This window comes from Pontixanthobacter aestiaquae (genome assembly GCF_009827455.1).
Lineage (GTDB): Bacteria > Pseudomonadota > Alphaproteobacteria > Sphingomonadales > Sphingomonadaceae > Pontixanthobacter > Pontixanthobacter aestiaquae.
In genome coordinates this window covers 2,727,248-2,842,590 of record NZ_WTYZ01000001.1, presented here as the reverse complement: position 1 = coordinate 2,842,590, position 115,343 = coordinate 2,727,248, and the positions used below count along the sequence as shown (strand labels likewise).

The window sequence follows — 115,343 nt, the reverse complement described above, 5'->3', positions numbered from 1 at the left end:
GCGGTTCGGCATCACCACGCCGATCCAGACATACCCTTCGATGGTGCTGGGGAGCAGCGAGACCCGCGTTATCGACATGACGCGCGCCTTTGCGGCCGTCTCGGCTGGCGGCAATTCGGTGGAGCCTTATGGCATCGTCAAAGTGACAACTGCTGACGGTGAAACGCTGTATGAACATGAGAGAAAGCGTGCCACCCGCCTGGTACCCGAATATGTCGCAGCGGGGATTACCGATTTGCTGCAAACCGCAGTGAATACCGGGACAGGCCGGGCGGCGCAGATCGGCCGCCCTGTTGCAGGCAAGACCGGCACCACATCGTCCAACAAGGATGGCTGGTTCATCGGCTTCTCCAGCGGGATCACCACCGGCGTATGGATGGGCCGTGACGATGCCAAGCGGGTCCGCGGATTGCAGGGCGGACGCGCGCCTGCGCAAGCCTTCGCAGCCTATATGCGCTATGCGGTGAAAGATCGCCCGATCGAGCAGTTCAACACCGAACTCAAGTTGCCCGAATGGCAGCTTGAACCTGACGACGAGTTCTATTTCGGTGATCCGGAAGATTATTATTATATCGACGAGCAGGGCAATCTTATCGAGCCCGGGCTGGGTGATGGCGAGCGCAATGCTGATCCCGCCGTGGAAGGCGGGGAGCAGACAGGCAATGCTGCAGAGCGGCCGCAAGTTCCGCAAAACAACGCGCCGCCGGCAGTCAGTGACGATTTTCTCGATCGTGCGATTGGCGAACGGCCAGCAGCACCAAAACCAGCCCAGCAGCCCGCCCAGCGTGCAGTCCAGCCAACGCCTTCACCAAGGCCGAGCGTTCCGGCATCACCATTGCCTCAGCAGTAGCAGTAGCCAGGCTGGGCCTCACTCAGGTCGGAATTGCTTCTTGGAGTGAATCGCGCTTACAAGGACACTGGGTCTGGCCGCTCAAAACCGTATCCTGGACGAGTATGGGGAAACTATGTCACTACGCCTAGCCTTATTTTCGGCCGTTCTGGTTGCATCATCCTCCGCGTCGGCAACCTATTCCAACTCGATCGACGAGGATGGCTGTTGGGATGGAAAGCTGTCCAGGGACGTCCCTTGTTTGCAATATAGCAGCCACAGTTGGAGTGGCGACAAGATGACTGTGATATACCAAAACAAGTGCAAGCAACGGATTTTTGCTAGAGTGTGTCACGATCAAGAGGCAAACAAGAATGGCAAGAAAGACTGCGGATTTTTCGGCATTCGCGGTTCTGGGACGGCTAGTTACTATACCTATCACGCGTCAGGAGAAGTCAATTATCGGGCGCTAGGTTCGACAAAACGCTCAAATGACTGGACATGCGTTGCCCGCCTCGATTTGGTAAATAATTACCGTAGCGTACCTCCGCAAAATTGATGATTTGACCGGCAAACAAAAAGGCCCCGCCAGACGAACCTGACGGGGCCTCTTTTGTGCTCGAAAGGCGCTTAGCGAATGCGCACCGCGCGGTAGACGGTTGGTCCGCCGGGACGCTGGAACTGCAGCAGCACGGCGTCGCGGCCATCTTGTTCCGCGTCGGTCACGGCCTTTTCCAGATCCTCAACCGAATTGACCGGCTGGTAATTGGCCGATTTGATAATGTCGCGGCGTTGGAGGCCCTTGCGCGCGGCGTCGGAGTTGCGGTCAACGGCCACAATCGCAAGGCCTTCGGTATCGCTGCTTACGCCAAGCCGGCGATTGATTGTCGGCGTCAAAGGAACAACTTGGAGACCCAGTTTTTCGATGATCGGGCTTTCGTTCTCTGCCTCATCGGGCATTTCCGGCTCTTCATCCTGGCTGAACATCTGCTGTTCACGCATTTCTTCCGCGCTAGGACGTTTGCCAACGGTCGCTTGTACAGTCCGCCGTTTGCCTTCGCGGTAGAGTTCGATCGGAATCGTCTCGCCCGGCTTTACATTCGCTACGAGGAACGACAGCGTCTGGTCCTGCGTAACAGCTTTTCCGTCAACTTTGGTGACGATATCGCCTGCGCGAATGCCGGCTTTGTCCGCTGCGGCATCGGGCTGAACCAGTTGAACAAATTCGCCCTGATTTTTGGGCAGGCCGAGCGATGCGGCCAGATCTTCGTCAACCGGCTGAATGCTGACGCCGAGGAAGCCGCGTTCGATTGCCTCGCCTGACTTCAGTTGATCAACAATAGGTGAGGCGACTTCTGCCGGGATAGCAAAACCGATCCCGACGCTGCCACCCGATGGCGAATAGATCGCATTATTAATGCCGATCACGTTGCCCTGCATGTCGAATAGTGGGCCACCCGAATTACCACGATTGATGCTCGCGTCAGTCTGGATGTAGCGGTCATACGCCCCGCTGCCGGTGTTGCGCAGCACCGATGACACGATGCCGCTCGTTACCGTCCCGCCAAGGCCGAAGGGGTTGCCGATTGCAATAACCCAGTCACCCACACGGGCCTCATCCGACTCTCCGAACTTGACGAAGGGGAATGGATCGGACCGTTTGATTTTCAATACTGCCAGATCCGAATCTGCGTCGGCACCAATCAATTCAGCGTCATATTCTTGGCCATCGGGCAGAGTGACGGTAATTTCCTCTACCGTGCCGCGACCGTTGGGGCTGACAACGTGATTGTTGGTGACAACAAAACCGTCAGCCGAAATGATAAAGCCCGAACCGAGTGATTGGCCTTCGCGGAATTGCGGCTCTGCGTTGCCGCCGCCGCGCCGGTTGCCGAACATGCCTTCGAATGGCGTGCCAGCAAACGGGTTGCGACTGCCGGACACTTCGATCCGCTGACGGGTCGAGATATTGACGACGGCAGGCTGCAATTGCTCGGTCAGATTGGCGAAGCTCTCGGGAGCACCGGCGCGGGGTACCGCGCGTTGCATCTCGATGCCTTCATTTTGAGCGGTTTGGGCTCCTGCGGGGTATCCCCCGACCAAGGAGATGGCTGCGCCGCCAACCAGCAGCGCGGAGGTCAATCCATAAGCATATCGCACAGGCTTCACGTCCTTCTATTCCTCTTCATTACTGGGCGCATCGCTGCGCCAAAATTCCCCGCATGCACATCAGGACAAACGCCCTGAACGCCGATTGAACGACAGATGTAGTCGCCGACCAATGCGGTTCCTCGCTCGACCAACGTCTTTATGCGAGGAGCGTTCCTTGCCAGCGCTGCTTAGCGGCGACCGCGGAACTGCCGCAGATATTCATTGTCCGGCGACAGGACCATGCTGTTCTCTGGTCCGCCTTCGCGATTGGCGAAGGTTGTTTCGTAACTCTTCATGGCGCGGTAGAAATCATAAAAACGCGCATCTTTGCCGAAAGCATCTGCGTATGTTTTCGCGGCTTCTGCGTCGGCTTCGGCGCGGATAATGACAGCGTCACGGGCGCCTTGTGACCTAATAGTTCTAGCTTCGCGTTCGCGATCTGATTCCATCCGGCGAAAGGCTGACTCAAGCGGCGCTTCCGGTAAGTCAGTGCGTTTGATCTGCACATTGACGACTTCGGCGCCATATTGCTTTGCCTGACGATCAAGGTTGGTACGAACATTGGCCAGTGCTGCGCCGCGTTCAGCGGTCAGCATATCTTGGAATGTCCGGCGGCCCAATTCCTGCCGCAGCACCGAGTTAAGAATTGGCTCTAGCGCGGTTCGAACACCATCGGTAGTCCCCGCGCGTTCGACCATTCTTACGGGATCAGTGATACGGAAGCGAGCGTAGGCATTGACCAATAGACGCTGCTGGTCATTAGACAGCACCTCCTCGTCAGTCATCTCCAGATCAAGCAGACGCTTTTCGATCCGTCGGACCGACTCGATGAGTGGAATCCGGAAATAGAGTCCCGCGCCCGTAGACCCATTCGGCGTGTTCACAGTGCCAACAGGCTCACCCGTCCGGATAACGACGACCTGCTCTTCTTCTGGTACGATGTAGGCGCTGGTGAAGAAGGCAATGATTGCAAGGCCTGTAAGTATCACAGCGCTACGGTAATTGTTCCAGAGATTTTCCATTTTCATTGCCCTCCTGAATTAGGCGCAGGGGTAACGGCTGTCGGCGGATTAGTGCTCCTTCGCCTCACTTCGGGCAGTGGCAGGTACGGGGTCACGCCATCCGCTTCAATCACTGTCTTGTCGGTTTGGCTGAGAATACGCTCCATTGTTTCATAATACATACGTTGACGCGTGACTTCTGGTGCCATTCGGTACTCTTCATAGACCTTGTTAAAGGCCTCGGCCTCACCTTGAGCAGTCGCGAGCACTTGTTGCGCATAACCCTGCGCCTGATTGCGCGCAGCATCAGCATTTTGCTCTGCAACCTGCACGTCGCGGAAAGCATCCACCACCTGAGCAGGCGGATCGGCTTTCTCAATTTCGACACCGAGCACGCGAATGCCGGCTTGATACGAATCGAGCGTCGCTTGCATGCGTTCGCGTACATCCTGTTCGATTGACGCACGGCCCTGACCGGAAAAAGTTTCGTCCAGTTCTTTTTCGGCGACCGAAGCGCGCATTGCGGCTTCGGCTGCCTCGCTAACTGTTTCGATAGGTTCGACAAGCCGGAATTTGAAATCTTCTAGATCATTGATGTTCCAGCGAACAATATAGCTCAAATCGACAAGATTTTGATCGCCTGTAAGGATAAGTTTGACCTCCTGTCCGCTGTCAGGAATGCGGACAGTGCGGACGCCTTGGACGTCTTCTATGTCGACGGTCTCGATTGGATAGGGTGCCGACAAATGCAGCCCCGGGCTCAATGTGCGGGTGTAATTACCCAGCGTCTTTACCACGGCTTGCTCTTGCGCAGCGACAAGGTGGAGGCTGGTTGACGCCAGCCCTGCAATTACAATCAGTCCGATGATGAACGGCAGCCAGCTCTTGCCGCCGGGGCGCCGAGGCATCTGGAAGCTGGGACCGCCCGGTCCGCCGCCGCCTTTGCCGCGGTTCTTGAAAATATCTTCGATATTGGCCGAGCGGCGCGGCTCTTCGGGCGCATTGCCATTGCCGCCGCCGGGTAGCCATGGATTGCGCGGGCCTTTGGGTTTGTCGCCGCCGGACTCGCCGCCCGAACCGGATTCGGGTTTGTCGCCCCCGTCATTGCCCCAAGGACTCTTGCCAGCCATCGCCAGCCCGATATTTCTCGTGTAATCGCCAAATGTGCTCATGAACTCTTTATAGGTGTCGATTGCAGGAAAAACAGGGGTTGCAGGTGCGATTTTGCTGCTAGGGCCTTTTGCCATGGACGAACAGGCTTTGAAGGCACGACTTCCGGACTCGGTCGCCGCACGCGTGCAGTCGATCAAATTAGCGGATGGCAGGGCAACTCTGGTGCTCGACGCAGCAGGGCTGGAAGCCGAAAGTCGCGACGGTCTGGAATCTGCGGTTAAGCAAATTATCGGTGAGGCGGAGGGCGTCACCGAAGTCCGCGTGGCAATGGTGGCCGATAAAGCGCCCGCACCGCCACCACCAAAGGTTCCGATAATTATAGCTGTTGGATCAGGCAAAGGCGGCGTGGGTAAATCCACACTGACGGCCAATCTTGCGGTTGCGCTATTCCGTATGGGGCGCAAGGTCGGAGTGGTTGACGCTGACGTTTACGGCCCTTCGCAGCCCACGATCCTCAACAATAAGGGTGAGAAACCGGAAGCGCGCGATGACAAGCTGGTGCCGGTACCAAGCCCGCATGGCATACCCCTCTTGTCGATGGGGCATCTGGTCGAACCCGGCAAAGCATTGGCATGGCGCGGCCCGATGGCGGGTAATGCGATGGCCCAATTGGTTGATGCGCATTGGGGCGATACCGAAGTGCTGCTGATCGATTTGCCGCCCGGCACCGGCGACGTGCAGCTGACCATGCTATCGAAGTTCAAACCGGCGGGCGCAGTAATCGTATCGACGCCGCAGGACCTCGCGCTGATCGACGCGCAGCGCGCCGCCAATCTGTTCGATTCAGGTAAAGTGCCGATCATCGGTCTGGTCGAGAACATGTCCGGCTATGCCTGCCCGCATTGCGGAGAGGTGAGCGATCCGTTTGGCAAAGGCGGCGTCGAAGCAGCGGCGGATGCTACGGGTATTCCATTCCTCGGCCGGATTCCTCTGGCGCTCGAAATTCGTGCGGCCAGCGATGCAGGTACGCCGCCCGCTGCCGGCGATGGCCCGGAAGCAGAAGGCTTCCAGATTGTGGCAAAGCGCCTTTCAGAATGGCTGGATAAAGCTCCCGCCACAGAGGCGGTCTGACCATGGCGATCAGCCGACGCGGAGTGCTGGTTGGCGCTGCGGTTGGCGGCGGCCTGCTGGTCGCATGGGGGTTGCGCCCACGGGCCTTTCCCACGCCGTTAACACCCGCTGAGGGGGAGTATGCTTTCGATGCATGGCTGAAGATCGCCAATGACGGGGTTGTGACCGTCGCTGTCCCGCAGATGGAAATGGGGCAGGGGGTCAGCACGATCTTGCCGCAGATCATTGCGCAGGAACTCGGGGCCGACTGGCGGCAAGTGGCGGTTGAACCCGCGCCGGTAAGCGGTGCCTATGCCAATATCCCGCTTGCGGCAAAATGGTCGGCTTTATGGATGCCAGCCATGCCTGAGCTGGCGGGCGAACCGGATACGATATTGGCCGAACGGTACGCGCAAATCTCACGCTTCTCTGCGACTGCGGACGGGACGTCGCTGGCCGCTTATGAACTGCCGTGCCGCGAAGCAGCCGCGTCTGCGCGCGGGATGCTGACTGCAGAAGCGGCGGAGCGGTGGGGCGCGCCGTTGGAAGAATGTTATGCGCGTGGCGGATTTATCGTTCACGAGGAAAAACAGCTTTCCTTTGCAGAATTGGTTGAAGCAGCTGCGCAGCGTGAGGCTCCCGATCCGGCGCCGCTCAGATCCGAATTTCCCTCCGAGCGGCCTATTGCCGGTCCTGCGCAGGGCGACACCGCATTTCCAAGGCTCGACCTGCCTTCAAAGGTAGACGGGACGCATCTGTTTGCCGGTGACGTGAGGCTGCCTGACATGGTCTATGCCGCGATCAAACACGGCCCGCTCGAACAAGCCGAATTAAGCGGCTTCGATGAGAAGGCCTTTGCTGGTGATGACCGCATTGTCGGGATCATAAAAGGCAAGCGCTGGCTGGCCGTGGCGGCGACCGACTGGTGGAGCGCGGATCAGGCAGTCGAAGCAATGAAGCCGCGGTTTTCCGTATCGAATGTGGCCGAAAGCGACCGCTCCGACCGAGCCTTCGATGAAGCTGTTCCGGGTGGAGAAGCATTCCGTATTGCCACGCGCGGCGAAGGCAGCGAAGCGCTGAAAGAACGCGATATCGCCCGCCGCTATCACGTTGAGCCTGCGCTTCATGCACCGCTTGAAACCGCCAGCGCGACTGCGCGCTACGCCGATGGCAAGCTGGAACTATGGATCGCCAGCCAAGCGCCAGAGAAAGCGCGCGAGGCAGCGGCAAAAGCGATTGGCGTGCCGGTCGAAGATGTGATCCTCTATCCGATGCCGGCAGGAGGCAGCTTCGACCGGCGGCTGGAGCATGACCACGCAATTGAAGTGGCCTTGATCGCGCGTGAGCTTTCCAAGGAACGCCCGCGTCCGGTGCAACTTATCTGGTCGCGCTGGCAGGAGCATCTGGCGGGATTGCCACGCACACCCGCGTCGGGGTTGCTCTGGGCGGAGCTTGTTCCCGGCGCAAACGGGCGGATCAATGCGATGCATGTGCGTGTTGCTGTCCCATCGACCACGCATGAATTTGGCGAGCGCCTGTTCAACAACAAAACTGCATGGGCCGCGCGGCGGGCTGCTGCCGGCAAGGCGGACCCGCTAGCGGTGGAGGGCGCGATGCCGCCTTACGGTATTCCGCATGTCGCTATTGACCATGTGCCGACCGATATCGGCCATGGTACCGCCAGAATGCGCGGCAATGCGCATAGCTACACCGCCTTTTTTGTCGAATCCTTCATTGACGAGACAGCCGCGATGTTCGGGCGCGAACCTTTGTCGTACCGGATTGAGATGCTCGGTAATGATACGCGCATGGTCAGCTGTTTACAGCGTGCAGCGAGGCTCGCCCAGTGGGATGGCGGGCGCGATCAAAGCGGGCAGGGGCTTGCCTGTCATCTGATGGGATCACTCCAAAGCGGCGGGCGAATTGCGTGCATTGCCACTGCGCGCCGCGACGAGGGCGGGCTACGCGTTATCAAGCTGAGTGCAGCGGTGGATATAGGCCGGATCGTCAATCTGGATATTGCACGGCAGCAAATAGAGGGTGGTCTGATCTTCGGTCTGTCTCTAGCGAGGGGGTCGAGCACCCGCTATTCTGGCGGTTTGCCAACCAATCAGCGCCTGTCGCAGCTTGATCTGCCGGTGCTGGCCGATTGTCCGGAGATTGAAGTGGATTTCATCGCCAGCGAACAAGATCCTTTCGATCCAGGGGAATTAGGAGCAGCGGTGTGCGCACCGGCTATTGCAAATGCATTATTCTCAGCAACCGGAATACGGTTCCGCCGTCTACCCTTGTTTTCAGAAGGCCTGTAACAGCGGATGACGTGGCAAGATCAACGGCTCCCCTCGGACCACCCGCCGGTTAACAGCGGGAAGGTCGGCGTGCTGGTGATCAATCTCGGCACGCCCGAGGCGCCGACAACGCAATCGGTAAAGACCTATCTGGCGGAATTTCTGTCGGACCGCCGCGTTGTGGAAATCCCGCCGATTGCCTGGCAACCAATCCTGCGCGGGATCATTCTGAACACGCGGCCCAAAAAATCTGCGGCTGCGTATAAGAAAGTCTGGACCGAAGAAGGTTCACCTCTGGAGTACATCACCCGAGGGCAAGCCGAACGGCTGCAAGAACGGTTGGGCGACGCCGTAAATGTGTCGTGGGCAATGCGCTATGGAAAGCCCAGCATTCCCGATGAGATACAGAAATTGATGGATTCAGGCTGCGACCGGATTCTACTCGCGCCGCTCTATCCGCAATATTCGGGCGCAACCACCGCGACGGTGATCGACAAGGCGGCGGAGAAGCTCAAGGAAATGCGCTGGCAGGCTTCGCTGCGCACGCTCCCGCCATATCACGATGACCCCGCCTATATCGATGCGCTGTCGAAGGATTTGACGGCGCAGCTGGACGCGCTCGATTTCGATCCCGAAGTCTTGCTGCTGAGCTTTCACGGGATGCCGCAGCGCACGCTCGATCTGGGTGATCCCTATCATTGCCATTGCCGCAAGACCGCGCGGCTTTTGGAAGAGCGCATGACGCCTCGCAAAAGCATGCGGTTTGAAACGAGTTTCCAATCGCGCTTCGGCAATGCCAAGTGGCTGGAACCGGCGACCGATGACACGCTCGAACGGCTGGCAGGCGAAGGTGTGAAGAATATCGCCATCGCGGCGCCGGGCTTCTCCGCCGATTGTCTGGAAACGCTGGAAGAACTGGCGCTGGAAGGCAAAGAACAGTTCGAAGAAGCTGGCGGAGAGAATTTTGCTGCGCTTTCCTGCCTCAATACCGGCACGCCGGGCATGGATATGCTGGAGCATATCATCCGCCGCGAATTGTCGGGCTGGACATAGTTTAACTAATTACTTACACCGATGTCAGTAAGCCAGTTCAACGACACCGAGGAATAGATGGCCACACTTGCTGCTGATCAAACCGCTGAAACTACTCTTACCCATTGGACGGAGGGTAATCCCGAGCCTGCCGACTTGGCGCATATTCCGGGCGAAGGCGGCTATCCGATTGTCGGCAACACCTTCAAAATGCTGGCTGATCCGCACGGTTTTACCAAGGATATGGTTGAGAAGTACGGCACGGTATACCGCAATAAGGCCTTTGGCGGCTGGGTCGTGGCTCTTGTAGGTGCAGATGCGAACGAATTGGTTCTGTTCGACCGCCAGAAGTTGTTTTCATCGGAGCAAGGCTGGGGTCCGATCCTCGACCAATTGTTCCCGCGCGGGTTGATGCTGATGGATTTCGACCATCACCGGGCCGACCGCAAGGCATTGTCGATTGCGTTCAAGCCGGGGCCGATGCGGCATTATGCGGGCAGCCTTAATCGCGGAATCTCTGATGCAGTGAAGGATTGGGGCGGCGATCAAATGCTGTTCTATCCCGCGATCAAGAAGCTAACGCTCGATCTGGCCGCGGACAGTTTTATCGGGATCGAGTGGGGACCCGAAGCCGATAAGATCAACGAAGCCTTTGTCTATATGGTGCAGGCCTCGGTCGCGCCGATCCGTCATCCGCTACCATTCACGCTGATGCGCAAAGGCGTGAAGGGACGCGAGTTTCTGGTCGATTATTTCACCAAGGAAACGCATCGCCGCCGCAAAGAGGGCGGCGGGCAGGATATGTTCAGCCAGTTTGCGACTGCGGAGCGCGAGGACGGCTCGCTGCTGCCGGTCGATGAAGTCGTCGATCACATGAATTTCCTGATGATGGCGGCACATGACACGATCACATCCAGCGCCACGTCACTGATCTATCTGTTGGCGAAAAACCCCGAATGGCAAGAAAAGCTGCGCGCTGAGATCCTCGCGATAACCGGCGGCGCAAGCGACCTTGGCTATGATGATCTGGGCAAGCTGGAACTGACCGAGATGGCGTTCAAGGAAGCGCTGCGGATGATCCCGCCGGTGCCTTCCACTCCGCGTCGTGCGTTGCGCGAGTTCGAGTTTGGCGGATATAAAATTCCGGCGGGCACCCATGTCGGGATTAACGCGCAATATGTGCATCATATGGAAGAACACTGGCCGGAGCCGGAGAAATTCGATCCGATGCGCTTCACGCCCGAACAGGTAAAGGCGCGCCATAAATATGCATGGGTGCCGTTTGGCGGCGGAGCGCATATGTGTCTCGGCCTGCACTTTGCTTACATGCAGGTGAAAGTTCTGATGGCGCAAATACTGACGCGATATCAGATCGAGATTGAAGAGGGCTATGATCCGGCCTGGAAAGCTTGGCCGATCCCTCAGCCAAAAGACGGGCTGAAGGTGAGATTTAAGAGTTTATCTTAGACCCTCAGTCGCGGGGCGGAATGCATCCGCATTCCTTGGCTACCTCGCACAAGCTCGGGCGGCCGTGCAGGTGGCCTTTGGCCGTCTGCGCCTTCGGCTCTGACTCCGGCCTTGCGGTTCACTGGTCGTGAACCGAACCACTCCAATCATCTTCATTCGCTCTGAACCTTGGTCACGGCAGTCAGAGGGCGACTGCCCGACGCGCGGTTAGCGCGGAAGCCAAAGGGAGCGGATGCGACCGCCGGCGCCCGAGGCCAATCAAAGAATCCCTCAAAAATCCCAGGCTATGCCGTCTTTCACCCAATCGCCGTAGCGGGTGGGCGACAAGTCTCGCGGTTCGTCCTTTTCCGGGTTGACTTTCTTTGGTTCGGGCACCGGATCGTTTGTCCAATGCGCAGGCTTATCGAACGATTTTGCGGCTTCTGATTTTTCCTTGGTCATGTTGGCCTAACGCGCGGGGTGGCGGATGGTTTCAAGCCCGCCTAAAGGAACGGCATGTCAGATATTTCGGGATTACCCGCACGGCGCGCTGCGCTGCAGATGATTGATGCGGTGCTGCATCGCGGTGAAACGTTGGAAACGGTCGAGCGCAATGCGCTGCGCCGGATACGTGGACCAGCCGATCAAGCCTTGGCCCGGGCAATTGCGGGTGAAACGCTGCGCTGGCTTACCGATCTCGATATGATGATCGACAGCGCAATGAAAAAGCCGCTGCCGCATGATGCTAAGCCCCGTTCAGTGTTACGGCTGATGCTGGCGCAATGGTTGCGGCTCGATACACCGCCGCATGCGGTGATCGCCACGGCATTGCCATTGCTGACGGGTGGCCCACGCAGGTTGGCGCATGGGGTGTTCTCGACCCTTAACAAGCGTGATGGGCTGGTGCTGCCTGATATCCCGACCCTGGCTCCAGAAGTCGAATTTCGCTGGGGCGACCGCGCTGACGCGATTGCCGCCGGTATCGTCACTCCGCCGCCGCTGGATCTCGCGTTAAAGGATTGGTCGCAGACGGAAGAGCGTGCGGAAGCGATGGGCGGTATCTCGCTCGCGCCCGGCCATATCCGCCTGCCGCGCGGCACCCCGATTGATCAACTTCCCAGCTATAAGGATGGCGATTGGTGGGTGCAGGATCTGGCCGCGACATTGCCCGCACGCTTGCTCGGACCGGGTGCAGGCAAGCGCGTGCTCGATCTGTGCGCTGCTCCAGGCGGGAAAACGATGCAGCTTGCAGCGGCTGGATGGAATGTGACTGCGCTGGATATCAGCGAGCGGCGATTGGATAGAGTCCGCCAGAATCTCGAGCGCACGGGTTTGCAGGCTGAGATCATCAAAGCCAATGCGCTTACGTGGCGGCCCGCCAAGCAGTTCGATGCGATCCTGCTGGACGCGCCGTGCACCGCAACCGGTACCTGCCGCCGCCATCCCGATGTGGTCCACCGTATCGGAGAGCGCCAGATCGAAGAACAGGCGGAGCTGCAAAACGCTTTGCTGGAACGGGCCGTGGAATGGCTGCCCGAGGGTTCGACGCTGATCTATGCCGTCTGTTCACTGGAAAGTTCAGAAGGTGAGGCTCAGGCCGAGAGTGTCAATTTGGCGCCAGTTCCGATCACGAGCGAAGAATTACCCGGCGGCTTGGAGCCAACCAAAGATGGCTGGCTGAAGACCGACCCTGGGATGCTTGCTGATGCTGGCGGGTTGGACGGGTTCTTCGTGGGACGCTGGCGGAAATAAGCCGCGCTGGATTTAGAGGGAGAGAAATTGATGAAACGCATTATCCTACTGGCCATCACCCATGGCGCAGCCGCGGCCATTGGCTTTGCAGCAGGCATCTATTTCCTGCCGATTCTGACGGCAGAATCCGCGCCCGATGCAGCGGTTCTGGAGCAGCAGGCGGCGCAATCACGATATAGCGTTGAGCTAACCCGCGATCTGCGCGGCGTCGACGCTCTGCATTGGGGTGATGGAACCATCAGCGTGTCGGCAGACAGCATCGCGCACCAGGGCGAACTCGCTCCCGGGCCCGATTACATGGTCTATCTGACCAAGGAGTTCGTTGAGCATGAAGACGAGTTTGAACCGATCAAGTCACAGGCTGTTCGGATCGGCCCCGTAAAGAGCTTCGACGGATTCCTGCTCAACATTCCAGAAGGCGTGGATATCGAGGAATACTCAACCGTAGTCGTGTGGTGCGAGTCCTTCGGTGAATTCATCACTGCGGCAAAATATCGCTAGCCGCGGGTTGCGTCGGTTTCCCGCGCAACAAACCTATAGGTGTATCGTCAATCAACCTAAATGACATGATACGTGAAGTAAAAAATTCTCAAAAATGCCGTCATTAATCCCAGTTAACTTATAACATTTACCAATTCGCTATTCAAAATTTAAACTAATATTACTGCACTCATAATATTCTCTGGCAATAAGCCAAGAAAATGGAATATTATTATAAGGGAGTGGTAATGTCGGTAATGAACTTTGACGCTTCTGAACGACGCGGTGTGTCCAATATCCCGTTGTCGGGTATTCAACCAGATGACAATCACGCGCTGCAGTCGTTTGATTTCCGCTTTGCGAACGGCGACCACCATATTCAACAGATCCGGCTGCTGAAAGGAACGAACCAAATTTCAGCGGCGTTTAAGGATCAAGACGACGGCGATCCTTGGAACCTGACGGGCTGTTACGTTCGTGTGCCGGGAACGCCGGGATCAGTCGAGTTCACCATGGAAGATGGGCGAGCCACTTGGGTCGATATTCCGGGCCTTAACAGCAATATGCGATTTGCCCTTAGCGGATTCGATTTCGATTTCGGTTCGGGAGATCAGCATATCAGAGTTGTACTCATCATGCCGTCGGAGCGGCAAGGCGGTGTACTGGTCAACTTCAACGACAAGATCGGTGGAAACGAAACGGTCCGGGGTACACTGCAATTCGTTCTGGTGCCCGCGGATCAGGTTGCGAGTGACTATCGGCAGGCAGGGGACAATTTTGATCGAGGCAACAACCGAACGATGGTTCCCCCGCAGCTAGGTGGACCAAGCGAACGTGTGTTGAGCGGATTTTCCTTTATCTATTTGCACCGAACCGACGGAGGCGATGCACATCTGCTCCGGCTGGGCGTCGACCTGCCGAACCATACGGTTCAATTCCAGGACAATGACATGCATGAGATCATTCAGTGGAAGGTCGACTATTTCAGCTTACGATGAAGTGGAGAGGGCAAGTCGATGTTGGACTTTCGGACAGTGAACCTTCAGCTTGAGGTGGCCAGCACCGACACCGAGCGAAGGTTGGAAGGTGGGCGGTTCAATGGGAATTTCCGCTCGACGGGTACTTTAACCGGCAGAACGCAAGTGACCTTTCCATCCGGCGTGAGCCGGCATGAAGCGGCGATCAGCGCTTTTCATTTTGAAACCAAGAACGATCACCATCTGGAAAAGCTCAAGATCGAACCGTTTATTTCGGTCGAAGACGCTTCACGCAGGACGTTGAATGTAACGGTGGAGGCGGCGTTTAAAGACGACAGTCCGGGCGATGATTTTCAGAACACCCCATTCATTATGTCGACAAAGATATTGCTACTGGTCGATAGGGAGTGAACCACCCGTTCGGTCACGCAGCTTCGAACTGCAGCGTGACGTGCGTGCAATCGCGCCCGCCTTGAACAATCTTGGCCGATACTGACGTGGCGCTGCGCTCGACCAATTCGACCGTGAAGACGCGCCCCAACTCGACATAGCGCGTGAAGCGCATTTCGCCGCCTGTGATCCGCAGTGGAGCGCCGTTTTCAAGCAGATGCATGAACTGATGCACGGCCTCTGCCAGATGCGTTGCGTTCACATGATCGCCTGACCCGCTCATAAACGGATGCGCTGGCGGGAAAGCGTTGTCCAATGTCATCAGGCCGAGGGCGTGGGGTGCCTGGCTATCCTGTAACGGTGATAGAAACGAGGGACCGACACCGGCACTGCCGACGGCTTCGGGTTCGGCATATGAGAAAGAGGCGGGATCAACCTCTGGCTCGGAGTCCTGCTTCGCTTTCGCGCGCCACGCTTCAAAATCGCGGGTCCGAAACTCTACACCGATGCTGTACATGGTGGAGACCATGGCATCGCGGGCATCGAAGAAAGTCAGCTTGCTCTGGAGCTTGCCGTCCGCGTCCACATTCTCTGAAACGCCGCGGACCGGCGGGCCGACATCACCTGCACCGCAGGACCATTTGGTCCATGTCAGCGCAGTCCATCTGGTCCCGTCGAAAGTCCCGCGCTCTCGCCCCGCCTCGACACTCGCCCAATATTGCAGATTTTGCAGCGCAATCGGATGGTGTGGATGTAGCGCCAGCCATGGCCATATGTTGCGGTCTTTAGAGCATTGGAAGGTGACCGGGCCATCGGACCGGATCACACGATGATGCGTGAATTCAATATCGGGTGCGCTATTCGCCATGCTCGCCTCGGCCTCAGCTTTTCACCTTGTCCTGAAAGCTTTTGCGCAGTTTCATGATCTTCGGCGGAATGACCGCGAGGCAATAGGGGTTGCTCTTGCCTTCGCCTTCCCAATATTCCTGATGGTAATCCTCCGCCGGATACCATTGTGTGGCATCCTCGACAGTGGTCACCGCAGTCCCCGGATGCTCCGAGTTCCAGCGTGCAATTGCCGCTTCCGCCTCGCTGCGTTGATCCTCCGTCAGAGGGAAGATCGCGCTGCGATATTGGGTGCCGACGTCGCCGCCCTGGCGGTTCAGCTGGGTTGGATCATGCGTGCCAAGGAACACATCGAAAATTTCCGGCAGTGAAATCACATCCGGATCGAATGTCACGCGAATGCCTTCGGCATGGCCAGTCGTGCCGGTGCAGACCTGTTTGTAAGTCGGGTTGCTGACATTGCCGCCGATATAGCCGCTTTCGACTTCGCTCACGCCGATCACATCACGGAACACCGCTTCTGTGCACCAGAAACATCCGCCTGCAATGATTGCCTGTTGTGTATCCGCCATGGGAAGTCTCGCTTTCTGTTATCTGGTTCCGGAACATAGATAGGAAGCATGAGTTCCCTTGTCATCGGTGCGTTCGTCCTTAGAATGCGCCACACAGATCAATAAGAGTATCCACTCACTTTCCGGAGAGAAGTCATGCGTTCTATTTTTGCTGCTACTGCCGCAGTTGCTGCCTTGGCGATCGGGGCGCCCGCAATTGCGGATGATCACGGCGAGATGGCCTCGCTTGCAGAGGTTCTGGCATCCGATCACCGCGCGGATGACCGTGCCCGCGATCAATATCGTAACCCGGCTGAAACGCTGGCCTTCTTCCAGATCGAGCCGACGATGACGGTCGCTGAATATGGCCCCGGTGGCGGTTGGTATACGCGCGTCCTTGCACCTTATGTGATGCCAAAGGGCAAATATATTGCGTTCAATCAGGATAGCGACGGCCGTGAATATCGCACGCGTGCGCAGGAAGCACGTGCGAAAGGTTGGACAGAGAGTTTCAAAAGCGGGCTTGCCGAAGCGATGGATATGGAAGCGGATGACATTACCGCCTTCGAAACTGACGAAATGCCCGAAGATGTGGCCGGCACAGTCGACCGCGTGGTTATTTTCCGGTCAATGCACGGGTTGAATATAGGCAATAGCGCTGACGCAGTGCTTAAAGCTGCTCGCACGATGCTCAAGGATGACGGCATGGTTGGCGTTGTCCAGCACCGTGCCCCAGAAGGCGCAAGCTACGATGATTACGGCGCGCGCCAGCGCGGCTATATGCGCAAGCAGGATGTTGTCGCGATTTTCGAAGCCAACGGTTTTGAACTGACTGCCGAGAGCGAAATCAATGCCAATCCGAAAGATCCCGCCAATTGGGAACGCGGCGTATGGACTCTGCCACCGGTCCTCGGCACCGGAGCAGATGATCCGCGGCGCAGCGAATATCAGGCCATTGGCGAAAGTGACCGGATGACGCTGCTGTTCAAAAAGGCGAAGTAACGCTCCACGTCATCTGGCATTCATGCGAGTGTCAGCAAAAGTCCTTCATGTGATGGCGTATCATATGGAGGGCTTTTTTGTGAACAAACAGATTCTTATTCCGCTTTGCGTGTTGTCGCTGACTGCGTGTGGTGATCCGCCATACGATCCGCGCGGGGTCGATAGCGATGAAACATTATTGTCGGTAAGCGCGACCGGAGAGGCTGAAACCAGACCCGATGAAGCGCGCTTTCAAGCCGGGGTGGAGAGTTTTGCGCGCGATGCCAAAGCTGCCACCGGCGCCAACGCGGAGGCGGTGCAAAAGCTGGTCACCGCGTTGAAATCGGCTGGCGTGCCCGAAAAGGATATCCAGACCCGTGCCGTCGGTATCCGGCGGATCGATTGGGGCCCCAAGAAGGGCCAGTATCAAGCGAACAATATCGTGACCGTGGTCGTGCGCGATATCGACCGGGCGGGTGATGCAGTGACCGCAGCGAGTGAAGCAGGCGCAAATATCATGAGCGGCCCCGATCTGCGCATGTCCAATCCGGAAGCTGCAGCCAACACGGCTTACGGGAATGCCTTCAAGGCAGCACGGGCCCGGGCAGAGGCATACGCTGCGGCTGCCAATATGGAAATCAGCCGCGTACTCACCATTCGTGATGGCGGTGGCAGCCAGGGTGGCCGCTATCTGCCGGGAGCACCGCGGCCTGTATCCCGAGCGGTTTACGCCGATGCCGTGATGCATGAAGCGGCCGAGGAAAGCGGAACCATCATGCCGGGCCAAACCACCAGCAGCGTGTCGGTTCAGGTGGACTTCGCTCTCGTGCCGAAATAAACGCACTCGCATGACCGAAGTTACTGTTGCCGCACTCCAACTTGCGCTCGGCTCGGATGACGAGGCCGAGAATATCAATGCGGCCGCGCAGCTGGTCGAGCATGCGGCGGAGAAGGGCGCACAAATCATTCTGCCGCCCGAATTGTTTTCCGGCCCTTATTTCTGCCGCGAGGAAGACGAGGCGCTTTTCGCGCTCGCAAGGCCCACGCTGGAACACCCTTCGGTCATCGCAATGCGCAAGCTCGCAAAGACGTTGAAGGTCGCGATCCCGACCAGCTTTTTCGAACGTGACGGACACCATTATTACAACACCGTCGCCATGGTTGGCGCGGATGGCGAAGTGATCGGCACATACCGCAAAAGCCATATCCCGGACGGGCCGGGTTATGAGGAAAAATTCTATTTCCGCCCGGGCAATGACGGTTTCAAAGTGTGGGATGTGTTCGGTGCGCGGATCGGCGTCGGCATTTGCTGGGACCAATGGTATCCCGAGGCGGCACGAGCGATGGCGCTGCAAGGTGCAGAGCTACTATTCTATCCCACAGCGATTGGCTCCGAGCCTTATGACGAAGACCTCGACACGAGCCGTATGTGGCGCCGCGCGATGCAAGGTCATGCGGTTTCCAACTGTATGCCGGTGATCGCCGCCAATCGTGTTGGAAAAGAAGGTGGTCAGTCCTTCTACGGCCACAGCTTCATCGCCAATGAATGGGGTGATCTGGTGTGCGAATTCGGCGCGGAGGAAGACGGCGTACTCGTCTCGACATTCGATCTCGCCATTGCCGCCAAGCACCGCGCAGGCATGGGCTTCTTCCGCGACCGCAGACCGCAGCTATACGGCAGACTATGCGAAGACATCTGAAGCGGCGCTATTCGGCGCAGACATATCTGATCGCGCTCGGTTCCAATATCCGCCATCCGCTTCACGGCCTTCCGCGCGGCGTGGTTGGAGCGGCGATCGATGTACTCGGAGAACTAGGCGTAGTGCGCGTACAATCGACGATCATCGACAGCGCGCCTCTCGGCCCATCCAGCCGAATTTACGCCAATGCTGCGTTGATTCTCGAAAGCGAACTTGGCCCCGATCAATTGCTAGCACTGCTAAAGCATACGGAACGCGGCTTCGGCGCGCGCCGCGGGGGGCGCTGGCAAGCGCGCGTTCTGGATTTAGACATTGTCCTGTGGGGCGGGGGTATCTGGGTCTCCGAATCGCTTGGGGTCCCCCATGCCGAGTTTCGCAAAAGAGACTTCGTTTTGGGTCCCGCAGCAGAGATAGCCCCCCACTGGCGCGATCCGGTGACATCTTTATCGCTCAGACAGCTATTTGCCCGCTTGACCAAGCCGCGCCCCATCACTAGGTGACGCCCCCGGTACCGATACCACGTGATGTGGGCCCTTAGCTCAGTCGGTAGAGCAACTGACTTTTAATCAGTAGGTCGCTGGTTCGAACCCAGCAGGGCTCACCACCCAGTTTGAAAAGTTTCGTGATTCGCGACGTTGGCTAGCTGAAGCAAAAATTCTCCCCGCATTTCCGTGACTTTGCCTTGCAGTAACTCGGCAGTATCCAAAACAGAGACGCACTGACCTCGCAACTGCGTGCGTATTTGGCGCAGATTCTCTGCGCCCAAAAAACGACCTACTACCGATATTATGATTGTGCGGCGTTGACCCCAAGCGCCTGGCGCTGACCGGCCCAGTCGAGCGGTAAGTCGCTCATTCGCCATATGGAACGGGCACTAAGCCGCGATGGCTGCGTTCCACCGAGTATGGCTCGGATGATTGCCGGGTCAAGATAACTTACTCGCGCAGTTCGCTGGAGATGACGAAGCTTGGTTACCGGCAGAGCGTCAAGTTGATGTTGGTCGAGACCAAGCAGTTGCTCCCGCGCCGCAAACGCGCGTGCGACCAGTTCAACGAGCCGCTCATCGCGAGAGATTGAACCGGATTCAGCCGGTTCCAATCGCAGCCGAGGTTCGTGGCCATAATTAGACTGACTGGTTGGAATGGTGATGCTGATGCGTTTTTCTGGGATATCCGTTAGCCCCGCCATCGAACCCAGCACAGCCAGTTCAAAAGACGCGCTGGCACCTTTGGATGTAACCGACACCTGTAGTGCAAGTTGCTCCAGCAAGGTTCGAGCCTCTGCAATCGGCGCGGCGACAAGGCGTGTCGCCAGACCCGAACAGCACTCGAACAGGCGCTCAATGTCTTTGGCACTTCGTCCTGCCGCCAACTCGCGTACCCGATCTCCATTGCGCAGCCATGCGGCAACAGTGTTCCTGACCGATAGTTCAAGCTCACCGGCAGGCAGCCGCAGGGCAGGGCTGGAAGCAATGTCGTTCATATTGGAAGCGTAATAGGAATAGCGCCGCCCATGATTACGAGTGTGGCAAGGCGACATTGGGCGATCAAGGTCATCGCGGATCATCCCTGCGAGCAGCGACATGCGCCTACGCACTGTGCCATCGTTGCTCGCAGTTCGGTCCGCTAGCTTAGTTTGGACGGCGTCAAAAAGTTCGCGACTGACGATCGCATCATGTTCGCCGGGATAGACGTTATCCTTATGGACCACCTCGCCAACGTAGATACGGTTCGACAGCATGTAAGCTAGCGCGCCGCGCTTAAATGGCACGCCGCCTCGAACCGACCCGTCCTTCATCACTCGACGCTTGCTGACGTATCCGTCGTCGCGAAGTTCTTCCACGAGCGTGCGTATGGAATCGCTCGCGAGATACCGCTCCATGATCGCGCAAACTGTCGCTGCTTCATCTGGGACGACCTGAAGCTTGCGATCCTTCGCCTCGTAACCAAGCGGAACCCCGCCGCCCATCCACATGCCCTTGGCCTTGCTGGCGGCGATCTTGTCCCGAATGCGTTCGGCTCCGACCTCGCGCTCGAACTGCGCGAAAGAGAGCAGAACATTGAGGGTCAGGCGTCCCATCGAAGTGGTGGTCGAGAACGCCTGCGTGACACTGACAAAGGAGGCATCGGCTTGATCAAGTACATCGACGATCTTTGCGAAGTCAGCGAGCGCCCGCGTTAGCCGGTCAATCTTATAGACGACCACCACATCGATTTTGCCCGCCTTTACATCGTCGAGTAGCTGGCACAGAGCAGGGCGTTCCATGCTCCCGCCTGAGAACCCGCCATCATCATAAAGATCGGGCAGCGCCTTCCAGCCCTCATGCTGCTGCGACAGGATATAGGCCTCGCAAGCTTCGCGCTGGGCATCGAGACTGTTGAACGCCTTATCGAGACCCTCTTCGGTGGACTTGCGCGTATAGACCGCGCAGCGCATCGTCTTCGTATCGCTAGTCATGACGCGTCACTCCCAAGGCTCCGAGGCGGGAGCTGTGTAGGCCGAAGAAGCGCGGGCCTGACCATGCGGAGCCGGTAATATGCTTGGCGATAGCGGTGAGGGAGCGATATCGGCTGCCGCGATATTCAAAAGCCCCTTCGAGCACCACCACTTCGTGGACTTCGCCATGCCATGTGCGCGAGAGCCATGTGCCGGGTTTGACGCTTGTAGCCCTGACACAGCGTGGATGGCGCTTATCTTTCCGCGACTGGACTTCGAGCATGCGCAGCTCCGCTTTGGTGAGCCCGCCCAGCGCCTTCTCCTGATATCGGGCGGCGATAGCGCGGGTCATCAATGCGATACCAAAGGCTGGCGGCGCAGGTGAGCCGAACACTTTGCGCCACTCAGCCTTTTTCTGGGACGGGTTCATCTCAATAAGCCGCCCGATCTTCACGTCCAAATCCATTACGCGTTACTGGATGCCGCGACGTGGTAGGTGCGCACGCCGTCCATCTTCTCGCTGCTGATGACATGACCTTTCTTCTTCAGGCCCGTCAGTGCTGCTCGTGTGGTATGTGGAAGCCAGCCTGTGGCTTCGACCATTTGGTCGAGCGTTGCGCCTTCCGCACGGCGCAACATGATGAGGACCAGTTCGATCTTGGCCGGTTTCTTCGGTGTCTCACTGGGTTTGGCAGCTGCCTTTGCAATTCCTGCAGCAGGCTTCTTCGCCCCTATCTTCTCGTTGTTGTTGCCGTGATCTGCAGGCATGCGTGCCATGCGGCGATTGCGGGCTTTGGCGGAAGTCTTGGTTGCGGTTGTCATGCTGGGTTCTCCTTGGTTGGTGAGCCAGCATAATGCTGGGCTCACCAACCAAGGCCTGAGCAGCTTTGAGCTGTCAGGCACTGCGGCCGAACCGGTCGACTCGCATGAGCACCAATGCTTGCTGTTCGCAGGAAGTCGAATGGAATCTGTGATTATCGCGCAGATGCGTTGGTTGAATTTTCACTCCGCATCGGGCGGCTAGGTTTGTGTTCGCTTTGCCCCGTTTCAGCCGTAGCGACCCAATTTCTTAGCAACGGAAAGCGGACGTTCTTCGAGGCCATCCCGGCCAAGGAGAAAGTAGATGACATATTCGCAGTTTGATCCAGCCGCCCAAAACCGCGTGCCTTGGAACTTTGGAGCGAAGATTGGTCCTAAGCGGCCATTCAAACAAAAGCAGATCTGGGCGATCCGGTTCTTCCTTGATCGCGAGCAGCGCATTCGGGATCGAGCACTTTTCGACATGGCGATCGATAGCAAGCTCAGAGGTTGTGATCTGGTCGAGCTAAAGATCGGTGATCTGGTGTCAGGGTCTGACATTCGGAAACGCGCCACGATCACCCAGCGAAAAACAGGCCGACCTGTCCAATTTGAGATCGCCGCAGATGCAAGAGCAAGCTTGTTCGCGTGGCTCGAGCTCAGGGGTGGTAGCGTTGAGGATTTTGTCTTTCCCAGTCGAGTTGATCATTCACGCCATCTCAGCACACGCCAATACGCAAGGCTGGTTGATGAATGGGTGGAGGCAATTGGGCGGCGGCCGGAGGAATATGGGACGCACTCACTTCGAAGGACCAAGGCTTCGATAATCTACAAAGCCACGGGTAACATTCGAGCAATTCAAATTCTGCTTGGGCACTCGAAAATTGAGAATACGGTCCGGTACTTGGGTGTCGATATCGAAGACGCACTTACCCTGGCTGAGAAGACCGAGATTTGACTGCTTTTGGGCGCTGGCTCTCAGCGAGCTGGCGTCCGCTAGTGGGGTGAAAGAGGGCATCGTTATCAAGGATGTTCGCGTCTGCTTTCGTCAAATGCAACTAGGCCCCAGACTTTACTTTGTTGACTTTCTGGAGCGCAATGTATGTCAACGCCTAACCATAATCTTTGACCAAGTTCTGCCTGCATTCCCATGGCGGCTTGCCAGCGGGGGCGAGTCTAAGGCAAGGTCGTCGTGATTGGGGGCAATGAGATTCGATGAGTGATGAGTTGAGACGAGATACGCTATTTGTGGCGCTTACCCGTCCCCAGATGTTCGCTGGCGTCACATTTACATTCTTTGTGATCAATGTGATTATAGCTGTTGAGTTGTTTTTGGTCTTCAGGAGCTTTTGGGTATTGCTGGCGGCGCTTACGCTGCACGGTATCGCGATGCTGCTCTGCTTGCATGAGCCGCGCTTTTTTGATCTCTGGATCACCCGCGTGCGGAATTGCCCGAGAGTCAAAAACTACGGAATGTGGCGATGCAATTCTTATCGCCCTTGATTAAACCTGCGCTGACTCGTGATCCCAAGGTGATCGCCAATGAGAGACCAGCAGGCGCGCATTTGCCGTATGCGCGGCATTTGGACGATTCTACCATCCAGACCCGCGATGGCACGTTGATGCAGACCATTCGCTTGGGCGGATTATTGTTCGAGACTGCCGATAGTGACGAGCTCAACTATCGCGCAGAGCTGCGGGATGCGATGCTCAGGACATTGGGTAGCTCACGCTTTGCAATCTATCACCACGTCATTCGCCGGCGGGCGGATGTTACGCTGGACAGTGATTACGTTGACGATTTTTCGCAGAAGCTCGATCTGCGGTGGCGCGAGCGCCTGAGCGCCAAGCATCTCTACATAAATGAATTATTCCTCACGATCATCCGCCGCCCGCTTCAAGGGCAAATTGGATTGGCAGAACGAGTGCGCGGATGGTTCGCCAAATCGTCGCAAAATATCGCTCTGCGGCTTGCGACAGAAAAACATGCACTGGACAGCGCACGAGAAGCGCTAATGGCGTCGCTCAGCGCCTATGATCCGCAATTGTTGTCGCGATACGAGAGTGACTCTGGCGAGAGATCAGAGCCAATCGAGTTCCTATCCTATTTGTTCAATGGAGATATGCGGCCAGTTGCTACACCGCATGGTGACATAGGCCATCATATCCCGACGCGCAGGGCAAGCTTTGGGCAAGAAGCTATAGAACTTGCGCCCAGCGGTCCTTTAGAGCGGCGGTTTGTGGCCTTGGTGTCGATCAAGGATTATCCCGGGCAGACGATGCCGGGTATGTTTGACGAGCTTTATCGTCTGCCGTTTGAGATCAACGTCAGCCAGAGCTTTGCTTTTGTGGAACGGCGACAAGCATTGGGCCGGATGAATTTAGCGCTCCGCCGAATGCGCTCTGCAGAAGACGAAGCTTTGTCGCTGCGTCACGAGCTCACCAACGCGAAGGATGAAGTGGCTGCGGGCCGGGCGGGTTTTGGAGAACACCACACTACTATCGCAATTCATGCTGACAATTTGACCACGCTTGATACGCAAGTCGCTGAAGTTATCGCTCTTATGGCTGATTTGGGCATCAATGCAGTGCGAGAGGACATTGCGCTCGAGCCTGCCTTCTGGTCGCAGTTCCCCGGTAATTTTCGTTATCTTCCCCGGCGAGGCTTGGTGTCGACAACTAATTTCGCCGGATTGGCAAGCCTCCACAATTTCCCCGTGGGCAAAGTCCATGGGAACCACTGGGGCGAAGCAGTTACTCTGTTCGAGACAACGGCAGCGGGGCCATATTTCTTCAATTTCCACCAGAAGGATCTTGGCAATTTTACGATCATCGGTCCATCCGGCTCGGGAAAAACGGTAGTCCTTAATTTCCTTTTGGCGCAGGCTCAGAAGTTTCGTCCCCGGACGATATTCTTCGACAAAGATCGCGGTGCTGAACTGTTCATCCGGGCCATTGGCGGAAATTACGACCGACTTGATCCGGCCTTTAAGTCGGGGCTTAATCCCCTGCAGCTTCGGAAGAATGCTGCAAATGCGGCTTTTCTACAAGAATGGCTGACTCTGTTGGTGGGGGAAGTCACGAGCGCCGAGCAGGAGCAGCTAAAGGACGCGCTTGAGGCAAATTTTGCGCAACCGAAAGAGATGCGGCAACTGCGCCATTTTGCCGAACTGTGTCGCGGACAAGATCGCCCGACGCCTGGTGATCTCTACTCGCGGTTGAAGCCATGGTTTGGCGATGGCGAACATGCTTGGCTGTTCGACAATCCCAAAGACATTACCGATCTGACCGCGAATACTGTCGGGTTCGACATGACCGCCATCCTGGATCATCCGGTCGCACGAACACCCGCAATGCTCTATTTCTTCCACCGCGTGGAACAGCGGCTTGACGGCAATCCGACTATTCTGGTTATTGATGAAGGATGGAAAGCGCTTGATGACCCTGTGTTTGTTCGCAAGATCAAGGATTGGGAGAAGACAATCCGGAAGCGTAACGGTATTGTCGGGTTCGCAACTCAAAGCGCCCAGGACGCATTGGAGAGCCAGATTGCCAGCGCGATCATTGAGCAAGCCGCGACGCAGATATTCATGATCAACCCGAAAGCGCGAGCCGAGGATTATATTCAAGGGTTTGGACTGAGCCCACATGAGTTCGAACTGGTCAAATCACTTCCCGATAATTCGCATTGTTTCTTGATCAAACACGGTAAAGAGAGTGTGGTTGCGAGGCTTGATTTAAGCGGTGAGCAAGAGCTTCTCACCATCCTTTCCGGGCGTGAAAGCACGGTTCGGCTATTCGACGAATTGGTCGGTAAAACAGGAACTGATCCAGCAAACTGGATGCATTTACTCCTCGAAAAAGCCGCCTGATGGCGTGTCCAACCATCATTACGGGCGACCGTTTCCTGCTGCGGGTAATCGATCATATCGACTGCCAAGCCCAATTTCTGGGCAGCTATGGCTATCAAGCGTTAGGGCAGCCGGGGTCACTTGCCTCGAACGTGATGCTCGGGCTGCTCACACTTTTTATTGCTCTGTTTGCGATCCGGCTGTTGTTTGGTCCGGCACCGGGCGGTCGTGACGTGGTGTTCGATCTGCTCAAGATAGGGATCATTTTGACGGTAGCATTCTCATGGCCGGCCTTCCGGACTGTTGTTCACGATGTCGTTGTCGACGGCCCGGCCCAAGTGGCCAGCATTGTCGCCGCACCTGCATTGACAGGCCATAGCGAGCGTTTAGCGGATCGATTACAGAAGGCCGATACCGCGATGGTCAGGCTGGCAGAGCTAGGGACAGGGAGAAATACTGGGGTCGCGCTTGAAGGAGGGGAAACCGGCGCCTCATTTTCTGGCACATCGCTGCAAGACGATACTGCACTCGGCTACAGCCGGATGTTCTTCCTATCGGGAACTATGGGGTCGCTCGTTTTGATCAGAATTGCCGCTGCTTTGCTGTTAGCTTTGGCACCTTTGGCAGCCGGGTTGCTTCTGTTTGAAGCGACACGGGGGCTATTCTCAGGATGGATCAAGGGCCTCACCCTATCGATGCTCGGCTCTATCGGCATCACAATTGCGTCGCTGTTTGAATTGTCGATCTTGGAGCCGTGGCTTGCCGATGCGCTGCGCGTTCGCTCGTTGGGCTATGCGGTGCCATCGGCCCCTATTGAGCTTTTCGCGATCACCGCAGCATTTGCGGTTGTTAAGTTCGCTTTGATTTGGCTGCTTGCGAAAGTCGCCTTCACCCGGGGTTGGATCAATATCCCGGTTTTGAAAGCCGAACAAATGACAAACTTGTTCAACCCACAAGCCTCCATATTGGCGAATATGGGCGACCGCGTTAATCCCTCCAGAGTCCAACGTATCGCGGACAATGTGGAAACTGTGGTTAGACGTGAGCAGAATACCGAGATACGCCGATTGTCACATCGATCTCTACTTGAAGATGGTGCTGCGAGTACGGATCGCGCGGTTTCTGGCGGAAAAGAAGGTGCAGCACGTGAACCAGCTCGACTGGGCAGCTCCTACCGCAGCCCAGCAAGACGGAATAGATTTGATTCATTGAGAGGGGACCGTGAATCGTGAACACATCGCACGATACTGATCTGGACCCAGCTGACTTGCCCGATAGCTGGGCCCACAGCGTTACCGGTAGTCTCGAGCGCTCCAGTCGCCGCGCATGGATTGTAGCTGCATTATTGGGCACAATTGCATTGCTTGAGGCGATAGCTTTGGTTTTCCTGCTGCCGCTTAAGACGGTCGAACCATACACTCTGCTGGTGGACCGGCAGACTGGAAATGTAGAGGAGCTAGCACCGCTTGATGAACAGACCGTAGCACCTGATACTGCGCTGACACGGTCCTTCTTGGTGCAGTATGTGAACGCGCGTGAAGGTTTTGATCTCGACGCCCTGCAAGACAATTACCGCAAGATAACGCTGCAAACGAGCGGTGCAGAACGTCAGCGTTACATTGATCTGATGCAGGGGGGCAATCCGCTTAGCCCGTTATCATTCATGAGCCGTGACGGGATTATCCGCACGGATATCCGCAGCATTTCGTCGCTTGCTGCAAATCGCTCAATGGTGCGCTTTACAACAACGCAAACGGATCAGACCGGACGTGCCAGGCCGCCAGAATACTGGGCTGCGGTCATCGACTATGAGTTTTCGACAGCAGAGATGAGCGAGGCCGACCGGTTCGTGAATCCGCTAGGCTTTCAGGTCACCCGGTATCGGCGTAGTGCGGAGACGTTGCCCGAAGTAGAGGCAGTTCGGGATCAGTCATTACCAAATACGGCCGCGGCAGAGGTATCGGAGTGAAACGTCTTATATTTCGTTTAGCCTCACCTTGCGCAGTCTATGCGGCTCTTTTTGCGGCACCAATAGCTGCCCAGGTCCTCCCAGTACCAAGCGCCGAAAATCCTCGCATCCAGTCCATAACTTGGGTCGCAGGACAGGAAGTGCTGCTAACCGCCTTACCAAAAACGGGCCTGACCGTTTTGCTTGAACCAGGTGAGGAAATCAGGCGTGTATCGGTTGAGAATCAGAACCAACTTGATGTGCGCGTCTCAGCCGAACAGGATAGTCTACTTATAATCCCGCAGATCGATGACGCCGTGGCGCGAATGTTGGTCCAGACCAATCGCCGCGACTACCGATTCAGCGTGCAGACGGCTTTCGGTTTGAGTGCAGCCTATTTGGTTAAGTTCACCTTCGCTGAGGCAGACTCAACGACTACTTTTGCCGGGCCTGAGTCAACCGGCAAGAGATGGGCATATCGCTTGAGAGGAGACCGTGTGGTCCGTCCGGCTGAGATCAGCGATGACGGGCTGAGGACCAGGATCCTATTCGGAGCGGAACAGGCGCTACCCGCAGTGTTTGCTATCGGTCCAGGCGGCGATGAGGAAGTCGTGAACGGCTATATGCGCGATGGCGTGTTCGTTATCGACAGGGTATATTCGGAACTGGTTTTCAGGATCGACAAAGAAAAGGCCACCGCGCGCCGTAATCAGGAGCCAGACAGTGCCGACTCCTGATACTACTGCCGCCCCTGACGACGGGTTGCCCATTGTCGCAAACAGGCAGAGCGGCAATTTCGGCATGTGGGCATTTGGAATCTTGCTAGCGCTTGGCGGGATCTGGATTTTCTCGACAATGAGCGCAAACCGCGCCGAAATGAATGCTCCACCAGGCGCGATACAGTCTCAAACCGCTGGAGGTCGAATATCAGCTCCACCCGCACTCGCGATCCCGCAATCACTCATGGTAGATTCCGATCTGGAGAATCGGCCGGTCCGATTGCGCCGATTAGAACCAGCCGTCACACCGCCGCCGCGAGTTATCCGTGCTCCCGCCGCCCCCGTCACTAATAGAGCGGTACAAGCTCCCGCTTTCACTCCGCCTGCTCTACCATCACCAACCTACGCGCCGGAGAGGCCGTCGATAGTGTTCGATAGTGCCTTCCAATCGAATGATGGGCCGCCTGCGCAAATTGCAACAGCAACCGGCAGCCGCGTCAAGGCAGAGCGCTTCGTCAGACCATCGCAAACCATTCCGCAGGGGACCGTCATTCCTGCCGTGCTAGAGACAGCGCTTGATTCCACGCGGCCAGGCGCAGCACGCGCATTGGTCCAACGCGACATTTACAGTTTCGATGGCACACGTATTCTGATCCAACGCGGCAGCCGTCTCTACGGCGAGTACGACTCTGGTCTCGCGGCAGGGCAAAACCGTGCACTGATCCAATGGACGCGGCTGATCCGGCCTGACGGAGTGACTATTGCGCTCGACTCTCCGTCCTCCGACCCGCTTGGAAGAGCTGGCGTCAAGGGCAAGGTTGATAGCAAGTTTCTCCAAAGGTTCGGTGGCGCCATTCTGCAGTCGGTTCTCGACATCGGTGTTGGGCTGGCCACTCAGGAAATTGGCAGCGGCGTTGTCGTGGCTTTGCCCGGCAGCACGCAAAACGTGCAAATTCAGAATGGCAATCAGGTGCAGCGCACATTGAAGGTCAAGCACGGCACCAGCGTGTCAGTCTTTGTGGCTCGTGATCTCGATTTCTCGACCGTCGATTTCTGATTGTGGAGGCCGGGTACTATCTTGACAGCTTTCTTGCGCCGCTCGCACCCGTTCTGGCGCGGGACGACGTAACCGACATTTTCATCAATCGGCCGTGCGAGGTCTGGATTGAGTCGATTGGTGGAGGCATCACGGTCGAGACAATCGAGACACTCAACGAGCAAATGCTCGGGCGCTTGTCGCGGCAGATCGCAGCGGCAAACTCGCAAGGTATCAACCGCAATCAACCGCTGCTCTCAGCTTCGCTACCGGATGGATCGCGCGTGCAAATCATTGCCCCGCCTGCGACCAGAGCAGGCCATGCAATTGCAATCCGGCGGCATGTCGCGTCGAATATGTCGCTCAAAGATTGGGGGGATGGAGAGGCCTTTCTGCAATTGGAAGCCGGCAAGGCCGCGATCGACCGAGAGCGGACGTATCAAACGCTCGGCGGTACAGAGGCGGTCGAGTTTCTTCGCAGCGCGGTCGTGAACCGGCGCAATATCCTGATCTCAGGCGGCACCTCTACCGGCAAGACGACCTTCCTCAACGGCTTGCTGGCGGAGATACCCGCCAACGAACGCCTGATCCTGATTGAAGACACCGAGGAACTTAAACTCGCACATCGCAATGCCGTAGGTATGATCGCGGCACGCGGGCAAATGGGCGAGGCGGATGTCAGTGCTGAGGATCTGCTAATCGCAGCCCTTCGTATGCGCCCTGATCGGATAATTCTGGGCGAGCTACGTGGCAGCGAGGCGTTCACCTTTCTGCGTGCCGTGAACACCGGCCACCCTGGCTCGGTTACAACCATCCACGCCGACACACCGCAGCGCGCTATCGAGCAGCTTGCGTTGCTCGTTCTACAAACCGGCTCTCGCCTTTCGCGCGATGATGTGCGTCACTATGTACGCGAGAGCATTGATGTGTTCGTCCAGCTTGAACGGCGCGAAGGCAAGCGCCGTGTCTCGCAGATATTGGCGGCAGAGTAGAATATGCTGGCGGTATTCTCTGCGTCACTGTTCGAACCATCCGGGACGAATGCACTCCAAAACGCTGTGGACTGGCTGACCGGAACGCTGCTTGGTAGTGTTGCGATTGGGCTGTGCGTTCTTGCGGTGGCCTATGTTGGGCTGATGCTGCTGAGCGGGCGGCTTGCGGTGCGCGAAGGTTTGCGCGTGGTGTTGGGATGCTTTTTGCTGCTAGGCGCACCGACAATTGCTGCCGCCCTGATGGGGCTGAGGTCTAGCGAGCCAGTGCAGCTTCCGGTTGCGCAGATCGAGAATGAAGAGCTTGGTCCGCGCGAGGAGTTGCCGCAGTCGGATTACAATCCATATGGCGGCGCGTCAGTTCGTGATGATCGGTAGCGCCTCTTGAGGGCGAATCTCAGTAATCGTTCCGTTTTTTCCTTGCCCCTATCACGCTGGCTATGACCGTCGGCGTGTATGTAGTTAGCATCGTTGCGTGCGCTACCGAGCCGGATGGCGGGTTATAGGACCACGACTAGACTAGCACAGTAAATATCGCGCTGCAGTGTCAAGCAGGGAAGCGCTGGGAGGCCAACGGAATCTGAAGAGCAAAGCCTGACAATGGACTGTCGTATCGATAACGCGTTTCAGCGCTAATTTCGCCCGTTATATTGCATCCACTATCAACCGCCCTTGCAAAACTCGAATCTCACATTTACCACGAATTCGCCTCAAAGCGCCCCTACATCAATATATGTTGAAATAATCCCGCAAATAAACCATGCTGCTACGAAATAGTAATAAATATTAAACCCGAGTCTTTCTCTATCTAGGCGACCTATGGGCCAATAATGCCAAACTCCATATATGAAAATCATTGCGCACAGACCTGAAAGAAAATAGCTAATAACTGGCATATCGAAATATTGAGAAATAGGCATGAATATTGATAATAGCATTCCAATAATTGCTAGATTTTTCATGATACTCACCAGAATAAATATTTTGGTTTAAAACCTGCACCGTCGTCGAGGCGCTGTGTTCGGTTGTTGGCCAGCTGCCCTAGCAGCGGCTGCGCCAGAATCTTCGTCTGCTCCAAGTCGTGTCGCTATTTGCCGTCCTGGCATTAAGTTTTGCGTTGCTCGCTCTAAGCCAGCTTCTGTGTCATTACCAGCTGCTCCATCTAGAGCAACGGACGCAAAATCGGAGAAGATAGCGACGCCTTCAGCGATTGCCGTTGCGGCATAAACTTGCGGAGGAACCGCGCCTCTCGTTAGCACAATCGCGCCGAGTCCTAAGTCGGCTCCCGACCCTGCAAAATCCGCGACACCTTCTAGAAAAGCACTTGCAGATCCAGCCGCCTTTCCAGCGATACTGCAGCCGTCAGACCCAGGTATTAATGGGTTCGTGTCTGTAATGAAGTCATCCACTGGCCCATATACTTCTTCCAACGTAGTGACTATCAACTCAAAGCCAGGCCTAGGATAGTATACACCAGGACCGTTTATGCGGACACCGTAGAAAACGCCGCCGTATGCCCTTTCTCGTAACTGAAGTTCTTTCCGTATCGCGATAACTTCCCAGTACCGATCTCCCTCTCGATCACGACATTCTTGATCGTTTGGTGGGCAGTCGTCCTCGCTTAGGCCAGTTGGATCGATGAAGTTCACCGGATCATTGCCCACATAGGCGTACATATTCATCCCATCGGCATAGCCAATCGGATCAGTCTGCATAAACCGGCCCAGCGTGGGCGAGTACATGCGGGCTTTGTAATAGTAGAGCCCAGCCTCCGGTATCCATGTTTGCCCGGTGTAGCGGAACCGGCCCAAATTCTGCGCGGTGCCGCTTGGTCCCGGAACGCCGTATTCGTCATAGGTGTTGATCGCCTTGATCGTGCCATCGCGCTGGAACACCGCCATCACAGAGCCTCTGCGGTCGGTGTAGAGGAAGTTTGCATCCGCCACCGCAGTGCTGCTGCCCTCGTACCATACGAGCGGATCATCGCCTGCGCTGACCCCATGCACATAGCGGTCGAGAAGCGCGCCAGAGGCGTTGTATTCGCCCACCAGTGCATCGCCGTCATAATGGAACCGTGTGTCACTGGTGACCCCGTCTGTGACGCGGTAGAGCCTGCCGAACGGGTCATAGGTCAGCGTTGCATTGCTGGTGCCGCTGATACTGACCAAGCGGTTCTCTGTGTCATAGATATAGGTGGTCGAGTCCGTACCGCCCATGCCATCGGATTGGCGGCTGACGGTGAGATTGCCGTTAATGTCATAATCCTGCGTAAAGCCATCAACGGCTGTATATTGGTTGAGGCCGTTGGCGGTGTAGTCGATGTCGGCCGTTGGTAGTGCGTGCGTTGCAAACTGGTTGTTGTCGATGTTCTCTGCAATCACTTGCCCGGCGGGGTTAAACGTCCAGTCGGTGCGCACATCATGGGCGGTGCCTGTAGCGATTGTGAACAAGCAAGCATGAAGGCAAGTGACTTAGTCTATACGGCATACTTGATTCCATTGTAGAAATTGACAGCTTTCTCAACTTCGAGTTCAAGGGACTCTGCTAGAGATTTTGCATTCGACTTCACCGCCTCCGAAATATTATCCACTAGGTACATAATCGCCTCTAGAATGACTGAATGCTCAAAGCGTGCAACAAAGCGTTTCCGTTTAAGAATCACTTCGCATCCATTATAATATACATCGAAAACTGGATCGTACTTAAGTGAAAAGACTCTCAATTTTTTGTCCTCTAAATGCCTATAGACTGCCATAAGATGAATATATGCAATGTATGCGTTTTCAAAGTCTTCAACAAATCTGAAATTTTTTATTGAGAGCTCTACCTGACATGAAGGCTCTTTCTCTGCACCTTGCGGCAAGCAGTAGAGGCGCTGATCATAGGCCACTGATATCGTGTTCGGAATAAAAGTAAATTGAAGGTTCATAGATCAAGTATGATCGGGCTGCATCCTGGAAACGCGGTTCCAATGATGCCCACTCCATCGACCTTTCTTACGATAACAGTTAAATAATTAGTATAGCCAGAATTTTTGGCATCATAGCCAACCTCTGTACCTACATTCACTGTATAGTATCGAGCGCCGGTTAGATCTCCAATAGGATTACCCTGCACTGCCACCGATATTGCTCCTGCCAAATTTTTTGGGTTGAGAAACTTTTTGGAGAATTCGCTTTTACCTGGGCGGCTCCCATTATGCATCGCTATAGCGTGCGCAACCGATGAAGCCAACGACGCTGTTGAAATCGGATAAGGAGCAAAGCCCTCGCTAGCCAATCCACTTGAGAATATAGAGCAAGGGTCAGCGCCCAGAGATTTCTTCAATCGATCTATAGGGCGAGATTTCGTGTAACCATTGACGACAATCTCGCCGCCAGCTCCATCACCACCCTGAAACAGCCCCAATTCCAGTGACAACGAGTCTCCACTGATACTTTCTCTATCAGCGCATGAGTAGTCGCCCCAACCCGGACGGTACACTAAGATACCGCCACCACCCCTGCAACCACTTCCAGGCGCAGTGACAATTATCGGCCCACTGTTAAGCGCATTTGGATCAACACCCTGTTCACCGACCGTGCCCGTCGGATCGACAAAGTTCACTGGATCATTGCCAACATAAGCGTACAAATTCATCCCATCGGCATAGCCAATGGGATCCGTCTGCATAAACCGGCCCAGCGTGGGCGAGTACATGCGGGCTTTGTAGTAGTAGAGGCCAGCCTCCGGTATCCATGTCTGCCCGGTGTAGCGGAACCGGCCCAGGTTTTGCGCGGTGCCGCTTGGTCCCGGGACGCCGTATTCGTCATAGGTGTTGATCGCTTTGATCGTGCCATCGCGCTGGAACACCGCCATCACAGAGCCTCTGCGGTCGGTGTAGAGGAAGTTTGCATCCGCCACCGCAGTGCTGCTGCCCTCGTACCATACGAGCGGATCATCGCCTGCGCTGACCCCATGCACATAGCGGTCGAGAAGCGCGCCAGAGGCGTTGTATTCGCCCACCAGTGCATCGCCGTCATAATGGAACCGTGTGTCACTGGTGACCCCGTCTGTGACGCGGTAGAGCCTGCCGAACGGGTCATAGGTCAGCGTTGCATTGCTGGTGCCGCTGATACTGACCAAGCGGTTCTCTGTGTCATAGATATAGGTGGTCGAGTCCGTACCGCCCATGCCATCGGATTGGCGGCTGACGGTGAGATTGCCGTTAATGTCATAATCCTGCGTAAAGCCATCAACGGCTGTATATTGGTTGAGGCCGTTGGCGGTGTAGTCGATGTCGGCCGTTGGTAGTGCGTGCGTTGCAAACTGGTTGTTGTCGATGTTCTCTGCAATCACTTGCCCGGCGGGGTTAAACGACCAGTCGGTGCGCACATCCTTGGTGTTGTCCGAATGGTTGATAAAGATTTCATCGAGACGCTTGGCCGCATCGTAATAGAAGAATTCCTGCGGCGCAGTTCCGCTGCGTACACGGCGTTGCAGTGTGCCGTTCTGAGCAAAGACATTGGTGACCAGGCTTGTGCCGGTCGATGCTTTGAGCCGTTTGAAGCGGCCTGCGTGATCCCAGTCATATGTGAAATAGGCAGCGTCAGGATGGGTAATCCGCGTACGGCGACCAGCGTCATCATACTGGTAGCTTAGCGTTCGGCTTTGCCCGTCCAGATCGGTAGTCGCGGTGACTAGCTGACCGAGTGCATCATAGGTGAAGCTTAGACCTTCACCAGTTGGGCTGGAGAAGTTGGCATAGGTCAGCGCACCGGTCAGATCATAGCCATAATAGACATCGCGCGTATGAGTGGTGCTAAGGCCAGCGCGATTGGGGACGTTTTTATGCGTCAGGCGCCCCAAATCATCATAGGTGAAAGTGATCAGCTCGTTACGGCGGCTGCGATGGGACAGGATATTGCCAGCCGCATCGTATGTAACCAGTTCGCGGTCAGTTGCCAGCGATGTGCCGGGATTTGCGGGATCAGGATAGCGGATCAGATAGTTCCGGTCGAACCCATCCTGATAATAACTCGTGCGATTGTCTTTCGCATCCTCCATCCAGCGAACAGCCCCATTGTTGGTATAGGAATATTCGCTGCTTTGCTGGGCGAGCGCCGTGCCGACGCCGGACCATACCTCGGTAACGCGGTCAGCGGCATCGTAATAGGTGCGCGTTATGCGGTCATCACCATGCGTTCCCGCTGTCATCGGCGTACAGGCATCCGCCGGCAGTGCGGTGCTGGTGGTTGGCGCATTCATCCGCTGCGCAGTGCATTCGAGCCGCCCGGCATAATCATAGCTATATTGCGCTATGGAATATTGCGTGGTCCCGCTGGTCGCGACCTGAGCCGACGTTTCGACGCGGCCAAATTCATCATAGGTGGTCACCGCTTTGGTATCGACTGTGAACCCGGCCCAATCCGCTTCTGTCTGTCCGGCCACAGATCCGCTTTCGCGCACGGTAACCTGACCATCATCATTGTAAGTAATGCGCGTCGCGAGGTTTTTGAGCGATCCTGCGCCGTCCGGGTCAGGCGAGACACTGCCAATAAGCTGCCCGGCATCGTCGTAGTGATTGCGCGCCACATCGACCGCACCCGCCAGCGGGCCATCCGTGGTCAGCACATTGCCGAGACGGTCGTATTGGGTGGTTACCGTCCGCGCGAGCGTGCCATCACCGGCCTTGGCGGTAACTTGATAGGGCTGAAGGTTTTCCGCCTGCGTATTGTCATAGGTGATTGCGATCACCTGCTCATCCGCCGTACCCGCGCAGCTTGCGCCCACGCGGCAGCGCGAAACGCTAACCGGCTTGGTGATCGGATCAGCGGCGAGCACCAGATTGCCGCTGCTGTTTTTGATCTTGGCGGTCTGGCTTGCATAGGTGAACGTGCTTGTGGCACGCGGTTCGCCTGTGCCCGCTGCGGGAAGCTCTACTGTCAAAACGCCGCCATGGACGGGATCATACGTGTAATTGGTGGTGTTACCGCGCGGGTCGGTGGTGGATAGCGGACTGTCGCAGGTGACGGCGTTGGCGCAGGTGGTCCCGCTGGTAAGCGCGGGATAGGTTGAAGTAGTGACGATATCGGCGAGCGGACCGTTTTTGGGTTTCTGCCGGACTTCGGTGACGCGCCCGCGCGCGTCGCGGGTGATCTGCGTTTTGTTGCCTTCAGGCGCGGTTACTTCAGTGACACGACCCTCGCTATCATAAGCGTAGCTGGTGGTATTGTTCAGCGCATCCTTGTCGCTCAGAACAACCGCTTCATCGATGTCGGTGACGACGGTTCGTGTACGGCCAAGCGAGTCAGTGGAAACAGAGGTCAACTCGCCGCTAGCCTCGGTCCATGTGTAGGTACGTGTGTACTGGCCCTGATGAGTGATGCTAGAAACTCGGTCGTTCTGCCATGCGATTTCCATGCCTGGCGTGGTTTCGCCAGGACGTTTGACTTTGACCAGTCTGCTATTCCCATCCGTATGAAACTGTGACTCCCTGCCAAGGATATCGGTAACCTTATTGTTCGCATACAAGATTCCATTGGAGCCGTATACTTCAATGTCATAGTCAATATACGGCCAAGCTTCTGTTAGCGTACAATTGTCAGCTACCGGATCACAATATTCTTCGGTATTGTTGATCGCCGTAACACGCTCGATCCGATACCAAGCGTCGGCTTCGGTGACTGTGGTGCCCAGCATTTCTGCCTCGTAGTCGATTTTTAGCTGATAGCTGGCGTTGTTATTTACCGACTGAAGGCGGATCGTATACATTTGGCCTATTGCACCAAGCTGATAGCTATCTTGTCGATAAGACAGGCTAGTCTTGAAGCCGTTTGGTGTTGTTATTTGAGTACCCACAGCATTGACAGCCTCGTAGTAGTTCTCACCGTTCGCAACCAACGCCTTGCTAAATCGGTACTCGACACCGCCTGGACCAGTATAGACGAACTCGTTGGAAGTTTCCGTAAGCGTCCCGAGCTCCGCTCCCTCCGGGTCAAAATTGCTACCGTTCTTTCTAAACAGGCGTGTGCTACCGCCCAGTTGGACAACATAGAGATCACCTGCCGCGTCTGGCTGAACCGCGATGGAGAGCATGTAATTGTGCCGCCAACCATCGGACACCCGAACGCTTGTATGAACAAGGCCATCGCTTCCGCCGATGGCCACTGTCGATGACGGCACAACGATATCACCGGTCGATAAATCAACGCCGTTCTCATCGAGCGGCTGCCGGACGGGCGGCGCATCAAGCGTGATACTCTGCGCCGCCAGAGGCGATGCCACAAAGATCGCCGGAAAAATGGCTGCGGTCGAAAGAAACAGTGACTTGGTGCGCATGGACGGCCTCAAAGTAAAAAAGGGGTGTTAGGAAACGGCGTAGCTAATGCCTTCGATCACTCATCGGCCTTCGGTTTTGGTGCCGGATTGGGTTTGGCTTTTCGCTCCCATTGGCCAGCGGCCATCTCTGCGCTTGCGCACAAGACGGCAGGGCGCTCGCCATACGCCTTTTCCAATTGGTTCTGGACAGCCTCATTACCGGTGCTGGCGAGCTCGCAGATCTCGTCCCGCCATGCGTTCTTCTTGTCCGCGCGCGCAAAATCTGCGGTCCCGCAATCGACCCGGCGGAAGCCTTTCGCCTCAAGCGATTTTGCTGATCGCTCGACTGTGAGGATACGGAAAGGCTGGCCGCGCTTCTCGCGTTTGACCTGCGGCGCATCGCTCAGCGGCCTTGCCATACATACGGGGACTAGCTCTTCCGGCTTCGCCGGACTGTTTTTTTCCTGTGCTGCAAGAGGCACTGAAGTGAACGCCAGGCCGACAGCAGTCAAGCTGCCCAAGGCTCGATAAGATAAGGATTGGATCATGATATTTACCCCAAAGTCGATTGCGCGAAATCAAAACTAAGCGACACGGCTACTGCTGCGGCAACCCGCCGCCACCTTGGCAGGCACTCGCGACAGTGAGAGTCGCAGTGTCGGTCGCACCAAGCGAATCTTCAACGGTATAAGTAAAAGTCGTGATGTCGTATTGCCCGCCGAAATACACTTCAACAACGCTGCTCGTCACAATTGCGGCTGAAGCTTGTCCGCCAGAACCTGCGCTAATTGCTAACAAGTTTAACGGATAATTTGGCTCTGGGTCGCTGTCATTGGCTGTTAGATTAACGAACGCTAGCCCGAAGCACTCGCCTGCCACGCTATCGTTCACGGCGTTTGGCGGGCTGTTCGCGGGAGGCGGCGGTGGAGGCGGCGGTGGAGGCGGCGGTGGCGGAGTAGGAGGTGGAGGTGCAGGCGGCAGTGCGCAACTTAACTTGGTTGCATCATCGCTCGACTTAAAATCTACCCTATTGCCAAGCTCATCAAAACAAAAAGACTGCGTATCACCTGTATTTGCGCCGGTCGTGGCCTCCGTGACAATCAAACGCCCAAGTGCGTCATACTCATGTTCTACATCGTTTGACTGTGCTAAAACATTTGTTGTGCTTAGAACGAGCACAATGGCTGTAGAACCGAGTAAACGTAAGTCTTCAAAATGAAATATATTCTGCAGGGGTGAACGGCTCTGATTTATTTTTAGGAGATGTGGATAACATCATATCAGGGCTATTCATGGCCGGTCACTCTCCAAGTGTAGTAATCGGTTGCCGATTGATATTTGGCGTAATTTTCCCAAGCTATGGAAGATCAGGAAGGTCTCTATTCGCGTCGTTAGCCGACTGGCCGCTCTGTGGAACTAGACGGCCAAAAGCAAACTGACAGCTAACGACCCAATTGTTGACCTACGCTTTTGACCGCAATTGGGGTGGAAAGCAGAAGAGAAAAATTGATTGCTCGGAAGCGCCAAAGTGCGAGTGGTCGTTTCCTAGCTGGTCAAGAATTTTCAAGCTCGTCAAACCATCTTGCATATGGAGTGTTCTTAGCGAGATAGCGATTGTAATCTGGTCAGCCATCCGTCCACCAGACTGGACCACGTTCGGCAAGGGCAATCTTCGCAGCGTTCACTTTGCGTCGAGCATCTTTAAGCATCGGTTCGTCAGCAGCACGATTAGCGGCAGCGACTTGCCTCCTTGTTTGCATAAGTTCTTTTACCAGACATTCGCGATCATCTTGATCGAGTTCAGGATTAGATAAACGCCGTAATTTGCGGTTCACAACGAAATATCTGCCATCTGGTGTTCGGGGATAGTCTGTCACTTGCGGTTGAACCAAGGCTCATCAGTCTGATCGATCTCCAGCTCGCCTTTAAACGGAGTGCACAATGCTAAGGCATCGCTTTCATCACCATCAATAAATCGTTCCCGATCCTGCGCTGTCAAAATCACCGGCATTCGGTTGTGGATCGGTTTCATCTGTTCAGACGCGTCAGTCATAATCATCGAATAACACGGTCCCCATTCATCGCTGTCTCGCCACACTCCTGCGCAGACCATCACTTCATCGTCAGCCAAAGACATCCATGTGCGTGTTATAGAGCCACGCTCACCTTGCGCTTCTGCAAATGCAGATAGCGGGATCAGGCAGCGTCGTTCAGCAAAGCTATTATTCCAAAAGAAACTGTCGAGCTTGTCGGTTCGGGCATTGTTGACTGGTTTGGGTTTTTGCGGCTTGCCAGTCTTTTTCGACTTCTGAGCTAGCGGGAAGCCCCAAGTCATTGAGCGCAGATAGCCGCTTTCGATGACAATTCCATTTGAGGCTGGATATATATGGCTGGGTAAATTGGCGTTGAGATTGCCGCCAGCATCAAAAAGCTTGGCGATCTCAGTTACGGACTGGCTCAGGCGGTAAAGGTTGCACATACTTTTCTCCGGCGTTCTTTTTGGGCTTGCATATCGGCGCTGTAAAGCGGAACATAAGTAGAACAATGATTCGGCAAAGGCACATCGTAAACTATGGAAGTTCCCACGGTCCAAGCCTCTCAATTGATGAGCCTGCGCCAATCAACCGACACGCAATGGAACCCGCAGATCGACTATGCACCTACCCAAACCGAAATCTTTTGCAGCTCCGATACTGCAGCCGGAGGCGGGTTTGCGATGGCTATGGCGCAAAAGCATGGAGGCGACCGCCCTTGGCTGTGGGTTCAGGATGAACGGTCCCGCAAGCGTTCAGGCGTCCCCTATCTTTACGGTTTGCCAGAAAGCCTGCGGCACGACTGCCACTATGTCGCGGCTGACAAAGTTGAAGATGCCCTGTTCGCTTTGGAAGAAGGGCTGAAATGTTCAGCGCTCAGCTTTGTCATTGGCGAGATTTCTGGCGATCCCAAAGCATTGGGTTTTACGCAATCGCGGCGATTGGCGTTTGCCAGCGAGAATTACGGCGTTCCTCTGTATCTGATACGCGGCGATGCGGAGCGTTCACTCAGCGCGGCCCGTATGCGTTGGGATATCGAAGCGGCAATGTCGCTGCCTTGCGCCACCAACTCCAAAGCGTCCGGCAGTCCGGTCTGGAATGCGGAGCTGTTCCGCTCACGATTGTATCGACCTTCACGCTGGAAGCTGGGTCATGACGATGGAGCGCTTACAATCGTCTCATCGGCAAATCGTCTCGATATGGTTGCCATATCTGGCGATAGACCGCTGGCAGAAGCAGGCAGCGCCTGAGCGTGCTAGCTTGGCTTTCGCTCTTACAATCGAGAGCGCACATGGGCCGCGTATAACGGCTGTCAACGACGCAGCGCGTCAAGCAGGTGTGCAAGTAGGCCAGCGGCTGGTCGATGCGCGCGCGCTTTATCCTGAGATATCATCCGAAAGTGCCGACTTGCCGGGTGACAGCAAGACACTGGAGCGGATCGCATTGTGGGCGCAGCGATGGGGTCCGTGGAGCATGGTCGATGGCGAAGATTCTATCTTGCTCGATGTTACCAATGCTACCCACCTACACGGCGGGCCGCAGGCATTGCTTCGCGATATTGCGCAGAACTGTGAGAAGCGCGGTTTTCGAAGCCGCAGTGCGATGGCATTCACGGGAAGCGCAGCATGGGCGTTGTCGCATTATGGCAATCAATACTGCGTCGGCGACAATGATGATCCAATGCGTAGCCTCAGCGATCTGCCCGTGGCAGCGCTTCGCCTGACCCCTTCCATTTCAAAGCTTCTGCGCCGCTTGGGCCTGAAAACGATTGGTGACTTAAGCAAAGCCCCTCGCCAAAGTCTTGCTCGCCGTTTCCGCGATCACCGAAACCCGCAAACCAATCCGCTAATCCGGCTCGATCAGCTTCTCGGTAAAGTGCCTGAGCCGATGATTCCGCTTCATCGCAAAGACCCGCTCCGCGTCTCGCGCAGACTGATGGAACCGATTTTGCACCGTAGCCTGCTGGATCAGATAATCATTGATCTAGCGGATGATCTGGTGTGCCTACTCGAAAGCGAGCGGATGGGTACGAGACGGCTGGAAATGCGGGCGTACAGGGTCGACGGAGATGTCATTGTTCGCGCGTTAGAGCTGTCAGAAGCGACACGTGAAGCTCCGCATATCGTACGCCTATTCGGAGCCAAGCTGGATGATGTGCAGGCAGGCTTCGGTATAGATCAGGTTGATCTAATCTCGACTTGGTCTGCGCCTTTAGCGTTAGCTCAAGCGAGCATAGACGAAGCCGACGAGGATATCGGCACGACATTACCGCAGATGCTTGACCGTATCACAGCCCGGCTTGGTCCCGATGCTGTGCAAATGCCAATTACTGCACGCAGTCATGTGCCAGAGCGCTCGTATAGGTTTGCCTCACCAAATGTAGCCAAATCCAGCCAGAGTGAGATGCAGTTTTATCAGCGGCCATTAAAACTGCTGGAGCGGGCCGAACGCATCTCTGTTGTCTATGCAACGCCGGAAGGCGTTCCTCGCAAGTTTCGTTGGCGCGGCAACGTTCATGATATTGCTCGAAGTGAAGGGCCGGAGCGTATCTCGCCCGAATGGTGGAAAGAGCGCTCCAATGTCCGTCTAAGAGATTATTACCGGATCGAAGACGATATGGGCAGGCGCTATTGGATATACCGTAACGGCGTAACCGGCGATGGTCGCGGCAACGCGCCTGACTGGTATTTGCACGGCATGTTTCCATAATGCCTGATGCGCCGCTCACTCCCGACAAACGATCTCTGAAACAGATTGGCTGTGATTTCAAAGCCAGTCCGCCTGCGCCTTATGTCGAGCTTGGGGTGACGAGTTGTTTCTCGTTTCTGCGCGGCGCGTCCGATGCGGTTGATCTAGCGCTGAAGGCACAGACGCTTGGCTACCACGCTATCGGCATTGCGGACCGAAACACCTTGGCTGGTGTGGTGCGGCTCCACACCGAGGCCAAAGAGGCCAAGCTGCGGCCGATTATCGGCGCACGGCTTGATCTCATCGACACCCCTTCGTTTCTTGCCTACCCTAAAACTCGCGCAGGCTATGGCCGTTTGAGCCGGTTGCTTTCGGACGGCAAAATGCAAACTCTCGACCACAAATGGCAGAAGAAGGGCGAATGCCATCTGACTTTGGAAATGCTGGCGGCGGCGCAGCAAGATATTCAGCTGATTGTCATTCCGCCACATGATTTGGATACGGCCCAGTATCCCGCACCGTTTCCAAAGAAAACAGCCGATACCAAGCATCTGAGGCTCGTGTCTGACCATGAGCAAATGAAGTTTGAGCAGATACTGCCTTTATTATCAGAATCGTTGCCAAGCTTAAGCAACATTGCTGTCTGCTACCTTTATCGCGGCGATGATGTGTCGCGCATTAATCGCTTGGACGCATTAGCTCGCCGTGCCGGTCTAAGCATTTTGGCTACCAATGACGTTCGCTACCATCTGCCGGAACGTCGGCCATTGCATGATGTGATGGCATGCATTCGCAACAAGACAACGTTGGCCGAAGCTGCACCTATCCTCAAAGCGAATGGCGAACGGTATCTTAAATCTCCGGACGAGATGATGCGCTTGTTCACAGATTGGCCACACGCAATATCCGCCACGCGGGACGTTGCCGATGCCTGCACATTTTCGCTTGATGAGCTGCGGTATGAATATCCGGAAGAAATCGTGCCGGAAGGCAAGACTGCACAAGACCAGCTTGCAGAATTGACTTGGGAAGGAAGCCTTGGCCGATACCCGGAAGGCATACCCGATAAGGTCCGTCAAACCGTCGAGAAAGAATTGGCGCTAATCGGGAAACTCGACCTTGCGCGCTATTTCCTGACCATTAAAGACATCGTGGATTTTGCGCGGAACCAAGAACCGCCAATTCTGTGTCAGGGGCGCGGTTCGGCGGCAAACAGCGCGGTTTGTTATTGCTTGGAAATTACCTCAGTCGATCCAGCCCAGCACGCTCTGCTGTTCGACCGCTTCATATCGGAAGAACGCAAAGAGCCACCTGACATAGATGTCGATTTTGAACATGAGCGGCGCGAAGACGTCATCCAATATATTTATGGTCGCTATGGACGTAGCCGTGCCGGTCTGTGCGCTACCGTTATCCATTATCGCCCCCGAATGGCTATTCGCGAAGTCGGCAAGGCAATGGGCCTATCCGAAGATGTAACCAGCGCGCTCGCCAAAACGGTATGGGGCAGTCACGGGCGAGAAATCGGTGAGAAGAATGTCACCGAAACCGGTATGGATTTGCGCGACCCTTATCTGCGGCGCGTTCTAACACTAACAGATCAGATGATCGGAATGCCGCGTCACTTATCGCAGCATGTAGGCGGTTTCATTCTTACTCAAGGCGCACTTACTGAAACCGTGCCTATCGGTAATGGCGCTATGCCTGACCGGACATTTATAGAATGGGACAAGGACGATATTGATGCGCTTGGCATTCTGAAAATCGATGTGCTGGCACTTGGTATGCTGACCTGTATCCGCAAGTGTCTCGATCTGATGCAAGAGCATCACAATCGCGACCTCACTCTCGCGAGCGTCCCGCGCGAAGATCCCGAAACCTACGCCATGCTGAGAAAGGGTGACAGCCTTGGCGTGTTTCAGGTCGAGAGCCGCGCGCAAATGAATATGCTGCCGCGCCTCAAACCGCGTGAGTTTTATGATTTGGTCATTCAGGTTGCGATTGTGCGGCCCGGGCCAATCCAGGGCGATATGGTCCATCCTTATCTAAAACGACGGCGCGGCGAAGAAGCAGTAGAAATCCCTTATCCGTCACCAGAACATGGTCCGCCGGATGAGTTGTCTTCGATCCTACAACGCACTTTGGGCGTTCCGATCTTTCAGGAACAGGCGATGAAGATCGCGCTTGATGCTGCAAGGTTTACGCCATTGGAGGCCAACCGGCTGCGCAAAGCGATGGCGACTTTCCGGTCACGCGGCATGGTCGATGCGCTTCAGGATATGATGGTCGGACGTATGATTGCTCGTGGTTACGATCCAGACTTTTCCGAACGCTGTTTCAACCAGATCAAGGGGTTTGGGGAATACGGATTCCCAGAAAGCCATGCAGCAAGTTTTGCCCATCTGGTTTACGTATCAAGCTGGCTGAAATGCCACTATCCCGCAGCCTTCTGCGCAGCGCTGCTGAACTCCCAGCCGATGGGATTCTACGCGCCAGCGCAAATCGTCCGCGATGCCAGCGAGCACGGGGTGAATGTTCGCTCTGTAGATGTGAACAAGAGTAGATGGGACAATCGGCTCGAAGACAGAGGCTTCAGTGTCAGGCTTGGCTTCCGGCAAATAGACGGGCTTGGCGAGGCAGCAGCAGCAAGGTTGGTGGCTGCTAGAGATCATGGAGGGCCGTTTGCAGACGTTGCATCTCTGAAGCACCGTGCCGCGCTTTCCCCAGCGATAATTGAACGTTTGGCTGATGCTGATGCCTTCAGGTCAATTGGTCTGGATCGCAGGCAGGCATTGTGGGATGCGCGAAGCGTAAAGGGTCTGCCCGACTTGCCATTGTTCGCTGCCGCAGAGGCCCGCGATGAAGGTGGCGAGATTAGCGCATTCACCTTGCCGGATATGCCGCTGAGCGAACACGTAGTGGCTGATTACCAGACAATGCGGCTATCTCTGAAGGCGCATCCGATGGCTTTCCTACGCGGCGATCTGGCAATGCGTAGCTTCACTCCAGCTTCAAACTTACGGCGGTGTAAGAACGGCTCGCATATCAAGGTCGCTGGCATTGTGCTGATCCGGCAGCGGCCTGGCAGTGCAAAAGGCGTGTGCTTCATCACACTGGAAGACGAAAGCGGCGTAATTAATCTCGTTATCTGGCCAGATATGATGGAGAAATTCCGCAAGACCGTCATGGCTTCTCGCTTGATGGAAGTGCGCGGACGTATAGAGTTCGATGATGAAGTGACGCATGTGATTGCAACTCATCTTACCGATGTGAGCCACAAACTCGCTGAATTGTCCGAGGATAGTTTTCCGCCAGCTCTTGCGCGTGCAGATCACATAAATAGTCCCCTTCCGGTAAAAATTGGATCTGGCCCTGCTGCGCTACCCGCGATGCAAAGTAGCCATCCGCGTGACGCAAAAATCATTCCGAAGTCACGGGATTTTCACTGAAGCATCAAAACAGCTCAACGTCCGCTACTGGGCCGTTAACGGACCGTCGGGTTTTGCTCTGCGGACTCGGGAAAGCAGTCGTTCGGCTTGCGACCACAATAGCGATTATTCGTTTCCTCAACGCTAAGCGACCCGCAATCCAGACCAGCGTTTCGAGTATTTCCAAATGCTATCTGGTGTTGCTCGACCAAAGTAGGGCTTGATCCCTTTGTCCAATACCGTTTCACTATATGCGAGGTAACGGAGGGAAAATGTCTGTCGAAATTGCAGAAGTTGCGAATTTTCTTGAGCGGACTGCGCCCTTTGCTTCGCTCATCCCAGCCGAGCGTTCTGCACTCAGCCGCACGGTAACAGTGCGCTATGCTCGAACGGGCGACTCCATTCTCACTGCCGGAGACCACAATGACAGCCTCTTTGTTATCAGGTCGGGCGCTGTGGAGTTGCGCCTTGCCGGCAAAGATCTAACAGCGCGTCTCGAAGAGGGATCGACATTCGCATATCCCTCGCTGCTGCGCGGGGGGGAAGTGCGAAATACCACGATCGCGCTTGAGGATACGCTGCTTTACGCAATCCCCGCCGAACGGTTTCACGAATTGCGCAAACAGTCCCCAGATTTCAGGGAGTTTTTCGCCGCAGATGAGGCAGCGCGGATCAGGCACGCCCTGGCACGGCTGCGAGAAGGCAGCTCCTTTGCGCTTGACGACCGGCAGGTGGGGAATCTGGTCGGTCGGTCCACGCCTGTTTCCTGTATCCCATCAACGCAGATCGCAGACGCGGTGCAATTGATGCATCAGCGCAATGTCAGCACACTGGCCGTGTGTGAGGATGGCAAGCTCGAGGGCATTTTTACAGATAAAGACCTGCGCAGCCGGGTGGTCGCAGGAGGCGTCGCGCTTGATCGCGAGGTTGGCGATGTCATGACGACTGGGCCGCAAACGCTAGGGACCAACGCGACTGTCGCCGAAGCCATGGCGCTGATGGCGAGCGGGGGCTTTCGGCACATCCCACTAATCGACAGCGATGGCGCGCTGGCGGGCATTCTCAGCGCGACAGATATTCTCGGCGCGATTGGTAACAACGCCATCGACACCGGCCTGATGATCGCAAAGGCACGCACACCGGACGAATTAATCGAAGCCGCTGCGCGCGTGCCCGAAAGCTTCGCGCGCATGGTCAGCACCGGAGTGCAGGCAGGCCAAGCCATGCGCTTTACATCAGCGCTGGGCGAAGCGGTGCACCGCCGCGCCGCGCAATTGGCTGAGGAGGCTCTCGGTCCGCCGCCTTGCCCTTACGCTCTCGTGGTGTTCGGATCACTGGCGCGCGAGGAGCAATTGGTAGGTTCGGATCAAGACAACGGCCTCGTGATCGCCGAAGAATTGGATCCGGCTGGCGAGGCGTATTTCGCTGACCTCGGCACCCGCATTTCCGACCAGCTCGACGCAAGCGGATATGTCTATTGCAGTGGCGGGATAATGGCGAAAAATGCGGATCAGAGGCTCACGCTGGCAGCCTGGCGCGCGCGTTATGCCAATTGGATCAACAGTCCCAGTGAAGACAAGATTCTGCGCGCGACGATCTTCTTCGATATGCGCTGCGTGCATGGCGATGCAGGTCTAGTCGCCGAGCTGCGTAAGGAAGTGCTCGCGCTGCTCTTCGATAGTCCGCTTTTCATCAGTTACCTTGCCCGCGATGCGCTTCGGAGCAAGGTGCCGCTCGGCGTGTTCCGCAACCTAGTGCTCGACAAGACGGAGGATGGACAAATGGTCTTCAATGCGAAGAAACAGGCGATCATGCCGATTATCGACATCGCCCGGACGCAGGCGTTGGCCACGGGCGTCCCAGCGGTCGGGACGATCGGCCGACTGCGCGCGCTGTGTGAAGCGGGAAAGATGAATTCGGACGATACACAAAGCCTCGAAGATGCGCTTCTGTTCGTCAACGAACTGCGGATCGCGCACCAGGCGCGGCAGATCGAGCGCGGTGAGGCGCCGGATAACCTGATCGCCCCGGCCGACCTATCTCCGCTTGAACGAGACTATTTGAAGGACGCGTTGACGGTAGTCCGGAGGGGTCTAGATGCGCTGCGCCGCAACTTTGCGGGCGGGATAGTCTGAATGCTGGCCCAGTGGCGCTTCGAACGTGCGCTCAAGGCATTGGTAAGGAGCGAGCATCCAGCTCTACAACGCTATGTAGAGGCCGATTGGCCTGCGCGGGATTGCCCGGTCGCAGAGGCCCCATTCCTGGCGCTCGATTTCGAGTTGGATGGGCTTCGAAAGGACTCGCACCTTCTGCAGGCAGGTTATGCCCCTTTCAAAGGGCGTATAATCAGTCTCTCCGACGCGCAATCGGTCGACATCCAAAGCGATGCCGATCTCGATCCTGAAGCGGTTGCAATACATATGATTGGCGAACAGCGCGCGGCACTGGGGCGTCCGATAACCGAAGTTGCACCGATGCTGATCGAGGCTCTCGCAGGCCGCATCCTTGTCGCACATGCAGCCACAATTGAGCAGACCGCGCTGCAGCGAGCGGTAATGTCGGTGCTTGGCGTTCGCCTTCCGATCCGCGTAATCTGTACATTGGTGCTCGAACGCGAGCTGCATCCCAACCTAGTGGACGGGGAGCCCTATCGGCTGAATTCCTGTCGCGCGCGCTATGGCTTGCCCGAATACCGCGCGCATGACGCGCTGACCGACGCGATTGCCGCCGCCGAACTGTTTCAGGCACAACTCTCCCGTCTTCCGCCAGACACCACGCTCGCGCGGCTGGAACACTCTTAGACTAAAGTCTCTCTCGTTCTCTCTTCACCCTCGACCTAGGCTGCTCCGCAAGCTTGGACATCTATACGGGAGGGAACGAAATGGACGACGACAATCCTGAAACTGAAACGAGTGCGGCAGAAGGCGCCTATTGGCGTGAAAACCTGCGCTTGCTGTTTAGTCTTATGGCGATCTGGTTCGCAGTATCATTCGGAGCCGGGATCCTGTTCCGCGACTTCCTCGATCAGTTCAGCATCGGCGGATATCCGCTCGGCTTCTGGTTCGCGCAGCAAGGCGCGATCTACATTTTCATCGCGCTCATCTCTTTCTACGTCGTTCGTATGAAGCAGATCGAGCGCAAATATGATCTCGACGATTGAGGGGCTGACCGATGGAAACGCAAACCCTCATCTACATCTTCGTCGCGCTCAGCTTCTCGCTCTATATTGGCATTGCGATCTGGAGCCGGGCGGGTTCGACCAAGGAATTTTATGTCGCTGGCGGCGGGGTCAACCCGGTGGTCAATGGCATGGCCACCGCTGCTGACTGGATGAGCGCGGCGAGCTTCATTTCGATGGCGGGCATCCTTGCCTTTGCGGGCTATGACGGCTCGGTCTACCTGATGGGGTGGACCGGCGGATTTGTGATGCTGGCGTTGCTGCTTGCGCCCTATCTGCGCAAATTCGGACAGTTCACCGTACCCGATTTCATCGGTACGCGGTACTATTCCAAGACCGCTCGTGTTGTCGCAGTGATCTGCCTGATCTTTATCAGTTTCACCTACATCGCCGGGCAGATGCGCGGTGTCGGGATCGTGTTCTCGCGCTTCCTTGATGTCGAGATCACCATGGGTGTGATTATCGGTATGGGGATCGTGTTCATCTATGCCGTGCTCGGCGGGATGAAAGGCATAACTTACACTCAGGTGGCGCAATACTGCGTGTTGATATTCGCCTATATGGTGCCCGCCTTCTTCCTCAGCTTTATGATTACTGGGACTCCAATCCCGCAGCTTGGTCTCGGCTCGGAGGTGGCCGATGGCTCGGGCTTATCGGTCCTGCAAAAGCTTGATAGCGTGCTCGTTGAGCTCGGTTTTACAGCCTATACCGACGGATCGAAGAGCATGATTGATGTGTTCTGCATCACGCTTGCGCTGATGGTCGGCACGGCAGGTTTGCCGCACGTAATCGTGCGCTTCTTCACCGTTCCAAAGGCCTCGGATGCGCGCAAATCGGCCGGCTGGGCGCTATTCTTCATCGCGCTGCTTTACACCACCGCTCCGGCAGTGGGGGCATTCGGCATGCTCAACTTCGTCGATAAGGTGGACGACACCGCCTATAGCGAAGTCGACGAGTTCTTCCCCCTGTGGGAGAGCAATGGCCTGCTCGCATTCCAGGACAAGAACGGCGATGGGGTAATGCAATATCGCCCGGGAGCCGCATTCGAGGGCAAGCCAGAATACACTGGTGAGACCGGTCCGTCAGGCGAGCGACTGCTATCGAACGCGCCAAATCCGGAAAGCGCAAACGAGGTTTACGTCGATCGCGACATCATGGTGCTTGCCAATCCGGAAATTGCCAACCTGCCTGGATGGGTCGTTGCCCTGATGGCAGCTGGCGGTCTTGCGGCGGCGCTTTCTACGGCAGCGGGTCTGCTATTGGTGATCTCAAGCTCGGTCAGCCACGACCTGCTCAAGAGCACTTTCGCGCCCAACATCTCATCAAAGACCGAACTGCTTGCGGCACGGATCGCGGCCACGGCAGCGATCCTGGTCGCGGGCTATCTCGGCATCTATCCTCCGGGATGGGTTGCGCAAGTGGTCGCCTTCGCTTTTGGTCTGGCTGCTGCCAGCCTGTTCCCAGCGATCTTCATGGGAATCTTCTTCAAGTCGATGAACAAGGAAGGCGCGATTGCAGGCATGATCTCGGGACTGGTTTTCACCTTCGGGTACATAGCTTACTTCAAGTTCATGAACCCGGCGGCGAACAATGCCGACAGCTGGCTGTTCGGCATCTCGCCCGAAGGAATTGGAGTAGTTGGAATGCTGATCAACTTCGGTATCGCGATCGCAGTTGCGAGCGTAACCGCCAAAACCCCGGTTGAAATCCGCAAGCTGGTCGATTCGATCCGCGTACCGCGAGGCGCGGGAGATGCGCACCTTCATTAACGGTGTGCACTGATCGGACCGACCGGGTCGCAAGCGAGAGGGCGGTGCAGCGATGCACCGCCCTTTTGAAGTGCCAACGCATGAGCTTGCACAATCGGGAATTTGGCGTAGCCTCTTCGCCGGGAGAGAGATGGGATCATGTTATTCGGCACGGCCATTGGCGCCGCGACCCTCTATCTGGCAGGGCTTTTCTGGCTTGCCGCGTGGCGCGATCGCTCCGCCTCGCCCTTCCTGTCGCGTCACTCGGGCACCGTTTATGGCCTTAGCCTCGCGGTCTATTGCACAAGTTGGACGTTTTTCGGCGGGGTCGGGACAGCCGCGTCGGCGGGGCTCGACTACCTGCCCATCTATCTAGGCCCGATCCTTGTCTTCACCATCGGTTTCGGCCTCGTTCGCCGCATCCTCGCACAGGCCAAGGCGCAGCATTCGACCTCGATCGCCGATTTTCTTTCGGCACGTTACGGCAAGAGCGCCAGCGTCGCCGCTTTGGTCACGATCATCGCCACTATTGGCGCGCTACCATACATGGCGCTGCAATTGCGCTCGCTCAGTACCTCGCTGAGCACCCTGGACCCGGAAATTGCCACGCAAGTCGCGGCGGACGAACTGGTTCTTATGGTGACAGGATTGATGGCCCTGTTTGCGATCCTGTTTGGTTCACGACGAGCTGATATGGCGGGCGATAATGCGGGTCTGGTACTGACCATCGCGGTTGAAGCGGTGGTGAAACTTATCGCATTGCTCGCTGTTGCAGCGCTTGCTCTTTTCATCCTCTTTCAAAGCGATGCACCCGCACCGCCGCAGGTGTTCGAACCGGCGCAGCTGGACGCCCGATTTGCGGTTCTGACGCTGATCGCGGCCTGCTCGGCCCTTTGTCTGCCACGGCAGTTTCACATGACTTTCGTCGAAGCTATCGGCGACCGACCGAACGCCGCGATGCAATGGGTGTTTCCTGCCTATCTCGTGCTGGTTTCGGCTGTGATCGTACCCATCGTGATGGCAGGACTGGTCGCGTTGCCCGGCGGGACCAATCCCGACACGATCGTCATGGCGCTCCCCTTGGCGACTGGTAACGAAGCGCTGGCGCTGCTGGTGTTTATCGGTGGCTTTTCGGCCTCCGCGGGCATGATCGTGATAGCCAGCGTCGCCTTGTCTACCATGATCACTAATGACTTAATCGCGCCGCTGGCATTCCGCCATGCACTGCAAGGATCGGGCGACCGTGGCCAATTGGCCGCGCGACTTCTGGCAGTCCGGCGCGGGGTGATCGCGGCGCTGCTGTCCTTTGCCTACCTGTTCTATCTGGGCTTCGGATCGGTCACTAATCTAGCGGGCTTGGGAACTCTTGCGTTTGCCGCCGCCGCCCAATTCGCGCCTGGTCTGGTGCTCGGCATGGTCAGCCGCGGGGGTAACAAGGCGGGCATGCTCGCCGGGTTATCGGTGGGCTTCGGGCTGTGGCTGATACTGCTCATCGTTCCCGCTGCGACCAATACCGCGCCTATCATCTCGATCCATCCTGATACGCTTGTTTCTGGAGTCCTGCTCAGTCTCGGCGCGAATTGCCTCGCCTACTGGATCGGATCGGCCCTCATGCGCCCATCGCTGGTCGATGCTTCGCAAGCCGCAGCGTTTGTCGGTACTCAAGCTCCCGGCCAACGCCCACGCTTCGTCACCAATAAGCGGGTCGCCGATGTCCGGCTTCTGCTGACCCAGTTTGTTGGCCGCGAGCGCGCCGATGCGGCCATCGCTGCCATGCCTGAAATCTACCGCGACGGCGATCCCGCCGACGAAGCGGTGATGGCGATGACCGAGCGAACGATATCCGGCGTGATCGGATCATCTTCGGCACGCATGGTGGTCGCTTCGTGGTCGGATGGAGATCCCGTCCCACTCGCTGAAGTGATGGCGATGTTCGATGAGGCAAGCCGCAGGCTCTCATTCAATGGCGAATTGCTGCAGATTGCGATCGAGAACATCGACCAAGGGGTAGCGCTGGTCGATGCAGAGATGCATCTCGTCGCGTGGAACAGCCGTTATCAGCAGCTGTTCGACCTGCCCGATGAACTCGTGACCGTCGGCACGCCGATCGCCGAGCTGATCCGCTTCAACCTTCGGCGCAGCGATACGCCGGAGGACGAAATCGAGAATCAGATCACGCGCAGGCTCGATCATATGCGTGCGGGACGTGAGCATCGCCTGGAGAGCGAACAATATGACGGTCGTTTCATGCGGATCGTTGGCTCTCCTGCTCCCGGTGGCGGCTATGTCACTTCCTACACCGACATCACCGCCGACCGGTTGGCAGAGCAGGCGCTCGAAGAAAAGGTTGCAGAGCGGACCGAGCAATTGAGCGAAGCCAATGATGCGTTGGCCGAAGCGACCCGCTCGAAAACCCGCTTTCTCGCCGCCGCCAGCCACGATTTGATCCAGCCGCTCAACGCCGCGCGGCTGTTCGCATCAGCTCTCGGTGAAGAGGTTGAGGGGAGGCCGCAACTTGAGCGGCTGGTCAAAGACCTCGACGGGTCGATCACCTCCGCTGACCGTTTGATCAGAGCGCTGCTTGACATCTCCAAGCTCGACAGCGGTGGGATCGAGCCCAAGCACGAACCAGTCGCGATAGACCGCATTTTCGACGAGGTGGCGCGCGAGTTTGAAGTGCAGGCGGAGGCCAAGGGCATAGAGCTGCGCCGTGTGCACACCAGTGCCTGGGCGATGACCGACCGGGCGTTGCTCACCAGTGTGTTGCGCAACCTTGTCAGTAATGCGGTTCGCTACACGCAAGACGGAGGTGTATTGCTTGGCGTACGCCGATATGGCGACGGGGTGCTGATCTGCGTCCATGACACCGGGCGTGGGATTGCCGACGCGGACTTGGGGCGGATCTTCGACGAGTTTCAGCGCGGTGCCTCGACCGATCGCGAGGGCCTAGGCCTCGGCCTTGCGATCGTCCGCCGCATTACGAGACTGCTTGACCTGCATCTCGAAACCTCTTCGGAACCGGGCCGCGGCAGCCGTTTCGCGTTGCATGTGCCGGTGCTGCAGTGGAAATCCGCAAGGGCTGCCAAGCCCACCAAGCAACCCTCGCGCCAGATGGACAGCGCTCGTGTCCTCGCGATCGACAATGATCCGGCCGCGCTGGCCGCGACGACCGCGTTGCTGAGCAAATGGGGCCTTAATGTGATCTGCGCCGGTTCTCTCGCCGAAGCGCGTGAGCAGGCACCTGCGCCGCCCGATATCGTCATGATAGATTTCCGCCTCGACGATGGGGAGCGCGGCGATCAGGTTTATGCAGTGCTGTGTTCGGGCTGGGGTGTGCGTCCGCCGGCGATCCTGCTCACTGCCGAAGCTTCGAGAGAGACCGAGGAAGCGACGAAGGCGATGGACGCCAACCGGTTGCTCAAACCGTCATCGCCGGCCGCCCTTCGCGCGTTGATTGCAGATTGCCTGTCGCGAAAGGCCTCTGCCGATCAGGAAGCCGCGACTGGCTGATCGACATCGAGTTTCGCAGCGAGCAATACGGCCTGCGTCCGGTTGTTGACCCCGAGCTTGCGGAAGATCGCGGTGATGTGAGCCTTGACAGTCGCTTCGCTGATTTCGAGTTCGTAGGCAATCTGCTTGTTAAGCAATCCCTGCCGGATCTGACCAAGAATGCGCCGCTGCGCTGGTGTGAGGCTCGCCATACGTGCGAGATCATCGTCCTCCGAAAGATCGGTTTCGGGAAACCAGCTATCGCCCTCGCGAACGGCTGACAATGCATCGCGCATCTCATCGAGGCCCGCAGACTTCGGAATGAAGGCGGCTGCTCCCAATTGACGGGCAGCAGAATAGACGCGCGGTTCCTCGCTCGCTGAAACGATCGCGATCGGCAGCGCGGGATAATCCTGTCGCAGGTCCATCAGCACGGAAAGGCCGTTTGAATCCTCCATATGAAGGTCGAGCAGCAGCGCTTCGGCCGAACCGCTCTCCAGTTCCGCCCGAGCCGCACTAGCCGAACTCGCCTCGACCACTTCCGCCCCGTCCCACACCTTCGCCACGGCGTGGCCCAGCGCGGTCCGGAACAGTGGATGGTCGTCGGCTATGATGATCCGTTGCGTCATCGGTTTTACCGGTTCTGCCTCCCATCGATCAGTCGCTCAACCAGCGATGGATCTGCCAGCGTCGAGGTGTCTCCAAGCGAGCCGTAATCGTTCTCCGCCACCTTACGCAAGATGCGGCGCATGATCTTGCCCGAGCGAGTCTTGGGCAGGCCGTCGGTGAACTGGATATAGTCGGGTGAGGCGATTGGCCCGATCTCCTTCCTCACATGCGTGCGCAGCTCCTTGTAAAGCTCGTCCGAACCCTCCTCGCCCGCGTTCAAGGTGACGTAACAATAGATGCCCTGCCCCTTGATGTCATGCGGATATCCAACCACCGCGGCCTCTGCGACCTTGTCGTGCAACACGAGCGCGCTTTCAACCTCGGCAGTGCCCATCCGGTGACCCGAAACGTTGATGACATCATCGACCCGGCCTGTGATCCAGTAATATCCATCTTCGTCGCGCTTGCACCCGTCTCCGGTGAAGTACTTGCCCTTGTAGGTCGAGAAATAGGTCTGCTCGAAGCGCTCGTGATCGCCATATACGCTACGCGCCTGTCCCGGCCAGCTGGCGGTGATGCACAAATTGCCATCGATTGCGCCTTCCAGAACGCCGCCGTCATTGTCGACCAGCTGTGGCTGGATGCCGAAGAACGGAAGGCCAGCACTGCCCGGCTTCATATCGTGCGCGGCTGGCAGCGTGGTGATCATCACTCCGCCCGTTTCGGTCTGCCACCAAGTGTCGACGATCGGGCAGCGGCCTTCACCGACCACATCGAAATACCAGCGCCATGCTTCGGGATTGATCGGCTCGCCAACCGAACCGAGCAAGCGCAGCGACGAGCGATCCCGGCTGGTCACAAACTCATCGCCTTCGCGCATCAGAGCGCGGATCGCGGTAGGCGCGGTGTAGAGAATATTGACCTGGTGCTTGTCCACCACGTCCCAAAACCGCCCATGATCGGGATAGTTGGGCACACCTTCGAAAACCAAGCTGGTCGCGCCATTCATCAACGGGCCATAGACGATATAGCTGTGCCCCGTGACCCAGCCGATATCAGCAGTGCACCAGTATACTTCGCCCGGCTGGTAATCGAACACATAATTGAATGTCGTTGCCGTCCACACACCGTATCCGCCGGTCGTGTGGAGCACGCCCTTGGGCTTACCGGTCGAGCCAGAGGTGTAAAGAATGAACAGCGGATCTTCGGCTGCCATGACTTCGCATGGGCAATCCTCATCCGAAGCCAGATCGTCAAACCACTGGTCGCGCCCATCAGTCATTGAGACATTCGCGCCGGTATGTTTGACCACCAATACGCCATCGACATCCGCACCTTCGATCCGGAGCGCCGCGTCGACATTGGCCTTGAGCGGCACGACCTTGGCCCCTCGCAGGCCGGTGTCGGCGGTGATGACAAAGCGGCTGCCGCAATCCTCGATCCGTCCGGCGAGTGCCTCGGGTGAGAAGCCGCCGAAGACAACCGAGTGGATTGCACCTAGCCGCGCGCATGCAAGCATGGCTGTCACACCTTCAACAATCATCGGCATATAGAGTGTGACGCGGTCGCCCTTTGTTACGCCCAACGCCTTGAGCGCGTTGGCCATGCGGATGACTTCGCCGTGCAGCTCGCGATAGGTCAGCGTGCGCCCCGGCGTCTCGGGATCGTCAGGTTCGAAGATGATCGCGGTATCGTTCCCGCGTGTTTCGAGATGCCGGTCAACCGCGTTATGGCACAGGTTCAATGCGCCATCGGCAAACCATTCGATCTTTGCTGGATCGAACGACCAATCGCCACCCTTTGTCGGGGCAGTGTGCCAATCGAGCCGCTGCGCCTGATCGAGCCAGAAGCCATTGGGGTCATTGATCGAGCGAGCGTACAATTCCTCATATTGCTCAGCGACACAGTGCGTCGCGCGATCGCTCTTAGGGCGTTCAACAGCTTGGATCATAGTGAGTCTCCCTTTCGTCGATCTCACCATAACCCGTGCTTCTTCTCGATGTGTCTCAGACAATGGTCTTACGACTATCCGCTAGCTGGGCGGGCACGCAAGAGCGCGGCATTCTTAAAAGCGAACGAATTGATGGGAGGGAACTCGATGGCTGAAGGGAAAGTGCGAAACGGGATTCGTGTGGCTTTGTTGACTGCGACATGCCTGACGGCGTCGCCCGCGTTGGCGCAGGAGGCCAGCGTAGACGACCGACTCGACCGGCTCGAAGCGCTGGTCGAAGGGCTGATCGAACGGCTCGATGCACAGCCGGGCGCGACCGAGCAGCAACAAAGTGCATTACTGGCCGAGCGCGAACAGATACGCGCTCAGAGCGAGGCGCTGCTTGCTGCGACCCAGGACCTGCAAACCCGTCAAGACGACCTCGCCCAGCAGATCGCCGCCTCGCCGCCTTCGGGCTCAGCATCTACCCCCGGCAGAACCACCTTCAGCTATGGCGGTTACGTGAAGTTAGACGCGATCAGCCAGCGGACCAGCGGCGGGCAATTGCCCAACAATTCAATCCTTCGTGATTTCCTGATTCCCGTGGCTATCCCAGTGGGAGGCGACGCGAGCGGCTTCGACACCGATTTCAGCGCGCGCCAGACGCGGTTCCTTTTCAAAACCGAAACCGATGTGGGGACCGAGCATAAGCTCAAAAGCCATATCGAGCTCGACTTCAACGTCACCGGTGGCGGAAACGAGAGAATTTCGAACAGCTTCGTGCCTCGTATCCGGCAAGCTTTCATCACCTATGACAACTGGACGTTCGGACAGGCATGGTCGACTTTCCAGAATGTCGGCGCGCTTCCTGACAGCCTCGATTTCATCGGGGTTACCCCGGGCACCGTCTTCGATCGCCAGCCGCTGATCCGCTATACCAATGGCGGTCTCCAATTGGCTGTTGAACAGCCCGAAACAGTCGTGACCACTCCGGCAGGTGCCCGCCTCGAAGCGGGCGATGACCAACTGCCTGACTTCGTTGCGCGCTACAATTGGGGCGGCGACTGGGGCTCGCTGACGGCGACCGGGATCGTGCGTCAGCTTCATATTTCGACCGACGACCTGATGGGCGTAGATGACAGCGCGTTCGGCTATGGCCTGAGCGTTTCAGGCAAACTCAAAGTAGGTTCGCGAGACGACTTCCGTTTCATGGCCACGGCTGGCGACGGACTTGGCCGTTATATCGGGCTCAACCTCGTCAACGATGCGGCCATCACAGGGACGGGCGAACTCGATCCGATCTTCACTTATTCGGGCTTTGCTGCCTATCGTCACTACTGGTCAGACGGTATCCGCTCGACCATTGCCGGATCATACTTCAAGGCTGACAACCCTGTCTTGCTCACGACGGGCCAGGTGACAGACGAGAGCTGGAATGCGTTCGCCAACATCATATGGAACCCGGTCGATCCGCTCGATATCGGGATCGAGCTAATGCATGCCGAGCGCATCTTAGAGGACGGGCGCAGCGGCAATCTCCAGCGAGTTCAGGTTTCAACACGCTACAACTTCTGATTTAGACAGAGATGGGCGCAATGTCCGCTATTGGGATTTAGGAAACCGGATCGCTGCGGCAGGGACTGGGGCGCGAAGGAGACACCAGAGGAAAGGCACGCCCTAGTTTCGACCGCAGTTTAATGGTTGCTGCTTTGGCATGGAAAATATACCATTCGAACAGGAGCGATTATTCACCTAGAAGCTCTAAGAAGCTCCCGGATCGCAGATTGCCAGCCAGGTAGATGTGGTAAGCGATGAACCTTGGGGTCGCGGCGCTTGATAAGTTCTGTCCTGCTAAGCTTGGTCAATTCTTCCCAGTTCTCTTCGAACAGATACATGGCGTTGCCGTACTCCAGATTTTCCAAAACGAGCAATTTCTCACCGAACCTGGCCCCAAAATATCGAATAAACTTACCGTGGCCGACGATGAAGCCGTCGTGACTGAGCCTTTCCAAGACTCGGAGCCTCTCGGAAGCTACTTCGAGCTGCTCTGCTGTCGTAGCCTTACTTTCCGCTAGTCGGGCTATAACGCGGTCGGCGGAACCGGGTGGGATTAACTCCCAGTCGACGCTTTGCAGGTTGGCGAACTCTTCGTCGCTCATATCCGCACAGAAAACTTGAGACCGGCCAACAACTTCACGCAACAGCCGTAGATTGAACTGAAGGTTCTCTGCAAAAACGGCGTCTGTTCGATCTAGCGGTTGGTCGATCCGGAAACGGACGATCGCTCCATCTTTAAGCGGCTCAAGAATTGCGGCTGAAAGCGTAAGCATGCGTGCAGGACGATGATCAACTTGCCAGGCTTCAACGGAGCGGCGGACAAGATGATGTCCACTGCCCTTCCAGTTTGGTGCCCAAGAGGAGACATCACGCATCTCTTTGGGAAGGTCTTTTCGCTTTTCTTGCCAGCCATCCAGATTGCGCCTTGCCCAAATTCCGCAAGCATGCGGCGGCGGAGCCGGCACGGCTACCGCGAGCTTTCCGGAATTCAATGATAACCCTGCTAGTTCGTATTTGGCAGCTTCGTCTTTTGTAATGGTAATAACGGCGGCCACGACAATGCGGGTTCCATCGATGCGTTCCAGATCGCGCTGAATTGCTTTCGAAAGATGTGTTCTTTTACGTGTCATTTGTCTGCCTTTTCGCGGGGGTATCGAGAATACTGGCGTCAAATCTGTCATCTAACGGCCGGCGGTATCTGATAGGCAATGGCTCATTGAGTTCATCGTACCAATCGGTTGTGCGTTTCCAGTCTTCTGCCAGCGTTGAAGCAATTGGAATTGGAGGCTTAGCCCCCTTCAGACGTTTGTATCCGCTAGCCAGCAACGACACTTTGGCTTGCAATTCCGCGCGGTATTCGAGCATTCGATCCCAACGAGCTTTCTCTTCGTGAGTGATCGGTCCCGCATAAGTTACCGTTGCGCTAGCAAGATCAACTATGACGTCAGCAGGGTGGGGAAGAGGTGTGGGTTCAGGTCGGCCGTTCTTGCGGGCGTCTTCTATTGCTCGCTCCCAGCCAAATTTATACTCGCAGGCGGTATCAAACAGGCTCGTCTTTGCGGCCCGCTCCTCTTCTTCGATCTCTCGAACGAGTTCAGCCATCGTAGCCTGAGCGAGACGATTGCCCTTCATGGCCGAAACGCCAAGCGAACGAAAAACTGCTTTGATTACGGGTAGCTCAACAAGTTCTTCGCCTTCCCGCACGGTAATCGTCCGGTAGGCTTCTTCGAGCAGCATCTGGTTGGCGGGTTGCGCAGAGGCATCTAGGCCAAAGCCGCGCGGGATCTTATTACGGGCTCCCTTTGGACGGCCATTGGGGTTGCCCGAGCTCCCTTTCTTGAATCTGGTTTTAGTCGGCGGCTTGCCATAACCGACAGAATACTGGTCCTTCACATCGCTCATCAAGCGGCTGCCTCACCCAGTTCGATCGGTAAGCGTTGATCGGCAACGTCAGTAAATTTGTCATCAGAGCCGGTAAGCAACGCGTGCTTGCCGGTGTATCCTTGCCAACGGCGAATAATCGTGTCGCAGTATAGCGGGTCAAATTCAATCAGGCGGGCACGGCGGCCCGTTTTCTCAGCTGCGATGAGCGTGCTGCCGGAGCCGCCAAAGCCATCGAGCACAATCTCTCCACGCCGAGAGCAGTCGCGGATCGCGTCAGCGATTAGTGCTACCGGCTTAACCGTCGGATGCATTGCCAGATCTTCGGAACGGTTTGCGCCGATCGAACTGATCCCCGCGTAGTCCCAGACATTGGTTCGGTACCGGCCGGTCTCGCCAAGGCCGAAACTGTTAGTATGCGGCGCGGTGCCTTGCTTAAACACAAATACGAGCTCGTGTTTGGAGCGGTAAAACGCACCCATGCCGCCATTGGTTTTGTTCCAGACGACAAGGTTTTTGAGTTCGGTGAAACAAGCTTCTCCGGCCTCAACCATTTCAGACATATGGCGCCAGTCCATACAGACATAGGCAATGGCACCTTCGCGCATTACTCGTGCAATGTTACCGAGGGTATCGTTTAGGAAAGTTACGAATTGGGCGCTGCTCATTTCGCCACTGGCAAAAGCAAACTCGCGGTGTTTGACTGAGCCAAGTCCGCAGACATTGCCGTCGATGGCGACGTTGTAGGGCGGATCGGTGAACACTAGATCCGCCTTGTCGTCACCCATAAGCAGATCCAAGGTGGCCGCGTTACGAGTGTCCCCGCACAATAAGCGGTGGCGTCCAAGTTGCCAGAGATCTCCCATGCGCGTGACAGGCTCGCTGGACGGTTCCGGAATTTCATCCTCGGCGGCATCCGTCCCATCGGGACTGGCCTCGCTGGCCTCATCGAGCGTGAAGTCGATTTCGGCCAGACTGAATCCGGTGATCTCCAAATCGAAATCTAAGTCTATCAATCCCTGAAACTCAATTGCGAGGATCTCGCGGTCCCAGCCAGCATTGAGAGCAAGTTTGTTGTCAGCCAGCACATAAGCGCGGCGCTCGGCTTCGCTTAGATAGGACAGCGCCAACGTTGGCACTGTTTTCATGCCGATCAGCTTTGCCGCTTCGACCCGGCCGTGACCGGCAATAATCCCACCGGAGTCAGAAACGAGAACAGGATTGGTAAACCCGAACCGCTCGATTGAGGCTGCGATCTGTTTGACCTGCTTCTTTGAATGGGTCCGCGCGTTTCGCGAATAGGGTTTGAGAGCAGTGATTTCCTGCTCGACCAGTTGTTGTGAAGACATGTTGCGCCCCGTATCATTGACCGAAGTCGTATAACTATAGTGAACGCTTGCAAAAGTCAACCCAACCTATATGATGGCGTAATTCCACAGTGAACGGACCTATCATGAGCTTTGCAAAACGCCTCGCCCAATTGCGAATGGCAAAGGGCCTGTCCCTCCAGCAAGTTGCTGACAAAGTCGGCATTTCGAAAGCGCACGTTTGGAATCTGGAAAAGGGTCAGGCTGACAATCCGTCGATGGAACTTGTTCTCAAATTTGCCGAGCTGTTCCGCGTCCCTATTGCCGATCTTGTCGGCGAAAACCCCGAAGCAGATGATCAGGAGCCGGAGATGGTCGCCATGTTCCGTGATCTGAAGAAGCTCGATCACCGCGACCGTGATATTATTCGCGGATTGATGGAGCAACTCAATCAGAAGAGTAAGAAGGACCCAGATTGACGATAAGCCGCCTCGATCTTGACGGCATTGGATCGCCCAATGCTTTGGCGGCCAAAATTCACGAGCTGGTTCTGGATATGCCTGATGTGGTTCCGCTCGAAACGCTTTGCAGCCGGTTCGACATCGAAGCGATTACTGAAATTGACACTGGCGGCTTTGAAGCAGCGCTTATCATGGACGAGCTGAAGGCTAGTGGCAGTATCGTGCTAGCCAGGGGCCGGCGTCCGGAACGGCGCAGGTTTTCAATTGCACACGAGCTTGGCCATTTTCTCATACCAAGTCACCGGCCACATCCCGACCATCCGTTTGAATGCTCGCTTAGCGATTTCCATCTTTTAGATGCGAAGGATCAAAACCGGCGGCGCCGTATTGAGGCAGAAGCAAACCGGTTTGCGGCGAAATTGCTCATGCCGCCGAGCCGGGTGCGAAAGGCAATTGGCCTATCTGGAACGACGCTCGAAAGTGTAGTTTCTACCGCAAAGAGCTTTGGTGTGAGCAAAGAAGCCATGGCGCGCGCATGGGTCGATGCCCATCGTGAACCGGTTGCTGTGGTGATTTCGCGCAATAGCGAAGTCCAGCGCTTTTACAGAAGTGAAGATTTTCCTTGGATCAACGTCCGCATTGGTCAATCGCTACCCAGCGGGTCGATTGCGGAGGAGCACAACAAAGCGCCGGGCATCTATTCAGCCATTGAGGAAATAGAACCGGATATCTGGTTCGATGAACGTAACGCTTCTCGGGTTCTCGTATTGAGTGAGCAGGTTCTCGGTCAGCAGAACGGCTACGCAATGATCTTGCTCCAGGCAGAGCTAGACGAGGACTGATTTGCCGGTTCAGTTTCTTGCGCAAAGCTTCCCTGAAAGCGAGTTGGCGTTCCCTGTTAAGCTCAATTCCATTCCCTGTTCGATGACGTCAAATTCCCTGTTATTTCGGCAGGGAAATTGAGTGCAAACCCACGCATTTCTGCGGCTTACAGGGATGGATTTAGTAGTCAGCAAGACCGAAAAACACCAGATTCCCTGTAAATTCCCTGTAAATTCCCTGTTAAACAGGGAAATTCACGGCGAGACTGGTTAGGTCCGGACTGCGCCATTCACCACCTTTTTCTCTTAGCACCATTTTCTGGCGTCTCCGCTGTTGAGGCCGAAGCAAAGTCGACTCGCTGAGGTCGCAGGAACCATCAATCAAACGATATGGTGGGGCAGATGGCCTGCCACTCCGATTTTCCTAGCTCAGCCTCCGCGCCAAGCCTTAACTCGTGTAATATGTCGGTGATCCCGGTCCCACTGGGATACCCAGCACAAAGGTCCACAAGAAGAAGAACAGCGACCACAGCGTCAGGAAGAAGATCGTGTAGGGCAGCATCATTGCGATCAGCGTGCCGACTCCCAAATTCTTGTCATAGCGCGTTGCCCAGGCCAGGATCAGACCGAAATAACTCATCATCGGGGTGATGATATTGGTGGTGGAATCGCCGATCCGGTAGGCCGCCTGAATAACCTCTGGCGAATATCCGATCAGCATCAGCATCGGCACGAAGATCGGAGCCGTCACAGCCCATTGCGCAGATGCCGAGCCGAGCGACAGATTGATCACCGCACACACCAGAATGAACAGGAAGAACAGCGCCGGGCCGGTCAGTCCGGTCTCTTGCAAGAATGTCGCGCCGGTCACTGCAGTGATTGCGCCCAGATTGGTCCAGCCGAAGAACGCCACAAACTGCGCTGCGAAGAATACCAGCACGATATACAGTCCGAGAGAGGATAGCGCTGCGGCCATCGCATCAATCACATCGCGGTCGGACTTCATCGTCCCTGCGGCGCGGCCATAGGCGTAACCGGTCGCGATAAAGAAGATCAGAATCCACACCACAAACCCTTTGAAGAAGGGCGCATTGATCCGGTCGCCAGTCTCGGGATTTCGTAGCACACCCCATTCGGGCAGCAGCGTCAGCGCCATCAGCGCCAGCACACCGATCAACGCGATGCCTGCCCAGCGCAGACCTTTACGCTCGCCGTCGGTGATCTGGTTCATCATGGAATCGTCGAGCACGGTTGGGTCTGCGCGCGAGGCATCATATTCGCCCAGTTTCGGCTCGACTATATAAATCGTGACCAGCGAACCGACGAGCGTGATGAGGAAGGTCGAGGCGACCATGAAATACCAATTGGCCGTCGCTACCACTATATAATCGGGATCGAGCAGCCGCGCGGCTTCCTGCGTGATACCGGCGAGGAGCGGGTCAATCGTGCCGATCAGCAGGTTCGCGCTATAGCCGCCAGACACACCCGCAAATGCGGCAGCCATGCCGGCCAGCGGGTGCCTGCCCAGAGCATAGAAGATCGCAGCGGCGAGCGGGATAAGAACCACATAGCCGACTTCGGATGCAGTGTTGGAAACGATGCCGGCAAAGACAATCGCGACCGTCACCAGGTGCTTCGGCGCACCCAGGACCATGCTGCGCACTGCCGCCGACAGCAGGCCGGATTTCTCCGCCACGCCCACACCCAGCATGGCAACCAGCACCACGCCCAGCGGGGCAAACCCGGTGAAATTGCCAACCAATCCTGTAAATATCCGCCGCACACCGTCGCCGTCCATCAGGCTGACAGCGCGGATCATCCCGTCTTCGGCAACGCCTTTCGCTCCGGCAGGACGCGGATCGGGAACGGCCACTTCCAGATAGCCAAACAGCCCGGACAGGAACACGATGCCGATTGCGAGCAGGGCAAAGAGGGTCACCGGATGGGGCAGCAAATTCCCCAGCCATTCCACCCCGTCCAGAAACCGTGTGAAGGCGTTACGCTTTGGCGCGGGTGTTGCTGCGGGGCTATCAGCCATTATGTGCTCCGGATTAGCTGTGCGGAATGGTGTTGGGTAGGCAGCGCTCTATGAATACTCGCTGCATGTTAGTCCACTGTGTTAAAGGACGAGGCCGAGCGCCCAACCGCCCAGCGCATAGACGAACAGCGTAATCAGCATCACGCCGACGATGTTGAGCACAAGCCCGCCGCGCGCCATCTGCGCAATGGTCACTCTGCCGGTGCTGAACACAATCGCATTGGGCGGTGTCCCGACTGGCAGCATGAACGCGCAGGTGGCTGCGAAAGCTGCGGGGATCAGCAACGTCATCGGATCCATGCCAATGCCAACAGCAACCCCGCCCAAAATCGGGATGAAGGTGGCGGCAGTCGCGGTGTTGCTGGTCACTTCGGTCAGGAACAGTACCAGCGTCACGACGCTGGCGATAATCAGGATCACCGGCAGTGCAGCAAGGCCGGTCACTTGCTGGCCAAACCAGCCGTCGAGCCCGGTCGATGCAACAGCGCTGGCAAGGCTGAGGCCGCCGCCGAACAGCAGCAAAACGCCCCACGGCAATCCATCTTCGGCATCTTTCCAGTTGAGCACCATATCCTTGCGGCCTTTACCGGGCAGGATGAACATAGCTAGGCCAGCGGCGATGGCGATCGCGGTATCGTTGAGTTCGCCGAGCCAGCCGAACCGGGCGCTAATGCCCGGGATGGTGGCGAGCAGGCCGGGAACGACCCACATGAATGCGGCTCCGCCAAAGACCAGCGCGACCATCTTCTCACCTTGGCTGAGTTTGCCCAATTTGGCGATTTCGCCTTGGATCATTTTCTCGCCGCCCGGGATTTCATCAATGTCGAAACGATAGAGCACGCGCGTCATTAGCAACCAGCCGATGATGATGAATGTTACAGCAAGCGGGAAGCCGAGGAGCATCCATTCGAGAAATCCGATATCGCGGCCCAGCTCGTCCGCAGCATAACCCGCGATAATCGCATTGGGCGGGCTACCCAGTAATGTACCGAGGCCGCCCATGCTGGCCGACCAAGCAATCGCCAACACCAGGCAGGTTCCGAAACGCGCGATATTGGGATCGAGTGGCTCGTCACTATGCGCGGCCACTTCGCCCGAAACATTGGGGCCGCCAGCGCGCATTTTGCCGGTCACGAGGGCCAATACCGAAAAACCAATCGGCAACATCATCAACGTCGTCGCAGTATTGGAAACCCACATCGACAGGAAGCCGGTCGCGATCATCATGCCCAGAACAATCCGGCGCGGGGCCACCCCGACTTGTTTCAATGTCAGCAACGCAACCCGGCGGTGGAGATTCCATTTCTCCATCGCAATCGCGATCAGAAAGCCGCCTAAGAACAGAAAAACGATTGAGCTGGCATAGGGCGCGGTCGTCTCACCGACGGTGCGGTCAGTAAGTGCAGGAATCAGCACAATCGGCAGCAACGATGTGGCGGCCAATGGGATGGCTTCGCTGATCCACCAGATCGCCATCAACGTGCCGATGGCAGCAACCCAGCGGGCATCGGTGGAGAGATCTGGCGAGCTGCCCATCGCCAACCAGACCAGAAAAGCAGCTAAAGGTCCGGCTCCCCGCAGCGCCCAGATCATTCCGGCGGAACGGCCCGACTCTTCGTCAGAGGTTGGATAGTCCTCATACTCGCCCTGCTGCCGGATTGGATCGGACATAAAATTCCTTACTCTGTTGGCTTAGGCGCGGCGTCTGCAACCACGGCTTCAACTTGTGCGATTGCTTGTTGATCAAGCTGTGTCGGATCAAGCAAGGCGGTAATGTCAGTTGGGTGCAAATACATATTCACTTCAGTGGCCGTGTTCAGCGCTTCCTCGAAATCGATCCCTTGCTCCGCCGAGAAACGGATGATCTGTTTCACCAGTGCTTCTGCTTCGGTGCGCGGCATATGCTCGGCCAACGCGAAGGCGACGCGCTGCGACATGGCATAGCCTGATGTGCGGTCAATATTACGGCGCATCGCTTCGGCATCGACTTCCAAGCTACCAATCAGGCGAGTCAGTGAACGTGCTGCTGTGGCTGACTGGACGGAAATGTCTTCGACAATCGGTGAAAGTCGCGAGGTGTTGTCACGCTCGTAGAAATTCACCTGATCATCGCCAAGCACTTCCGCGAGACGGGGGATAGTTCGCCCCGCATGGATTAGCCGCTCGGGCACAATCGGGTTGCGCTTATGCGGCATTGAGCTGCTGCCGACGACGTCTTCGGGCAGGCTCTCGCGCACTTCGCCAATATCGGTCGATTGGAGCAGGAAAATCTCCTGCCCGATCCGTGCGTGGGTCTTGGCAATCAGGCTTAGCACCATTCCGTATTCGGCGATCACATCGCGGGTGCCGTGCCAATCGGCAGTATAAGGTTTGGCAAAGCCCAACTCGCGCGCAAAGCTCTTTTCGATGGCTATGGCCTTCGGACCGAGGCCTGAATAATCGCCGACCGCTCCTTTCAAGATTGCAGAGCGCATGACCCGTTCCCGCAAGTCGCTCAGCCTGTCACGGTGACGGTCATATTCTCCGATCCACACGCTGACCTTTTTGCCGAAAGTAATCGGCTGCGCATGTTGGCCCAGAGTGCGTCCGATCATCACGGTTGATTTATGCGCAAGTGCCAGTTCGGACATTGCGTCAATCGCTCCAGCCAAGCATGCGTCGATATTCTCGATGCTCGCATTGATCTGCATGATCGTGGCGGTGTCGTATATATCGACCGTGGTAGCGCCGTAATGGACATATTGCGAAGCTTCGGCCGACAGGCTTCGCCGCCAAACATTCAGCAGCGCAACCATCCGGTGACGGACCGTGCTGTACTCTTCCGAAAAATCCGCTTCGGTGACCAGCTCCGCGCGTGCTTGGCGAGTGATCTCTTCAGCCGCGCTTTTCGGTATGTGGCCATGTTCTGCTTGCGCGCGGGCCATGGCTGCCTCGATATCGAGCACAGTCTGGGTACGCGCTTCATAAGCAAAAAGATCAGCAACTTCGCGGCTTGAACAGGTTGATGCGATTGCGGGGCCAGACAGAAGCAGCGCAAGCGCGCCGACGCAGAGGCGAATTACATTAGCGACGTTTATGATGCGTTTGCCTCCCCCGTTTGCAATTTATCTGCAAATCTCTGCCGCCCTTGTGCCAAACAGTTCTGCGATTGACCAGCGCGGCATGTGCGGGTCTTTGCATACATTACCGAGCGCGCGCCATGGCCGCACTTCAGACTTCCCCCCAAATAAAGTTGGCAATCATGGCTGCTAACACTTGCATTAGCCGTGCCGCCAAGTCAGCAATGTAAAAAATTTCGACAGTACAACTGCCGAGTGGGGAAATGAATGAAGGCTTCGGGCAAATTTGATGTCATCGTTGTAGGTGGCGGCCCGTCGGGTGCGGCAATGGCGTGGGCGCTTGCGAAGCGCGGCATCGATGTTGCGGTGATCGAACGGAGCGTTTTCCCGCGTGAAAAGGTCTGCGGTGATTTTGTCGAGCCTGCGGGCTTGCGTATCATTGACCGGATGGGGTGTGCTGATGCTCTGGGACTGTCCAGCCGGCCTGCGATCGACAGGGTGCGGGCCTATTATGGCCCCCATATCGCCTATCAGAATGCCGTGGCCTATTACGAAGGCGAAGCTGGGATGCCGCCGCATGGCCACATCATTCCGCGCGATCAACTCGATCATGCTCTGCTGGAGAATGCAGCCAAGACCGGCGCGACAGTCTTTTTCGGCACTTCGGCGAAATCTGTCCGGCGCGAAGACGGATTGGTTTACGTTGAAACGAAAACCACGAATGGCACAGGCGAGCTGGTTGCGCCGGTGGTTGTGGGTGCAGACGGCGTGCAATCAGTCGTCGGTAACGCCTTTGGTCTGCGCCGCGACGACAAGCGCCATATCGGTGTCTCGCAGCGGGTCTATCTTGAAGGGGTCGAGATGGATGAGGAGGAAGCCTGCATCTGGTTCGACGAGGATCATTATCCCGGTTACGGCTGGGTGTTCCCGACTGGCGGGGGCCGTGCCAATGCCGGAATGGGAATGCTTAGCGAGACGTGCGAGCGGTTCGATATTTCGGTCCAGCAATGTTTCCGCGAAAGCATGGACCGGCTGAAATATCGTCACCCCGGATGCGCCAATGCCACCATGATGACCAAGCCGCTTGGCGGGGCGGTGCATATGTATGGCGGAATCGTCCGCAATCACTTTGCTGGCGGATTGCTGGTGGGAGACGCAGGCGCTTTCGTCGATCCGATGACCGCAGAGGGGATTACGCAGGGCATGGAATCCTCGATCATCGGATCGCGGACGATTGCGCAATGCCTTGAGAAAGGGCGTTTCGGAGAGGCGGATTTTGCGCGTTACGAGCATGATTTCCGGTCCTATTTCGATCACGGCATGCTCTATCTCAGCTTCTACGCCACAATGATGCGCAACCGGCATTTCGGCGATTTCTTCCTGAGCATGACCAAGCAGGGGTTCGAACGCGCCCAGACCGATTGCGAGTTTGCGCGCGTTTCGGGCACGGGTTTCGGCGGATGCAACGTCCAACCTGCTGCAATGGCGGCACAGATTTGGGCAGGTATTGCAAAGCATATCGCACAGGGCGGCGCAGGCGCGATGCAAGATTTGGTTGCCGGGCGCGGAATGCCGCTCGATGGGTTCGTCTGTGACTGGAATCTGTGGCAGAAAGCATGGAGCGCATCTGTGCAAGACGACCGCGAATGGCACATGTCATGGCTGGCCGATATTGTCCGCGCGGCCAGCAAGCTGGGACCATCCTTCACCCAGCGCGAGAATCCCCGCCTCAAGGGACCTTTTGAAACGGAGACTGGCTTGTGAAAACGCCGACCAAGACAAAAGCCAAACGCAAAGCGCCTGTGAAATCCAAAGCGAAGGTCGCACCGAAAGCGCGCGCGAAGAAGGCTCCCAGCAGGGCGAAGTCGAATCAGTCAGTTGGCAGGACCGTCGCCATTGTCGGGGGCGGTATCTCGGGGCTCGCGGCAGCCGTAAAACTGCAGAAAGCCGGTTTCGATGTCACAGTTTTCGAAGCGAAAGAGCGGCTTGGCGGGAATCTGTCATCCACCAATATCCGCGGCATCGAGCATGATGTGTACCCGCATATGTTTCCGTCCTGGTATGTGAATTTTTGGGACTTATACGAAAACGAGCTTGGCTTCAGTCGCTCGGGCAATTTCGATCCGCGCCCTGGTGTAAAAATGCTGGCGCGAGGCGCAAGCGATTACATTGACCTGCTCAACCCGACTTCGCTTGATGCCATTGTTGCGAATTTGAAGTCAGGGCTGTTGTCGCCGGCAGAGATGCTGCTGACCGGCTACACTTCGCTCGACATCGCCAGTGCACCGATGGGGCGGACTGGCGCAGGACAGCTCGACAAGCTGGACGTGAACGGGTTCCTCCATTCGGGCGGCTACGCGACAGAGGATGTCGCCGAGATGGTCAATTACATGCTGCAAGTAATCTGGTCGATCCAGAGCGAGCGAACCGCAGCTGTGACCTATCAGGATTTCGTCCGCCATACGCTGACTTTCCCCGACAATGCGCCGTTTGCGCATATGTTGAAGGGCAGCTTGAACGACAAGATCATCGCTCCGATTGAAGAACTGCTCGTGAAAGGCGGCGCGACCATTCATCGGGAAACGCCGGTTTCGTCTGTACGGATGGTCGATGGCAAACCCGCATTGCGGTGGTCCAAAGCCGGAGCGAAAGGTGCCGCAAAGAGCGGGCAATTCGACTCTGTCATTCTCGCTGCTCCGGGCAAAGTCTTGAATGATCTCGTCTCGAGTGAAGCCAGGAACCTTCCCGGTCAACGGCTGCTCGATCGCGAACCTTCGCTCGCACAATTGCGCCGTTTGAAAGCAATCGCGATCCCGGTGATTGATCTCTATCTGAAAATCGATCTGCCAGAATTTCCGCCGCAGAATATTGGGCTAGCGGGCGCACAATATGGCCTGTCGGTGCTCGATATTTCGAAGCTGTGGCCTGCCGAGCAGTTCGACGGAAAAGCGGCGCTCGTTCTGGCGGCATCGGATGGCGAAGCTCTACCGGGAACGGAAACGCCCGAATGGGGCTGGGCGATGCTGCAGGAGCTGTCCAAATATTATCCCGACATCGATATTGGTACCAAGTGGGGAGATCCGAATTGCGATGTCGATTGGGCCAATACCTACGCCCGATCAAACGAAGATTACACGCTCTTCCTAAACGATGTCGGCAGCTGGGGGTGGCGTCCGCAGACCGCCTATCCGGAGACCTTGCCGGGCATCTTTTTCGCTGGCGATCTGTGCCGCAGCAATGTCGATATGGCGACTATCGAAGGCGCGGTTGAGAGCGGTGTTCTGGCGGCGAAAGCCGTACAGGATTTTGCGGCCAAACGGACGGGGAGGGCACCGGGTATGCCCATCGATTTGGTCAAGCATACAACCTATGGCGACCCGGCATTGCGTGCGGCCAAGCAGGCGTTAATGCCGTTTGCCTATGCGGCGAAATTCTGGGTGGTTGCCAAGCAAGCGAAAGAACGCGGCTTCAAGAACATCGACGATTTCATGCGAACCGAAGAGATTGCGCTGCTACCGATGGTCTATGTCGTCGATTGGTGGACCTCCGCCTATTGGTTTTGGCGAGCGGTGCTGGATCCGAATGATGATGGCAATTCGACTGCAGCCTCCAATCATGATGATGACAATTTCATCGGCCTTGGCGCAGCGGTGCTGATGGTTCTGGGCGAGTTCGCGAGTTACGCGACCGAGAAATGCTCCGACGGTTCGTTACGCAGACGCAATAGTGCCGATGCCACTGACCACTCGCCAATTGGCAGCAAACGCCGTTGGCATCCGAAACGCTAATGTATCGATTAATCAGAGGGGTGCTGAGTTGAACAATTCAGGCTTGGATACAGTCACTGCGGGCATCGTGTCGGACCTTGGCTTCGTCGAGGAGATGGACCGTGTCCGCACATGGCTCAACAGTTGGATCGACAGCGTCGAGCCTGATCTGAAGCCTTTGCTCGAATGGCAATTTGTCGAAGGATCCAAATATTTCCGACCACTGACGATCTTCGGTTGCTACCGTGCCACAAACGGCGTTGAGGCGGAAATTCCGGACAGGATGATCCGTTCTGCTGCTGTGCTCGAAATGATGCACAATATGACATTGATTGTGGATGATATTCTCGACCATTCGGACGAGCGGCGCGGAATACCTTCGCTGCATGCAAAGTTCGGCCAATTGCCGGCATTGATGGCGTCCGGTTTCATCGTAGCCGAGGGCTTCGATATGTCGGCGGAAGACCCGCATGACATCCGGCTGTTTGCCGATCTGGTCAAGCGTCTGGGCGTGGCCGAATGCGCGCAATGGCGTCTGCGCCGTCAGCCGCTGGGGGTGGCCGACTGGGAAGAGATTGCGGGGGAAGATACCGGATCGATGTTCGAAACATGTGCGTGCCTTGCGACGCGCGATGACAGCCTTCGCAAATTCGGGCGGCTGATCGGCATGGTTTATCACGGCTGCGACGATGTCGGCGATGTGAAGGGGCTGGAGGGACTTGGCGGCGGCGGTGAAGAAGATCTGCGCGACGGCATCCTGACGCTACCTGCTTCGCTGGCAATTCAGGACAGGGCGATTTGCGATATGTTCTGCAAGGAAAATCCTTCTCCTGCTGAACTGGAGCAGATCAAACACGCGATGATCAAGCAATTGCCCGCTGCCGACGCCCATCTGGACAAACTGGCTGTCGACGCGAAATGGCAGGCGCAGACCAAAACCAAAGATCCCAAAGTGCTCGAAGAACTGGTGGACTACACGCGGGAGCTTTCCCGGCGCTAACTGCCAGCTTGCTCTAAAGGCGTGCTGCTTTAGAGTGAGGCTGCAACGCGTTTGAAGGGCTCGCATCATGGAATCGATTGGCGCCAATCTCGAAGAAATGAAACGCCAGCCACTGGCTGATGATCATGTCGCCGCGTTACGCGAAATCGCTGCAGAAAAGAGTTATACGGCTGGCGAAATGGTGGTCGAGGTTGGCGATGCGATGGATCGCTTTGTCTATGTGTTAGATGGCGAAATCGAGATTGTGAATCCGTATACGGATGAACGCTGGATTGAATCCTCGCTCGGCCCCACTCAATTCATGGGCGAGATCGCTTTCCTCAATGCCGGTACATTCACCATTCCCATGCGCGCGGCCAAAGACACGATCACTCTCGAAGCACCGCGCGAGGATATGCTCCAATTGATGAGCGACATTCCCGAGCTGTCGGATCATGTGATCACCGTATTTTCTGCGCGCCGCCGCCGCCAGTTCGAAGACCATCGCAGTTCTATCAAACTGATTGGTGCGGAACAGGATGCCAAAGTGCAAGAGGTTGCAAGCTTCCTCTCGCGCAATCGCATTCCTTTCCAGTCTTACTCTATGGACGGCGATTGCGAAGAAACCGTAAGGCTATGCGATCTGTCCGAGAAAAAGCCCTCGGTTATCTTCGCCAAAGACCATGTTGTAGAAGCTCCGACACCGCGCAAAGTGGCGCAATTGATCGGTCTCGATCTTGATATCGATGACGACCTTGATGTCGATGTGCTAATCGTTGGCGGCGGGCCAGCGGGCATCGCTGCTGCGGTCTATTGCGGGGCGGAAGGGCTGTGCGCGCTGGTAATCGAGGACGTTGCGATTGGCGGGCAGGCGGGGACGTCAAGCCGGATCGAAAACTATATGGGGTTCCCGACCGGGATTTCCGGAGCTGACCTTACCTATCGCGGGCAGATACAGGCGATGAAATTCGGCACCCGCTTTGCCATGCCGCGCCGGGTCGAGGCGCTTGAGAAGCGCGAAGACGGGTCTTTCTGTGCTACTCTGGATGCCGGCCAGATTATCTGCGCAAAGGCCGTATTGGTTGCAACCGGTGTCCAATATCGCAAACTGCCACTCGAAGGCCGTGAAGATTTCGAAGGTGCGGGCGTGTTCTATGCTGCAACGGACATGGAATCGCGCTTTTGCCATAAAAAGCCCGTTGCGATCATTGGCGGCGGTAATTCGGCGGGGCAGGCGGCGATGTATCTCTCGCGTTCCGCCAAGCATGTACATCTGCTGATCCGCGGTGACAGTCTGGCCGAGTCCATGTCGTCCTATTTGCGCGACAGGCTTGAGGCCGATCCGGCCATCACAATCCACTACAATACGCAGGTTTCGTGCCTGCATGGCGATAATTGGCTTGAGCGTATCGATCTTCAGACACCCAATGGGTCAGAGACAATGGATTGCGGCGGCCTGTTCATCATGGTCGGTGCCGCGCCCAATACCGATTGGCTGTCTGGCCTCGTCGATCTGGACGAAAAGGGGTTCGTGAAGACCGGCGACGCCGCAGGAAACGGATCACCGTACCAGACATCGGCAGAGGGCATATTTGCGGTCGGCGATGTCCGCGCGGGATCAGTAAAACGCGTGGCATCCGGTGTGGGGGAAGGCTCTGTGGTTGTCTCAGCGATCTGGAGCCATGTGAACCGCGAAAACGACGCAGTCTAAGCCACCGATATCATGCGTCGTGGTTGGCGCGTTCTTGGTCGATGAGTTCCATATTCTTCCGCAAATAGGCATCTGCTTCAGCCATCGTGAATACACCATTTTTGGGGATGTTCTGTGCTTGATGGTTGCGCTTCAGTCCGCGATCGCGCAGCGTTTTCTCTATCGCATGAACAGCACCGCCGAGCTTGCCCCGGTCGGCCAAGACCTGCTTTGACTTGTGTTCGCTCAGCGGTTTTTCCGCTTCGGTGACGGCGCTCGGCATTGCCGCGCCCTGAATATTCTGCGGGCAGTCGGTACGGCATGTATCGGTCAGTTGCGGCGTCAGATTGTTGGCTGCTTTGTCACGATCGGTCAGCGTTTTCATCCCGAACAGCTCGGTGAGCGTCGCAGCCACTGAGCTGTGATCGTATATTGTGTTGTCGACAGCGCCCTTTGCTGCCCATGGCGAGACAATGATCGCAGGGACGCGGACACCGCTGAGCGTGAAGTCGAAGCCGTTACCGCCATAAGGCGGATTGGCCGGATCATAATCGCCAGGTGCTGGCATCGGCACTGGCGGCTGGCTGTCGTAGAAACCGCCATGTTCGTCATAGGTGATCAGCAACAGGCTTTTCTCCCAGACGGGCGAATTGCGGATGGCATTATACACTTCGGCCACCAACGCATCCCCGCCGGCCAGGCTGTCCATCGGATGCTGCGATGTCCCGCCTTCGTAGCTGTTATCGAGGATATTGCCGTAAGCCGGTTCGATGAAAGTGTATTTCTTGTCGTACCCTTTCCTAAGATCATGCTCGAGGTGTTTGAGATTGTGCACATCGAACAGCGATAGCCCTTTCAAAGCGCCCACATTGGGAATCTGGCCAGAAATCGGGCCGCGGCGGTCTTGATAGATGCGCCAGTTGCCATGCCCCATCGCATCGAACACCGAACCATTGGAATATTGGATCCCGCCGAAGGGGTCTTCCCACTCCAACAGTTCTTTCGGTGTCGGCGAAAAGTCGAAACCCATCGATGACGCGCCGTGCAGAAAGAACCGGTTGGGCCATGTCGGGCCGGGTAGTGACGAATACCAATGGTCGCACAATGTGAAGGACTTCGCGAGCTCTATAGTCGCGGGGATCTGGCTGGGTACCGCACCGGCCATCACCCAATTGATCTGTTCTTTGGTGAGCGGATTTTCCCGTGTGCTCGTGGTCGCATAGCTTGCTGCGAAGCCGCCATTGTTCCGCTCGGGATAAGGCTGCTTGTAGATGAATTTGCCAGTCGTGGTCAGTTGTTCAACAACAGCATCGAAGCCGTGGAGCGGGTCGGTCGGCATTTGTTCGGGAGCATTGCCGGTGAAGTAATATGTGTCGCCGTTCAGCTCGTTGCTGAACTCGGGATCGTTGGGTTTGGCTGCGGTAATGCCGGGAATTCCGGACAATGCGAATAGATGGTCGAATGATCGATTTTCGAGCATCAATACAAAGACGTGCTCAATCGGACTGTTGGAATCTGCCATTATATTCGCTCCTTGATGTGTGGGTAAGATATTTGGTTGACGGCAATAATATTGGACCGAAACGACAATTGATCGATGACGAACTTGACCGCGAACCTTCGCCTTTGTCGTAAGCATACAATATCGAGATGATCGAATTACTTAGACAATGGCGCGACGCATAAGAATGCGCGCTTTCAGGTCGCTTCGTAAGACATCCGTTTTTCAACAGGAGACGAAGTAGTGACCGATATCAAGACAGCGCCGCTCCCCGGCTGGGTTGGCGGATTTGCCCAATCCAATCCGGCTTTCGCCTATCCCGATCCTGATTTGTCGTCGCTGCCACTGCTCGACAATATGGCCAATATCGAGAAGCTTGAGCGTTCGCAGCACGTGAAATGGCCGCAATTCAGCTGGGAAACCGTGCCCGGCGATCCGGCGTCGCGGTGCTATCAGATGTTTGCGCCGCAGATTTCGCGCATCGGCTACACCAGAGAGGGCCGCGTCTATTCGATTATCTGTCCGCAGCAAGGCATTGTCTCGCCACTTTTCGGAGCGCTCAATGTTGAGGTCACTGTCACAAGCCAGCGCGGCTGGGTCGATGAAGACGCGCGCGGCCCCGCGGTCACGGAAGACTCGCATTCAATGGCCGCCGATATGACGGTCGAGGGGAAAATTTGGTTCAGCCCGAGCGGGCTCGACAGTCTCGCCTATGCGTTGCTCGCGAAGTTCTTCGAGAGCAGAAACCTGCCGTTCCCTGACAAGAAAGCGAATGCGATCCGTGTCAAAACGTCCAAGCGGGGCGACCCCGAGCAACCCGTCTTCCATCTCAGTGGCGGCCTGACAACATGGTTCAAAATCCCGGAGTTCGCGCGGCATGATGATGAAGCGTGGGACGTCGGGAACATCGATGTACAGATCAACGAGCACTTCAAATCCGGTTGCGCAATGGTTGATGATTTCAATCAGCTCGTGCTCGACATCTTCAATCTTGGCTCCGGCAATCTGCTGGCGCCAGGCAACATGCTATCTTGGAATGTCTGGTTCACCGCACCCGAAGCGGTCGATGGCTGTGAGTGGTACACGCATGCGGAAACATGGCGGCGCTCGATAGATGCAGATCATGGCTCTCCCGATGGCGAGGGAACATCGCCGCAATATTATGACGGACGGCCGTTCCATGCAGGCAAGGATGTCGAGGCGAAAGAACGCGCATTACTCGAGGCATATTTCGAGAAGCATATCGGCGATTTCGAGGATTCGCTTGAGAGCGACTGGGAGCATTTCAAGGACGAGATCGAAGATGCGTTTGAGTCTGCAGAGGATGCCGTCAAAAAGGGCTGGAAAGACCTGAAGCGCTTTATCTCGGGCTTGTCGAAGTAATTCGAAAGGGCGCGGAACCCGCCGGTACCCGCGCCCTTCGATATTTGGTCAGGCTTTCGGCTTGGGTCCAAAACCAAGGACTAAACTCAAGGACCATATCCAAGGGTTAAACGAAGTCTTCGACCCGCTCGATAATGATTGCCGGGGCCATTCCGCCCGCTGCGCACATCGTCACCAGGCCATAGCGGCCGCCGGTGCGCTCCAATTCGTCTAGGATCGTTCCGATCAAGATGGAGCCTGTTGCACCGATTGGGTGGCCCAGCGCAATCGAACCGCCATTGACGTTCACATTGTCCCAGCTGAGACCAAGATCGGTGACGAATTTATGCGCGACGACCGCAAATGCTTCGTTGATTTCCCACAGATCGATATCGTCCTTGGTCAGACCGGCCTTGGCCAGAACTTTCTTTGCCGCCGGGACCGGTGCATTGAGCATCAGGGTCGGATCATCGCCCATATTGGCGGTGGCGACGATGCGGGCGCGCGGCTTGAGGCCGTTCTTTTTCGCATAGTCTTCCGAGGTAACGAGGACGCCTGCAGCGCCATCGACCACGCCGGAACTGTTGCCTGCATGGTGGAAGTGCCTGATCTCCAGACCAGGATATTTCTGGTTTACCAGCCCGGCGAAAGTCGTGCCTTTCGCATCGAGCGGAATGTTCGCGATCTTGGTGAAGGCGGGCTCCAGCTGTGCCAGACCTTCGCGCGTTGTCTGGGGGCGCGGATATTCGTCTTTATCGAGGATCACATTGCCTTCATCATCGACTACCGGAACAATGCTCTTGTCGAATTTGCCGGCTTTGATCGCGGCATCGGCGCGCTGCTGGCTGCGATAGCCAACCTCGTCCAGATCCTCCCGGCTGTAACCTTCCATGGACGCAATCGCATCGCCGCAAATACCTTGGTGCGATTGCGGATGTACGGTTTGCAGCCGCTCGTTATAGCTGCCCATCATTGGCGGCTTCAGACCCGCAGCCATCTTCTCTTTGGTCATTTCGGCGGTCAGGCTCATCATCTCGGTGCCGCCCGCGACAACGCAGTCTTCCATACCGGACATAATTTGCGCCGCTGCGAAATTCACGGTGGTGATACCGCCGCCGCAGAACCGGTCGAGCGTGGTGCCGCTGGAGGTAATGTCATAGCCCGCATCGAGCGCCGCCATCCGGCCCAGATCGCCCGCTTGCTTGCCGTCCTGCGTTGAGGTCGACCAGATTACATCGTCGACCGTGCTGGTGTCGAGATTATTGCGATCCTTCAGCGCTTTCAAAACCGTCGCGGCCAGATGCTGCGGGTGCTCGTTTGCGAGCGAGCCTTTGCCGACTTTTCCGATTCCGCGCGGGGTGCGCACTGCGTCGATGATATAGGCTTCGGCCATGATGTCGGGTTCCTTTGATGCGTGTAAAAGTGTGGTGACAAGTTAGTTCACCTAGTTATATATGTTGGTCAAGCGATGGCGGCAAGAGGTTCGCCCCATATCCTATTGCGGAGAGAGACAAATGACCGACGAAGTGCTGACCCAAGAAGAAGACGGAATTCTGATCATCACGATCAACCGTCCCGAGGCAAAAAACGCGATGACCAAAGCGGCGTCCGAAGCGATTGCGGCGGCGCTGGACCATCTGGATGCGTCGGACGATCTGCGGGTTGGGATTCTGACAGGGGCCGGCGGGACATTCTGCTCGGGCATGGATTTGAAGGGCTTCCTTAAAGGCGAAAGTCCTTCGGTTCCCGGCCGCGGATTTGGCGGTCTGACAGAGAAAGGCCCGGCGAAGCCATTGATCGCTGCAGTTGAAGGCTACGCGCTGGCAGGCGGTATGGAATTGATGATCGCCTGCGATCTGATCGTTGCAAAAGACACTGCGAAATTCGGCATTCCCGAAGCGAAGCGCGGCCTGGCTGCTGCCGCTGGCGGCCTGATGAAACTGCCCGATCTTATCTCGCCGAAAGTCGCGATGGAACTCGCACTGACCGGTGACTTTATCGATACCGCGCGTGCCTATGAGCTTGGTTTGGTGAACCGTGTGACCGATGGTGATGCGTTGACAGCGGCCAAGGAATTGGCGGCGTCTATCACCGCAAACGGTCCGCTGGCGGTGAAGGTCTCCAAGCAGATCATCGTCGAATCGCGCGGCTGGGCATTGGATGAGCGCTACGCCAAGCAGGCTGAACTGCTCCCCCAAGTGTTTATGTCCGAAGATGCACGCGAAGGATCGCTGGCCTTTGCCGAAAAGCGTGCGCCGAACTGGAAGGGCAAGTAGGCGTCTATGTCCGGTCCGCTTGAGGGAATTCGTATCGTGGAATTTGCCGGAATCGGACCTGGCCCGTTCTGCGGTATGATGCTGGCCGATCACGGCGCCGAAGTAATCCGTATCGACCGCGCTTCGGGCAGTCGTGGCGGCTCCACTCCGCTCAGCACCAAGGATGTGCTGGCGCGTGGTCGCAAGAGTATCGCGATCAATCTCAAGTCGGATGAAGGCGTTGCCTTGGCGCGCAAACTCTGCGCGAGTGCGGATGGTATCATCGAAGGTTTCCGTCCTGGTGTTATGGAGCGGCTGGGCCTGGGGCCGGAGGAACTGCTCAAGGACAATCCCAAGCTGGTCTATGGCCGGATGACGGGCTGGGGGCAGAGTGGTCCATATTCGCAAGCGGCTGGCCACGACATCAACTATATTGCTCTGGCTGGCGCGCTGGCCCATTTCGGGCGCAAGGGTGAGAAGCCGACCCCGCCGATCAATATGGTTGGCGACTTTGGCGGCGGCGGAATGATGCTGGCATTTGGCATGTCGTCTGCTCTGCTTAATGTTGCACGCGGCGGTGCAGGGCAGGTCATCGACTGCGCTATGACTGACGGTACTGCCGCGCTGATGGGCATGATTACCGGCATGAAAAATATGGGCGTCTGGTCGGAAGAGCAGGGCGCCAATATGCTCGATACCGGCGCGCATTTTTACGACACATATGAGACTGCGGACGGGAAATTTGTATCCATTGGCAGCATTGAACCGCAATTCTACGCCGAACTGCGCCGCCTTGCCGGATTGGAGGAGGATGCAACGTTCGATGCCCAGCATGACCGCGCCGCTTGGCCCGAATTGAAGGCCAAATTGGAAGCCCTGTTCAAAACCAAAACTCGCGCCGAATGGAACGCGATTATGGAGCATACCGACGTATGCTACGCCCCCGTTCTGACAATGACCGAGGCGGCGCAGCATCCGCACAATGTCGCGCGCGAGACCTTCGTCGAAGTGGCCGGAGATATGCAACCCGCACCCGCACCACGTTACAGCGGAACGGCGACGGGCAAACCCGCACCAGCCCCGCTGCCCGGTGACGACACCGATGCGATTTTGGAGTCGCTCGGGATGGACGCTGATGAAACCAAGGCACTGCGTGACGCCGGGACTGTGACTTAAAACAGCCCCTCTTCTTCAGAGCAGGGGGCTTTTCCGACTTTCCGCTCTCAAAGGCGACAGATGGGCGACAAAGGCGACACCGTGTCGCCTTTTGGAATCACGCTCAACCCTCTGTTTTATCGTTTGAATCGTTCCCTTCCGGCGAGTGGTTGTCACCGGAGGAGGCCCCGCCCCCATCAGCATCATCTGCCACGCCATAGCGCGCATCCAGCTCTTGCTCAGGGCTTTCGCGCCATTGTTCCGGCCCGTTTGCGACCCGCTCGATCAATCCGGCCAGATCGTCGCTTTCAAACGCGCTGGCAGGATCGAAATCGTCGGGCGCTTGGTGCTGCGCCAGTGTTCCGGCCGAAAGCAGTGCCAGCGTCAGCCGCTCGTCATAGCGGCGCGATGTTCCGACCAGCTCGCCATTGTAATAATGCGGCACCTCGACCCCGTGCAGCGCGCGGTCCAGCGCCGCCTCGGCCAGCGCATCGAAGCGCGTGACAAACGCTGCTTGCCAAGCCTTGTCGAACGGCGTTCCCTGCAACCGCATGCGCAATTTATAGGCTGATTGGCGGCCCATCCCGACCGCCCGCGCCGCCGCCGAGACATTATGCGTCGCCGCCAGCTCACGCAGAAACGCAGCCTGCCGGGCCGGCGTCCACCCATCATGCCGCTGCGCGTCGGGGAGGGTTTCGCTGGAGGTTTGGTCACAGGTTTCAGAGGCGACCGGCGCGGACGAAGCATAGGCGCGGTCAAACGAACGGGGATCAGGATGTGTGCTCATCCAAGAGCTTAAGGCAGATTTTTGAAGAGTAGGAAAATGGTTTTTGGCTTCGAGATTAACCCGGTGCTGAATTCCCGAACTATTCCAAATTACCTAATTTCGAAATTGGTATTGGCCAGTTAAAAAAAGTCATTATGTCTTCGTATGGTGAATTCGAAATCTATTGGCAATAAGGCGAACTGGATAATTGAAAAAAAGCGAACATCGTGACCATTTTCTCAGGCCATTCAAAGTTGTTTTAGACAATGTTTTTGGCAAAGCACCGCTGCACGTATGTATAGAGTCTGCGCATCCGCTAACTCTTGGTCGTCCCTCTCATCCTCTGATGCGGATTATCGAAAAAGAATGCTTCTATGAGAAAGGTCGTTCTTCTCCAGACAATATTGAGACTCATTTTGTTTCTGATCGGCTATCAATACCGAAACTAGATGGGCACATCCTTGCAATTGGTGGCCCGCGATCCAACGTGATCTCGCGCATAGCCATGGAGTACGAAGCTACACTAGGCGCCAAGTCGCAACATTATGCTAGGCACACAACGCATACGTTCAAGATGGACTACGCGCATATTGACCGCGAAGATTATGGCGGGCGTCTGCACGCTGATATGGACAGCTTAGATAAAGATGCTCGCGAGATCATCTATCATTACTTTGGTTTGCTTCGGAAAAGACCGTATGAGCCCGACGAAAAAACGCTTGGCGAACCCGTAAACCTCTTTAGCAAAAACAGGCATCTGCGCTGGAAAGACAACCGAACATTTCCGTCCCTGTCAGCACGAATAGCAAAGAGTGATCCAAACGAAACCAGAGAAGTTGCAGCGCAGCGCGATTTCACCATATACGATCATTTTATCGAAACAATTTTGCCAAACGTTCTGAGCGAGAATTGGTCAAGGCAAGCGTTAATTACTTACCACGGGTTAAGAGTTCTCGGAACATATACCGCACTATTGCTACTCGCGAACAAAGAGTTTCTCGCAGGTGTCGAAAAGCGTCTGAAGTATATCAAACAGTTTTTTTTGGAGGAAGGCGAGTATCCTTCAGCGGTGCAGACTGGATGGAAGGTAGTAAGAGCACTCGGTCCGCGAGTCGGAGTTAAAGATAATCTTACGACTAAGTTGAAGCAGTACGGCTACAAAGACGTCGAACTTGTGCTTGATGACGGGCCAATAGTTTACCGAGAACATACACATCAAGGCGTTGAAGCATCAATAGAGGTCGAAGCGGTAACACTGGAGGCGATCAAGAATTTCCGCAAGGAAATCCGAGATCGGAATTTTATTGGTCAAGACTCTAGGGACACCCACTCGCTAAAAATCGACGAGATTAATGAACAACAGATCCTTGATGCGATGTCCCTTCAACGAGACCAGCATTTTAGGCGCCACAATATTTATGTGCTGGGCTGCTTCGAGAACAAGAAAACGGTTCACACGCAACAATCGCGCGCGCTAACGCTTGTGCACGCGCTGTATAAGGCGGGTAAGATTAAGCCTAATACCAAGATAGGTATCGTAGGAGGTGGCGTTAGCGGTATGGCTGCAGCCATTGCTGCGGTCGAAACTGGTGCTCGAGTGGTTCTAATGGAAGCCGAACGAAAGCTGGCACCTATTCAAGATCGGTGTTCTCATCGCTCTCTTAACCCATTCTCATACGACTGGCCTCGGACTGGTAGTGATCGCAAAAAGACTAATTTTCCAATAGATGCGCTAAATTGGACTGCGGACCCTACGGCGCAGAAGGTTTTCAGGCAATTATCGAACAATTTCACTGCTTTTGAGAAAAAGGCAAACTTAAAAGGTGATCGACAGTCACTGACATTCTATCCGAACTTTGAAGTGCAAGGGTATTACTTTGACCGTGTGAACCGTAAACACTACCTTTCGAAGCTGCCATTTCCCGACCAAGTTCAAGAATTATGGGAGCAGAAAAATGGCGATGATTGCGACGATCGTGCGGCAGTCGAGGAAAGGTGGCGAAAAAAATATGCCGAGCATGGGAGTGAGATCGTTAGAGCGGCCAAAGTGGCAGGTTCCTTAGATGATGGGCAGCCAGACTTTGCTGACGGTATGGTCGATTGTGACATCGTTATCTTTGCCACCGGTTATGGCGAAGAGGATGCGCATGGTTCTCTCAAGAGAGCCGGGATCAATATCGACGAAGATCTCCTGATCAGCCATTCCTATTGGGAAGATGACAGCGGGAGGTTTTCAGAATGCTCGCGCAATGGAACAACCTTTGTCGTTTCCGGTTCAGGTGATGGCGCATTGGTCGATATTCTCCGACTTGTAATCAAACAGTTCAAAGATGAAAAGTGGCATGCCGAATTCATCAAACGGCTGAATGATCTGACATGTTCGGACATGAGTGGAGCCATCTGGTCCAACCGTCGTGACTTGCTAGTTTTTGGTCACGCCCTTCTCCAATTGTTCGAGTCTGACGAATTCAAGCTGATCGAGGGTGAGGAGGAGCGCATCGAGCAGATTGAGAAGACATTGGCGGGTTTCGATATCGATGCATTTCTCGATGCAATGTCGATCGAATTGAATGATGTTGTTGTTCAAAATGTATCGATTGATCCCCAGCCCTTTTGGGCAGACTCGGCGACAGCGCATCGGCTGCTCGTCTGGTGTCTGTATAAGAAAGGAAAGGTACGATTTATTCGTGGTTCAATCGTCGGCATGGGCGATAAAAAGAAAACAGTTGTAGTAAAACGCAGACTGATGGCGAAAAAACGATGGTTTGATGTCGAGGGCGTTATCGTACGTCACGGTGTAGGTGGTCAAAACGGGAAATTTCTCAATATTCAGGGTCTACTTTACAAATACGATAAAGACCCTGCGCTGATTGCGCGCGACGGACAGCGCCTCGTTTCACTACTGAGACTATCTAACGATTTGCACCCCGAAACCGAAAAGTTTTTCCGCCATACCATTCGGAATTTGCGTTGAAATCTCAGCAAAACCTCACCCAATAAACGCCTTCACCTCGGCCATAAAGTCGTCGAACCGGTCGTGGTGGACCCAGTGCCCGGCGCGGTCGTAGTCGCTGACGCTGACATTATCGCCGAAATGCTTGATCCGGCCATCCTTGACCGGGTTGGAGGCCCAGCTGTCATTGCCGTAGATCATCAGCGTGGGGCAGGTGATCCGCGCCCATAATTTCTCGACCGAGCGGTCTTCGATATTTTCCGGCGGCCAGGCGTGCAGATGCGGGTCGAATTTCCAGCTGAAGGTTCCGTCTTCGTTGCGGATCACCGCGTGGCGAGTCAGATGCTCGGCCTGTTCGCGGCTGAGATAGCTGTTCGCCTCGTGCATCCGGTCGAGCGCGGTTTCGAATGTTTCGTAGCGCTTGGGCAGGCGCGAGCTGGCGTCGCGCTTGGCGTCGAACCAGTTGCGCAGATGGCCGTCATAGGGCGTCTCGGCCAGTTCCTTCATCCGCTTGGGGCTGGGGCCGAGGCCTTCGATGGCGACCAGCTTGCGGACATTGTCGGGATACAATCCAGCATAGCGGATCGCGATATTGCCGCCCATCGAATGCGCGACAATTGTTACCGGGGCCAGTTCCAATTGGTGGATCAGCTGTGTCAGATCATAGACATAGCCGAGCATCGGATAATAGCCGGTATTGTTCCATTCGCTATCGCCGTGCCCGCGCACATCGGGGCAGATCACATGCCAGTCATGGCGCAGCTCCTCTGCTGCCCAATCCCAACTGCGGCAATGGTCGCGCCCGCCATGCAGCAGGATCAGCGGCGGCGCATCCTGATTGCCCCAATCCGCATAATGCAGCCGCGTGCGCTGCGAGATGAAGCTTTGTGAGGTGGGTCCGATCAATTCCATGCGTCTATCCTTTGCGGCGTCTTTGATCGGAAGTTGCGATTCTCGCAAGCGTTGCACTTATCTAACTAAGTGATACAAGAGGCGCATATCGACGATCATTAGAAAGAAACCATTATGCCAGCGATCAATGTTGCCCAGCCAGAGTTCATGGAAGACGAGGAGATTTCGATCTTCGCCGATGCGGTTGGCAAATTTTACGATCAACATGCTCCTGAAAAGCGCGTGCTGGAATGGCGCGCTGCGGGACAGGTGGAACGCGAGTTCTGGAACGAAGCCGGCAGCGCAGGTCTGCTCGGCGTGTCCGTGCCCGAAGAATATGGCGGCCATGGCGGTGATTTCCGTCATGATATGGTGGTGATCGACCAGCAGGCGCATCACGGTGTCGAAGGATTTGCCGCCAGCCTGCACAACACGATCATTCTACCCTATCTGGTGCGCCATGGTACTGAGGAGCAGAAGAAGAAATATCTGCCCAAGCTGGTAACGGGTGATCTGGTCAGCGCGATTGCGATGACCGAGCCGGGTGTCGGCTCCGACCTGCAGAGCATCACCACCACTGCGCTGAAGGACGGCAATGGTTACCGCATCAATGGGGCGAAAACCTATATCTCCAACGGGCAGACGGCGGACTTCATCATTGTCGTTGCCAAGACCGATCCGAATGAGCGCGCCAAGGGTATCTCTTTGATGTTGCTCGAGACCGAGGGGGCCGAAGGGTTCCAGCGCGGTAAGAAACTGGACAAAATTGGCCTGGATGCGTCAGACACATCGGAGCTGTTTTTCGATGATGTGTTCGTCCCGGCAGAAAACGTTCTGGGCGGCGAAGAGGGCAAAGGCTTCTATCAACTGATGGGCGAGCTGCCGCAGGAACGGTTGATCATCGCGATGCAATCGATGACCGGGATCGAGAAAGCTCTCGAAGTGACGCTGGAATTCGTCAAAGAGCGTAAGGCGTTCGGCCAGACGATCTGGGATTTCCAGAACACGCAATTCGTGCTGGCTGATCTGGCTGCGCGCGGCACGGCGGCGCGGGTTTTTGTCAACCACTGCATCGCCCAGCATCTGGAAGGTAAGCTGGATGTCCCGACTGCATGTATGGCGAAGCATATGGTCACCGAACTGCAAGGCGAAGTCGTCGATAAATGCCTGCAATTCCACGGCGGTGCGGGCTACATCAATGATTATCCTATTGCGCGGATGTTCCGCGACAGCCGGATCACCCGGATTTTTGGCGGGTCGAACGAAGTGATGAAAATGGTCATCGCGCGCTCGCTGTAGGTTAGAATCGATGAACGATCTCGGGCAGACTGACATGAAGGAGCGCGCCGCTGATGGCGGGACCTTTCGCGTGCCCAAGACCGCCGAACTGGTAGCCAATTCAATCCGCCGCCGGATTATTCAGGGCGAGCTGTCCGAAGGCGATACGCTGCCGCCGGAAGGGCAATTGATCGAACAATTCGGTATCTCGCGGCCCAGCCTGCGGGAGGCTTTCCGGATACTCGAAACCGAGCGGCTGATCACCGTGAAACGCGGGTCACGGTCAGGCGCGGTTGTCAGCCTGCCCAAGGTCGAAAGCGTGTCGCGCTATGCCAGCTATTATCTGCAGGCGAGCGGGGTAAAAGTCAGCGATATTTACGAGGCACGGCTGGCGCTGGAACCGCATGTGGTGCGCAAGCTGGCAGCGAAGCCGACCGCAGCTGCGGTAGGGCGCTTGCGCGAAGAAGCCGCGCGGCTGGCGGGCTTCTATGAGAGCGATCAGGAGCGCGATTATATGATGGCGTCTGCGCGATTTCACAGTGTGCTGATGGAAGTGGGCGGCAATGCGACTCTGCACTTCCTGACGCGGGTTCTGGAAGACGTGATCGCGCAATATCAGAAGCGCTTCGTTACCACTGCGTCCGAAGAGGCGGACCGCAAGCGGGGGCGTGAAAAGGGCGTCAAATCCATCGGCAAGCTGATCGATCTGATCGAGGCGGGCGATGTCGAAGCGGCCGAGAAGCACTGGCTGCTTCACCTGACCAACACCAACAAAGTGTGGGGCAGCGACAAGACCCTGCGTGAGGTGCTTGCAGGTTAGGAGGGGATCGGTTCCCGACCAACCACGCTGAGGCCGTAGCCTTCGAGGCCTACAACCGTCCGCTCGCTATCGGATAGCAGGACCATTTCCGTCACGCCGCGATCCACCAGAATTTGCGCGCCGATACCGTAATCGCGCAGCTCGCCTTCACCGGGCGGGTGGCGGCCGATTTCGGCCTGAAGCTTCTCGGGCCGGTCGGGCATAATCAGCACGATCATACCGGAGCCTCTTTCGCCGATGGCCGCCATCGATCGCTGAAGCTGGCGCTTTTTCGGGCCGGACTGGCCGAGCACGTCGTCGAATATCGAAATGGCATGCATCCGCACAAGTGTCGGCTGTTCCGGCGAGACATTGCCTTTCTGCAGTACGACATGGGTCGCGCCGGATACTTTGCTGCGATAGGTCATCGCGCGCCAGTCTCCGCCATAGTCGGATTGAAGCTGGCTCTCGCTCACCTGCTCGACCAGATGATCGTTGCGCAGCCGGTACGCGATCAGATCGCGGATCGTGCCCATTTTGAGGTTATGCTTGCGCGCGAAAGACACCAGATCATCAAGCCGCGACATGGTACCATCCTCATTCATGATCTCGCAGATCACGCCCGAAGGATTGAGACCGGCCAGACGCGAAATATCGACTGCTGCCTCAGTGTGCCCTGCACGAACCAGCACCCCGCCATCGCGCGCGACCAGAGGGAACACATGGCCGGGCGCGACAATATCGTCAGGCCCTTTTCCTGCGTCGATAGCGACCGAAACGGTCCGTGCGCGGTCTGCGGCGGAAATGCCGGTAGTCACACCTTCCTTGGCCTCGATCGACACGGTGAAGGCCGTCTGCATTGATTCCTGATTGTTACGCGTCATCGGCTCGAGACCGAGATGCTCGACCCGTTTGCGGTCGAGCGACAGACATATCAGGCCTTTGCCATGCGTGGCCATAAAATTGATCGCCGAGGGCGTCGCCATTTGCGCTGGGATCACCAGATCGCCTTCATTCTCGCGGTCTTCGTCATCGACCAGAATGAACATCCGACCGTTGCGCGCTTCGTCGATGATTTCCTCGATGCTGGCGAGAACAGGGCGGTCGTCATTGGCTTCCAAAAAAGTCGCGAGTTTGCCGAGCGTGTCGGCAGTCGGATTCCAGCTTTCCTCTGTGCAATCGCGCAAGGAATTGGCGTGGAGACCGGCGGCGCGCGCGATACCTGCGCGCGACATCTTGCCCGAGTCCACGACTTCGCGAATTTTCTGCTGGACGGTTTGCGTTGTTTGATCTGTCATGCGTTCTCACTAGCATCGCAATGTGATAACTCAAGAGCTCAATCACATTTAAATGTGAAGCCGGCCGGATTTCCGTTCCGAAACCTGTGTTTTTCGGCGCGAGTTTTCGTTTGCAGGTGCAGGTAATGTGATCTAGTGCCCTGAAGGACGCGGTTCCTCACCTCATAAGGCAATGCCACTCGGATGACCAAGACAGACCAAACTGGCGGTGCTCCAGTGGAGTTAGCGACCCGATTGCGGCAGGCCATGCGGCGCTTGCCCGGACCTGTTTCCATCGTGGCGACGCATGACAAGGAGACTGATAAGCCAGCGGGCATGGCGGCATCTGCGGTCATTCCGGTCGCGATGGACCCCCCATCAATGTTGATTGCGGTCAATCGTGGGTCGCGCTGCCATTCAGCGATTGAAGGGCAGGGCCGATTTTGCATCAATCTGCTGGGTACCGACCAGACCGCTTTGGTTGAGCCTTTTTCCAATTTTGCCAAGCGTGATGAACGTTTCGGCATGGCGGAATGGGAATATGCAGACTCGATTCCGTATCTGCCAGCCGCCATGGCGAATTTGTTCTGCGAAGTCCGGACAACGCTGATCCACGGCACGCATGAATTGTTCGTTGGCAATGTCTATGATGTGCGCAGCCGCGACGATGACGGCCTTGATCCACTCGGCTGGATGGAAGGCAGTTTCGCACGGTTCGGATTGATCGATTAAAGGCGCATTCAGCCGCCCGATTTGTCACTAACCGGTCATATCACAGCGTTAATTCCTTCCGATAGCAGGGTGGAATTGCCGCGATGGACACGATCAATATATTTCTGACATCGGAGCTGGGCGAGAGGCTCGACAGTTTCGAGCATGACTCCGCCCGTTTCGAGTTTTCGCGGTTGGGCGCAGAAGGTCCTGCACGGCTCGTCGACGGACGGGCGTGGGTGTTTGTGGACTGGGTGATGGACGATTTGGCGGGGCTGGAGATGTGCCGCCGGCTGCGGGCGGATTCGCGTATCAGCGAAGCGCATATCACCATGGTGCTGGAGCGTGATGATATTGAGGATCGCCGCCGCTCGCTCAGCGCTGGCGCGGATGATTATATCGTCGGCCCGCTCGACCGGACGATGATCCTTGATCGCGTGTTGGCGCTCATGTCCAAGACCAAACGGCACAGCACATCGCGTTATGAGCTGGGCGATTTGGCGATTGATATGGCCGCGCTGAAAGCGACGTGGCAGGATCAGTCTATCGATCTGCGCCCGAATGAATTTCGTCTGCTGCGTTTCTTTGCCGAGAATCCCGACCAGTTGCTGTCGCGTGCCGATCTGATTGCGGGTTTGGGCAAGCAAGAGCCGCCGATTGACGAGCGGACAGTCGATGTCTGGATCGGCCGCTTGCGCCGCGCGCTCAAAGCTGCAGGTGCGGGCAATCCGCTGCGGACTGTCCGATCAATGGGCTACGTGTTCGATAGTTGACCTGGGCATGTGTGTAGGCTGCGGGAGAGCGCATCCCCCGCAGCCAACATCACACTAGAATTCAGCAGAGATCGAGAAGCTGAAGCTTTGCCCGACTTCGAAGCTGTCGATCTCGATCCGCTCGGTTCCGTTCGATAGAAATTCGAAATTGTCGCGGCCGAAGATGTTACGTGCCTCGAACTTCATTTCCAGCGGGATCTTGAAGATCTCGACGCCTTGCCGCGCTACGAAGTCCAGGCTGAAACCCGGGTCTTCGACAATGTCAGGCAGGCCGGCCGTACCGCGCCGCGTCACCCGCTCGCTCGCGAAATTGGCGAGGATGGTGAACTGCTGGAGGATTTCCTCATCCTCCAGACTTAGCTGCAGATTGACCAAGTGGTCTGACTGGCCAGTCAAAGGATCGCCATCGTTAAAGAACAAAGTCGCATCGTTCTCGAGCGCGCCGACGCCAGCGGTAAAGATGCGCGTGGTATCACCGGCGGCAACATTCAATTCCGACTGGGTATAGGTGTAGTTTGTGACCAGAACGACTTGCTTGTTCTCGAACCAGCCGCCCCAATCATACAGGCCTTTGGTGAACTGGGCTTCCACCTCTCCACCATACAGCGTTGCGCCCGGCGCATTGGCAAAGCGCGTGGTGAAGCTGGTGTCCGCACCGATCGAAACATAGGGTTCAATCGGGCTGTCCAGATCCTTGTAGAAGCCAGCGACCGAAACTCGGTTCCCGCGCCCGAAATAATATTCCATCCGCGCTTCCGCATTGAGCAGCTCGGTGTCTGTCAATGCGGGATTGCCGATATACTGACGTTGGTTGTCTGGATCGGTGTAGGGCTGGAAGATCAGCTCGCGGAATTGCGGACGGGCGATCGTCTTCGAAATACTCGCGCGGGCCTGCAAATCGTCGATAATTTCCCATGTGACCGTTGCGCCCGGCAGGAAATAGTCATTGTTCAAAGCGGTGCTTGCAAGCGAGACGAACGGGACGTCGAAGCGCTGGACCGTTCCGACTGTTTGCTTGGCATCTTCATACCGCACACCAAGATCGAAATTCAGGCCGAAGGCCGGTGTGATATTGGCTTTGACGTAGCCCGCCTGAATTTCCAGTTCGGCTTGAAATGCCGGATCGGTTTGGGTCGGTTCGATCAGGCCGATATTGTAGAAATCTATGACCGCATCGCCGAGCAGAAGATCGGGCCGCAAGGCGCCGACGCCGGGCGGAATGTTGTCGCCGTCGATAAGGAATTGCCGCCTCTCCGAAAAGCGGCTGGTGTCGGTATAGGCATAGCCGGCGGTAAGCGATAGCCAGTCGGTAACCGGATAGCTGACGTCGATACCGCCGTAATAGAGGTCTTCTTTCAGCTCGGAAAATGCAACCGAGGCACTGCCGCGCTGGCGGTCCAGTACGTTGATGAAGATGTCACCCGTGTCCTGGTTGGCCTGGTTGGTGCGCACATAGACGAATTCGTACTCGTAGGGCGCCTCGCGCTGGGTCTGGGCATAGCCTCCCCGTAAATCGACCGAAAGATCGCCGAACTCCAGCTCTGCGACCAATTGCGTATCGAGCAATTGCCGCTCGTACCAACCGGTATTTTGCGTGATCAGGCTGTCGCCATCGATTATCAATTCGCCAAAGCCGAGCCCGGTTTGTTTTAGCGTGTCGCGGATAAACAGGTTCGTCCACCGGAACTTATGCTCGCCGATCTCGAGGCCGAACCCGAGCATCGCGTTGCTCAGTATCCGGTTGTCGGTGATGAAGTTCTGCGAGTCCCGGTCGAGTTGTAGGTCGAGCGTACGCGGGTTCTGCGACGTGACGACTTTGGTGCGCAGCTTGTTGCTGACCGATGCAGTGCCGATGATGCCGAAACGACCATCGCTGCCGATATCGAAAGCCGTGCCGGCAGTGAACCCGCCCGAGAAATTCGGACGAACGTTATCGATTTTCTGCGCAAGGATCAGGTTGGGATTGCCCAATTGCTTGACGATTTCGCCCTGATCGACGGCTTGGTCGGCGATGCGCAGACCGCTATCGAAAAACGCTTGGAGTGCAGGGGGCACGTCGCGAGTGCCGTCGTCGAAACCGAAATAATCGTAGTCCGAGCCGTAATAGTCGAGGCCGTTTCCGAATGTGGTTTCGGTGTCGCCGCTGATGCCGGCGCTGATCTTGAAGAAGCTCTCTTCGGGTACCGCCCGGGTGGTCAAATTAATAACGCCGCCGCCGAATTCACCGGGGAAGTTGGCCGAATAGGTCTTTTGGACCAGCGAGGAGGCAATCACATTGGTCGGGAAAATGTCGAGCGGGACCACCCGGCTGAGCGGCTGCGGGGAAGGCAGCAGCAGGCCGTTGAGCAGCGCCAGTGAATAGCGGTCACCCAGACCGCGCACAAAGACATTACCGTTTCCGACAACCGACAATCCGGTCACGCGGCCTAGCGCGCCCGCAATGTCGCCTTCGCCGGTTCGGGCGATTTCTTCGGCAGACAGTACCGATACGACTTGCGCGGATGAGCGGGTCACGTCGCGATTGCGGCGGCCCGTAACGATGATATCACCGCCCGGGATGGAGATGTCGGGATCTTCGAACTGCTCTTCGGGTTCTTGCGCCTCTGCCGGATCCTGCGCCTCTTCCTGCGCGGTGTCGGATGGTCCGGAGTCTTGCGCAAAGGCGGCGCCCGGGAATGTGAGCGCGGTGGAGAGCAGGAGCAGCCCCGCCAACTGCTTGCTAGTGGTCATTTCGAAGAGCCCTTCATCGATAAAGGTTCAAAAACTGGAACAAGCGCTTTGGCGCTCATATGAAACAGGGAGGCCGTGCTGATCGACAGCGCGGCCTCCCCGAAAAGTGCCGTTTACGAAGTGTAGACTGGCAGTGAGGTGCAAGCGCCGGAATTGTTTCCGAACGTGATGCTGACCGAGTCGCAAGTCCAACCTTCGAAGCGAGTGTCGGTTGCGCGTGCTGCGCCGACAAAGCCCGCATTCTCGAAGAAGCTCGACAGGCCGGTCGGGTCAAAGGCCACCAGCGCATCTTCGTTCGCACCGTTGAGATAGGTCATCGACAATGTGTTGGTGAAGGCTGCGTTGTTGTTGGTGCCTGCGTTGAAGCGCGTTTGCACACCTGCTGCCGTGGTACCGCCGCTACCGTTACGGAAATCGGTAGCACAGTCGAGATTGAGTGACTGGAAATTGACCGGACCGGCTTCATCCAGAGCTGCGCTGGCGGCGCGGTTCAGCGTCTCGTCCCCGTCAATCCGCAGGCATGGTGTGCCATTGCTCGATGCATCGACGATAATCGTGTTGAGCAGGGCGTAATCGGCACGGCCACGGATGCGAACAACCTGGTCGATATTCTCGCGCTGAATGAACGTGGCGTTCGAAATTTGCGTGTTCTGGCGCGGGGTGTTCTCTTCCAGCGTGTTGGAGGAGTCAGCCTCGATGATCGTGTCACCGGTATCGGCGCGCTGAACGGCGACGACATATTGCAGATTGGCTTTCACGCCTGTGTCAGTGTCGATCGAATCGTCTTCTGCGCCAACGACCACCAGACCTTTGATGTTGACGAGGCCACCGAAGAACTCGACTCCATCATCGGCGCTGTTGAACGACATGATATTTTCGAATTGGGTGCCCGAACCGACACCGCCCGTTGTCAGAGCCTGAAGCTCGTCACCATTGGCGAGTACGGTGCCCGAATAGCGAAGCTGGACGAAGCTGACGCTGCCCGAGCTGTCTGTCGGAACATTTCCGCCATAGCGGGGAGGGGTAGTGGTGCCTTCGACTTCGCGTTCGCAATCCACCGAGCCCGGTGTCGCCGTGTTCGACAGGCAGTCAGTGACCGGTGCGCGGCCGTTAATAATCAGGCCGCCCCAGTCGCCCGAGGACGTGTCGGTATTCTGGCCGAGCACGTTCTGCTGGCTGGTGAAGATGATCGGGCGCGCGGCGGTGCCGTTGGCCTGAATCTCGTTGCCGCGGTTTACGTTGAGGTAGGACGCATCGAGACCGACCAAAGTCACGCCCGGATCAATCGTCAACGTGACATTCGTGTCGCTGAGGCCGTCCGACGCATCGGCGGCCGGACCGCCATCGGTGCCGACATCAACCTGACCATCGATCAGATACAGAACTGCTGCGGTTGCGGGGGTGAATTGCAGCTGCGTGTCACGATTGAATCGCGCTGGCAGCTGGCACAGCAGATAGGAACCGGTTGGACCGGTAATTACGCCGCGATTTGTCAGACCCTGAGGATCGGCGATGAACGGGCACGCAGTCGCCGCTGTTGCCGTGCTGGCTGGTGTCGGGGTCGGTGTAGGCGTCGGCGCTGCAGGCGGATTGTTGATGGTGATGTTGCCGCCGGTGCCCGGAGACGCGATTTCTTCGGCGCCGCAACCAGCAAGAGCCAGCGCGCTGCAACCAAGAATGAAAGAACGATGCAAGTTAGTCACGGAACGGACCCCCTAAAAAGTCGAGAAACAGATGGGTGCGAGTCGATGTCGCGACTCGTCAGCTAGGGGGATTGCGTGACAGTTTTTGTTCGAAGATTTCGCTTTTGTGAATCTAACGAAACTAAGTCATCCACATGACAAATATGACCGTTTTTGACGCCATCCGGTGTCTTCGATCAGTCAACCAGGTTCAGTGCCGAATGGCGCCGCGCGGGCAAATATTACAAAACAGTGACAATGTTTCATTTTTGTTGCAGTTCACGGCCTCAACCTACATCTTCCCAACCAGATTAATGAATTGGGAGAGAACACATGGCCCTTTTGGTATCAGCCGCGGCACTCGCTTTGTTACAGCCGACACCCGCACCGGCAGACATGGTCGATGTTGCCTATAATGAAATGGCGGCAGAGCAGAACGCTGCAGCAATCGAGCGGATTGAAGCCAATGACGCGCTTGATCTGGATGATCCTGCGCGGCTTATCAATTTGGGCATTGCCAATGCTAGAGAGGGCCGGGTCGCACTGGCGCGTAAGTTGCTCAATGCAGCCGCGCACTCTGAAACGCGCTTTCGCTTGGAGACAGCATCGGGTGAATGGGTGGATTCCCGCTGGCTCGCCCGTCGTGCTCTAGCGCGGCTTGATGAGCACGCTGGCATAGGGCCAACGCGCGTAGCTGCACGTTAACCACCAATAACCATCCATTTGCGGTCGCAAATTGCCAGGCGAGCTTCTGCTCGCCGGGCTTTTATGCATTAATGTAACGCCCTCTTCATCGCCGTTCACCTTGTTGTCACCGTGTTGTCATGTAGGGTGCACAAGGGAGTCGGACGGAGCATATGATGATTCTTGGCACTTTGGGCCGCGGCACTCTTGTGATGTGCTTGGTCCTGACATCCGCGCCTGCATTGGCCGATGTTATGCAAATTGAAGCGGATGGAGCGCGCTGGATTGCTGGCGGTCCTACCGCTGTGCCTGTTACAGAGATTGCCCCGCAATCCGGTGATCCGGTTCAGCTATCCGCCGACTTCGCGGTTCCCAATGAAGCAATCGCAGATGCTGCGCGACAGGCAGGGCTGATCCCGGCGCATTACGTTGCGAAAGTGCAAGAGCTTTCAGGCCGCTTCGATCTCAGTCCTGCGCTCATCGAAGCGCTGGTCTGGCAAGAAAGCCGTTGGCGAGCCAACGCCGTGTCGCCGAAGGGCGCGCGCGGCCTGGCTCAATTGATGCCGGGCACAGCCAGAGAACTGGGCGTTAATCCCAACGATCCCTTTGCCAATCTGGAAGGCGGGGCGCGGTACCTCCGCGAACAGCTCGATCGGTTCGATGGTAATCTCGAAAAAGCGCTCGCCGCTTATAATGCCGGACCAGGCCGTGTGATCAAGGCAGGCGGTGTCCCGCGCATCCGCGAGACTCAAGAATATGTAGCTGCTATTATGGGCAGATTGTCCAACCATTCCCGGAGTTCAATTTAGATGCGTCTTTCGTCTCGTTTTTCTGCTGCCATGGCAGCAATTGTGGCATTCTCGCCGACCGCAGCATTGGCGCAGCAGGCGGCCGATCCGCAAGGCTCGGGCCCGATCGTTAATGCGCTCGCATGGTTGCAGGGTACTTTGCTTGGTAATGTGGCGACCGCAATCGCGGTCATGGCCGTCGCAGCTATCGGCTTCATGATGCTGACCGGCCGGATGAACTGGCGATTTGGTGCGACGGTAATCATCGGGCTGTTCATCCTGTTCGGCGCGAGCACCATTGTAGCCGGTATTCAGGGAGCTGCAGGCTAACCGATCATGACCGAACTCGTTCGCCATCCTGTCCATCGCTCGCTGACCCGGCCGCAAATGTTTGCCGGTGTGACGATGAACTTCTTCATCATCAATTTTCTGGTGACCGGCGAATTATTCCTGATTTTCAAAAGCCTGTGGATTTTGCCGTTGCCCTTTATTCTCCATGCCATCGGCTATTTTGCCTGTCTGCGGGAGCCCCGAGTGTTTGACCTTTGGATCACCAAAGTCAGCAAATGCCCGCGGGTGAAAAACTGGAAGCGGTGGGGCTGCAACAGCTACGCCGCGTGACTGGGCAATAAGACCTGAAGGAGGGTCTTGAAAGTATGAGTAACTGGATCGGAGCAGCAGCCTGGAGCGCCAAGGAAGCCCGCGCCGGCGACCGGCTGCCCTATGCCGGCTTGATCGATGCCAGCACGATGATGCTGCGCGATGGCTCGGTCATGACTGCTATTCAGGTTCCGGGACTGCTGTTCGAAACCGAAGATAGCGATGCGCTAAATGCCCATGCGGCCACTCGCGAAGTGATGCTGCGCTCGACGCTCGACGCACGCTTTGTGATGTATCACCACGTGATCCGCCGCCGGGTCGAGGTTGAACTGGATGCGGAATTCGAAGACCCGCTTTCGGCCCATATCGACAAACGCTGGAAAGAGCGTCTTGGCCACGGCGCGCTGTTTATCAATGACCAGTTTATCACGCTGATCCGCCGTCCGGCGCGTGGCAAGGCCGGCTTCGCAGAGCGTATGGCGAAAACGTGGAAACGCTGGACATCCGGCACGCGCGAAGAGATTGAAGCCGATCCGCGCGATGTCCGCGCGCTGAAAGCTGCTGCCACCGGTCTGATTGCGTCGCTGTCATCCTATGGCGCGCGATTGCTCGATGAGTATGAAGGTGGCAGCGGCGGTGCAAACAACGAAATTCTGGAACTGCTGAGCGCCCTTTATAATGGCGAAATGCGGCCCGTCCGCCGTCCGCATGAAGACACGGATATCGGCCAGATGCTGCCTTATCGCCGCGTCAGCTTCGGCCTCGATGCTATGGAATCGCGCGGGTCGAGCGGACCCGATTTTGCTGCGATGATCAGCTTGAAGGAATATCCCGACGCGACATCGCCCGGCCTGCTCGATGGTTTGCTACGGCTACCCTATGAGATGGTCGTCAGCGAAAGCTATGCCCCGAGCGAACGGCAGACCGCGCGCGAGCGGATGGATTTGTCGATCCGCCGGTTGCGGTCGGCGGATGAGGAAGCGGCTGCTGAGCGTGCCGATATGATGGCTGCACGCGATGCCCTGGGCAATGGCGCGGTTGGTTTTGGCGATCACCATTTGAGCGTTCTTGTGCGCGAGAGCGACCTGGCGCGTCTGGACGATGCCACGGCCGCATGTTCTGCCGCGCTTGCCGACACCGGCGCGATTGCGGTGCGCGAGGACACCAATCTGGAACCGGCATTCTGGGGGCAGTTCCCCGGTAACGAGCAATATCTTGTGCGCCGTGCAATGATTTCCAGCGCCAATATGGCTAGCTTCGGCTCGCTCCATGGCTTTGCATTGGGGCAAGCCAGCGGCAATCATTGGGGTGAGGCCGTCACGCTGCTGGAAACGACCAGCGCGACACCGTTTTTCTTCAATTTCCACCATGGCGATCTGGGCAATTTCTCGGTCATCGGGCCCAGCGGCTCGGGCAAAACCGTAGTGATGAACTTCCTTGCAGCGCAGGCTCAGAAATTCAGCCCACGCACGATCCTGTTCGACAAGGATCGCGGTGCCGAGCTGTTCGTGCGCGGCATTGGCGGGCGCTATGACCGGATCAATGCGGGGCAGCCGACCGGATTCAACCCGCTGGCTCTTTCTGACAATCCGACCAACCGTGCCTTCTTACGCGACTGGCTGGGCGTGCTGCTCAACGCTGATGGTCCGGAGGAGCTGGCCACGATCAGCGCGGCGGTCGATGCGACTTATGCCAATGACCCGTCGCTACGCCGCTTGCGCCATTTCAAGGAATTGCTGGCTGGTTCACGCCGTCCGCAACCGGGTGATCTGGCGGGCCGGCTGGAAGCGTGGATCACAGACGGGGAGCATGGCTGGCTGTTCGATAATGAGCAGGACCGTTTGAACCTCGACAATCGCGTGCTCGGTTTCGATATGACCGCGCTGCTCGAAAACCCGCGCTTGCGCACGCCGACAATGATGTATCTGTTCCACCGGATCGATCAGCGCCTGGATGGCGAGCCAACCATGATCCTGATCGACGAAGGCTGGAAAGCGCTGGATGATGAAGTCTTCGCCGCGCGCATTCGCGATTGGCTCAAGACTTTGCGGAAACGCAATGCTCTGGTCGGTTTTGCGACACAGTCCGCGCGCGATGCGCTGGATAGCCGGATATCGACCGCATTGGTCGAGCAGACAGCAACGATGGTCTTCATGCCAAACTCGCGTGCCAAGGCGGAGGATTACTGCGACGGGTTCGGCCTGACCGAGCATGAATTGGCGCTGATCCGGTCGCTACCAGCGCATAGCCGCTGCTTCCTAGTACGCCAGCCCGATGCATCGGTTGTGGTGCGGCTTGATCTATCGAACGCACCCGAGGTTCTGACCATCCTGTCGGGCCGCGAGGCATCGGTGCGCAGGCTCGATACGCTGCGTGAATCGCTCGGCGATAATCCCGCTGAATGGTATCCCGCGCTGACCGGCAAAGGCTGGCCCGGCAATCCGGGCGCCGATAGCGAATTTCCTGTGTGGCAGGCCGCCGAATGAGCGCAAACTGCGAAGCCTTGATGAATGAAGTCGGTTCGGGCGTGGCTGCGGCTTTGCGCGCGGTCGACTGCACGGCATCGGAAGTCAGCGCGGCTGCATTCGGGCGGCTGTTCGCGCCCGGCGGTGCCATGGCGCCGGTGCTCACAATGCTGCTGGGGCTGTTTATTGCGTTCTTCGCGATTGCATTGCTTTTGGGGCGTTCCAACCTGTCGGTCCGCTCGCTCGTTCCGCGCATGCTGACGCTGGGCTTGGTCGTAACATTCGCCACGAGTTGGGTGGCGTATCAAACTGTCGTTTGGAACCTTGCGATTGGTGCGCCGGACTATCTGGCGTCAATCCTGACAGGCAGCCAGGGCTCCGCAACGACGACCTTCGCCGACAAGATCGACATCGTGTTTCTGGCCGTCCAGCAGGCGACCGAAGGCGTAGGCGGCCAAGCGCAAGGTGCACAGCAAGGCGGCGGAGAGATCACTGCATTCTCTCCGCAAGGCATCTTGTGGCTCGGCGCGTTACTGCTTTTGCTTGGTACGGTAGGCGTGTTGGTCACGGCGCGGATCGGCCTTGCTCTGCTCGTCGCCCTTGGACCCATCTTTGTGGTGATGGCACTATTCACCAGCACACGCGGCTTGTTTGTTGGCTGGCTAAAGGGTGTCGTGATGCTTGGCCTGACACCGCTCTTTGCCGTGCTTGGCGGCGGCGTGATGCTTGAGCTGGCCGTGCCAATCCTGTCCTCGCTCAGCCAGGTTCCTGGGCAGATCGATCCACGCTCGGCAATGGCCTTCTTCCTGATCGGCGCGGTCCATGTGGCGCTGATGATTATGGTCCTGAAAGTGTCGGCCACTATGGTTTCCGGCTGGAAAGTTTTCGGCCTTGTCGCCGACGAAAAAGCGGATCGTGATGACGCACCTTTCGTGCAGCAAACACCGGCACCCGCGCCTGCTTCTATCGCACCGCTTTCGACGGCGCAGGCGGCTGGAATGTCGAGCCCGCCGCGCCGCACGATTCCGGTATCAGGCATCGCGCCATCACAAGCCGCGAACGATACTGCAGGTGGCGATAGTGCAGTGACCAAGCGCGAAACAAAAGTCTTCGCGACCACTTCGGGCAGCGGCCAAGTGCAACCGCTGACGCCCGCCGCATCTCGCACGAATGGTATTGGCAACCGTTTCCGCTCTGCCAGCAGCAATAGTTCGGAGAAATTGAAATGATACGCGCGCTTTCCCTCGCGCCGCTAGCCGCATTGGCGCTGTTCGCCTCCGCGACCCCAGCAGCGGCGAATGACCCGCGTTTGGTTGAGCGCCTCTATGATCCGGCCGAAGTTGTCCGAATCGAAGGCAAAACCAAAGTGCAAGCAACAATCGCATTCGATCCCGATGAGAGCATCGAGAATGTCGCCATTGGCGATTCAAGCGCATGGCAGGTTACCCCGAACAAGCGTGCTAATTTGCTGTTCGTGAAACCGCTCAGCCCGACGGCGCGCACCAATATGACGGTCATTACCAACCGCCACACATATCTGTTCGATCTGGTTGCGAGCCCGCGTGCGGAGCCGCTTTACGTGCTGCGCTTTACATACCCCGAAGAACCCGAACCGCAGGAGCCACAAATTGTCGAACTGCCGAATGCAGTTGAATTGGCTGCCGCCAGCGATCCCTATGCGGTTGTCGATCCGGCGGCGCTCAACTTTGCATGGTCAAGTGACGGTGATCGCGACGTGTTGCCCGAACGGGCCTATGATGATGGGAATGCGACATTCCTGACATGGCCTTCGGGCAAGCCTGTGCCGGCGATCCTGATAAAGGACTCGAAAGGCACCGAAGGACCGGTGAATTTCTCTGTACGCGGTGATACTATTGTGGTCGACGGCGTGCCGCGTGAGATCGTTCTGCGGTCGGGCAAAAACAGCGCGATTTTGATCAATGATGGTCCGGTCCGCGCGACAAACAGTGACCCCCAGGCCTCGCTGGCGCGGTCGGATGTTCCTTCGGATAGGGAGGGTAAATAATGGCTCTCACAGGCAAACTTCCCGGCAGCAAAGATGACGGCGACCCGCGCGAGCAGGAATCTGCCGAAATCATCGATCTCGCCAGTCGCAATTCGTTCCCCGCCGTTACCCAGCGCAAGGGCGCCTCGGACGGTTTGGGCTTAGCCGCCGGTGTCGCCTTGGTTGCGGCAATCGGTGCAGTGACGCTCTGGGGCATGAACTCCGCCCGCGTTGCCCCGCCAGAAGGTGTGGGCGGCGCGCAGCAACCCGCTCCGCAACCGGCACCGCAAACCGCTGTTGCAGCCGCTCCGGTCGCTGCTACGCCTGCCGTGGTTCCCCAGCGGATTGATCCGGCGCCGGCTCCGGTGCTGGCGAATCCGCCGATGACCAACGCTGGTCCTGTAGCCAATCCCTACGCAACTCCGACTGTCGTATTCGACGCCAGCGGTGCACCGGTAGGCACAGTGGCTGTTCCGCCAGCCGCCATTGGAGAGGCCACACCCAACGTTCCCGGGACGGGATCAGCCAATGATTTCGCCAGCCGCGTTGGCGGTGTCGGCGGCGGCCCTGCCCAGGCCAAGGCGATGGTCAACCCGCAAACGACCGTGACACAGGGAACGCTCATTCCAGCAGTGCTCGAAACTGCCATCGACACCAATGTCCCGGGTTATGTCCGCGCGGTGGTCAGTCAGGACGTGCGCAGCTTTGACGGAACCAATGTGCTGGTCCCGCGCAGTTCACGTCTGATCGGTCAGTATCAATCCGGCCTGCAGAACGGCCAGAAGCGCGCTTACGTGATCTGGACTCGCCTGATCCGCCCTGATGGGGCTTCTGTCGACATTCAATCGCCAGCTGTTGGCTTTGACGGAACCACGGGCCTCGAAGGCAAAGTCAAAAGCAATTTCTTCCAGCGTTTCGGATCGGCCATGCTCTTGTCCGTCGTTGGTGGTCTTTCGGCCATCGGCACGGGTGGTGCTTCGGTTGTTCTCGGCGGCGGCGGTCAAGCGGCGGCTGCTGCGGCACAGCAGGATAGCCAGATCGGGCCGACCATCCGTGTGCGCCAGGGCGAACCAATCCGTGTATTCACTGCACGCGATCTCGATTTCTCGACCGTCATGGGCAACTGAACGGCAGGGACTTGATGAGCGCTGATATCCATCCTTTCCAGCCTGATACGGCCGCGCCCGTGCCGCGATTGGATGCAGAGCGCAGTGTGTATCTGGACGCCTATCTCGGGCCGTTCCGTGAGTGGCTCGACCGCGACACGGTGACAGAAATCATTGTGAACCGGCCGGGTGAGGTGTGGATTGAAGATGCGGCATCATCCGGCATGCAGCGGCTCGATGTCGCGGCGATCGACGACCAGCTGGTGCAAAGACTGGCCGAACAAGTCGCGCGGGTCAGCCATCAGGGTATCAATCGCGAGCATCCACTGCTGGGTGCGACCTTGCCCGATGGCGCGCGCATCCAGTTTTGCGGCCCGCCAGCTTCGCGCAAACATTGGGTGATGGCAATTCGTCGCCACCGTAGGCTTGACCTGCCGCTCGATGCCTATGATGCAGGCCCGCTGAAACCTGCGGAGAGCCTGACTCTACCCGATCCGCAGCAACAACCGATCGACTATCTGCGGGCAGCGATTGGCGCGCGGCGGACAATTCTGATCTCTGGCGGTACATCGACCGGCAAGACGACTTTCCTCAACGCGATGCTCGGCGAAATACCGAGCCATGAGCGCGTGGTCGCTGTCGAGGATACGCCGGAACTCAAACTACCCGGCCAAAACGGTGTCGGCCTGGTCGCTGTCAAAGGCGAATTGGGTGAAGCAAAAGTCACCGCCAACGAGCTTCTGCAAGCAGCCCTCCGTCTGCGCCCCGACCGCATCGTACTCGGCGAATTGCGCGGCGCGGAGAGTGTCAGCTTTCTGCGCGCAATCAATACCGGACATCCGGGCAGCTTTTCCACCATTCACGCCAACAGCTTGCGCGGCGCGTTGGAGCAGCTTGCTTTGATGGTCATGCAAACCGGCATCGGTCTGTCACGTTCGGACACAATTGCTTACGCGGCTTCTGTCGTTGATGTTATTGTCCAGCTTGGCCGCGATGCGGATGGCAAGCGCGGAATCAGCGAAATTGCCGAGACCAGCACCCTTATTTAATCTGTTGCTGAAATTGCTCGCGGGACAGAGTATGACACGTTTATGTCATGACCCTCGCATCGATTTACTTACAGGACAGACGCTATCAAGCCTTCGGCCCAGCCTTCCACAATATACACCCCGGCACGCAGCCGGCTCAGGTCTATGACACAGCATCCTATCCCGCTCGACACCGATGATGATCTTGATCCGCAAGCAGCGTCGGAGGGTGCAGCTGAGCGGTATATCAACCGCGAACTAAGCTGGCTGGAGTTCAACGCGCGGGTTCTGTCGGAAGCTGAAAATCTCAATTATCCGCTGCTCGAACGGCTGCGTTTCCTGTCGATTTCGGGCAGCAATCTCGACGAGTTCATGATGATCCGGGTCGCGGGTCTGGTTGGCCAGGCCCAGCGCGGGATTGAGCGCCTTTCAATTGATGGCAGGAGCCCGTCGCAGCAATTGGCTGCCATTCGCGATGCGGTGCAGGACATCAACCAGAAGCAGCAAGATATCTGGCGGGATCTGCGCACTGCACTGGATGAAGCGGGCATCTCCATCGCGGATGACCGGCGAGTCAGTGCCGTAACTTACCGCACGCTCAAGGCCTATTTCCTCGAAGAAATTGCGCCGGTCATTACCCCACAGGCGCTTGATCCGGCGCACCCATTCCCATTCGTTTCTAACGAGGGGATCGGCGTCCTCTTCACGCTCACCCGCGAAAGCGATGGCGAGCAAGTGGTCGAGATGATCCTGATCCCGTCCGGGCTGCCGCGCTTTGTACGCGTGCCGGGCGAAGATGCGGTCTATATCAGCATCGAAAGTCTGATTGCGCGCTTCGCCAAACATCTGTTCCCGGGGTTCGCGATCGAAGGCGACGGCGCGTTCCGGGTGCTGCGTGACAGCGATATCGAGATCGAGGAAGAGGCTGAAGATCTCGTCCGCACTTTCCGTAGCGCGATTCAGCGTCGCCGCCGCGGCCAAGTGATCCAGCTCGAGATCGAGGAAAACTTTGATCCAGTGGCAGAAGAAATTCTCCGCGAACAATTGGGCATCCATGGCGGCACTGTGGTAAAAACGGACGGGATGATCGGCATTGCGGGCCTCGCTGATATCGTTGCCGAAGACCGGCCCGATCTGAAATTCGCCAATTACAGCCCGCGCTATCCGGAACGTGTGCGCGAGCATGACGGAGACTGTTTTTCTGCCATTCGCGAAAAAGACATCGTTATTCACCACCCGTATGAAAGTTTCGAAGTGGTGGTCGATTTCCTGCGGCAAGCGGCTGTCGATCCGGATGTCGTTGCTATCAAGCAGACGCTCTACCGTGCGGGCAATCAATCGCCCGTGATCGCGGCGCTCATTGCTGCTGCTGAGGATGGAAAGTCGGTCACTGCCGTGGTCGAGTTAAAGGCGCGGTTTGATGAGGAGCAAAACCTGCTCTGGGCATCGCAATTGGAGCGAGCCGGCGTGCAGGTGATCTACGGCTTTGTCGATTGGAAGACACACGCCAAAGTGTCGATGGTCGTCCGCCGCGAAGAGCAGGGGCTGCGGACCTACTGCCACTTCGGAACGGGCAATTATCATCCGATCAACGCCAAGATTTACACCGATCTCAGTTTTTTCACCGCCGATCCGAAATTCGGGCGCGATGCGGCGAAACTATTTAATTTCGTCACCGGCTATGTCGAACCGCGCAGACTGGAAACACTGGCAATCTCGCCTATCCAGCTACGTGAGCAGCTTTATACACTGATCGACAAGGAAATCGAAAATGCGGGCAATGGCAGACCGGCGGCGATCTGGGCGAAGCTCAATTCGCTGACTGATAAAGGCGTGATCGACCGGCTCTATGCGGCGAGCCAGGCGGGCGTGGAAATCCAGCTCGTAGTGCGCGGGATCAGTTGTCTGCGCGCAGGCGTCGAAGGATTGTCCCAGAATATCCGTGTTAAATCGATCATCGGGCGTTTTCTGGAGCATAGCCGTATCTGGGCGTTCGCCGCTGGCTACAAAATGCCTAGCGAACGCGCAAAAGTGTTCATCTCCTCCGCCGATGCGATGTCGCGCAATCTTAACCGACGGGTTGAAGTGATGGTGCCGATCCGCAACCGGACGGTGCACGATCAGGTTCTCGGGCAAGTGCTACTGGCAAATCTTCTCGATTCAGAGCAAAGCTGGGAACAGCAGCCTGACGGGAGTTACGAACGCATGGAAACCGGCGAAAAACCGTTCAATTGTCACCGCTATTTCATGACCAATCCGTCGCTTTCCGGCCGTGGTGGTTCACTGGAAGCAGGCGGCGTGCCCAAGCTGGCACTGCGCAGAGGCGGCGCCTGATGGCATTGCGTTCGCGCTCGGCTGATCGTCAGGGGGCGTTCTCGGGAAACAGAGTTGAGCGGGCGATCATCGATATCGGCTCCAATACAGTGCGGTTGGTGCTGTATGGCGGTTCGCCCCGCGCACCCGTGGTGCTGTTCAACGAAAAAGTGGTCGCGCAGCTGGGCCGCGAGATTGCTGAAACCGGCCTGCTTGCTGATGCGGCTGTCGAGTTGGCGATGCGCGGGCTGACACGGTTTGCGTTACTTCTGAAAGAATTGAAGGTCGAGGTGATTGATGTTGTCGCAACGGCGGCAGTTCGAGCGGCGACCAATGGACCGGATTTTGTCAAAGCCGTCAACGCGCTTGGATTACCTGTGCGTATTTTGTCGGGAGACGAGGAAGCGCGGATTAGTGCCATGGGCATCAATGGCGCGTTCCCCGGTGCAAAAGGTGTCGTCGCCGATTTGGGGGGCGGTAGCTTGGAATTGGTGCTGATCGGCGATAGCGATTGCGGGTTGGCGACCAGCCTGCCGCTTGGCACGTTGCGGCTGCCCGAACATCGCGGCACGAACCACGCAGACACCAAAAGCAATCTTTCCAATGTACTCGCTGCGGCAGATTGGTTGGAGCATGTCGACGGCGCGCTGTATTTGGTGGGCGGTACATGGCGCGCTATGGCAGTGGTCGCGATGGAGGATCGCAATTATCCGCTGACCGATCCGCACGGGTTTGAAATGCCACTTCAGGACGCCCAAGCGCTTGCTGCGAAGATCGCGGATATGGAGCCGGAGGCTTTGAACACATCCCCGCGTATCTCGACGATGCGGTCACAGAGTCTTCCGAACGCGGGAGTCCTTCTGTCCACATTGCTTGAGCGTTTCACTCCCGAGAAAATCATATTTTCGTCGTGGGGCCTGCGCGAAGGTGTGCTGTTTGATGAACTCGAAGAATATGCGCGCAAGCAGGACCCGTTGCTTGCGGGCGTGGGTGAGTTCGCAAATTTGCGCGGCTGCCCGCCTGCACTTGCTACGCAAGTGGCCGGTTGGACAGTGCGAGCAGTCCCGGAAATGTCGCAGGGCTCCGAACGCTTGCGCCTTTCCGCGACGATGCTTGCACTTGCGTCCATGCAGATCGAACCAAACTTGCGCCGCGAAATTGCCATGGACTGGGCGCTTCACAAGCGCTGGATCGCGCTCGATGCGTGTGGCCGCGCAATGATGGCCGCGGCGGTTTCCGCGAACGGTAACAATTGCGACATGCCGGATTCGGTGGCCGAGCTGGCGTCACCCGCGCAGATCGAAGAGGCGATTTCGTGGGGTTTGGCAATCCGCCTTTGCCGCCGTTTAGGAGGGCGATCAGACCGGACATTCAACGTCAGCGACCTGCGGGTCGAGAGCGATGATCTGGTCCTTTCGATCGAGCATAGCCACCGCGCATTCTACGGCATTCCGAACGAGAAGGACATGGACCTGCTGGCGGATCGCCTGGGTCTCAACCCCGTCATGCGAGTGCTGGGCGAGGTGGAGATGGGACTGCTTCGTCAGCCGGATATAGAACTGGCGAAATAGCGTCAGTTCGATTTTGCAAAGGGCGAGAAGTTGGTATTGGTGTCGAAAATCTCGACACCCTCCCGGCGTTTGAGCCAGCCGACTGCGGCATATGTGACCGGTGTCAGCAGCGCTTCCCACACAACCTTAAGTGCCCAATTTGTGACCATGACCAGCAACACGTCGCGCGTTTCCCAAACCCCGAGAAAGGCGATCGGATAAAATAGCAGGCTGTCGACTCCTTGACCGACAAAAGTTGACCCGATCGTCCGGCTCCACAGGGCTTTACCCTGCGTCATAATCTTCATTCGTGCCATCACGAAAGAATTGACGAATTCGCCCGCCCAGAATGCCACGATCGACGCAAAAACAATACGCGGAATCAGGCCGAAAACCTGCTCATAGGCGGATTGTCCGGCCCAGCTGCTCGCGGGCGGCATTGCTACCACCGCCCAACTCATAAAGGCCATGAAAAGCATTGCCGCGAACCCGACCCAGATTACCCGCCGGGCGCGGGCATATCCGTACACTTCGGTGAGCACGTCGCCGATCACGTAGCTTAGGGGAAAGAACAATATGCCTGCGCCGAAAATAAACATACCGTCGGGCGCAGGCCACCAGCCTGATGGCCACCAGGACATCGGCAGCTCGGAAAGTTTGGCCGCGCCGATGACATTCGACAGCAGCAATATTGTGACAAACGCCGCCATCACCAGATCGAAATATCGGAAGTTTGGCTGCGCCGTTCGGTTGCTGACTCTCGGATCGTTCATCACAAAGACCCTATCCGCATTTGCAGGCCGCGAAAAGCAGGCTATGCGGCTCCGCATGCGCGCCCGTAGCTCATCTGGATAGAGCGCGAGACTTCTAATCTTGAGGCAGCAGGTTCGAGTCCTGCCGGGCGCGCCACTTACCCTCTTGCGACCGTATCCAGCGGCTCGGCAAACACAGGGTATCCCGCATCATCGGGGATACATAACCAGCGCGCGCCGTCGCGTTCCTCGATGAAGGGTGTAATCATCTTGGACGGGAAGTTGGCGCAGTGATCTGCCGCTTCGGCAAAGTCGCCAAACTGGGCCAATCGCTCCAGATTGCGGCGGGTCGGGTAGATGATCGACAGATCGCCCGTTTCGGCAGCGTCCAATGCGCCCTGCGCGGTGATCCAATAGAGCTTGGTGTTCTCTGTTTCATCGACTGCAATATCAACGGCACCGGTGCCGAGGTCGGCCAGATAGAAGCGCGTATCGAAGACGCGGGAGAGCTTCTCGTTTTTTGGAAACCAGCGTGAGAATGGCAGGATCGCCGACAGATCAAGCGACCAGTCCATAGTTTCCAGCACAGGCGCAAGCGCTTGCTGCTGGAGCAGCAGATCGCGCGCTTTGCGTGCCGTTTCGCTTGTAACATCACCGACGATGCCAACGGCCAGGCCGGTCTCTTCCAGCGTTTCGCGGATCGCTGCAACGCGGTGCGCCACTTCGTCGTCGGCCAGATCCGATGCGAGTGTGCTCGCCAGTTCAAAATCGGCGTGGTCAACGCGGCCTCCGGGAAAGACCGCCATACCGCCTGCAAAGGACATATTGCGCGACCGGGTTACCATCAACAGTTCAGGCGCACCGCCAACGGGTGAACGCCTAAACACAACAACAGTCGCTGCGGGAATGCCATCGGGATTGGTATGAGGGGAGTTCTCGGTCATCGCTCACTGCTCTGCCGCACCATGGGTGCGCTGCCAAGGGTTGAAATGAATCGCCGCCATGTCGGAGAATTTTACACCTATCACAGCCGTTAAAGCGCGTTTACCATCGTGTTGCGCACAAATCCGGGGGGCGTTGAAACTGGCACGGGGTGTGCATCGGTACTTGTGTTCAAACAGTCTTCTACGAGAGACAGAACCTTCCTGGTCTTTGGTTCTGGCTCCCCAAAACAACAAGGGCTCCATTCGCAATCGCGGTGGGGCCCTTTTTTGTTTAGTTTGTTTGGGCCCTCAGTAGCCGGTATTTATTTGTTTTTCGCAAACGCATCCGCGCTTGCGTCCTCGGTGCTGATCCCTCCGCTTCGCTGCGGGGCACCTGCGGGCGGCCGGTCGGCCTTGCGGTCAGCTAGTCGCTGACCGAACTTGCGCAGTACTGAAATGCCTTGGAGTGGTCCGGTCCGACGAAGACGGACTGCAAGCGCGACCGCGCGCCCGAGCTTATGCGAGGTAGCCAAGGAATGCGGATGCATTCCGCCCGGCGACTGAGGGTCTAAACAAAAGACTCGGACGTGAGCGCCGGCGCTTGAGGCTAAAGCAAACTAGGACGCCTTCGCGACGCCCTTGTCGTCCATGAGTTGTTTCAGCTCACCGGCCTCAAACATTTCCATCATGATATCGCTGCCGCCAAGGAATTCACCTTTGACGTATAGCTGCGGGATGGTGGGCCAGTCCGAATAAGTCTTGATGCCCTGCCGGATTTCCATGTCTTGCAGCACGTCGACGCTTTCATAAGCAACGCCGCAATGGTCGAGGATCGCAACTGCACGGCTGGAGAAACCGCATTGCGGGAACAAAGGTGTGCCCTTCATAAACAGGACGACATCGTTCTTCGTGACGACTTCGGAAATGCGGGCTTCAGTATCGGACATAGGATTTTCCAGGTGGTTCGTATCTGATCAGGAAGTGGGAACGGCAGTCGTCAGTTGCAAGGCATGAAGCACGCCCCCCATTCGCCCGCCGAGCGCATCATAGACCATCTTGTGCTGCTGGACGCGGCTTTTTCCGGCGAAATCCGGCGCCGTGACTTTGGCAGCCCAATGGTCACCATCACCCGCCAGATCGGTCATTTCAACCTCGGCATCGGGCATCGCTGCCTTGATCAGGCCTTCAATTTCTTCCCCGCTCATGGGCATTGCGTCAGGACTCGCTCATAAGCTGACGGCGGGCTTCGATCGTCTTTTCTTCGAGAGCAGCGCGAACACCAGCTTCGTCCACATCGACTTCGGCCGTGGTCAGATCGCCGAGCAGCTTGCGGATCACGTCTTCGTCACCGGCTTCTTCGAAGTCAGCCTGAACGACTGCCGTTGCGTAAGCCTTGGTCTCCTCTTCGTCGAGACCCATCAGCGCAGCAGCCCAGTGGCCAAGCAAGCGATTGCGGCGTGCGGCGATCTTGAACGCATTCTCTTCGTCGAATGCGAACTTGGCTTCTTCGCCTTTTTTGCGGTCGTTAAAGTCGGTCATCGATACCTCATATTATGTGTCACATTTGAAATAGGAACGCGGGACGGCAGCCGCAAGCGCCCGCAAGAAGCGCTAGCCATCCATTGTGACAACAAGCTTGCCGATCGCGCCGCGCGATTCAAGCTTGGCAATGGCTTCATGAGCGCGTTCCAACGGGTATGTTTCACTCACCAATGGACTTATTTTTCCTTCTTTCCATAGGCGGAAAAGCTCGGCGATATTGGCTTCGTTCTTGCGTGGCTCGCGGGCGGTAAACGCCCCCCAGAAGACGCCGCGAATGTCGCAACTTTTAAGTAACGTCAGGTTGAGCGGCATTTTTGCGATACCGGCGGGGAAGCCGATGACCAGAAAGCGGCCTTCCCACGCGATCGCGCGCAGGGCAGGCTCTGAATAGTCACCACCGACAATGTCATAGACGATGTCCGCACCCTCTGGACCCACTGCATCCTTGAAAGCTTTTGCAAGCGCCTTCGAGGTGTCTTTATCGAACGGAGCGCGGGGATAGATTACCACTTCGTCGGCACCGGCTTTGCGGGCGACCTCGCCCTTTTCTTCGCTCGAAACGGCAGCGACAACGCGTGCGCCATAGGCTTTGCCCAGTTCCACCGCAGACAGGCCCACACCGCCGGCTGCACCGAGCACCAGCATTGTATCGCCCTTTTTGATATCGCCGCGATCCTTCAGGCCGTGAATCGTTGTCCCGTAGGTCATCAGCAGAGCAGATGCCTCGGGAAGTTCGACAAAATCGGGAACTGCGAACAGGCGCGCTGCCGCGACAACGACTTTCTCCTGCAGGCCGCCATTACCGATACCGGACAGCACGCGGTCGCCGACTTTCCAGCCTTCCACGCCTTCGCCGAGCGCTTCGATTGTGCCGGATATTTCGCCACCGGGCGCGAATGGCCGGGGCGGTTTGAACTGATACATATCACGGATGATCAGCGTGTCGGGAAAATTGATCGCGCAGGCTGCGACCTTGATCAGGACTTCGCCTTTGCCTGGTGTCGGCTCGTCGATCTCCTCGACGACGAGCGTCTCTGGCCCGCCCACTTCTTTGGACAATAAGGCTTTCATGCGGCTTTCCCCTCAGATGGTGTCGTACTATTGGCGAGCCACGGCATATCCGCCGCAGCCCTCTGTTCGTAATCGGTTATGGCCGCATCGCGCTCCAGCGTCAGACCGACTTCATCGAGCCCTTCGCTCAGGCAGCGCTTGCGGAACGGATCGACTTCAAAGGTGAAGCGATCCTGAAACGGTGTGGTGACCGTTTGCGTTTCCAGATCGACAGTGACCGGATCGCTCTCGGCAACGTCCATCAGGCGGTTGATCTGCTCTTGAGGCAGGGCCACGGTCAAAATACCGTTCTTGAACGCATTGCCCGCAAAAATATCCGAAAAACTTGGCGCGATAACCACTTTGACGCCCATATCGAGCAGCGCCCACGCAGCATGCTCCCGGCTTGATCCGCACCCGAAATTGTCGCCCGCAATCAGGATAGGCGCGCCTGCGTATTCAGGATCATCGAACACATTGCCTTTTTGCGCGCGGATAGTCTCGAACGCACCTTCACCCAAGCCTTCGCGGGTGATAGTCTTCAGCCATGCAGCGGGAATGATGATATCAGTATCGACATTCTTCGCGCCAAACGGAATCGCGCGGCCTTCAACGCTGGTGACCGGGTCCATCAATCGGTTTCCGGCTTCTCACCGCTCGGTACTTTGGGGGGCTGCGCCTTCTTCTCTTTGCGTTTGGAGGCGTAGAGCAATGCGGCTGCGACCGCTGCAGAACCTATGGCCGCTGCGCCCAGCGCAGCTTTTCCGCCAATCGATTTGGGAAGTTTCTTTGTCATACTCTTTCAATGGTGCTCCGTGCGTGGAGTGGCAAGTGCATTCGTCCTATTTCACCAACTCTCTGACGTCGGTGAGCTTGCCCGTTATTGCAGCGGCAGCCGCCATCGCGGGGCTCATCAAATGCGTGCGCGAGCCGGGCCCTTGGCGGCCGACGAAATTGCGATTGCTGGTGGAAGCGCACCGTTCGCCAGGCGGGACTTTGTCCGGGTTCATGCCGAGGCAGGCCGAGCATCCGGGTTCGCGCCATTCGAGACCAGCATCGATGAAGACTTTGTCTAGGCCCTCTTCCTCCGCCATTTGTTTGACGAGGCCAGAGCCGGGGACGACAATAGCCCATTTCACACCGTCGGCCTTGTGTTTACCGCGCAGCACTTCCGCGGCGGCGCGCAAATCTTCAATCCGGCTGTTGGTACAGCTGCCGATGAAGATATTCTGGACGTCAACATCGGTCATCTTCTGGCCGGGGGTTAGCCCCATATAGTCGAGGCTCTTTTGCGCGGCGTCTTTCTTGGACGGATCTGCAAAGCTGGACGGGGCAGGGACAGCGCCGCCAATGGGAACCACGTCCTCGGGGCTGGTGCCCCAAGTCACGGTTGGCTCAACGTCTGCCGCTTCGAGGCGGACCACCTTATCAAAGGTTGCGCCCGGATCGGTCCGAAGACTGCTCCAGTAAGCAACAGCCTTGTCCCAATCTTCTCCACTGGGCGAAAGCGGGCGATTTTTTAGATATCGAAATGTCGTTTCATCCGGCGCGATCAATCCGGCGCGCGCGCCTGCTTCGATAGACATGTTGCACACGGTGAGACGACTTTCGACGCTCATCTTCTCGAACACATCGCCGCGATATTCGATCACGTGGCCAGTGCCGCCAGCGGTGCCGACAACGCCGATAATGTGCAGGATCAAGTCTTTGGACGTTACGCCGGGGCCGAGCTCTCCGGTCACTGCGACTTCCATCGCTTCCGAGCGTTTGAGCAACAGCGTTTGCGTGGCGAGAACATGCTCGACCTCGCTGGTGCCAATACCAAACGCCAGCGCACCAACGCCGCCATGCGCGGCAGTATGCGAGTCGCCGCAAACAATGGTGGTTCCGGGGAGCGAGAAGCCCTGTTCCGGCCCTACCACATGGACGATGCCTTGCTCGGCAGCGGTCGCATTGATGTAGCGGATCCCGAACTCGGGTGCATTGGCCTCCAGCGCTTCCAATTGTGCTGCGCTTTGCGGGTCGGAAATCGGGATTTTATTGCCGTCTGCGTCCAGCCGAGGCGTCGTCGGCAGATTGTGGTCGGGAACTGCCAACGTGAGATCCGGTCGGCGGACTTTGCGGCCTGCCAATCGCAGTGCTTCGAAAGCTTGCGGGCTGGTCACTTCATGGACCAAATGCCGGTCGATAAAGATCAAGGCGGTCCCGTCATCGCGGGTCTCCACGACATGGGCGTTCCAGATTTTTTCGTACAAGGTAAGAGGACGGCTGGCCATGCTTTCGCCTAGGTCAGCCGTTCAGGCACCTCAAGTTAGGAAAACTTCAGCCCACCCAACAATCGGAGGTGTAGTATCCTCAGCAATAGCCGCGCCCCAACTGCAACAATCGAGAAAATTCGAAATTCCATAGCGTTTTGTCATGGAATCGAAAGGGTTCAGCGCCTAACTGACACGTATGTCAGCAAAGCCCTACGTCTTCCCGATCACGATTGTGCCATCGGACATCGATTTCATGGGGCATGTGAACAATGCGCGCTATCTCGGCTGGGTGCAGGATGCGGTGCTGTCGCACTGGCGCAATATTGCGCCCGCCGATGCTGTTGCGAGCCGGGCATGGGTCGCGTTGAAGCACGAGATCACTTACCGCAAACCAGCCTTTCTGGATGACGATGTTATCGCCAACACCATGCTGGAAAGCACCAAAGGCGCCCGCGCATTCTATCACACGGTAATCCAGCGCGGCGAGGATGTTCTCGCGGAGATCCAGTCGAGCTGGTGCTGCATTGATGCGGAAACGCTGCGCCCTGCGCGTATCGGCGAGGAAATTGCGCGGTTCTTCTTTCCTGCGAGTGATTAAGCTATAGCAGTGGCCGTCATGGAAATTGTCGTTCCCGTTCTGATTGTCCTCTTAACCATTGCCGCGATGGAGTGGGTCGCATGGGCGAGCCACAAATATATCATGCATGGCTGGGGCTGGGGCTGGCATCGCGACCATCACGAGCCTCATGACAACGCGTTTGAGAAGAACGATCTGTACGGCATCGTCGGCGCAGCAATGAGCATATCAATGTTCATGTGGGGCAGCGAATGGGTGCTCGGAGATGCGGCATGGGTTCCCGCGACGTGGATTGCTATCGGTATTCTTGGCTACGGCATTGTTTATACGCTGGTGCATGATGGCTTGGTGCATCAGCGCTATTTTAAATGGGTGCCCAAGCGTGGTTATGCGAAACGCCTCGTGCAGGCGCACAAATTGCATCATGCGACTATCGGCAGAGAAGGCGGTGTAAGTTTCGGCTTCTTATGGGCGCGCGATCCAGCGAAGCTGAAAGCCCAGTTAAAAGCACAGCGCGAAGCGGGCATAGCCGTAATACGCGAGAGCGCCGAAACCTGAGGTTCCGGCGCTCTCAAAAATCAGAAATCGGCAGTTATCGTGCGTAGTTCACGTACAGACCATGGATCAAACCTGGAATAAACCCCAGAATAGTCAGCACCAAATTCAATAGCGCTGTCTTGTCAATTCCGTGCTTCATGGCAACGCCGACCGGTGGCAACAGGATCGTGAGGATGAGCGTAATAAGTGACATCTATTGATTTCCTTTGAATGCGAATGTGTTCCCGTCGCTATATAGGAAATCAATGAGTTACCGGCTGATCGGTTCCCAAATCTATTCGTTTCGCGTCGCGATCCATGTGCCGCAGATCACCAATATTGCCAGCGAGATGTAATAATAGGGCGCGCCAAGCGTGTACCAAGTGAACACCACGCCCGCCGCAATAGAGACGATGGCGATGGTTTTGGACTTGCGGCTGATCGCCCGCCGCTCGCGCCAGTCCTTGACCTGCGGCCCCCAATGCGGGTGTTCGAGTATTTTCTGCTCGAGCTCCGGACTGGACCTGGCGAAGAAATAGACGGCCAGCAGCAGGAATGGTACGGTTGGCATGATCGGCAATGCTGCCCCGATTGCACCCAGTCCGGCACTGGCAATTCCCAGAGCTTTGAATATCGGGCGTTTCAT

The 115,343-nt window shown here is 56.9% G+C and carries 100 protein-coding genes and 2 tRNA genes (1 of these 102 cut by a window edge); 60 read left to right on the top strand and 42 right to left on the bottom strand.

The window, feature by feature from the left end:
• Positions 1 to 850, top strand: the end of a protein-coding gene (locus GRI35_RS13510) for a transglycosylase domain-containing protein (protein WP_160614635.1). 1,328 nt of this gene lie to the left of the window's left edge; only the last 850 of its 2,178 coding nucleotides appear in the window; its start codon lies beyond the left edge, outside the window; the stop codon is at positions 848 to 850.
• A gap of 609 nt (positions 851 to 1,459) precedes the next feature.
• On the opposite strand, the gene GRI35_RS13505 is transcribed toward GRI35_RS13510, so the two are convergent.
• From GRI35_RS13505 to hflK, 3 genes are all read right to left on the bottom strand, one after another.
• Positions 1,460 to 2,989 (bottom strand): Do family serine endopeptidase, encoded by a 1,530-nt coding sequence (locus GRI35_RS13505; RefSeq protein ID WP_160614634.1) that lies wholly within the window; start codon positions 2,987 to 2,989, stop codon positions 1,460 to 1,462.
• Between the two features lie 179 nt (positions 2,990 to 3,168).
• On the bottom strand, positions 3,169 to 4,002 hold the full coding sequence (gene hflC, locus GRI35_RS13500) for a protease modulator HflC (RefSeq protein WP_160614633.1): 834 nt from the start codon (positions 4,000 to 4,002) through the stop codon (positions 3,169 to 3,171).
• 2 nt (positions 4,003 to 4,004) lie between these two features.
• Positions 4,005 to 5,153 (bottom strand): protease modulator HflK, encoded by a 1,149-nt coding sequence (hflK, locus tag GRI35_RS13495; RefSeq protein ID WP_235900230.1) that lies wholly within the window; start codon positions 5,151 to 5,153, stop codon positions 4,005 to 4,007.
• Between the two features lie 73 nt (positions 5,154 to 5,226).
• Between hflK and GRI35_RS13490 the strand changes: the two genes are divergently transcribed.
• The 4 genes from GRI35_RS13490 to GRI35_RS13475 are packed head-to-tail and all read left to right on the top strand — an operon-like array spanning position 5,227 to position 10,991.
• Positions 5,227 to 6,225 (top strand): Mrp/NBP35 family ATP-binding protein, encoded by a 999-nt coding sequence (locus GRI35_RS13490; protein ID WP_160614632.1) that lies wholly within the window; start codon positions 5,227 to 5,229, stop codon positions 6,223 to 6,225.
• A 2-nt stretch (positions 6,226 to 6,227) separates the two neighbouring features.
• A complete protein-coding gene (locus tag GRI35_RS13485; RefSeq protein WP_160614631.1) occupies positions 6,228 to 8,513 on the top strand; it encodes a xanthine dehydrogenase family protein molybdopterin-binding subunit in 2,286 nt (761 codons plus the stop codon).
• 6 nt (positions 8,514 to 8,519) lie between these two features.
• Positions 8,520 to 9,545: a ferrochelatase gene (gene hemH / locus GRI35_RS13480; protein ID WP_160614630.1), complete on the top strand. Its 1,026-nt coding sequence runs from the start codon at positions 8,520 to 8,522 to the stop codon at positions 9,543 to 9,545.
• Positions 9,546 to 9,602: 57 nt separating this feature from the next.
• Positions 9,603 to 10,991 (top strand): cytochrome P450, encoded by a 1,389-nt coding sequence (locus GRI35_RS13475; protein ID WP_160614629.1) that lies wholly within the window; start codon positions 9,603 to 9,605, stop codon positions 10,989 to 10,991.
• Between the two features lie 270 nt (positions 10,992 to 11,261).
• Here the strand turns inward: GRI35_RS13475 and GRI35_RS13470 are convergent, their stop codons facing one another.
• Positions 11,262 to 11,432 (bottom strand): DUF1674 domain-containing protein, encoded by a 171-nt coding sequence (locus GRI35_RS13470; protein ID WP_160614628.1) that lies wholly within the window; start codon positions 11,430 to 11,432, stop codon positions 11,262 to 11,264.
• A 54-nt stretch (positions 11,433 to 11,486) separates the two neighbouring features.
• Between GRI35_RS13470 and GRI35_RS13465 the strand changes: the two genes are divergently transcribed.
• From GRI35_RS13465 to GRI35_RS13450, 4 genes are all read left to right on the top strand, one after another.
• The gene (locus GRI35_RS13465) at positions 11,487 to 12,722 is read left to right on the top strand and encodes an RsmB/NOP family class I SAM-dependent RNA methyltransferase (RefSeq protein ID WP_160614627.1); all 1,236 of its coding nucleotides are present in this window, start codon (positions 11,487 to 11,489) and stop codon (positions 12,720 to 12,722) included.
• Between the two features lie 30 nt (positions 12,723 to 12,752).
• A complete protein-coding gene (locus GRI35_RS13460) occupies positions 12,753 to 13,223 on the top strand; it encodes a DM13 domain-containing protein (protein ID WP_160614626.1) in 471 nt (156 codons plus the stop codon).
• A gap of 236 nt (positions 13,224 to 13,459) precedes the next feature.
• On the top strand, positions 13,460 to 14,200 hold the full coding sequence (locus tag GRI35_RS13455) for a hypothetical protein (protein WP_160614625.1): 741 nt from the start codon (positions 13,460 to 13,462) through the stop codon (positions 14,198 to 14,200).
• An 18-nt stretch (positions 14,201 to 14,218) separates the two neighbouring features.
• Positions 14,219 to 14,590, top strand: coding sequence for a hypothetical protein (locus tag GRI35_RS13450; protein WP_160614624.1), 372 nt, complete (start codon positions 14,219 to 14,221; stop codon positions 14,588 to 14,590).
• A 13-nt stretch (positions 14,591 to 14,603) separates the two neighbouring features.
• On the opposite strand, the gene GRI35_RS13445 is transcribed toward GRI35_RS13450, so the two are convergent.
• Positions 14,604 to 15,437, bottom strand: coding sequence for a hypothetical protein (locus tag GRI35_RS13445; protein WP_160614623.1), 834 nt, complete (start codon positions 15,435 to 15,437; stop codon positions 14,604 to 14,606).
• Between the two features lie 13 nt (positions 15,438 to 15,450).
• Positions 15,451 to 15,987, bottom strand: coding sequence for a peptide-methionine (S)-S-oxide reductase MsrA (msrA, locus tag GRI35_RS13440; RefSeq protein WP_160614622.1), 537 nt, complete (start codon positions 15,985 to 15,987; stop codon positions 15,451 to 15,453).
• Positions 15,988 to 16,122: 135 nt separating this feature from the next.
• On the opposite strand from msrA, the gene GRI35_RS13435 reads away from it, so the two are divergent.
• The 5 genes from GRI35_RS13435 (at position 16,123) to GRI35_RS13415 (ending at position 19,251) form a co-directional block, all read left to right on the top strand.
• The gene (locus GRI35_RS13435) at positions 16,123 to 16,968 is read left to right on the top strand and encodes a class I SAM-dependent methyltransferase (protein ID WP_160614621.1); all 846 of its coding nucleotides are present in this window, start codon (positions 16,123 to 16,125) and stop codon (positions 16,966 to 16,968) included.
• Between the two features lie 79 nt (positions 16,969 to 17,047).
• Complete coding sequence (locus GRI35_RS13430; protein ID WP_290257994.1) at positions 17,048 to 17,785, top strand: SIMPL domain-containing protein; 738 nt, start codon at positions 17,048 to 17,050, stop codon at positions 17,783 to 17,785.
• A gap of 10 nt (positions 17,786 to 17,795) precedes the next feature.
• Positions 17,796 to 18,647 (top strand): N-carbamoylputrescine amidase, encoded by an 852-nt coding sequence (gene aguB, locus GRI35_RS13425; protein ID WP_160614620.1) that lies wholly within the window; start codon positions 17,796 to 17,798, stop codon positions 18,645 to 18,647.
• Positions 18,632 to 19,147, top strand: a complete 516-nt coding sequence (gene folK / locus GRI35_RS13420; RefSeq protein WP_160614619.1) for a 2-amino-4-hydroxy-6-hydroxymethyldihydropteridine diphosphokinase — start codon at positions 18,632 to 18,634, stop codon at positions 19,145 to 19,147. Before aguB ends, folK begins: the two co-directional genes overlap by 16 nt.
• Before the next feature lie 28 nt (positions 19,148 to 19,175).
• Positions 19,176 to 19,251: transfer RNA gene (locus GRI35_RS13415), tRNA-Lys, on the top strand.
• Positions 19,252 to 19,433: 182 nt separating this feature from the next.
• Here the strand turns inward: GRI35_RS13415 and GRI35_RS13410 are convergent.
• Genes GRI35_RS13410 through GRI35_RS13400 form a run of 3 tightly spaced genes read right to left on the bottom strand, consistent with a single transcriptional unit; the run spans position 19,434 to position 21,905 of the window.
• On the bottom strand, positions 19,434 to 21,104 hold the full coding sequence (locus GRI35_RS13410) for a recombinase family protein (protein WP_160614618.1): 1,671 nt from the start codon (positions 21,102 to 21,104) through the stop codon (positions 19,434 to 19,436).
• On the bottom strand, positions 21,097 to 21,549 hold the full coding sequence (locus GRI35_RS13405; RefSeq protein ID WP_160614617.1) for a DUF2924 domain-containing protein: 453 nt from the start codon (positions 21,547 to 21,549) through the stop codon (positions 21,097 to 21,099). Before GRI35_RS13405 ends, GRI35_RS13410 begins: the two co-directional genes overlap by 8 nt.
• Complete coding sequence (locus tag GRI35_RS13400; RefSeq protein WP_160614616.1) at positions 21,549 to 21,905, bottom strand: DUF3489 domain-containing protein; 357 nt, start codon at positions 21,903 to 21,905, stop codon at positions 21,549 to 21,551. The genes GRI35_RS13405 and GRI35_RS13400 overlap by 1 nt, the downstream gene beginning before the upstream one ends.
• A 301-nt stretch (positions 21,906 to 22,206) precedes the next feature.
• Between GRI35_RS13400 and GRI35_RS13395 the strand changes: the two genes are divergently transcribed.
• The 9 genes from GRI35_RS13395 to GRI35_RS13355 all read left to right on the top strand — a co-directional run bounded on the left by GRI35_RS13395 (position 22,207) and on the right by GRI35_RS13355 (position 30,802).
• A complete protein-coding gene (locus tag GRI35_RS13395; RefSeq protein ID WP_160614615.1) occupies positions 22,207 to 22,839 on the top strand; it encodes a tyrosine-type recombinase/integrase in 633 nt (210 codons plus the stop codon).
• Between the two features lie 257 nt (positions 22,840 to 23,096).
• Entirely contained in the window at positions 23,097 to 23,384 is a 288-nt protein-coding gene (locus tag GRI35_RS13390) for a type IV secretion system protein VirB3 (protein WP_160614614.1), read from the top strand.
• Complete coding sequence (locus GRI35_RS13385) at positions 23,363 to 25,753, top strand: VirB4 family type IV secretion system protein (RefSeq protein ID WP_160614613.1); 2,391 nt, start codon at positions 23,363 to 23,365, stop codon at positions 25,751 to 25,753. The genes GRI35_RS13390 and GRI35_RS13385 overlap by 22 nt, the downstream gene beginning before the upstream one ends.
• The gene (locus GRI35_RS13380) at positions 25,753 to 26,964 is read left to right on the top strand and encodes a type IV secretion system protein (RefSeq protein ID WP_160614612.1); all 1,212 of its coding nucleotides are present in this window, start codon (positions 25,753 to 25,755) and stop codon (positions 26,962 to 26,964) included. The genes GRI35_RS13385 and GRI35_RS13380 overlap by 1 nt, the downstream gene beginning before the upstream one ends.
• Positions 26,961 to 27,701: a virB8 family protein gene (locus tag GRI35_RS13375; protein WP_290258005.1), complete on the top strand. Its 741-nt coding sequence runs from the start codon at positions 26,961 to 26,963 to the stop codon at positions 27,699 to 27,701. The genes GRI35_RS13380 and GRI35_RS13375 overlap by 4 nt, the downstream gene beginning before the upstream one ends.
• Positions 27,698 to 28,417 carry a TrbG/VirB9 family P-type conjugative transfer protein gene (locus tag GRI35_RS13370; protein WP_290258007.1) on the top strand — a complete coding sequence of 240 codons (720 nt, stop codon included), beginning with the start codon at positions 27,698 to 27,700 and terminating at the stop codon, positions 28,415 to 28,417. Before GRI35_RS13375 ends, GRI35_RS13370 begins: the two co-directional genes overlap by 4 nt.
• Positions 28,418 to 28,826: 409 nt before the next feature.
• A complete protein-coding gene (locus tag GRI35_RS13365; protein ID WP_290258010.1) occupies positions 28,827 to 29,456 on the top strand; it encodes a TrbI/VirB10 family protein in 630 nt (209 codons plus the stop codon).
• Between the two features lie 2 nt (positions 29,457 to 29,458).
• Positions 29,459 to 30,427, top strand: a complete 969-nt coding sequence (gene virB11, locus GRI35_RS13360) for a P-type DNA transfer ATPase VirB11 (protein WP_160614610.1) — start codon at positions 29,459 to 29,461, stop codon at positions 30,425 to 30,427.
• A 3-nt stretch (positions 30,428 to 30,430) separates the two neighbouring features.
• Entirely contained in the window at positions 30,431 to 30,802 is a 372-nt protein-coding gene (locus GRI35_RS13355; RefSeq protein WP_160614609.1) for a TrbC/VirB2 family protein, read from the top strand.
• Between the two features lie 332 nt (positions 30,803 to 31,134).
• Here GRI35_RS13355 and GRI35_RS13350 read toward each other — a convergent pair whose 3' ends face one another.
• The 7 genes from GRI35_RS13350 to GRI35_RS13315 form a co-directional block, all read right to left on the bottom strand.
• Entirely contained in the window at positions 31,135 to 31,386 is a 252-nt protein-coding gene (locus tag GRI35_RS13350; RefSeq protein ID WP_160614608.1) for a hypothetical protein, read from the bottom strand.
• Between the two features lie 27 nt (positions 31,387 to 31,413).
• Complete coding sequence (locus GRI35_RS13345; protein WP_235900229.1) at positions 31,414 to 32,874, bottom strand: RHS repeat-associated core domain-containing protein; 1,461 nt, start codon at positions 32,872 to 32,874, stop codon at positions 31,414 to 31,416.
• A 26-nt stretch (positions 32,875 to 32,900) separates the two neighbouring features.
• On the bottom strand, positions 32,901 to 33,314 hold the full coding sequence (locus GRI35_RS13340) for a hypothetical protein (protein WP_160614607.1): 414 nt from the start codon (positions 33,312 to 33,314) through the stop codon (positions 32,901 to 32,903).
• A 35-nt stretch (positions 33,315 to 33,349) separates the two neighbouring features.
• Positions 33,350 to 37,744, bottom strand: a complete 4,395-nt coding sequence (locus GRI35_RS13335) for an RHS repeat domain-containing protein (protein ID WP_160614606.1) — start codon at positions 37,742 to 37,744, stop codon at positions 33,350 to 33,352.
• A gap of 56 nt (positions 37,745 to 37,800) precedes the next feature.
• On the bottom strand, positions 37,801 to 38,235 hold the full coding sequence (locus GRI35_RS13330; RefSeq protein WP_235900228.1) for a hypothetical protein: 435 nt from the start codon (positions 38,233 to 38,235) through the stop codon (positions 37,801 to 37,803).
• 85 nt (positions 38,236 to 38,320) lie between these two features.
• On the bottom strand, positions 38,321 to 38,902 hold the full coding sequence (locus tag GRI35_RS13875; RefSeq protein WP_290258016.1) for an Ig-like domain-containing protein: 582 nt from the start codon (positions 38,900 to 38,902) through the stop codon (positions 38,321 to 38,323).
• A 694-nt stretch (positions 38,903 to 39,596) separates the two neighbouring features.
• A complete protein-coding gene (locus GRI35_RS13315; protein WP_235900227.1) occupies positions 39,597 to 40,268 on the bottom strand; it encodes an SOS response-associated peptidase in 672 nt (223 codons plus the stop codon).
• Positions 40,269 to 40,295: 27 nt separating this feature from the next.
• On the opposite strand from GRI35_RS13315, the gene GRI35_RS13310 reads away from it, so the two are divergent.
• The 8 genes from GRI35_RS13310 to GRI35_RS13275 all read left to right on the top strand — a co-directional run bounded on the left by GRI35_RS13310 (position 40,296) and on the right by GRI35_RS13275 (position 54,308).
• Complete coding sequence (locus GRI35_RS13310) at positions 40,296 to 41,006, top strand: ImuA family protein (protein ID WP_160614603.1); 711 nt, start codon at positions 40,296 to 40,298, stop codon at positions 41,004 to 41,006.
• Between the two features lie 10 nt (positions 41,007 to 41,016).
• Positions 41,017 to 42,465, top strand: a complete 1,449-nt coding sequence (locus tag GRI35_RS13305) for a DUF6504 family protein (protein ID WP_328598446.1) — start codon at positions 41,017 to 41,019, stop codon at positions 42,463 to 42,465.
• Positions 42,465 to 45,893 carry an error-prone DNA polymerase gene (locus GRI35_RS13300; protein ID WP_160614601.1) on the top strand — a complete coding sequence of 1,143 codons (3,429 nt, stop codon included), beginning with the start codon at positions 42,465 to 42,467 and terminating at the stop codon, positions 45,891 to 45,893. Before GRI35_RS13305 ends, GRI35_RS13300 begins: the two co-directional genes overlap by 1 nt.
• A gap of 251 nt (positions 45,894 to 46,144) precedes the next feature.
• Positions 46,145 to 48,007, top strand: a complete 1,863-nt coding sequence (locus GRI35_RS13295) for a putative nucleotidyltransferase substrate binding domain-containing protein (RefSeq protein WP_160614600.1) — start codon at positions 46,145 to 46,147, stop codon at positions 48,005 to 48,007.
• Positions 48,008 to 48,673, top strand: coding sequence for an exonuclease domain-containing protein (locus GRI35_RS13290; RefSeq protein WP_160614599.1), 666 nt, complete (start codon positions 48,008 to 48,010; stop codon positions 48,671 to 48,673).
• A gap of 80 nt (positions 48,674 to 48,753) precedes the next feature.
• Positions 48,754 to 49,032 carry a DUF4212 domain-containing protein gene (locus GRI35_RS13285; RefSeq protein ID WP_160614598.1) on the top strand — a complete coding sequence of 93 codons (279 nt, stop codon included), beginning with the start codon at positions 48,754 to 48,756 and terminating at the stop codon, positions 49,030 to 49,032.
• Between the two features lie 11 nt (positions 49,033 to 49,043).
• Positions 49,044 to 50,819, top strand: coding sequence for a sodium:solute symporter family protein (locus tag GRI35_RS13280; protein WP_160614597.1), 1,776 nt, complete (start codon positions 49,044 to 49,046; stop codon positions 50,817 to 50,819).
• A gap of 138 nt (positions 50,820 to 50,957) precedes the next feature.
• A complete protein-coding gene (locus tag GRI35_RS13275) occupies positions 50,958 to 54,308 on the top strand; it encodes a PAS-domain containing protein (RefSeq protein WP_160614596.1) in 3,351 nt (1,116 codons plus the stop codon).
• On the opposite strand, the gene GRI35_RS13270 is transcribed toward GRI35_RS13275, so the two are convergent.
• Positions 54,287 to 54,916 (bottom strand): response regulator transcription factor, encoded by a 630-nt coding sequence (locus GRI35_RS13270; protein WP_160614595.1) that lies wholly within the window; start codon positions 54,914 to 54,916, stop codon positions 54,287 to 54,289. The genes GRI35_RS13275 and GRI35_RS13270 overlap by 22 nt on opposite strands.
• Before the next feature lie 5 nt (positions 54,917 to 54,921).
• On the bottom strand, positions 54,922 to 56,847 hold the full coding sequence (acs, locus tag GRI35_RS13265; RefSeq protein WP_160614594.1) for an acetate--CoA ligase: 1,926 nt from the start codon (positions 56,845 to 56,847) through the stop codon (positions 54,922 to 54,924).
• Positions 56,848 to 56,994: 147 nt separating this feature from the next.
• Between acs and GRI35_RS13260 the strand changes: the two genes are divergently transcribed.
• Positions 56,995 to 58,401 (top strand): DcaP family trimeric outer membrane transporter, encoded by a 1,407-nt coding sequence (locus GRI35_RS13260; RefSeq protein WP_235900226.1) that lies wholly within the window; start codon positions 56,995 to 56,997, stop codon positions 58,399 to 58,401.
• 173 nt (positions 58,402 to 58,574) lie between these two features.
• On the opposite strand, the gene GRI35_RS13255 is transcribed toward GRI35_RS13260, so the two are convergent.
• Genes GRI35_RS13255 through GRI35_RS13245 form a run of 3 tightly spaced genes read right to left on the bottom strand, consistent with a single transcriptional unit; the run spans position 58,575 to position 61,613 of the window.
• Positions 58,575 to 59,513, bottom strand: a complete 939-nt coding sequence (locus tag GRI35_RS13255; protein ID WP_160614593.1) for a hypothetical protein — start codon at positions 59,511 to 59,513, stop codon at positions 58,575 to 58,577.
• Complete coding sequence (locus GRI35_RS13250) at positions 59,503 to 60,285, bottom strand: DUF5681 domain-containing protein (protein WP_160614592.1); 783 nt, start codon at positions 60,283 to 60,285, stop codon at positions 59,503 to 59,505. The genes GRI35_RS13255 and GRI35_RS13250 overlap by 11 nt, the downstream gene beginning before the upstream one ends.
• Positions 60,285 to 61,613 (bottom strand): site-specific DNA-methyltransferase, encoded by a 1,329-nt coding sequence (locus GRI35_RS13245; protein ID WP_160614591.1) that lies wholly within the window; start codon positions 61,611 to 61,613, stop codon positions 60,285 to 60,287. Before GRI35_RS13245 ends, GRI35_RS13250 begins: the two co-directional genes overlap by 1 nt.
• Before the next feature lie 104 nt (positions 61,614 to 61,717).
• Between GRI35_RS13245 and GRI35_RS13240 the strand changes: the two genes are divergently transcribed.
• Both GRI35_RS13240 and GRI35_RS13235 read left to right on the top strand, forming a co-directional pair.
• Positions 61,718 to 62,050, top strand: coding sequence for a helix-turn-helix domain-containing protein (locus tag GRI35_RS13240; RefSeq protein WP_160614590.1), 333 nt, complete (start codon positions 61,718 to 61,720; stop codon positions 62,048 to 62,050).
• The gene (locus GRI35_RS13235) at positions 62,047 to 62,874 is read left to right on the top strand and encodes an ImmA/IrrE family metallo-endopeptidase (RefSeq protein WP_160614589.1); all 828 of its coding nucleotides are present in this window, start codon (positions 62,047 to 62,049) and stop codon (positions 62,872 to 62,874) included. The genes GRI35_RS13240 and GRI35_RS13235 overlap by 4 nt, the downstream gene beginning before the upstream one ends.
• Positions 62,875 to 63,301: 427 nt before the next feature.
• On the opposite strand, the gene GRI35_RS13230 is transcribed toward GRI35_RS13235, so the two are convergent.
• The 3 genes from GRI35_RS13230 to GRI35_RS13220 all read right to left on the bottom strand — a co-directional run bounded on the left by GRI35_RS13230 (position 63,302) and on the right by GRI35_RS13220 (position 67,902).
• Positions 63,302 to 64,891 carry an AbgT family transporter gene (locus GRI35_RS13230; RefSeq protein ID WP_160614588.1) on the bottom strand — a complete coding sequence of 530 codons (1,590 nt, stop codon included), beginning with the start codon at positions 64,889 to 64,891 and terminating at the stop codon, positions 63,302 to 63,304.
• Positions 64,892 to 64,972: 81 nt separating this feature from the next.
• Complete coding sequence (locus tag GRI35_RS13225) at positions 64,973 to 66,562, bottom strand: SLC13 family permease (RefSeq protein WP_160614587.1); 1,590 nt, start codon at positions 66,560 to 66,562, stop codon at positions 64,973 to 64,975.
• An 8-nt stretch (positions 66,563 to 66,570) separates the two neighbouring features.
• A complete protein-coding gene (locus GRI35_RS13220) occupies positions 66,571 to 67,902 on the bottom strand; it encodes a lyase family protein (RefSeq protein ID WP_328598453.1) in 1,332 nt (443 codons plus the stop codon).
• 315 nt (positions 67,903 to 68,217) lie between these two features.
• Here GRI35_RS13220 and GRI35_RS13215 point away from each other — a divergent pair, with 315 nt between their 5' ends.
• The 4 genes from GRI35_RS13215 (at position 68,218) to GRI35_RS13200 (ending at position 74,407) form a co-directional block, all read left to right on the top strand.
• Positions 68,218 to 69,714: an NAD(P)/FAD-dependent oxidoreductase gene (locus GRI35_RS13215; protein ID WP_160614585.1), complete on the top strand. Its 1,497-nt coding sequence runs from the start codon at positions 68,218 to 68,220 to the stop codon at positions 69,712 to 69,714.
• Positions 69,711 to 71,738, top strand: a complete 2,028-nt coding sequence (locus GRI35_RS13210; RefSeq protein ID WP_160614584.1) for an FAD-dependent oxidoreductase — start codon at positions 69,711 to 69,713, stop codon at positions 71,736 to 71,738. The genes GRI35_RS13215 and GRI35_RS13210 overlap by 4 nt, the downstream gene beginning before the upstream one ends.
• A 43-nt stretch (positions 71,739 to 71,781) precedes the next feature.
• On the top strand, positions 71,782 to 72,717 hold the full coding sequence (locus tag GRI35_RS13205; RefSeq protein WP_160614583.1) for a polyprenyl synthetase family protein: 936 nt from the start codon (positions 71,782 to 71,784) through the stop codon (positions 72,715 to 72,717).
• A 67-nt stretch (positions 72,718 to 72,784) separates the two neighbouring features.
• A complete protein-coding gene (locus GRI35_RS13200; protein ID WP_160614582.1) occupies positions 72,785 to 74,407 on the top strand; it encodes an FAD-dependent oxidoreductase in 1,623 nt (540 codons plus the stop codon).
• A 10-nt stretch (positions 74,408 to 74,417) separates the two neighbouring features.
• Here the strand turns inward: GRI35_RS13200 and GRI35_RS13195 are convergent, their stop codons facing one another.
• Positions 74,418 to 75,908, bottom strand: a complete 1,491-nt coding sequence (locus GRI35_RS13195) for an alkaline phosphatase family protein (RefSeq protein WP_160614581.1) — start codon at positions 75,906 to 75,908, stop codon at positions 74,418 to 74,420.
• Positions 75,909 to 76,130: 222 nt separating this feature from the next.
• Between GRI35_RS13195 and GRI35_RS13190 the strand changes: the two genes are divergently transcribed.
• Entirely contained in the window at positions 76,131 to 77,270 is a 1,140-nt protein-coding gene (locus tag GRI35_RS13190; RefSeq protein ID WP_202390564.1) for a hypothetical protein, read from the top strand.
• 106 nt (positions 77,271 to 77,376) lie between these two features.
• Here the strand turns inward: GRI35_RS13190 and GRI35_RS13185 are convergent, their stop codons facing one another.
• A complete protein-coding gene (locus tag GRI35_RS13185) occupies positions 77,377 to 78,642 on the bottom strand; it encodes an acetyl-CoA C-acetyltransferase (protein ID WP_160614580.1) in 1,266 nt (421 codons plus the stop codon).
• A 121-nt stretch (positions 78,643 to 78,763) separates the two neighbouring features.
• On the opposite strand from GRI35_RS13185, the gene GRI35_RS13180 reads away from it, so the two are divergent.
• Both GRI35_RS13180 and GRI35_RS13175 read left to right on the top strand, forming a co-directional pair.
• On the top strand, positions 78,764 to 79,525 hold the full coding sequence (locus tag GRI35_RS13180; protein ID WP_160614579.1) for a crotonase/enoyl-CoA hydratase family protein: 762 nt from the start codon (positions 78,764 to 78,766) through the stop codon (positions 79,523 to 79,525).
• Between the two features lie 6 nt (positions 79,526 to 79,531).
• Positions 79,532 to 80,680, top strand: a complete 1,149-nt coding sequence (locus tag GRI35_RS13175; RefSeq protein WP_160614578.1) for a CaiB/BaiF CoA transferase family protein — start codon at positions 79,532 to 79,534, stop codon at positions 80,678 to 80,680.
• A 103-nt stretch (positions 80,681 to 80,783) separates the two neighbouring features.
• On the opposite strand, the gene GRI35_RS13170 is transcribed toward GRI35_RS13175, so the two are convergent.
• Complete coding sequence (locus tag GRI35_RS13170; protein WP_160614577.1) at positions 80,784 to 81,446, bottom strand: hypothetical protein; 663 nt, start codon at positions 81,444 to 81,446, stop codon at positions 80,784 to 80,786.
• 187 nt (positions 81,447 to 81,633) lie between these two features.
• Here GRI35_RS13170 and GRI35_RS13165 point away from each other — a divergent pair, with 187 nt between their 5' ends.
• The gene (locus tag GRI35_RS13165; protein WP_160614576.1) at positions 81,634 to 84,399 is read left to right on the top strand and encodes a hypothetical protein; all 2,766 of its coding nucleotides are present in this window, start codon (positions 81,634 to 81,636) and stop codon (positions 84,397 to 84,399) included.
• A 15-nt stretch (positions 84,400 to 84,414) separates the two neighbouring features.
• On the opposite strand, the gene GRI35_RS13160 is transcribed toward GRI35_RS13165, so the two are convergent.
• Positions 84,415 to 85,290 (bottom strand): alpha/beta fold hydrolase, encoded by an 876-nt coding sequence (locus tag GRI35_RS13160; RefSeq protein ID WP_160614575.1) that lies wholly within the window; start codon positions 85,288 to 85,290, stop codon positions 84,415 to 84,417.
• 114 nt (positions 85,291 to 85,404) lie between these two features.
• Between GRI35_RS13160 and GRI35_RS13155 the strand changes: the two genes are divergently transcribed.
• Positions 85,405 to 86,568: an acyl-CoA dehydrogenase family protein gene (locus tag GRI35_RS13155; protein WP_160614574.1), complete on the top strand. Its 1,164-nt coding sequence runs from the start codon at positions 85,405 to 85,407 to the stop codon at positions 86,566 to 86,568.
• A gap of 10 nt (positions 86,569 to 86,578) precedes the next feature.
• Positions 86,579 to 87,367 carry a FadR/GntR family transcriptional regulator gene (locus GRI35_RS13150; protein ID WP_160614573.1) on the top strand — a complete coding sequence of 263 codons (789 nt, stop codon included), beginning with the start codon at positions 86,579 to 86,581 and terminating at the stop codon, positions 87,365 to 87,367.
• On the opposite strand, the gene ribB is transcribed toward GRI35_RS13150, so the two are convergent.
• Entirely contained in the window at positions 87,364 to 88,644 is a 1,281-nt protein-coding gene (ribB, locus tag GRI35_RS13145) for a 3,4-dihydroxy-2-butanone-4-phosphate synthase (RefSeq protein WP_235900225.1), read from the bottom strand. The two genes, GRI35_RS13150 and ribB, sit on opposite strands and share 4 nt — an antisense overlap.
• A 183-nt stretch (positions 88,645 to 88,827) precedes the next feature.
• Here ribB and GRI35_RS13140 point away from each other — a divergent pair, with 183 nt between their 5' ends.
• Positions 88,828 to 89,355: a flavin reductase family protein gene (locus GRI35_RS13140; RefSeq protein ID WP_160614572.1), complete on the top strand. Its 528-nt coding sequence runs from the start codon at positions 88,828 to 88,830 to the stop codon at positions 89,353 to 89,355.
• Between the two features lie 83 nt (positions 89,356 to 89,438).
• Positions 89,439 to 90,107, top strand: coding sequence for a response regulator transcription factor (locus GRI35_RS13135; protein ID WP_160614571.1), 669 nt, complete (start codon positions 89,439 to 89,441; stop codon positions 90,105 to 90,107).
• A 54-nt stretch (positions 90,108 to 90,161) separates the two neighbouring features.
• On the opposite strand, the gene GRI35_RS13130 is transcribed toward GRI35_RS13135, so the two are convergent.
• Positions 90,162 to 92,837: a TonB-dependent receptor domain-containing protein gene (locus GRI35_RS13130; protein ID WP_160614570.1), complete on the bottom strand. Its 2,676-nt coding sequence runs from the start codon at positions 92,835 to 92,837 to the stop codon at positions 90,162 to 90,164.
• Positions 92,838 to 92,950: 113 nt separating this feature from the next.
• Positions 92,951 to 94,540 carry a hypothetical protein gene (locus GRI35_RS13125; RefSeq protein WP_160614569.1) on the bottom strand — a complete coding sequence of 530 codons (1,590 nt, stop codon included), beginning with the start codon at positions 94,538 to 94,540 and terminating at the stop codon, positions 92,951 to 92,953.
• 312 nt (positions 94,541 to 94,852) lie between these two features.
• Between GRI35_RS13125 and GRI35_RS13120 the strand changes: the two genes are divergently transcribed.
• From GRI35_RS13120 to GRI35_RS13070, 11 genes are all read left to right on the top strand, one after another.
• Positions 94,853 to 95,224 carry a hypothetical protein gene (locus GRI35_RS13120; protein ID WP_160614568.1) on the top strand — a complete coding sequence of 124 codons (372 nt, stop codon included), beginning with the start codon at positions 94,853 to 94,855 and terminating at the stop codon, positions 95,222 to 95,224.
• A gap of 152 nt (positions 95,225 to 95,376) precedes the next feature.
• Entirely contained in the window at positions 95,377 to 96,012 is a 636-nt protein-coding gene (locus GRI35_RS13115; protein ID WP_235900224.1) for a lytic transglycosylase domain-containing protein, read from the top strand.
• A gap of 30 nt (positions 96,013 to 96,042) precedes the next feature.
• Positions 96,043 to 96,321, top strand: a complete 279-nt coding sequence (locus GRI35_RS13110; protein WP_407985118.1) for a TrbC/VirB2 family protein — start codon at positions 96,043 to 96,045, stop codon at positions 96,319 to 96,321.
• Positions 96,322 to 96,327: 6 nt separating this feature from the next.
• Positions 96,328 to 96,612 carry a type IV secretion system protein VirB3 gene (locus GRI35_RS13105; RefSeq protein ID WP_160614566.1) on the top strand — a complete coding sequence of 95 codons (285 nt, stop codon included), beginning with the start codon at positions 96,328 to 96,330 and terminating at the stop codon, positions 96,610 to 96,612.
• 35 nt (positions 96,613 to 96,647) lie between these two features.
• The gene (locus GRI35_RS13100) at positions 96,648 to 99,077 is read left to right on the top strand and encodes a VirB4 family type IV secretion/conjugal transfer ATPase (protein WP_160614565.1); all 2,430 of its coding nucleotides are present in this window, start codon (positions 96,648 to 96,650) and stop codon (positions 99,075 to 99,077) included.
• Entirely contained in the window at positions 99,074 to 100,285 is a 1,212-nt protein-coding gene (locus tag GRI35_RS13095; protein ID WP_160614564.1) for a type IV secretion system protein, read from the top strand. Before GRI35_RS13100 ends, GRI35_RS13095 begins: the two co-directional genes overlap by 4 nt.
• On the top strand, positions 100,282 to 101,082 hold the full coding sequence (locus GRI35_RS13090) for a TrbG/VirB9 family P-type conjugative transfer protein (RefSeq protein WP_160614563.1): 801 nt from the start codon (positions 100,282 to 100,284) through the stop codon (positions 101,080 to 101,082). Before GRI35_RS13095 ends, GRI35_RS13090 begins: the two co-directional genes overlap by 4 nt.
• Positions 101,082 to 102,188, top strand: a complete 1,107-nt coding sequence (locus tag GRI35_RS13085; protein WP_160614562.1) for a TrbI/VirB10 family protein — start codon at positions 101,082 to 101,084, stop codon at positions 102,186 to 102,188. The genes GRI35_RS13090 and GRI35_RS13085 overlap by 1 nt, the downstream gene beginning before the upstream one ends.
• A 14-nt stretch (positions 102,189 to 102,202) precedes the next feature.
• Positions 102,203 to 103,216, top strand: a complete 1,014-nt coding sequence (gene virB11 / locus GRI35_RS13080) for a P-type DNA transfer ATPase VirB11 (RefSeq protein ID WP_160614561.1) — start codon at positions 102,203 to 102,205, stop codon at positions 103,214 to 103,216.
• Positions 103,217 to 103,360: 144 nt separating this feature from the next.
• Positions 103,361 to 105,529: an RNA degradosome polyphosphate kinase gene (locus tag GRI35_RS13075; RefSeq protein WP_160614560.1), complete on the top strand. Its 2,169-nt coding sequence runs from the start codon at positions 103,361 to 103,363 to the stop codon at positions 105,527 to 105,529.
• Positions 105,529 to 107,079 carry a Ppx/GppA family phosphatase gene (locus GRI35_RS13070; RefSeq protein ID WP_160614559.1) on the top strand — a complete coding sequence of 517 codons (1,551 nt, stop codon included), beginning with the start codon at positions 105,529 to 105,531 and terminating at the stop codon, positions 107,077 to 107,079. The genes GRI35_RS13075 and GRI35_RS13070 overlap by 1 nt, the downstream gene beginning before the upstream one ends.
• Before the next feature lie 2 nt (positions 107,080 to 107,081).
• On the opposite strand, the gene GRI35_RS13065 is transcribed toward GRI35_RS13070, so the two are convergent.
• Positions 107,082 to 107,831, bottom strand: a complete 750-nt coding sequence (locus GRI35_RS13065; RefSeq protein WP_160614558.1) for a queuosine precursor transporter — start codon at positions 107,829 to 107,831, stop codon at positions 107,082 to 107,084.
• 59 nt (positions 107,832 to 107,890) lie between these two features.
• Here GRI35_RS13065 and GRI35_RS13060 point away from each other — a divergent pair.
• A tRNA-Arg gene (locus GRI35_RS13060) sits at positions 107,891 to 107,967 on the top strand.
• 1 nt (position 107,968) lies between these two features.
• Here the strand turns inward: GRI35_RS13060 and GRI35_RS13055 are convergent.
• The 8 genes from GRI35_RS13055 to leuC all read right to left on the bottom strand — a co-directional run bounded on the left by GRI35_RS13055 (position 107,969) and on the right by leuC (position 113,601).
• Positions 107,969 to 108,754: an NUDIX hydrolase gene (locus tag GRI35_RS13055; RefSeq protein ID WP_160614557.1), complete on the bottom strand. Its 786-nt coding sequence runs from the start codon at positions 108,752 to 108,754 to the stop codon at positions 107,969 to 107,971.
• A 596-nt stretch (positions 108,755 to 109,350) separates the two neighbouring features.
• On the bottom strand, positions 109,351 to 109,680 hold the full coding sequence (gene grxD, locus GRI35_RS13050; protein WP_160614556.1) for a Grx4 family monothiol glutaredoxin: 330 nt from the start codon (positions 109,678 to 109,680) through the stop codon (positions 109,351 to 109,353).
• Positions 109,681 to 109,707: 27 nt separating this feature from the next.
• Positions 109,708 to 109,944: a BolA/IbaG family iron-sulfur metabolism protein gene (locus tag GRI35_RS13045; RefSeq protein WP_160614555.1), complete on the bottom strand. Its 237-nt coding sequence runs from the start codon at positions 109,942 to 109,944 to the stop codon at positions 109,708 to 109,710.
• A gap of 4 nt (positions 109,945 to 109,948) precedes the next feature.
• Positions 109,949 to 110,272 carry a DUF1476 domain-containing protein gene (locus tag GRI35_RS13040; RefSeq protein ID WP_160614554.1) on the bottom strand — a complete coding sequence of 108 codons (324 nt, stop codon included), beginning with the start codon at positions 110,270 to 110,272 and terminating at the stop codon, positions 109,949 to 109,951.
• 72 nt (positions 110,273 to 110,344) lie between these two features.
• Positions 110,345 to 111,346 (bottom strand): NADPH:quinone oxidoreductase family protein, encoded by a 1,002-nt coding sequence (locus tag GRI35_RS13035; RefSeq protein ID WP_160614553.1) that lies wholly within the window; start codon positions 111,344 to 111,346, stop codon positions 110,345 to 110,347.
• Positions 111,343 to 111,957: a 3-isopropylmalate dehydratase small subunit gene (gene leuD / locus GRI35_RS13030; protein WP_160614552.1), complete on the bottom strand. Its 615-nt coding sequence runs from the start codon at positions 111,955 to 111,957 to the stop codon at positions 111,343 to 111,345. Before leuD ends, GRI35_RS13035 begins: the two co-directional genes overlap by 4 nt.
• Positions 111,957 to 112,121 (bottom strand): isopropylmalate isomerase, encoded by a 165-nt coding sequence (locus GRI35_RS13025; protein ID WP_160614551.1) that lies wholly within the window; start codon positions 112,119 to 112,121, stop codon positions 111,957 to 111,959. The genes leuD and GRI35_RS13025 overlap by 1 nt, the downstream gene beginning before the upstream one ends.
• Positions 112,122 to 112,167: 46 nt before the next feature.
• Positions 112,168 to 113,601 (bottom strand): 3-isopropylmalate dehydratase large subunit, encoded by a 1,434-nt coding sequence (leuC, locus tag GRI35_RS13020; protein WP_160614550.1) that lies wholly within the window; start codon positions 113,599 to 113,601, stop codon positions 112,168 to 112,170.
• A 178-nt stretch (positions 113,602 to 113,779) separates the two neighbouring features.
• Between leuC and GRI35_RS13015 the strand changes: the two genes are divergently transcribed.
• Together GRI35_RS13015 and GRI35_RS13010 are read left to right on the top strand one after the other, a co-directional pair.
• Positions 113,780 to 114,181, top strand: a complete 402-nt coding sequence (locus GRI35_RS13015; protein WP_202390563.1) for an acyl-CoA thioesterase — start codon at positions 113,780 to 113,782, stop codon at positions 114,179 to 114,181.
• Positions 114,182 to 114,199: 18 nt separating this feature from the next.
• A complete protein-coding gene (locus GRI35_RS13010) occupies positions 114,200 to 114,718 on the top strand; it encodes a sterol desaturase family protein (RefSeq protein ID WP_160614549.1) in 519 nt (172 codons plus the stop codon).
• A 34-nt stretch (positions 114,719 to 114,752) separates the two neighbouring features.
• Here the strand turns inward: GRI35_RS13010 and GRI35_RS13005 are convergent, their stop codons facing one another.
• Entirely contained in the window at positions 114,753 to 114,911 is a 159-nt protein-coding gene (locus tag GRI35_RS13005) for a YqaE/Pmp3 family membrane protein (protein ID WP_160614548.1), read from the bottom strand.
• 81 nt (positions 114,912 to 114,992) lie between these two features.
• Positions 114,993 to 115,343 (bottom strand): YbaN family protein, encoded by a 351-nt coding sequence (locus GRI35_RS13000; protein WP_160614547.1) that lies wholly within the window; start codon positions 115,341 to 115,343, stop codon positions 114,993 to 114,995.

What these genes read in the sequence shown, in the direction of transcription:
- GRI35_RS13300 (WP_160614601.1), top strand. Translation starts at nt 42,465, where the DNA reads ATGCCTGATGCGCCGCTCACTCCCGACAAACGATCTCTGAAACAGATT.
- GRI35_RS13260 (WP_235900226.1), top strand. Translation starts at nt 56,995, where the DNA reads ATGGCTGAAGGGAAAGTGCGAAACGGGATTCGTGTGGCTTTGTTGACT.
- GRI35_RS13005 (WP_160614548.1), bottom strand. Translation starts at nt 114,911, where the DNA reads ATGTCACTTATTACGCTCATCCTCACGATCCTGTTGCCACCGGTCGGC.
- GRI35_RS13160 (WP_160614575.1), bottom strand. Translation starts at nt 85,290, where the DNA reads ATGGAATTGATCGGACCCACCTCACAAAGCTTCATCTCGCAGCGCACG.
- GRI35_RS13255 (WP_160614593.1), bottom strand. Translation starts at nt 59,513, where the DNA reads ATGACACGTAAAAGAACACATCTTTCGAAAGCAATTCAGCGCGATCTG.
- GRI35_RS13270 (WP_160614595.1), bottom strand. Translation starts at nt 54,916, where the DNA reads ATGACGCAACGGATCATCATAGCCGACGACCATCCACTGTTCCGGACC.
- GRI35_RS13455 (WP_160614625.1), top strand. Translation starts at nt 13,460, where the DNA reads ATGAACTTTGACGCTTCTGAACGACGCGGTGTGTCCAATATCCCGTTG.
- GRI35_RS13195 (WP_160614581.1), bottom strand. Translation starts at nt 75,908, where the DNA reads ATGGCAGATTCCAACAGTCCGATTGAGCACGTCTTTGTATTGATGCTC.
- GRI35_RS13245 (WP_160614591.1), bottom strand. Translation starts at nt 61,613, where the DNA reads ATGTCTTCACAACAACTGGTCGAGCAGGAAATCACTGCTCTCAAACCC.
- GRI35_RS13025 (WP_160614551.1), bottom strand. Translation starts at nt 112,121, where the DNA reads ATGACAAAGAAACTTCCCAAATCGATTGGCGGAAAAGCTGCGCTGGGC.
- GRI35_RS13140 (WP_160614572.1), top strand. Translation starts at nt 88,828, where the DNA reads ATGACCAAGACAGACCAAACTGGCGGTGCTCCAGTGGAGTTAGCGACC.
- hflC (WP_160614633.1), bottom strand. Translation starts at nt 4,002, where the DNA reads ATGGAAAATCTCTGGAACAATTACCGTAGCGCTGTGATACTTACAGGC.
- GRI35_RS13185 (WP_160614580.1), bottom strand. Translation starts at nt 78,642, where the DNA reads ATGGCCGAAGCCTATATCATCGACGCAGTGCGCACCCCGCGCGGAATC.
- GRI35_RS13390 (WP_160614614.1), top strand. Translation starts at nt 23,097, where the DNA reads ATGAGTGATGAGTTGAGACGAGATACGCTATTTGTGGCGCTTACCCGT.
- virB11 (WP_160614561.1), top strand. Translation starts at nt 102,203, where the DNA reads ATGAGCGCTGATATCCATCCTTTCCAGCCTGATACGGCCGCGCCCGTG.
- GRI35_RS13015 (WP_202390563.1), top strand. Translation starts at nt 113,780, where the DNA reads ATGTCAGCAAAGCCCTACGTCTTCCCGATCACGATTGTGCCATCGGAC.
- GRI35_RS13075 (WP_160614560.1), top strand. Translation starts at nt 103,361, where the DNA reads ATGACACAGCATCCTATCCCGCTCGACACCGATGATGATCTTGATCCG.
- GRI35_RS13310 (WP_160614603.1), top strand. Translation starts at nt 40,296, where the DNA reads ATGGAAGTTCCCACGGTCCAAGCCTCTCAATTGATGAGCCTGCGCCAA.
- GRI35_RS13435 (WP_160614621.1), top strand. Translation starts at nt 16,123, where the DNA reads ATGCGTTCTATTTTTGCTGCTACTGCCGCAGTTGCTGCCTTGGCGATC.
- GRI35_RS13465 (WP_160614627.1), top strand. Translation starts at nt 11,487, where the DNA reads ATGTCAGATATTTCGGGATTACCCGCACGGCGCGCTGCGCTGCAGATG.
- GRI35_RS13010 (WP_160614549.1), top strand. Translation starts at nt 114,200, where the DNA reads ATGGAAATTGTCGTTCCCGTTCTGATTGTCCTCTTAACCATTGCCGCG.
- GRI35_RS13130 (WP_160614570.1), bottom strand. Translation starts at nt 92,837, where the DNA reads ATGACCACTAGCAAGCAGTTGGCGGGGCTGCTCCTGCTCTCCACCGCG.
- GRI35_RS13295 (WP_160614600.1), top strand. Translation starts at nt 46,145, where the DNA reads ATGTCTGTCGAAATTGCAGAAGTTGCGAATTTTCTTGAGCGGACTGCG.
- GRI35_RS13150 (WP_160614573.1), top strand. Translation starts at nt 86,579, where the DNA reads ATGAACGATCTCGGGCAGACTGACATGAAGGAGCGCGCCGCTGATGGC.
- GRI35_RS13460 (WP_160614626.1), top strand. Translation starts at nt 12,753, where the DNA reads ATGAAACGCATTATCCTACTGGCCATCACCCATGGCGCAGCCGCGGCC.
- GRI35_RS13405 (WP_160614617.1), bottom strand. Translation starts at nt 21,549, where the DNA reads ATGGATTTGGACGTGAAGATCGGGCGGCTTATTGAGATGAACCCGTCC.
- leuD (WP_160614552.1), bottom strand. Translation starts at nt 111,957, where the DNA reads ATGGACCCGGTCACCAGCGTTGAAGGCCGCGCGATTCCGTTTGGCGCG.
- hflK (WP_235900230.1), bottom strand. Translation starts at nt 5,153, where the DNA reads ATGAGCACATTTGGCGATTACACGAGAAATATCGGGCTGGCGATGGCT.
- GRI35_RS13410 (WP_160614618.1), bottom strand. Translation starts at nt 21,104, where the DNA reads ATGACTAGCGATACGAAGACGATGCGCTGCGCGGTCTATACGCGCAAG.
- GRI35_RS13250 (WP_160614592.1), bottom strand. Translation starts at nt 60,285, where the DNA reads ATGAGCGATGTGAAGGACCAGTATTCTGTCGGTTATGGCAAGCCGCCG.
- GRI35_RS13090 (WP_160614563.1), top strand. Translation starts at nt 100,282, where the DNA reads ATGATACGCGCGCTTTCCCTCGCGCCGCTAGCCGCATTGGCGCTGTTC.
- GRI35_RS13285 (WP_160614598.1), top strand. Translation starts at nt 48,754, where the DNA reads ATGGACGACGACAATCCTGAAACTGAAACGAGTGCGGCAGAAGGCGCC.
- ribB (WP_235900225.1), bottom strand. Translation starts at nt 88,644, where the DNA reads ATGACAGATCAAACAACGCAAACCGTCCAGCAGAAAATTCGCGAAGTC.
- GRI35_RS13385 (WP_160614613.1), top strand. Translation starts at nt 23,363, where the DNA reads ATGCAATTCTTATCGCCCTTGATTAAACCTGCGCTGACTCGTGATCCC.
- GRI35_RS13175 (WP_160614578.1), top strand. Translation starts at nt 79,532, where the DNA reads ATGTCCGGTCCGCTTGAGGGAATTCGTATCGTGGAATTTGCCGGAATC.
- GRI35_RS13115 (WP_235900224.1), top strand. Translation starts at nt 95,377, where the DNA reads ATGATGATTCTTGGCACTTTGGGCCGCGGCACTCTTGTGATGTGCTTG.
- GRI35_RS13275 (WP_160614596.1), top strand. Translation starts at nt 50,958, where the DNA reads ATGTTATTCGGCACGGCCATTGGCGCCGCGACCCTCTATCTGGCAGGG.
- GRI35_RS13045 (WP_160614555.1), bottom strand. Translation starts at nt 109,944, where the DNA reads ATGCCCATGAGCGGGGAAGAAATTGAAGGCCTGATCAAGGCAGCGATG.
- GRI35_RS13215 (WP_160614585.1), top strand. Translation starts at nt 68,218, where the DNA reads ATGAAGGCTTCGGGCAAATTTGATGTCATCGTTGTAGGTGGCGGCCCG.
- GRI35_RS13290 (WP_160614599.1), top strand. Translation starts at nt 48,008, where the DNA reads ATGCTGGCCCAGTGGCGCTTCGAACGTGCGCTCAAGGCATTGGTAAGG.
- GRI35_RS13380 (WP_160614612.1), top strand. Translation starts at nt 25,753, where the DNA reads ATGGCGTGTCCAACCATCATTACGGGCGACCGTTTCCTGCTGCGGGTA.
- GRI35_RS13170 (WP_160614577.1), bottom strand. Translation starts at nt 81,446, where the DNA reads ATGAGCACACATCCTGATCCCCGTTCGTTTGACCGCGCCTATGCTTCG.
- GRI35_RS13110 (WP_407985118.1), top strand. Translation starts at nt 96,043, where the DNA reads ATGGCAGCAATTGTGGCATTCTCGCCGACCGCAGCATTGGCGCAGCAG.
- GRI35_RS13355 (WP_160614609.1), top strand. Translation starts at nt 30,431, where the DNA reads ATGCTGGCGGTATTCTCTGCGTCACTGTTCGAACCATCCGGGACGAAT.
- GRI35_RS13395 (WP_160614615.1), top strand. Translation starts at nt 22,207, where the DNA reads ATGACATATTCGCAGTTTGATCCAGCCGCCCAAAACCGCGTGCCTTGG.
- acs (WP_160614594.1), bottom strand. Translation starts at nt 56,847, where the DNA reads ATGATCCAAGCTGTTGAACGCCCTAAGAGCGATCGCGCGACGCACTGT.
- GRI35_RS13135 (WP_160614571.1), top strand. Translation starts at nt 89,439, where the DNA reads ATGGACACGATCAATATATTTCTGACATCGGAGCTGGGCGAGAGGCTC.
- GRI35_RS13095 (WP_160614564.1), top strand. Translation starts at nt 99,074, where the DNA reads ATGAGCGCAAACTGCGAAGCCTTGATGAATGAAGTCGGTTCGGGCGTG.
- GRI35_RS13230 (WP_160614588.1), bottom strand. Translation starts at nt 64,891, where the DNA reads ATGGCTGATAGCCCCGCAGCAACACCCGCGCCAAAGCGTAACGCCTTC.
- GRI35_RS13105 (WP_160614566.1), top strand. Translation starts at nt 96,328, where the DNA reads ATGACCGAACTCGTTCGCCATCCTGTCCATCGCTCGCTGACCCGGCCG.
- hemH (WP_160614630.1), top strand. Translation starts at nt 8,520, where the DNA reads ATGACGTGGCAAGATCAACGGCTCCCCTCGGACCACCCGCCGGTTAAC.
- GRI35_RS13225 (WP_160614587.1), bottom strand. Translation starts at nt 66,562, where the DNA reads ATGTCCGATCCAATCCGGCAGCAGGGCGAGTATGAGGACTATCCAACC.
- GRI35_RS13120 (WP_160614568.1), top strand. Translation starts at nt 94,853, where the DNA reads ATGGCCCTTTTGGTATCAGCCGCGGCACTCGCTTTGTTACAGCCGACA.
- GRI35_RS13240 (WP_160614590.1), top strand. Translation starts at nt 61,718, where the DNA reads ATGAGCTTTGCAAAACGCCTCGCCCAATTGCGAATGGCAAAGGGCCTG.
- GRI35_RS13335 (WP_160614606.1), bottom strand. Translation starts at nt 37,744, where the DNA reads ATGCGCACCAAGTCACTGTTTCTTTCGACCGCAGCCATTTTTCCGGCG.
- GRI35_RS13470 (WP_160614628.1), bottom strand. Translation starts at nt 11,432, where the DNA reads ATGACCAAGGAAAAATCAGAAGCCGCAAAATCGTTCGATAAGCCTGCG.
- GRI35_RS13085 (WP_160614562.1), top strand. Translation starts at nt 101,082, where the DNA reads ATGGCTCTCACAGGCAAACTTCCCGGCAGCAAAGATGACGGCGACCCG.
- leuC (WP_160614550.1), bottom strand. Translation starts at nt 113,601, where the DNA reads ATGGCCAGCCGTCCTCTTACCTTGTACGAAAAAATCTGGAACGCCCAT.
- GRI35_RS13070 (WP_160614559.1), top strand. Translation starts at nt 105,529, where the DNA reads ATGGCATTGCGTTCGCGCTCGGCTGATCGTCAGGGGGCGTTCTCGGGA.
- grxD (WP_160614556.1), bottom strand. Translation starts at nt 109,680, where the DNA reads ATGTCCGATACTGAAGCCCGCATTTCCGAAGTCGTCACGAAGAACGAT.
- GRI35_RS13200 (WP_160614582.1), top strand. Translation starts at nt 72,785, where the DNA reads ATGGAATCGATTGGCGCCAATCTCGAAGAAATGAAACGCCAGCCACTG.
- aguB (WP_160614620.1), top strand. Translation starts at nt 17,796, where the DNA reads ATGACCGAAGTTACTGTTGCCGCACTCCAACTTGCGCTCGGCTCGGAT.
- GRI35_RS13035 (WP_160614553.1), bottom strand. Translation starts at nt 111,346, where the DNA reads ATGAAAGCCTTATTGTCCAAAGAAGTGGGCGGGCCAGAGACGCTCGTC.
- GRI35_RS13000 (WP_160614547.1), bottom strand. Translation starts at nt 115,343, where the DNA reads ATGAAACGCCCGATATTCAAAGCTCTGGGAATTGCCAGTGCCGGACTG.
- GRI35_RS13445 (WP_160614623.1), bottom strand. Translation starts at nt 15,437, where the DNA reads ATGGCGAATAGCGCACCCGATATTGAATTCACGCATCATCGTGTGATC.
- GRI35_RS13040 (WP_160614554.1), bottom strand. Translation starts at nt 110,272, where the DNA reads ATGACCGACTTTAACGACCGCAAAAAAGGCGAAGAAGCCAAGTTCGCA.
- msrA (WP_160614622.1), bottom strand. Translation starts at nt 15,987, where the DNA reads ATGGCGGATACACAACAGGCAATCATTGCAGGCGGATGTTTCTGGTGC.
- GRI35_RS13450 (WP_160614624.1), top strand. Translation starts at nt 14,219, where the DNA reads ATGTTGGACTTTCGGACAGTGAACCTTCAGCTTGAGGTGGCCAGCACC.
- GRI35_RS13155 (WP_160614574.1), top strand. Translation starts at nt 85,405, where the DNA reads ATGCCAGCGATCAATGTTGCCCAGCCAGAGTTCATGGAAGACGAGGAG.
- folK (WP_160614619.1), top strand. Translation starts at nt 18,632, where the DNA reads ATGCGAAGACATCTGAAGCGGCGCTATTCGGCGCAGACATATCTGATC.
- GRI35_RS13475 (WP_160614629.1), top strand. Translation starts at nt 9,603, where the DNA reads ATGGCCACACTTGCTGCTGATCAAACCGCTGAAACTACTCTTACCCAT.
- GRI35_RS13180 (WP_160614579.1), top strand. Translation starts at nt 78,764, where the DNA reads ATGACCGACGAAGTGCTGACCCAAGAAGAAGACGGAATTCTGATCATC.
- GRI35_RS13350 (WP_160614608.1), bottom strand. Translation starts at nt 31,386, where the DNA reads ATGAAAAATCTAGCAATTATTGGAATGCTATTATCAATATTCATGCCT.
- GRI35_RS13485 (WP_160614631.1), top strand. Translation starts at nt 6,228, where the DNA reads ATGGCGATCAGCCGACGCGGAGTGCTGGTTGGCGCTGCGGTTGGCGGC.
- GRI35_RS13490 (WP_160614632.1), top strand. Translation starts at nt 5,227, where the DNA reads ATGGACGAACAGGCTTTGAAGGCACGACTTCCGGACTCGGTCGCCGCA.
- GRI35_RS13055 (WP_160614557.1), bottom strand. Translation starts at nt 108,754, where the DNA reads ATGACCGAGAACTCCCCTCATACCAATCCCGATGGCATTCCCGCAGCG.
- GRI35_RS13400 (WP_160614616.1), bottom strand. Translation starts at nt 21,905, where the DNA reads ATGACAACCGCAACCAAGACTTCCGCCAAAGCCCGCAATCGCCGCATG.
- GRI35_RS13100 (WP_160614565.1), top strand. Translation starts at nt 96,648, where the DNA reads ATGAGTAACTGGATCGGAGCAGCAGCCTGGAGCGCCAAGGAAGCCCGC.
- GRI35_RS13280 (WP_160614597.1), top strand. Translation starts at nt 49,044, where the DNA reads ATGGAAACGCAAACCCTCATCTACATCTTCGTCGCGCTCAGCTTCTCG.
- GRI35_RS13065 (WP_160614558.1), bottom strand. Translation starts at nt 107,831, where the DNA reads ATGAACGATCCGAGAGTCAGCAACCGAACGGCGCAGCCAAACTTCCGA.